This is a genomic window from Peristeroidobacter agariperforans, assembly GCF_004138335.1.
Classification (GTDB): domain Bacteria; phylum Pseudomonadota; class Gammaproteobacteria; order Steroidobacterales; family Steroidobacteraceae; genus Steroidobacter; species Steroidobacter agariperforans.
On the sequence record NZ_RYFW01000008.1, the window covers coordinates 1 to 115343 of the forward strand.

A 115343-nucleotide genomic window follows, 5' to 3' on the forward strand; every position below is an offset into this window, starting at 1 on the left:
CCTTCTTGAACTCCGGGCTATACTGCTTCCGGACCTGCTTCTCGATCTTCTTGCCTTTCATCTCTCACCCTCAGATAGCGATATTAACTCGCTTATCCGGGTGTCCGCTAAACCGGGGCAGGATCATAATGCCGGCGACAGCTGAATGAGCGTATCGCCCTCAACACTCACGCCGAGCAGATGTTTCAGCTGGCTGGCCGCAATGAGCAGTGCCGATGCAGTGATGAATCCAGAGATCACAGGATGGCTGAGGAAAGTCGCGAGAAAACCCAAACGAAGCACGGCCATGGCGAGCAGCACCACACCGGATAGCAACGCCAGGACAAGTGCAGCTTCAATGTAGCTGGCCGAGCCTGCTCCCGCGATCTTCCCTGCCGCCGCTGCCGTCATCAACGAGACGACCGCGACCGGGCCGACGGACAACGTGCGACTCGTTCCGAACGCCGCATAGGCGATGAGCGGGGCGATACTGGCATACAACCCGATCTGCGGAGGCAACCCTGCAAGCATTGCGTAGGCAAGGCTCTGCGGAATGAGCATGAGCGTAACGATGAGAGCCGCGAACAGATCGCCGGTGAGGGTCGATCGATCGTATCCACGAAGCCAGCTCATTGCGGGTAGCCAGCGATCGCTTGTGAGACGCACTTTCATTACAGCTCGTTCAGTTCGCGCCTTGCTCGCAGTAGGCGGCGTAGAGTGCATTGAGTATGCCGATTGCCGGTCCTTCTGCGAGTGCGTAGTAAATCGCCTGCGACTCGCGTCGGGTAGTAACCAACTCCATCTCGCGCAAGGTTGCAAGATGTTGGGACAGCGCGGACATGCTCAGGCCTACGAGGGGCTGAAGCTCGCCGACGGATGCTTCCCCTTCGACGAGTCGGCAGAGTACGAGGAGGCGCGCGGGGTGAGCCAACGCCTTCAACAGGCCAGCCGCACTTTCGGCGTGCCGCGCCATCTCGGCTGGGTCTGGAAGTCTACGGCGCTTCGACTGAGCTGGACGTTTCATACGAGTTGCATTTACGCTTGACTGATACTTTAGCAATCTCTAAATTAGCGCATACTAAAGTTCGACGCAAGGCATATCGGGGCTGCACGATGACAACCTGGATGAGCGCGCTCGCGGGCGGAGTGCTGATCGGATTGGCCGCGACCCTATTGTTGTGGCTCAACGGCCGCGTCGCTGGCGTGAGCGGGATTTTCAACGGCGTGATCTTCCCAAACAAAGGCGACATCGCATGGCGATATGCGTTTCTCATCGGACTCATCGTCGCAGGCGGCGCCTACATGGCATTTGTTCCGGGCGCCGCGCTGCCGCGCACTGACTATTCGCGCCTTGCGCTGATCGCTGCGGGACTGCTCGTAGGATTCGGCACTCGCATGGGTAACGGTTGCACCAGCGGACACGGGGTCTGCGGCCTGGGCCGACTCTCGCTGCGTTCGTTCGTTGCGGTACTGACCTTCATGTCGACTGCCATGGCCACTACCTTCCTCGTCAAACACGTCGTGAGTTGAAAATGGCACCGCTCGTGATCGCAGCTCTTGTCTCGGGCGCCCTCTTTGGCACTGGCCTCGCCATGTCCGGCATGACGGATCCGCGGCGGATACTTGGGTTTCTCGATGTCTTCGGCAACTTCGACCCTGCCCTGCTCTTCGTTCTTGGGGGAGCGGTGGCCACCACAGTCGTGCTGTTCCGATTCGTACTTCGGCGCGGCAGCCCAGTACTTGCAAGCACATTTCATATGTCTAACCTGCGTCGCATCGATCGACGTTTGCTCCTCGGCGCGGCCTTGTTTGGCTGTGGCTGGGGGCTCGCTGGGTACTGCCCGGGACCAGCGCTGGCCGGCCTGGGCATTGGCTCACTGGAAGCACTGTGGTTCGTACCAGCCATGATTGGCGGCATGCTGTTGCATCGGCTGATCAATCGAGCTTGAGGATTTAAGCCGTGAAGAATTCGTTCGTTGCCGCGTCGATTGCGCTCTCGATATGTGTTGGCTGTGCAACGTCAAGGTCGCAAACGCCAATGCCGCAGGTCGCCGCTGCGGTCTCACCTTCCCCGGGCATCATAGCGGCAGGCCGATTGAAGCCTGAGGACATCGCGCAATTGAACGATGCCGGCATCGAACACGTCATCGATCTCACGCCAGATGACGAGACCCCCGACTTCGACGAGGCGAATGCTGTTCGATCCGCCGGCATCAACTATTCGAACCTTCCGGTGCGTGGTGCCGCGGACCTGACACGAGAGAACGCGATCGCCTTCGATCGAATGATGCGGAATGCGAAACGGCCGGTCCTCGTCCACTGCGCCAGCGGCAATCGTGTCGGCGCCATCGCCGCACTCCGAGCTGCGTGGCTTGAAGGCCAGTCAGAAGAGGATGCGATCGCCATCGGTAAGACCTGGGGTTTGAAAGGTCTGGAGCCTGAAGTTCGCGAGCGCATTCGCTCGCTTCACGACTCCGAACTCGGCAGCTCTGCGCGCGAGCAGCGAAACTGATCCCGAGTATCCGCATTGCGCGTCAGGGGACGATGCCCAGGAGACGCAACCCGACGACGACTGTCCGGCCTGTGATGCCAGATTGACGATTGCACTCCCCGCCGGTAATGGATGCCGACCAGCCGGTGGCAGCGCGACAGATTTTCAGCGACCGTCGAATTCTCGGATTCCAAGTTCCCCGGGACTACCTCTACTCTGAATTTCATCAATCCGAATTCGGCAACAGGCACCAGAATCGACAATGGTGTGCCGGTCCAATTCGATCTGACGGGCGGTGCGCTGGCCTTTGGCATTGCGCAAGGCCTGCCGACCACGCCAACGGTGGAGATGCTGCTGGACCCCGCAAACTATGTCCTGGCGCAGTTCGATCAGTCCGCGAGCAAGACCGAGAACCGTGAAGACGCATTTCGCACCGATTTCTCTTATGACCTGGAACGTGCCGGCATCACGACGGTTGAAGTCGGCTATCGCTACAACCAAAGCTCCAGCGAGGACAGGCAGGGCATGCTCCGCCTCGGTCAAAGTCACTTCCCGCTTCGGTCGCCCTCTTGCCATCGCGAGACATCATCGCTGACCAGGCCCCGTTGACCAATAGCTGTTGAGTCTATCAATGCGAAGGACTAGAAGCTCACATTGGCATTAAAATGGCCGTGATATGAAGCGCGCGCTGAAGAGCTGACAAGCTCGCGGAACTGCCAGCCGAACGCGCCGCTTAGCGAAAAGTGACGTCCGATTCGATAGTTCAGGCCTGGCCCGCTGGAGCCGAGCTCGAAGGTACCGCCGCCCAGTCCGCGTGTATGGAGCACCGCGCCGTCGATGAAGAAAAAGACGTCCGCCACGTCACGCCCGCGCATCAGCGAGAAAGACCGCATGTGAAGCTCAGTGCGCACGAGCGCGCCTGCGTCGCCGAACGCACTGCTTTCCCGATAGCCGCGAACGCCTGACACGCCGCCGCCGTTGAGCTGTTCGGTCCCCAGCAGCGCCCCACTCGCAGCCTGCACGCTTGCGGATACACTCAGGGAAAATTTCTGTGGCAATTGACGCGTGTAACCTACATCAAGCCGACCGTAGGCGTAATTCGCCTTGGCGCCGGGGCGAGCAATGTCGAAGGCCGCATCTTCGTTATCATCAGTCACTCCGCCGGGGCTGGCGTACGCGGACGCCGTCAACCATGTCGCGTACTCCGCCTCACGACGTGACAACGAGAACGTGACGCCCACCTGCGCAATGTGTGTGACGTTGTCGGTGATCGGAATGGCTGCGAACTCCAGAGTGTTGTCGGAATATTTGAAATCAGCGCCGAACGACAGGCTGCGCGTCCAGCCGCTCGCCGTCGTTGCGAAGGGCACTGAATAGCGCACACCCGTCTGCCACGACGTGCCTTCCTGCGTCAGCGGCTCGGGCAGCGCGGACTCGATCTTCGACCACGACCCGAACAGCGAGAGTGACTGGCCTGATTCGAAGCTCGTACCGTAATTGGCCGAATGACTGCGCGAGTGGTTCAATTCAGGGTCCGCCGAAAAGTTGTAACCAAGCGCATCGCCGCGACCAAACGCATTGCCCCACGTAAAGCCCGCCGTCGCGCGGCTTTCGTCCGTCACCGCGGTGCCGGAGTTGTTCCAGCCGGTAACGACTTCCCAGGGCCTCGCTTCCTGCGCCCGCAGGATGAGCCGAGTCGTGCCGCTATCATTTCCTGGCTCTGCCGCAACGGTCACGCGCCGGTAAGCGCTGTTATTCAGACGTTCTACGCCAGCCCGGATCGCCGCCGCGTCGATCTCGTCTCCGGCATAGAGCGGCACGGCTTTGCGGTACGAACTTTCCGAGAACCACTTCTCCCCTTCGATGTTCAGTTCGCCCTCGAGGCGTGCGCGCTGCACGACGACGCGAAGGACGCCCGCAGTCACCTCCTGCGGCGGCACAAACACTGCGACGAAGGGTTGGCCCACGCTGCGCAACCAAACACGCAAAGCGCTGCATAGCCGATCGGCCGATCCGAATGACATTGGTTTGTTCAAAAAGAGCTTGATCAGCTCCGCTGCGGCAGGATCGGAAAGTAGCGGCGTGCGAGAGATGTCCACGCCATCGAGATGCGCGAGAATGGGCTCACCAACCTGCCTCGCGTCCGGCACAGTGATCACACCGCGCAGGCTTTCGATGAAAACTGTTTCGCCAGCGAGCGGTTCCGTTCCGGGCGGGGGAGACGTATCAGCAGCTGGCGACTGGCCCTGGACGAGAACAGGCGCCAATAGCAGGATCAGGACGCGCACCTTAGCATGCGTGCCAGCAAAAGAACGGCCGCTCATTTCGCCCCCGTTTCCAACATCGCCATCGTGAAGGCGTTCAGAAACTCGGCCTTTGCGAGCGAATCGTTCTTCAGATCGAGTCCGGCGAGCTTCGCGTCCGCGTGCGTCGTGGCTCGGCTCATCATGGTGCTGTAAGCATCTTTGTTCTGGTTTTCCTGCGCTACCATGATTGCGGACTGCACGCCAATCACGACCAGCGCTACCGCAACGCCAATGATCGCCGTAGCGCCCGAGGCGCCGATTGTTACCGTTCCTGTTGTCTGGAGGACGCCTGTTGAACTTGTCGCAAATGAGTGCCCCACAACGGCACCGGTGAACTGCAGCGCCGCGACCACGCTGCCGCCGAGGGCAGCGCCACCCGCCGCGCCGAACGCCGCACCCAGCGCTCTTTCGGTGGCGGCCTGCTGGGCACTGATGGCGATATCCGGCATGGTCTTCAGCGCAAAGGGATTGTTCGCGCCGATGGCCGCCTTTTCCTCGTTGAACGCGCGCAGCTGATTGGTCAGCTCTTCTTTCAGAATCCGCCGCTGCTCATTGACTCGATTTGCGATGCGCGCCACCAACGCCTGTTGCGGCATGGTGAGTTCCTTGCCGCTCGCCACCGCCTCGAACACGGCCTGCGAGATCAGGGGAATGATTGCGCTGGCGGCTGCCAGATCGTTCTCGATCCGGTGACTGAGCTCGGCGAACGTCAGCTTGCCGTCGCGCAGTTGCTCCAGCAGCTCCACCTGATCTTTCGTAAAACTCTTCACGGTGTCGCTTGCGAGCAGCCCTGGGGCAAGCGCCACGAGCTCGGGACCGAAATCCCTGGCCGCCCGCGACAGATCGTAGGGCGTGAGCGGGTTCCCGCCGCCCAGGTTGTACACGACCTCGACCTTGGATTGTTCCTGGTCGAGGATATCGCGCATCTGCTTCGTCACCTCTTCCGCTGAAAGAATCGCGCCCTGCTTGAGCACCACGGGATTGAGCGGTGGCGCATCGAGTATCAGCGTGCCGGGCTGCAGGTCGAACGTGTAGTAACGTTCGATTTCCTCGAGCGTGGCGCTACCCAGCGGCTTGATCACCGGCGTGAGGATGTACTGACCTGGCCGATCAGGTATCCGATCCGGAGCGGCTTCAATCGTGAACTGAGGCCCGCCGAACTGCGGCGGCGTGAACATCACCGGATATGACGCGGGCGCTGCGCCCCACACACTGCGCGTATCGCTCACCTGAGCCGTGATCGTCTGCCTCTCGATCGTCAACGATCCTGGCGTGGTTGCGACGACCTCGTAGTTCAGTGTTGTGCCGGTATTGGAGAATCCGAACGAATAGTCTCCGGGAGCGGTGGTGTTGAAGAACGCCCGGTCGAACGTGACGCCGCTGAGCACGTCCGGCGTGTCGCCGTTCAACAGTCCGCTCACCGTGTAGCCGAGCTGGTGCGCGCTGCCGAAGACACTGGACACGCTCGACCCCTGCAGAGTGAGCGGCGCCGGCGTGATCGAGAGCGTTCCGGGTACGACATCGAGCACATAGTTCCTCGCGATGCCGCCGGCGGAGATCTCGTATGCACCGATGGATGAGAGAGCCGTGGCGTTGGTGAACAGGCCAAAGCTCGTCAGGACGCCGAAGTCGTCCTCGTTGCGAAACCCGCTGATCGCCCAGTCGAACTGCGGATTGGCGGAGCCATACATCCGCGTCGCGTTGCCAACGGTAACAGTCAGAGGCGCGCGGTCGATGGTGAGCGCGGAGAAGTTGGTCACCGCCTGTTCGAAGATATAGTTTCCGTTGTTTGCCGACAGTCCCGAACCGTGGATGCTGTCGACACCAGCGTCAGAGCCCGCGGTCGCGAAGGAATCAAACGTCAGTGTGCCGGTCGTGGCACTCGCCAGCGTGTCGCCGTTGACGAACCCGATGACGCTGCCGCCGAACAACGGATTCGAGTCGCCATAGAAACGGCGCGCAGGACTCGCCACATACGTGAGGACGGCGGGATCGATCCGGAACGTGCCGTTGACGTACTCGATGTTGTGAGTGTTCGAAGCTGCCCCGGACGCGACGATGGTGTACGTACCGACATTGACGGCCGGCCCACCCTGAATCGAGAACGTAGGTTGCACGGTAAGATCCGCACTCGTGCCGCCCGAGAACGAAGCGGTAAAAACCGGGTTCGGCTGACCGTACAAACGGATGAAATCGTTCGCCGTGATCGTCAGCGTGAGCGTCGGCCCCGCGCCGGCAGCGTTGTATAGAACCAGCGTCACCATGCCCTGCGTGTCGTCGGGGAAGCCCACGCCGTCGAACTGCGCGTATCCCGACAGTCCGCCGAGCGTGAAGGCGCCGGCCGTATTCGAGGTGTAGAGCAGCCGTCGACCCGTGCCCGACAGCAGGCCCGAGCCAGCTTGATTGACGAGCACTCCGCCGGTTGAAGCAAGTCGCGTCACGCCGGCAGCGCTGATGGAGGTGGCTGGCATGCCGCCGTCCGTTCCCAACAACGTCAGGTCGCCGGCCGAGGACAGCGTGACATTGTTTGCAGAATCGACGAGCGCCGCTACGCTCATCGAGGAACCGCTGTGCACGGACACGTTGCCACTGAAGCTCACCGGCTGCGGATCAGCCTCGTCGCTGATGATGGTCAGATTGCCGATGGCGTTGTCGGGATGCGTGGCGATAAACGACGTGCCTGGCTGCATCATCGCGTAGGTCAGTTGATCCGCGGACACAGCGCCGTTCAGCGCCACGATCGGGAATCCGCTGATGCGAATTCTATCGGCGGTCAGCGTCGCATCGATGGCACTCGTCAGGCTCGAACCCGGCCCGGTTACGTTGTGACTCAGATATAGCCTGCTGTCGGTGACGTTCGCCAGCGAGACGCTTTCGTTGATCGCCAGCGTCGAAGCGGAAAGAGTGAGGGTCACGGAATTTGCGCCGCCGGACGCGACAGTCACCGGCGTATCCACCGTCAGTGTGTCCGTGGCGTATAGACTCACATCGCTGTTGAGCAGGAGGTTCGCGAGAGAATCCGCGCCCAGCGTCTGGTCGCCCGGATCGTCGGTCTCGAACCACGAGTGGGGAAATTCGGTAAGCGCATCTGGCAGCGTGGTGGAACCTGCGACGATCGTGATGTTGTCCGGATCGAGCAGCAACTCACCACGCTCACCCGCCGGAGCGGACAGGTCCACGGCACCATCGAATGCCAGCGAATGTTTGCCCGAAACTTCCGCAAATCCACCGTCGCCGCCCTGCCCGCCCGCGCGTGCCTCCAAAGCGCCACGGAAAGCCGTGGCATTGTCGGCCCACACGATCACGCGACCACCATCGCCCGTCGTAGACGACGCACTGGCGTCGAGAACGGCGCTTGCCGCGACATGAGTCCTGGCGGCGTTGGCCACCTCGGCGTTGCCGCCACGATAGTCGCCACCCACCAGGATCTCGCCGCCCGAACCGTTGGCGTCGCGCGCGGCGACTGTGCCAGTCATTGCTACGTTGCCGCCAGCGGCCGTGATGAGAACGCGACCGTCCGCCCGGCGTTCCACACCACTGGCCCGAACGACGCCGCTGTGATTGACGGCCAGATCGTAGATGCTGCCGCCCGCGGCTTCGAGTTGAGCCTGTGCGGCGGTTATCACACCGGAGTTGTCGATGCCGACAGCGCCGGGGCCGGCGGACGGCAGATGCGCCTTGACGATGAACACCGGCGCATCCGGCGATGCGAGGTAGACCTCCGAACCTGCACCCAGCCCGACGGCTCCGTTCGGTGCGGCAAGCTGACCGGCGTTTTTTACGGTGTGGGCCAGTAGCACCACGTTGCCCTCATGCGCCGTGACCTTGCCGAGATTCACGATGCCTGCATCGCTGTCACCCTTGAAGGTGAACGCGCCCTGCTTCAGGAAATCCGCGTCCGCCACATCCAGCGTCGAAGCGAGGAACGCCGCGGTATCGATCATCGCTCCCGGGCCTACGATCACACCTTTTGAATTGATCAGGAACAGCTTGCCATTGGCCTGCAATCGACCTAACAGTTCGGAAGGGTTCCCGCCCGTCACGCGTGCGAGCATGGCGGCGTCCGTGCCGTTCTGAAGAATGCGCACCAACTCGTTCGGTGCGATGTTGAACTGCTGCCAGTTCATGATGGCGGCGCGCGAAGTTTGATCGAGCCGCATCTGCGTGCCGTCGACCGTCACCGTAACATTGCCGGCGACGAGCTCGCCGGCAGTCGGCAGCCCATAGGCGTATTGCGGTGGAAGAATGAGCGCGACCGAGACGGCAATTGCAACCGGCGCAGCCAGTACGTTCACGCGAGCCTTCGGGCACGCCTGGCCCTGCTTTGTGTTCATCGAAACTTCCTGTTCGCGAACCCGGATCGGGTCCAAAGGGCCACCGGGACGATCCAGGCGATGTTCCCTCCATGCGCCGAGCGTGTTCCGCTCGACTGGGGATATTTACCGGTGGGCTTCGGCCGATGGCGGCGCAGACTCTAGCGAGAGCACACAGGCGACAGGCACCCTCTAATCAGAGGGGGCAGGCGCCCCACACGCGATGTAACTCACAGATCTACAAAGTCGTCGCCGGAGCCGGTCGGCCGCCGTGTCGCTACGCTCCGCCGCTGATCCATAGCGCCATGAGCGCCGCGCGGTTCTTCACTCCGAACTTGCGATAGAGGATGCCGACATGCGCGTGCGTAGTGTTGTAACTCTGGCCGATGTCGGCCGCGATTTCCTTCTCCGACCGGCCTGTCAGCAAGCCGTGCAGTACCTTCCTTTCCGTGGGCGTCGGTGGGGTCTCGGCAATCAGCAGACCATGGCTGAGCATGAGCCGGCGATGGAACCATTTGAGCGCTCGGAGGATGTATCCGAAGGCGTCCCGTTCCTCCGGCGAGAAACGAGGCGCCTTCGGCCCGCGGAATACCCCGAAATAGCATTCCGCATCCGAGTTGACGGGCACCCCGGCCCAGATCGCGTCTTCGTGACCTTTGTTCCGGTAGGTGACGCGGTAGTACGCCGAATCGAACCATTCCGGGGGCGCCAGATCCACCAGGCGGTTGACGCGGAATGTACCCGCGCCGGCGACGTTGCGCGCCGTGGTGAGATCGACTTTCCCTCGTTCGAGATCCTTGACATCCTGCCGTGACGCCTCGCGCAGCTCAGGAAACGAATGCAGGTGCGACACGATGCGCGGCCGCCAGCCTGCGACCGGATCTTCCGGAAACTCGCCGGAGATGCGGACGGCCCCGATCCAGCAAGCATTTTGCGCTCCCATCACACCGCAGATTCTTTCCTGCAGGAAGTGCAGCGCCTGTTCGGCGTGCGCGACCGGAAAGTCGGCCAGCTCATCCCAAAGGGTCTGCGCGAGCTCGGCGTAGCGACTGGTGACGAGCATGGGCCCTCTTGCTTCGTGGTTTGATGCCAATCCGTAGTGCCTTACAACTCCGTCCGTGCTGTCCAAGGACGTAACCCACAGATCTCGATGTTAGGCAGCTTCTCGATATAGAAGTCTAGCATTCCGCCGAGTCTCGCCCTGCGCCTTACTCGACCACTTCTTAGACTGCAGTCCCTGGTGAGTACGCTCTTCGTGACAATGCGCCATGTAGTGCGTGAGCGCGCGTTCGAGCGATGACGTGCCGAAGAAGAGCGTATCGTACAAGCGCAGATCCGGCTGGGACGAGCCCTCCGTCACCGGCGTTCGTCGCTGCGACCTGCCGGGGCCGTCGTCCTGAAAGGAAACGCCGGCGACGGTGCGCGCATAGTCCGCGAAATTGAGCGCACCTGTTTGCGTAGCTCTTCGCCCGAAATGGCCTGGATACTCTGCGGCACGTCTTGCAGACGCTTCGTGCGCTTTCGTGCGGTCACGATTATTTCTTCTCCCACGAGCCGAGGCATCGGATCGTCACCCGCTGCCGACGAAGGCGGACCATCCGAGACTTCGCCGGCGCGATCCTCTGATGCAGGAGTGATCAGCAGCACGCCGCTGTCATCGGAGCGCAGTGCCAGCGAGTGCCTTCCAGAAGCTAGGGTTATGGCAGCGACGGCAGTGAGCGTGCCGTGTACACCGCTGGTATGCCGATTCCGGACTGTCGTGCTAGCAGTTCGACAGCCTCTCTGGAATGGCGGGCGATGTCAGCCACGAACCCGCGGTCACGGTCTTGGGGAAAATTGCGGTGATGTGAGCGTGAGCGAATATTCCGATACACACGCTACGTGCAATCGATGCCGTCGAAGGTCATCGCGATTCATGAATGTTTCATTGACGGCTAATGTTTGCTACTTCGCGTGCGCGATGCGATTGCTAGCTATGATCCGCGCGCTCGTTCGCTCAATGGAGACTTCGATGATGAATGGATTGCAACAGCAATCGCATGCGGGTCGCTCGTCGCCCGGCAAGATACAATCCGCGACTCGATGGATCGCAGCGACAGCTGCGGCATCGCTCTGGGTTCAAACCGCGTTGGCGGCGCCGCCAACGACTCCAACAGGACTCGACGCCGTGACGGGCGGCGACAGCATCGTGCTCATGTGGGCCGGCAGCACTGGGGACACCGCAATCACCCGATATAACGTGTATCGCGACGGCGTGCGCATCGGTACGTCCAGCGCGAGCAACCCGGGGACCGTCTACAAGCGAGGAACACGCTTCACGGATTGGGAGATTTCGCGCGGCGGCAGTTACAGCTATCAGGTTCAGGCGATCGACGGCAACGGCGCAGTCTCGGAGCTGTCGGCCGCGACGCTGGTCACCGCTCCCACCGACACTACGTCGCAGCCGGAGGTCGCGATCGATACCTCGCTCGCCCCGGACCTGGCCTCGTGGGCGAACCAATATGTGCTGCCGGAAGTGCTGGCGTGGTATCCGAAGATCTCGAATCTGATTGCCTATCCCGACTACACGCCCCGGATGAGCTTCACGATCCAGTTCGATCCCAGCGCGGACCCGGCTTATGCGGACTGGCGCCGCGGGCTCATCGTGGTCGATCCCGAATACGCGCGCAAGAATCCGCAGGACCTCGGCATGTTCATCCACGAGTTCACGCACATCGTCCAAAGCCCTGCCGGATTTGCCCGCGGCTGGATCATCGAGGGCACGGCCGACTGGACGCGCGAACATATCTACAAAGATCGCCCGCCCATCGTTCCGAAAGCGACCGACAGTTACGTGCAGGGCTACAGTCAAGGCTCGTTGCTGCTCGAATATTTCAGGCAGCGGGCTCGTCCCGACAGCGTTCGCAAAACGAACGTCGCGCTCCACAACGGCACCTACCACGACGGCGTCCTCACCAACCTGACGAGGTTCCGCTCGCTGGATGACGCCTGGCTGAGCATGCTGAACGTGCCCGGACACGATATCAGGACGGGCAGCATCACTGCCGCGCTCGCAGGCAAGTGCCTCGACAACTACGCGTTCGGCACCGACGACGGCAACCCGATCGGAAGCTGGGTGTGCACCGGCACCGATAACCAGTACTTTTCCGCGGTGCTGAATTCGGATGGAACGTATGCGGTACGCGTCCATGGAAAATGCCTGAATGTTTCTTCCGCGGGCACGGCCAATGGCACGCCGGTGGAGCTACACTCGTGCAACTGGACGAGCGCGCAGAGGTGGCAGATGGTCGGCTCGACCCTGAAGAATCCGAGCTCCGGTCGATGCCTCGACGCGGGTGACCTGGACGCCGGCGGGCAGACGCGCATTTGGGATTGCAACGGTTCTAGCGCGCAGCAGTGGAATATCGCCGTAGCGACGCCGACTGGATCGATCAGCGCCGTCAGCCTGCCGAACAAATGCGCGGAGAACCGCAATGGCAAGATCGTCGTCGGCACTTGCGGCGCGGACGGCCAGGAATGGACGGTAGTCCCGGTCGGCGGCAACGTGGTGCTCACGGTGGGCGGCGGCGCCTGCATGGATGTGACCTCGTCCGGCACGACCAACGGCACGCCGATCCAGTCCTTCCGCTGTAACGGAACGCTCGCTCAGCAGTGGACCGTGATCTCGAGCGGGTTACTGCGCAATCCCAACTCGGGACGGTGTCTCGCGGCCAACGACAGCGGCAACGACGGCACGCCCTTCGTCTTGTCCGACTGCAACACCCGCAGTGTGTATCAACGCTGGCACCTGCCGGGGCAAACGATGATCGCCGTTCCTGCCCAGGTCACCTCTGGCAGCGTGCGCATCACGAACACCCCATAACACGCGGACTTCGAGGGCCGACCGCCCAACCGGTGACGAGCCGGTTGGGCTTTTTGTCGAAGCGGCGCACTGGAGCGACACGCGTTTTGTCCCAACCGGATCGAATGTTCCCTAGTGGGAAGCTTGGGCGGCTGTAATCGACATTAGCAATTTTTCCCAAGTTTGCGCGCCGGACAACTGCCATGCTGGCGGCGACACGATGGAGGAATTTGCGGATTGAACGCGAGATCGAAGCCGCTCGACGCGAAGTATCAGGCGGAGTTCCTCGCACAGGCCAGGGAGCTGCGGCCCGAGCTGCACCGCTATTGCTCGCGTCTGATGGGGTCGGTCGTGGATGGCGAGGACGTGGTCCAGGACACCATGGCGCGGGCATTGCAGGCCCTGCACGAGTTGCAAGAGCCCACGGTGCTGCGCGCCTGGTTGTTCCGGATTGCTCACAACCGGGCGCTCGATATCCTGCGCGGCCGAGCGTTGCGAAAGCTGGAACCCATCGATGCCGCCGTCGAAATTTCCGATCCCGACACGCCGGATCCATTGCTGACCCTCCTGCAGCATGAAGCAGTGAACACCGCAGTTTCGCGCTTTACGGAGCTGCCACCGGCGCAGCGTAGCGTCGTGGTGCTCAAGGATGTGCTCGGCGAGCCGCTGCTCGATATCGCCGCCCTACTCGATTTGTCGGTGGACTCGGTCAAGGCTCACCTCGCCCGCGGCCGGGCCCGGCTGCGCGAAATCAGCGAGCGCCCCGTGCCACCCAAGCGAGAGCACACGCCCTCTGCTGCTGTCGCGCGCTTCGTCATGCACTTCAATCAACGCGACTGGCCTGCCCTGCGTGCGTTGCTCGCAAGCGATGTAAAGCTGCAGCAGTCATCACATCCGGTTCGAACCGGCACGAAGTATGTCGGCACATTCTTCAACACCTACGCGAAAACCGACGGCATCCGACTAACGCCCGCCTGGCTGGAGAAACGCGAAGTCATCGCGGCGTTCGAGTGCGGAAGCGCGCCCGGCCCGGCGTACTTCATGTGGTTGGAATGGCGTAAGGACCGCATCGTCTTCATCCGCGACTACCGTTACGACCGCTATGTGATACGGGACGCGGAGCTCGTCATGGTCGACGGCTGAATCCAGCGTCGAGCTGCGTCGCGGCTTCTGAATCCCGCCATGTTTGTCACTCCCGCGGTTCCATCGCCGGCCGCTTACGTAATCCATCACGCCACCAAGTAGAGATGAAGCGATGACGACCCGGTGGGCGCCGCCGGCGTACCGCGAACGGGCCACGGTGTATCTGCTCGATCCCAACAAGGGCTCTTACCCCTCTCGTCGAGGCGCGGAAATCGGACGACTGCGATTTCAATTGGAGAAAATCTTGCGCCGCCTCGATGCCAGAAAGGCATCAACCGAGCGCACCCGGCTCAATCGATCCGGCGCCAGGCGCGAGGACTGACCCTGAATGCCTGACGGAAGGCGGTAGTGAAATGAGAGATATCGTTGAAGCCGACTTCCAGAGCCAGCTGGGTGATGGGTTGCCGCGTCGCTATCAGCCGATCTGCCGCGGCACGAAGTCGTATTCCGATGAGGCGTTGCTTTGGAGTCTCGCCCGTCACGGCGTGAAACACCCGAATGAAGTGATAGCGGCTGAGGTTGGCGTTGCCAGCCATTTCATCGAGCGTCACGGGGTGGGCATAGCGTTGTTCCATATCCCGCGCGACTTGCAGCACGCGCCTGCTCTCCAGTGCACTGACGTGCGACGATCGCTGCTTCACGTCCGCGCCAAAGGCAGTGGCCAGCAGCTCGATCACTGCTTCAGTCTGGTCGAGCGGACTCGCAGCGATTCTGCGTATCAGTCCATAGAGCGCGAGCGACGCGCGACTGGGAGAGATGACTTCAACGGGAAAGCGCGGCTCCTCCAGGCCGCAGTCGGCGGCAACTTCGGCAACGAGCCGCGGTTCCACTGCGAGGACTGAACGGTGGACACGCTGGGAGCCATACTTCCAGACGGTAAAGCCCTCGTCTCCAGTTCCGAAGATAACGGCGCCACGGCTCGCCGTAACGCGGCGACCACGCGCCGCATAGCCGAACTCGCCATCGACGACGGCTCCGATGCTGTGAAATGCGTAACGACGGTCGACTGCGGTTTCCCGATCGTCCGCCGCGCAAAAATACGCCTCCCCGACGCCATAGGCCGAAGAGCGCTTCGAAAGTGCGAGTCCGTTGACTTCGACGCTGATCATGGACCGCAATATTCCTCAAGTTCGCGCGACTCTGGCAAGCGAGGAAAAAGCAGAATTTCCTGACTCCTTTTGCGACTTCAATCGTCCATCTATTGGGGTCGTCGCCCGTCAGGACGATGGCGTCGTCTTCGGGCTCAAGGGCGACACGGCAATCTCCATCCTCGAGTACACGATCGCTTGAACGCAATGACAATACACATTCGAACGGCAACGTACGCGGATATCGCCACCATCGCGACGCTGGTGCTCGCCTTGTTGGATGAGCTGTCCGGCGACGAGCCCAGCGGCTACAGTCTGCGCGACCTGTCCGATCGCACGTCTCGCTTGATGTCCGCGGGAGATGTTTCAGCCATCATCGCCGAACGCAGCCGCGAAGCGGTGGGCGTAGTCGTTCTCAATAGCTGCGCTTCACTGTACGCCGGCCGCTTCGGAGAAATCACGGAACTGTATGTGAAGCCCGCCCTTCGCTCGTCCGGCGCCGGCGCGGCATTGTTGTCCGCCGCCTGTGAATATGGCCGGGAGCGATTCTGGTCCCGCCTCGAAGTGGGTACGCCCGAGCAACCCGCCTGGGTCCGCACCCTCGAGTTCTACCGGCGCCATCATTTCATCGAAACCGGAGTGCGCCTGAAGCTGCCGCTCTAGAGTTGCTGCACCCCGATACGTTCGCGGCCGACACCACCATCCATATCTACAAGATCACGCCGTAACGTTTGCAGCCACGAGCTCCGCTCGCCCGCGGATCGCAGGCGAGCGGAGTCTTTCACAGGTCAGTGCTTCGCTTCAGGCTGATGCACCGCCAAGCGACGTGGGCCCACCGGCAGAGTCACCCGTGTGGCCTCCTTTTGGGTTGTCTGGACCTTTGCCGGCAGAGTCGCCGCCACTGCCCGGCGCTCGAACTCGAAGTCCTTCATGCCCAGAAAGTCCAGCTTCACGCCGCTGATTGCACCGGCGCCGTTGCGCGTGAACTGCAACAGTCCGGGCTGCCCGAAGAACTGATCTGTCACGATCGCCGGCTGCAGCGGCCCAACGAACGGCAATACGATCTGCTCGGGGTCCTCGGCCACGGTCAGCGCACCGTCCTCGCCGAGCACGAAGCTCCACGACACGCCGAGCTCACGGCTGTAGTAAGTTCCCGTGTATTGCTGCAGATCGTCGGGGGGCGCCACAGTAACGGTGCGAGCGCCCTTGCGCGGATCCTCATCGGGCTCATCGGAATACAACTGGAAGCTCATCGAGTGCGCCGGCCGCCCGTTCTGGACGTCGAACTTCACCTCGCTGCCCGGCAGCTCATCGATCACGAACGTAGTCGGCCCGGTGGAGATCAACGAGAACTCACTGATCAGAAAACGCAGCTTCAGCGACGCGCCGTCTGCGATCACCGAATACAGCTCTTCCTTGTTGGAGTTGTAGTACTTGCCGACGAAGCGTTCGATCGGCAATGACGGCGCCGGGGTCGGCGTGCTCGGAGCGGGCTGCGTGAAATAGCCTTCCAGCGCTACGTCGACGACACCTCGCGCCAGTGAATATTGATCCACATCATCGGTGTTACAGAACAGCGCGAAAGTCGTGTGCAGCTCTGGATAGCGCTGGAACTGACCGTGGTAGCCGCTCCAATCGCCCCCGTGCCGCACGCGGTTCAGCCCGCGATAACGATCTCGTTGCACGCCACGCGCATAGATCAGCTGGCGCCCGCTGCTCAGCTTGCCCCGGCGATACATTTCCGAAATGAAAGCGCTGCCGCCAACGGCGCCAGTGTAGAAATTCTCGTCCCAGCGCTGGAACTCCTCGATCGAGGTCTGCAGCCCACCGTCGCCGACCTGCTCCCAGTTCGAGATGACGTTGTCGTAGGCGCCGTCGTCGTTCGGGTATCCATAACCGATCGCCTGGTTCGGAATCACTTGATCATGGGCGACGCGATACATGCTCAGCGGCATGCCCAGCGGGTTGAAGAACTGTTCGCGCGCCAATTGGTTGATCGGCTTGCCGCTGACACGCTCGGCGATGATCGCCAGCAGCAGATAACCGGTGTTCGAGTATTCGTAACGCGTGCCCGGAGTGAAGTTGAGCCGCTTCTGCCGCGCCACCAGCTCGAGCGCCTGTGCCTGCGTGGTGATCTCGAAATAATCGAAGCCGGCCAACAAAAGCAGCCCGTTGTAGTCCCGCAAGCCGCTGGTGTGCCACAACAGATTGTTGATGGTGATCCTGCTGCCATAGTCTGGCAGCTCAGGAATGTATTTTTGCACGTCGTCCGTGAGTTGCAGCTTGCCCTGCTGCGCGAGCAGCACGACGTGGGCCGCGGCGAACTGTTTGCTCATCGAAGCAATGTCGAACAGCTTCGACGCATCGTTCGGCGCTTTGCCCTCGATCGAGGCCATGCCGTAGCCGCGCGAAAAAATGGTCTGGCCGTCACTCATGATGCCGAGCGAGCAGCCCGGCGTCGTCGAGTTGAAGCCAGCAAACAGCTCGTCGATCCGCGCGCGCTGCGACTCGTCGAGCGTGATCGCCCCCGGCGCCTGCGCCACCGCGAGCAAGGATGCCCCCAGTACGATATTCGGTATCCGTTTCCCATGAACCATGTACGACTCCTGTGCGGATGTGCAAAGGGCCGACGAACGCCGTCGACTTTGAAGGCGCCACCGGCCCGACAGGACATCGTTCTACGTATGGAGAATCATTGTCTCAATCCGGATTGAAAGAACTTCCGGCGCATGGATTGTGTGATGTGACTTTTTCGCGAGCGCTGCGATTTCTCGACCAAATCGAACCGGAAAATGAAATCCATGCGGAGTAAGAAAGACGCTGCGCGCGATGAAACCGTCGTAGGCGAGTTTCTCACTCGTCGGATGCGTTAACCGCGTGTAGCGATCAGGCGATGCGGCGAGTTGCAACCGCTGGCGGCACCTGGGCAGCAGCACGGGCCGGTTGCCACGCGGCGATCTGCCCGAGCACCCACAGCCCGACAACCCCGCCGGCGAGATAGATGAGATCGAGCCGAGGTAGTCCGTACTTGCGCGTCAGCCAATAGCTCGCGGCGAGCGTCAGGACGCACCCAAGAACCACGCCGATCGTGCTGATCAGCCAGTTCTCCAGTAGAAAGTAACGAACGATGTCTCCGCGCCTGGCGCCAAGCGCCCGCCGTGTGCCGATCTGCTTGGTTCTCGCGTTCACATTGAACGTCGCGAGGCCGAACAGGCTGAGTGCGGTGAGCGTGAGCAGCAGCGCCGTGATCGTCACCAGAAAAATTCCCATGTTGCGATCGGCAAGATACGCGCGCCTTCTCACCTCCTCGAGCGAACGCACCCAGGAGATCATGCGATCGGGGTTGGAAGTGCTCATCCGCCCTTCCACCATGCGCATGACCACATCGCGCTGCTGCGGCTCCGTGCGCACCAGGTAGAAATTCTTCGGCACCGAACTGGGCTGACGCGGCACCAGCGAGACGCGATCCACATAGGCCACATCGGCCGACGCCGCTTGCATGTGCTCGATGATGCCGATCACCGTGACGGGCGTGTCGACGCTGTCGTATACCGTCTTGCCGAGCGCGTTTTCGTTTGGGAAAAGCTCGTCGGCGAACGCCTGCGTGATGATGATCTGCTTCGGCATGCGTGCCGTGATGGAATCCGCCGGCGGCTCGACCTCACTCTGCTCGAACCCGCGGCCGGCCACCAGTCGCACACCGAGCGCATCGATGCCCTGCTCATCCACCTCGAAGTAGCCGCCCGGGAGACTGTGAACCTCCGCGTTCGGCCTGGCAGCCAACGATGCCATCACGCCAACACCGCCTCCCAGCGGCACCGAGTTGCTGGCGGTCGCGGCGATCACACCGGGCAGGCTGCGCAGGTACGCCAGGTCTTCGCGAAGAGTGGTCACGTAATCGAAGTCCTGCGCGAATCCCGCGCTCGCAATGGCGATGACGTTCTCGACGTCGAAGCCGGTCGGGCGCGAGGTTCGCTCCATCCGCTGCTTCACGATGAACACCGCGTTCACCAGCACAGCGAGCGTGATCGCGATCTGCATCGCGACCAGTAAAGCGCCGATGCGATTGTGCCGTAAGGCAGAGACGACTTGACGAATGTTGCCGCTCATCGAAGCACTCCAGGGCGCATGGCTATTGGCTCTTCAGATAGACAGCGGGCGGCAAGCGAGCCGCGCGCCATGCGGGATAGAAACCGCCGACAACGGTTGCAACGGCGGCGAGTGCTATGGCTACGACGACGCTCGATACATCGAAGTGCAACAGCTCTCGATAGCCGCCGCGAGTCGCTTCGTCCACGGTGTACATGATGCTCAATCCTTTGAGGCTCAACGCGCCGAGCGCCAGACCGAGCGCGGCGCCGAGGGTGGAGACGACAGCCGCCTCGACGAAATATTGGGCGAAGATCTGGCCCTTGCGAGCACCGAGCGCGCGCCGGATGCCGATCGTCTTCGCGGCATTCAAGAACTTCGCGAGCAGCAGTCCGACCACATTGAGCAGACAGACCGCGAGGAACGCGAACGCCAACCCCACCAGCACTCGATTGTCGTTCTGCACGACGCCCTGGTCGATGAGCCACTGAGGAACGTTGGTGAGACGATTGTTCTGCGGTCGCTGGAAGCGCCCCGACTTGCGCTGCTCGGTGGTGTAGGTATCGAGCAGATCCTGCATACGCTCGCGCGTGGCCGCGTCGGGCAACTCGACCCACATCTGCTGCCACGTACATTCGGAGCCGAGGATGTCTTCATAACTGTCCAGCGGCTCCGGCTTCCAGCACCTGCCGCTCGCGCTCGTGACCTTGTTCTGCGGCCCCCAGCGGAATGGAATGTACGCGCCTTCGGGCATTTCGAAGTGGCCCCGGTTCAAATCGTAGAACTTGGGCTGCGGCTCCCACGTGTCCAGCACGCCGACTATGCGGAACTCCCGGTCGTTCCAGCGGACAATCCGGCCCACGCTGTTGTCGCCGCCGAACAGGGTTTCGTTGACTTCCTTGCTGAGGACGATCACGGGTGCGGCGTTGGTGTCGTCCGCCACACTCCAGCTGCCGCCGTACTGAAACGGCACATCGAACATGGGGAAGAAATCGCCTCTGGTAAAACGCGCTTCGGCGGCGATGGGCGGGCGGTCCGCGTTGCTCAGGATGCTGGTGCGAGCCACGTACATCACGGTCTTGCGCTCCGGAATGTTCGACTCGAGCAGATGCATCGCATCTCGATACGTCAGGCGCGGCGGCGGCAAGTGCGGGCGCGCGGCGTCAGGCGGCTCGTTTACGTCCCACGAGTCGAGCGTCACCGCATATAAACGATCGCTCTTCCACCAGATCGGATCGGCGGACATGGCATGGAACATCGTGATCACCGTGACACACGCGGCGATACCGAGCGCCACGGTGGCGACCATGATGGCTGTCAGCCCCGGGTTCTGGCCGAGGCTCTTGAGCGCCATCCGCAAGTACAAGCGAATCATCTCGTCTCCCGGGCGCGAGCCTCGGGCATTGCGAGCGCCGCCGGTGCACGCAGCGTCCCGGACTCTTCGGGCGCGATCTGGCCGTCAACCACGTGCACGCTGCGCTGAGCACGGGCGGCAAGATGCGGATCGTGCGTCACCATCACGATCGCCGTGCCCGATTGGTTGATCTGTTGCAACAGATCGAGCACTTGTCCGGCCATGACCGAGTCGAGGTTGCCGGTGGGCTCGTCCGCAAGCAACAACTTCGGGTCGCCGGCGATCGCACGTGCGATCGCGGCCCGCTGTTGCTGGCCGCCCGAGAGTTGCGAAGGCAGATGACGCATGCGCGAACCCAGCCCCACCAGCTCCAAGGCGCTGGTGATGCGCCTGTGCCGCTCCCCTGCTTTCATGCCTCGATAGCACAACGGCACGTCCACGTTGTCGTAGATGCTCAGGTCCGGAATCAGATTGAAGCTCTGGAAGATGAAGCCGATCTTCTCGTTGCGCAGCCGCGAGCGGGCATCGTCCGATAGCCGGCTCACATCCTCGCCATCGAAGTGCAACGAACCGGAATCGAATGTTTCCAGCAGGCCGACGATGTTCAACAAGGTGGTCTTGCCGGAGCCGGACGGACCGGTGATGGCGACGAATTCCCCGGCCCCTACCTGCTGCGACAGCTCGCGCAAGGCTCGCGTCTCTACCAGCTCGGAGCGATAGACCTTGTTGATGTTACGCATTTCGATCATGAGCGATCCTTGCGATGAGTGGCTGGGCATTTGCCTCAGTCGGTGATGATGACGTCGGGCGCGTCCCGATACTTGCGCATGTCGGAGATGACCACGCGGTCACCGGCGACCAGGCCGCGGAGCACTTCGATTTCTGAGACCGAAGGCGCACCGAGCTCGACCAACCGGTGTTCGGCACGATCCCCGTTGATCACGTATACGGCGCGCGTGGAGTCGTCGATGAGCGGACCGCGCTCGAACTTGAGCACACCATCGCGCTCGTCGAGGATGATCCGGACCGCCGCGCGCTGGTTCTGTCGCAGTCTCGGCGGCTGAGCGCCCGCGAATTTCACCCGACCTTTCACCTGGCTTTGACGCACTTCCGGTGAAATCGTGGTCACGATGCCGGGCTGTGGCCGACCTTCCAAAGTCACCTGCGCCGGCATCCCCGGCTTGATGTCGCGCGCATATAGCTCTGCGATCTGAAACTCGACCTCGAGCGCGCTGAGATCGACGACGGTCAGCAGCGGAGCGCTTTCGGCAACCTTGGCTTTTTCCACTTGCGCCAGGCTGGCCACCATTCCATCCACGGGCGAATGCACCGTCAGGTCGGCGACGCGCCGATGCAGATCTTCGACCAGGAGTTTTTGCCGGTCTCGTTCCAGACGCCGGGTACGCAGCTCCAGCGCTACGCTGTCCCTCTCGAGGGCGGCTGTCTGGAGTGCGTGCTCATAATTGAGCTTGGCCGTATCCACATTGTCGCGTGCGCGCTCGTAGTCGTTCTCACTGAAGACGTGATCTTTCCAGGCGCTCTCGGCTCGTCTGAATTCACGTTCGGCCGCTGCGATCGACACCTTCGAGAGATCGGCTTGCTGTTGGCTGCGCAGGATCTGCCGGCGGCCTTCGATCTCATGCTGATCGAGCGCGACGTTCATGCTCTCGAGCGTCGCGCGCTCACGCTGGTATTCGTTGCTGGTAGCGGGGCTGTCGAGTGTCGCCAGTACCTGACCTCGGGTGACCGTGTCGCCCGCCTGCACTTGATAACTGATGGTGCCAACGGCCGCTGCGAACAATGTAGGACTGACCGCCGCAATCACGGCGCCCTCGGCTGCGACGTCGCGGATGAAATGACCTTGGGAAACCGTCGCGAGGCGCAGTCGTTCCGCGGGTACCGTGCCCGTCGGATCAAAATACGAGCGCACCAGCCAGAACAACACGATCGATCCGAGCGATACGCCCAGTGCAATTAAAAACAAACGTTGTTTGTGCCACGGCGTCCGCGGGACGGTCGAAGTGTCCTGCCCCGCGGTGCCGCGGATGGAGCTGATCTTCGCTGCTGCGTCAGTCGAACTCCGAAGTCGTGCAATATCCATTTCGCCGAGAAGTGCATCCTCACAATCCACAGAGTGTAGGGAGCGGGTTGAAACATTTCAATCACGAGCCTCGCGAACGTTTCTCGTCGTAGTAGTTGTTTGGAGTGCGTGATTGTTACTAACGGACTCGCGATATGACGCCGCATGCTCGAAGGTCTCGGCTCGAACGACCAAACCCTCACAAGAACTCACATCGTCCTGCGAATATTCTTGGCAGATGCCGGATGATTTCGGACCACGCAAGTGCATCGCGCACTTCAAGCAACGTTTTTAGACCTCACACCGCGATCGATGATCGCTATTATTAGGCGGACCGTGTTCTCTCAAGGAGTTTCGACGATGAACGCATTGAACTTGGCAGGGGATTCCAAACGCTTCGCGATGACCGGGAAGCGAGCCGCGTCGTGGTTGATATCAATCGCGGCAATGTCGTTGTTGTCACACGCGGCTTCCGCCGCCGGGATGGCTGCAAGCATCGACGAGGCAGCGAGCGTCGTGACCTCGGATAATCGCGACATGCGTACGCCGAACGATTGGGGCGTCGCTACCAACAACCGGGACATGCGCGCAGCGCCTAACAACCGGGACATGCGCTCTACGCCGAACAATCGTGACATGCACCCCAACAACCGCGATATGCGCTCTACGCCCAATAATCGTGACATGCGCGCAGCGCCCAACAATCGCGACATGTGAGTTCTTCTTTCAGCGCAAGCGCGTTGACGACGCTCCGCTAAAAGGCGACTCTTGACACTCGGGCCCGCTCGGTAACAACCGTGCGGGCCTGTTTCGCTTCGGAGCTACCACCATGTCGATTGAATGTATCAACCCTCCCGGCCTTCCGCAGTCGGATCATTTCAGCCATGTCGCCATCGCGGAAGGCCGGCGCATGGTGTTCATCGCGGGGCAAGTGTCCGAAGATGAACGAGGCAATGTCGTCGGAGAGGCCGACATGGTCGCCCAATCCCGGCAGGTCTTTGCAAATATCGGGCGCGCCCTTGCAACTGCGGGCGCGCGTCCGGATCAGGTCGCCAAGCTCACGATTTTCGTCGCGAACTACAAACGGGAGCATCTCGACATGATCGAGATCGGGCGGGCCGAGCTGTTCGGCGCACACAAGCCCGCGGACACCCTCATCGGCGTCGCGACGCTTACCCGTCCCGAGTACATGCTCGAAGTTGATGCACTCGCAGTCGTGGACGTGTGAACCGCAGCCTCACTACGCAATGGAGTCCAAGACCGTCAAGGTCGACCTCGACCTGGCCGTGCGTCTCGGACTCGGCCTGTCGCCGCACGCGACCGAGCCGGCGGCAAGATCGGTCTCCTTGATCTGCAATACATCAGCGCTGACAGCACGATGCAACCCGCTGAGGATCCTTATTTGCTCGTTCATGCTCGCCGCGATCCGCGACGCTCTCCGAAATCCGAGTGGGTATCACTATGACGCAGCGATATGTGACGCAATGCATTCGAGCGGAGAAAAACCGAGTTGACCCGGGCCGATCCGGACCGGGTCGCCGAACAGCAACGGTCGCACGTCGTCGATGGCGATCGTTTGCATGGCCTCGCGAAGCAATGCGTGCAGGTTTTGTTCGCGCTGATTGAAGCGCAGGCACGTTTCGGCTAGATACAAATGGAAGAACTTGAGCGGGACCTTGCGGAACTTCTGCAGATGCAGGCGCAGGAAGCGCCAGAAGGCTTCGACCGAGGTCATCCCGAGCGCGGCGCGCGTGATCTTCGGGACGATGACATAGTCACCTTGGATCTGCAGGCACGCGCTCGCGAGCTTGTCGTCGAGGTGCAATACCGCACCGAGCGCGATTTTCTCACGCATACGCGGCAAAATATTTGCAATGTTTCTTGGCAGAGCCGAGATCTGCATCAGACCGTCGCGCTCGGCGAATCCGATCACGATCACCCGCTGACTCGTCGACCAGCCGCGCATTGCCGGACGCGTCCGCAGTGTTCCCTGCAGACACTCGGAGACGTACAAACCATCACGCGCCAGTGACTCAACCTTCGCGCAGCACGCCCGCACGAGTCTATAAAAACGTTCGCGACTGTCGGCACATGCCTGCCCTTCCGCGATTTGCGCGGCCGGCGCTCCTTGCACGAACGATTCGAGCAAGGCCTCCTTCGCTGTCTCACTCAGCCGTACCGATTCCCATACCGATTTCCAGCGATATCTGCGACCGCAGTTCCGACACTTCAGGCGTTTATCGCCCAATACCCAAGCGTCCACCGACTCACAATGCGGACAGCCCTTCATAGCGCTCCTTGACTTCAATCCGTTGACGAAGTGGCGCTCGTCGATTCGAGATGTCTGCTCGCGAGACCCTCTTGCTAGGAATGAAGTGCGCGTTCGTCTGTGAATGACGTACCGCGACTCGCGGTACCCCACCTCGAAGACGATCAGCCGGGCGTCGGTGGGCCGCAAAAATGTGGCATTGGTTGTTAATAATTGCCGGCAAGCGCCGATGAACGGATGTTCAGTTCAGTTGGGCAAATCGCCGTGGACCTGGTTGGGAGGTGCGCGCCCGCTCACCTCCCTACCGGGCGGTCATTGTTTCCACGTGCTTGAGCGGGCCCACTTGGCACACGCTCATCATGTCAGGCGCGTCACGCAACGTGACGCGCACTGCCTTGCCGTCGACGCGAAAACGTTCGGGTAGATCGACCGGCTGCACACGCTCGTGCGCGGTTTCGATGATCCAGCAACCGCCTTCAACGGCAACGTAGCGCACTGTACCGTCGACAACCGTCGGCTGGCCGGAGCGCGCCGAAATCGGCGCGTCCGGCGTACCGGCAGTGCAGGCAGCGAGTGCGATCAGTATCGGCGCGATCGCTTCTCGCGGCAGCTTCATCTGAGCCTCCGGAAACCTTTCTTCTCCTCTGCAGGTGGCGCCTCGCTTCCCGCCGTCGCCACACCGGGACTGCTGTAGAAGCCGGTGACCATGTTCAGTCCGGTGCGATCGGCAGTCACTTCGATCGGCGTCGCTTCGCCAAACAGCGGATATTCGGCGCACGCCTCGCCTTCATCGCAAATGAACTTATCGTTGTTCATGTCCGTGCCCGCCGCCAGCTCGTAGGTTCCGGGCTGGACATCAATAAATGCGAAGTCCACCGACGCGCCTCGCGCTTGCACTTCCACTTCATCGACCGCAGTGCCGGTCGCGGAATCGATCAACAGCACATACTGTTGCCCGGCATTCGGCACGGCAGGTGCAGGTGCAACCTGCATCAGCACGGCCGTGCGCACGGCCGTGCCCACACTGCCTCGGAACTCGACCCAACCGTTGTATGTGCCGGCTGCGAGCCCGGTGCGATTGACTTGGATACGATACGTGCCGAGACCGTTCGTTCCGGTTCGGACCGGCGCAACGCTCAACCATGCCGCCGAGGTCGTCGTGCCAGTGACGCTCATGGTGCCGCCACCGGAATTGTTCACGGTGACTTCATTCACGGTGCCAACTTCGCCGAAGCCCACGCTGGTCGGCGAAACACTCAGCTGCGGCGAAACGGGCGGTGGCGTCGTCGCTGCAGCCCGTACTGCCTTGGCCGCATTGATGAGGCCGACGCCGAGTACGTCGGGACCCGCCGGACCGATGTCGTCAGTCAACGCGCCGCTTGCGAGCAGGCTGTCGAAAGTCGCCGGCGTCAGCGACGCATTGACGCTCTTCATGAGTGCAGCGACGCCCGCGACGTGGGGAGCCGCCATCGACGTGCCTTGTAACAGCGAATAGGACGAGTAATAGGTGTTGCCCTCGCGGATCGAGTACGTGCTGAAGATGCCGTCGTAGGCGCCGTCACCATTTCGATCGACGCTCGTGTCGCCGCCCGGCGCAGCGACGTCGACGCTGGCCCCATAGTTCGAGTATGGCGCGCGCGCGCGATCGACGCCGACCGACGAAACCGAGACAACGCCGTTGCAGCTGGCCGGAGCGAAATTACGGTCCGTATTGTCGTTGCCCGCTGCGGCAATGACGATCACGCCCGCCGCGCGGGCTCGGTTGATGGCGTCCTGATAGGCGTTCGAACAGGACCCCAGTCCGCCGAGACTCAGATTAATGATGTCGGCACGTTGCGCCGGAGTCGCACCCGATCGATTGGGGAGCCCGGCCGAAGCGAGGATGCCTTGAATGATGTCCTCGATGGAGCCCGAGTTGTTCACGCCCAGCACCCGAATCGGCATGATGCTAGCGTTCCAGGCCACGCCGGTCACGCCCTGGCCGTTGTTGCCGGCGGCAGCAATCGTGCCGGCGACATGCGTGCCATGAAACATGTACGTGCCGGTGCTCGGGGTGCCGGGATCTCGCGGATCCGAATCGTCGTCGTCACCGTCGCCTGCACCCGCACCGCGTACGAAGTCATAACCTGCGACGTACCGCGATGTGAGATCGAGGTGCGCAGTCACGCCCGTATCGATTACCGCCACTACCACGCTCGGTTTTCCGGTCGTCGTGTCCCAGGCCGCCGGCAGACTGATTTGCTCGTAGTGCCAGCGCTGCCGGTTGTACTCCGGGTCGTTGGGTACGGCCAGCGCGTGATTGATGTAATTCGGCTCGGCCCACTCGACCTCCGGATCCTCGTTGAGCAGTTGGACCATCTGCAGCGTCTGCCACTTGAGTCGCGCCTGTTCGCTTTCGAAGCTCATCTCGCTTTCCTTCGTCTGCACCTGCGGCTTCTTGGACGCAGCAGCCACCTGCAAGCTCTGTCCGGAAAGCTTCATCAAGGCGTGCATGCCCGGCACGCCGTACTGACGCGCGAGCCCATAGGCGCCCGCAACTTGCGACTGCTTCTGCGCGCCCACTCCGCCGGCTGCGGCGGATTTTGTCTTCACCAGCACTTCACCGGGCACGAATTCGCGGCTGAGAACCAGGGGACTTGCCATCGCGGTGGATCCGCTGCGGCCAATCGCGAGGTTGTAGTTCATAGCGCCTTCGATGGCCGTGACAACTATGAAATACTCGCCGGAGGCGGGCACGGTGAGTTGATGAACTTTTGCGTTGCCGGCCGAGGAGTCCACGAGCCTACGATCGCTCGTGATCAGATCCATATTCAAGTAACCCGCCGTGGTGTCGGCGGAGATCAGCTCGATCACCTGCCCCCCGAGCAAGTTCACGCGGTAATAGTCGTCACGGTCACCAGACTCGAACGACGGACCGTCTTCACCGGCGCCGGCGTCATTTACATACCCGCCGACGACCACAGGGTTGGGCAGCCGTTGCGCCTCAGTGTAATAGTTGTTTGGCGTAGGCGTGGCGTCATCATCATTCGTATCGCCATCGACCTGCGTCACGGACGGGATTGTGATCGTGCCACTGAGCGTGACCGAAGCGGGCGGCGCAGTGAATGTAACCACTGCGCTCGCGGACACCGGCGTGCCGCCGTTGTTACTGCAAGCGATTGCATAAGTCGTCGTTGCGGTGATCGGGCCGATCTCCTCGGTCCCTGAGGGCGCACGCGCGCCGGACCAACCATTGCTAGCCGTGCACGACGTAGCATTGGTGGAAGACCACGTCAGTGTCGCCCTGGCTCCTTGCGTCAAGGAGGCGGGCGTTGCAGACAAACTCACCGTCGGCGTCGGGGGCGGTGAATTGCCTCCTGCTCCACCTCCGCCGCCACCACCGCAACTCGCCACCAGGATGGCGCCCGCAACGACGAAAAGTCGTGCTTGCTTTCTAACCATGATCAGATCTCAGACCTCATACTGTTTAATCGGCCGCACAGTCGCACTCACGCAGCGAATGTCACGAGCGAAATTCGGCTGCGCATTGTCCTTGCGTTCTTACAAATATCAATCGCGCGGCTACTCTATTCGGGCGTTTTCTGTTTCCTGGAAGCGACAACTGCTGATTTCTCGCTGTCTGCCCGACGAGCACGGACCGGAGCCGGCCTGCGCGAGAGCGACCTTTGCCACTCAAAGCTGATAGGTCACGTTCTGGAAAAGTTTTGAACCGGCACCCCGGCGATTTCGGACCATCGATTGCACAACCAACAATCAACGAGATCGATGCTGCGAAATATGATGATGCCGCGAGGGTTTGGTGATATTCGTCACGCAAGGTTGCACGCGGGCTCGCTCCCGACTATGTTAGCCGCCCGAATGCAATCGCCCGCCGCGCACGATCCATCTTTGTTTGCTGAACGCGCATGCCGACCGTTTCGGTGGGCCGTGTTCTCATTTGGTGTATTGCTGCTGACTGGTTGGATGCAAACTTCGTCCGCTGCCGCGCCGGGCACTTCTTCGCTCACGCCAGGCGCCGCCATCGATGCTGGGCAGTGGCGCGTCAAACCCTTGCGTGCGCGAATCTCAACAGAGCATCCGCTGCGAAGAGCATCGACGCGGAATTCTTATCTGCTGGTCGACGTCGAATTCACCAATCTGATGCAGCGATCCAGTCGCGACTTCGCATTCGTCGTGACCTTGGATCAACCTGAATTGGCAAGGCTCGGCGAGCCGTCGATCGTGCTGGTGCGAGACATGGCGCTGCCTGACCGCCTGCATCCGCGAATGCCCGAGACGCTCATGCTGGTGTGGCAACTACCCACGGACGTAACGCTACCGCCGGAACTGCATCTGTCGATTCTCGGCAAGACATTCAAGGCGGCCGACAATCTGGTCGGCTCTCCTGGATGGTTCAATCCCGCACCGGTGGCCCATGTGGCCTTGTCATTGAGCGCTCCATGAGCGGCGGCGCGCACCTCGCCGCGAAAGTGGCCGGAATGTTGTTGTCGATCGGCGCCATCCTGTTCATGTGGCATACCATGCCGGGCTACGTCGAAATCACCGCGCCCTTCGTCACTCGCGGCGACGCAGGAGAATGGGTGCATACGCGAACGTTCGGCGTGCGGGTCGACAAGTCCTATCTCAGTCGCACGCTGCGACAGACGAGCTTCGGCCGCAGTGAGGAGCGCACGACGAGCGGAGTCTGGGTCATCGTCAAGGTCGACGCACTTGCCGTTCATGAACCGTCGATGATCGGCGCATTCGCGCTGCAGACTGAGGACGGCAGACGCTATCAGCACACCGAGCGTGTGCGCCTGTCGCGCAAAGTCGGACTGCTCGGGCGCGAGTTGCAACCGGAAATGCCAGTTGCAGCGCTGCTGGTCTTCGAAGTCCCGGAGGACGTGGTGGCGAATCTGATGCTGATTGCCGGCGAACGGGAAATTCCGCACCTCACGTCGGAGGCGCATATTTCCTTACGGTGGCAGAGCTCAAATCCCCTTACGTCCATCCGTGACACCCTGGATCTCGGCTCGTGAGCAACGAACTATTCGCGCGACGGCGCAGTTTGATTACATTCGCCGTACTGCTGCCCGCGGTCATCTGGATGAGCGCGCGCGAAGATTTCGCGATCGCGCGGCAGAGCCGTGCGACCAACGCGATCGACGCCATGCCGGCGCAGGCTGCGCAGTTCTCCGGTTTCAACTGGCGCTTGATCGATCTGAAGGCGGCCCCGACAGAAAGGACGCCTGAAGCCACCCAGGTCGAGGCACGACTGCAGATCATCGCCACCGCACGGGAAGCCGCTCAGTCGATGCGCAACTGCCGGGTTTATCTGGAAGATTCCACCGGACAGCGCTGGTCTGCGCAGCCCTCGAGGCGCGGCGACATTTCCTGCGCGCAGCTTCCTGACATTGACGCGACCGAAAAGCCGGTCATGCTCGTCGCGCGATTCGTGATCCCCACCTACCGAGCGGAGTATGTGAGCCTGGCTGTCGTCATCCCGAAGCAGCGACCGCGGTACCTGCGCTTCCACTTCCAACGTTCGTAGCACCGACTGCTTCGCTGGGATCTTCTCGATACTGGGCGAGCGCCCGATCCAGCGCCGCGGCCAGCAAACAGATTCGCAGCGGTTCGAAGATGACGCCCCGCTCCGATCCCAGCGGATTGCCGATGACGACGCCGAGCACGTCCGCAAACGCGAACCAAAGCTCCGTCGGGTGAGGCCCGATCCAGTGCTTGGCGAGTATCCACAGGCACGCTGAGCCCCAGGTCAGCACGCGATAGCTGACGATGAATAACAAAAGGAACGCGATACCGGAAGTCAACGTGAGTTCGACGGCGCGCGCCATCGGCAGGTAGCGCGTACGAAAACCGCCGATCACACCATCGAGCGCTTTGCGAACCGCGGGCGACAACATCATGTAGCGCTGGTCCGTTCGCTCCACCACGGAAGCGGCCTTGTGAGTGCTCGCCGCAGTCTTGCCGTAGTAGATGATGGCTGCGAGCGCAAGCCACACTATCGGCAGCAGCACGTACGACAACAATTCGCGCAAACCGCTCAACGCTGCTTCCCAGCCCATCGGCGGCGCGGGGAGCGACAGTGACGGCGCACTGATCTTGACCGAGAGCCACATACGTAACAGCAATTCGATGATGGGCAAGCGCACCAGCCACTGCGCGATCTCTTCCTTGTAGGCGCCCAGTGCGTACAAGCCGATGAATACCCAGTTCGCACTCAGCAAAATAGCCGCGAGTCGCCAGCTGAAGCCGCTACGCCGACGCATCTGTTCCTCGCATGCCTTACGCAGCAGCCAGGATGCGACCACGATCACTAGCAGCCATTGCGAATCGCCAGCCCGCAACAGCGGCCCCCGCTCCCCGAATGGATCGAGCCTCAAGCCCAGCAACGAATAGTCGCGCACCAGGTCACCGAGAAAGCCCCAGGCCGTGTAGTACGCGAAGAATGGAACCAGCGCCAACGCCAGCACGGCAGTGAAACGATGTCGCGACCGAGCATCCTCTTCGCTGGCGGCGACGCCCCCAGACTGCAGCAAAGTCAGCCCCGGGCTCACCACATGAAACATCCAGAGCAGGACCACCAGCTTCAGCAGCACCAGCGCAGCCAGCGCGGTCAACCCGAGCAGACGATTGAACAAACCAATCTCGACGGCTGCGCGCAGTATCCAGGGATGCAGCGCTTGTTCCAGCAGATACAGACAGGCGAGTTGCGGCCAGAAACGCCGCCACAGCGAAAATGTTTGTTGTAGCACCAACGATTCCCGCGCTCACCGAAGCAAGAGCGAACGCCGCGGCGATGACATAGGAACCCGGCGATGACGTCAAGTCCGACTTCGCCACCCTCACTGCCTGAACGCAATCGATGCTCAGTTGACCGTACCGCGTGCCTTTGCCACAGTCGCGCGCCTGTTTCCTCCAAGGACGTCGTGAACCCACTCATGAGCATCGACAAAGTAAGAAATATCGCGCTCGCAGCAGCCGTGATCCTCCCTGCAATCGCCAGCGCCGGAACCTATGTTGAAAGCATTGCCGCCAATCATTTCTCGGGCCAGGTGCAGAAGCAGGACATGAAGATGTGGGCCGGCAACGGCCGCTTCCGAATGGAATCGCAGAACGGCCAGCAGGTGCAGATCTTCAAGGACAAGACGATTTATGTGCTGAACACCGGCGCCAAGACCTACAGCAAGCTGGACAAGGCCGCGATGGATGCGATGAACAGGAAAGTCAGCGAGGCCAGGGAAAATCTCGAGGCGCTGTTGCCGCCGGAACAGCGCAAAAAGAAACAACCGGAAAGCAAACCCAAGATCGATCGCACGATCAAGGCGACCGGCCGCACCGAGTCTTCGGCCATGGGCCAGACCTGCAAAGTCTGGGAAGTCTTCACCAACGGCGCCAAGGTGCAGGAACTCTGCGTGGTGGAGATCGCTTCGGTGCCGGCAGGCAAGGATCTGTTCGCCACGATCGAGCAGGTCGGCGCTGCATTCGCTGGAACCGCAGCGGCCAATGGCATGGCGGAAGTATCGCAGGACATGAAGACCATGAACGGCTTCCCCGTCATCACCCGCACCTATCTCAACGGCAAGTTGTTTCAGGAAATGAAGACCACCTCGATCAAGAGCGCGGCGACGCCGGAGTCGCTGTTCACCATTCCCGCCGGCTTCACGGAGAAGGAACTTGGAGATATCTGATTGCTCCGTGATTGCCGCCGGATGATTTGAGGCTCGGCGCCGGATGACTCCGGCGCCCTCACCGACGTACAGGGGGCTGGTCATAAAGTTCATGGCTGCGACTTTCGACGGTCGTATCTTCGACCGTGAAACGGAGAGCTCTTGATGGCAAATGGGTTTCAAGGCGCAATGTCGATCGTTTTCTGTTCTAAGATGTTGACCGATGCCCAAACCCGGCGGATCTCCCGGATCCGCTCGAGACAATGCGAGGTCGAGGGATGATTCACGCAGAGCTACTGGAATATCGAGATGGAGAGACCGTGTGCGAGGCCTACGTCGCTCGCGCAACGCCATCAGACAACCAGCCGTGTGTGCTCATCGCGCATGACTGGAGCGGCCGACTGACCCACATCGATCGGATGGCCGAGGACATGGCTGCGCAAGGGTATGTGGGCGTTGCAATCGATGTGTACGGTCGCGGCAACCGTGGTCGCATCGAAGCAGACAACAGTGAGCTGATGAATCCTTTCATGAACGATCGGGCGCTCCTGCTACGCAGGCTGCGGGCCGCACTCGATGCGGCCACGTCGCTGCCGTTTGTCGACTCGCACCGAATGGCGATTGTCGGGTATTGCTTTGGAGGGCTGTGCGCACTGGACTTGGCGCGCAGCGGTGATCCACGTCTGCTAGCCGCAATCAGCATTCATGGCGTGCTCTCGAAGCCTCCAGCACCAACCCATCGCATCGGCGCCAGCGTTCTGGTGCTCCATGGCTGGGAAGATCCGTATGCACCTCCTGGTGAGGTGCTCGAACTGACTCGCGAACTCACACAAGCGGGGGCAGACTGGCAGTTGCACGCGTATGGCCATGCCTTACATGCCTTCACGGCGCAGGACCTGAATGATCCGGCGAAGGGTCTGGCCTTTCACCCCAAAGCGGCGATGCGAGCGCGGCAGTCGCAGCTCTCGTTCCTGGCAGAGACGCTTGCCGGCCATCGCTGAATTCTCGGACGGACTGGAACAGCGTCGGGATGCCGAGCCACACTGGCATCTTGCCCGTCGCAAGCAGCCGTACTCATCACGCGGCGCGTGCTTTAGACTTTGCCACCAATGATCCGATCGAACGAAGGCATCGCGTTGGCACAGAAATTCTATGTGGTCTGGGCAGGACGGCAGACCGGCGTGTTCACGGACTGGCCCACGACGCATCAACAGGTCGATAGATTTGCGGGCGCACGCTACAAGTCATTCGCGACCCGTGCGGAAGCGGAGCGAGCCTTCGCGGGCGGTGCGCCCAGGTCCACCTTCGTGCGCCGGGCGGCAAATAAGACAAGCGAGCGGGCTTCGGTGCAAGCCCTCCATCTCCATTCGATCTACAGATCTACTGCGACGGCGCCTGCGATCCCAATCCTGGCCGGGCGGGTTCCGGGCTCGCGGTTTATCGCAATGGCGAGCTAGCGCAGCTCTGGTACGGCCTCTACAACCGTGCTGGCACAAATAACATAGCCGAGCTCAATGCGCTGCATCGCGCGCTGGTGATGGCAGAAGCCGCCATCACCAGCGGCTTAACTGTGCAGATCCTTTGCGATTCGACCTACGCGATCAACTGCATCTCGAAGTGGGCCGCGGGTTGGGAAAAGAAGGGCTGGCGCAAGGCCGGCGGCGAGATCAAGAACCTCGAAATCATTCAAGCCGCCTACTCGGTCTACAGCCGCATCCAATCCAAGGTGCATCTTACTCACGTCATCGCACACGTGGGCACGCCAGTGCAACGAGCTGGCGGATCGCATGGCGATGTTCGCTGTCGAGAGCGCCAACGAGGAACTGAGCGAGTACGGCGGCAAGATCGATATCCCGACGATTCTGCGCATGCGCGCGGGCTGAGACGGCTGCGCCGCACAGTTTCCGCCTCTAAGCCACGAACGCGTCGATTTCACGTCGGACAAACTCTCGAAAAGAAGTCGCGGCATGGCCACTGACACGTTCGAAATCATCCTGTCCGACGCGAGAGCGTGGTTATCGCTTCTTCGCCGCCGCGAGGCGTCGGGAATCTTCGATCAGTTCGGCACGCGCCGCCTCGCGTATGTCATCGACGGGCGCATCCTCGAGGTTAGGTGCGGAGGACTCGATGCGCTTGACTCGCAAGCGCTCGCGCAACGCGATGAGCACGCGCTTGTTCGCATACGTGTGCGGTGAGTCTTTGTCGTCACTCTGACTCGCCGCGAATTTCGTTAGAAGCTTGTTGAGCGATTCCCCGGCGGCCCAGAGCTCCGTCAACTTCGCGCGGTACTCCAGCCTCCAGTTCTCCAATTCACCAAAGCGCTCGAGATCGGCGAAATGCTGTGTCTCATGTGCCAGCAAGCTCGCACGAAACGCGTCCTCACCGGCTTCGTTGGCGAAGGCCGGCATCACTGCGAAAATACGATCCTCGCCGACCCAACCACCATTGGAACCGCGACCGCACCGCGCATACGAGCTCCACCCGAGCGAGACGAAATCGTCGAGCTTCTCGACGGTGATGTGGTGCGCTCCCTCCGGCAGCTCGATCGAATGAACTTCGGAGTTCCGCTTCCGCCAGATCATCAGCTCGCGCAGCGGCGGTGTGTAACCCAGCTGTGAATGATGGGCGCGGCCCTTTAAGCGCTCGGACAATCGTGATTCGAGAGCATCCCAATCTCGCACAACAGCTCCCTCGCCGAGGAAAGCACTGAGCTTGCGCCGAAGATCCGCAGCGAGCGCATCGCGTTGCGACGGGTTCATCAGCGCACGCCGCCAATACTCTTGATACATCTGGAGCACCTCCCGCACGAATGCATCGTCCGTGTTCGCGGCGGGCAGCGGATGAGGCTGATCTGAAAAGCGCTCGATCATGCAGGCTCGGTAAGGGACGTCGTCTTTTGAGAACTGCTCGGCGGGCACCGCCACCAACGCCGCACGCGCTCGCACGCCATCGCCTTGCAAAGCAGCGCTGATTGAATCTGCGATTGCCTTTTTCGCTGCCGCGGAAGTCGTGCCTGACTCTGCAGCGGCCCGTCCGCCCTGCGTTACCACCAGCAGTACTGCGATTGCGATCCACCTCAACACTGACTCCTGATACGCCTTTGTCGTTTCGAAACGGTCGATGTCATGTGCATGCAGGCGCCGTTCGTCCTCCATCACTCTCCTACTTGATTACGCGCCACGCACCTTGCGGAAGCAGCGCCCAGCTGCGCGGCGCCCGAAAAACTTCCCTTGGGAAGATGCTGACCCCCACGGGAGAATCCACGATGCCTTGGTTCCAGCCAGATTCGCCAGCGTTCTCGCGATAGAGCCGCGCCGACGAGGCGCCCGTGTTGGTCAGCCAGTAAAGTGCGATGTTATCGAGCATCTCATCTCGCGCGAGCGTTGCTCATTGTTCATTCTCTCAAGGTCGATGCGTGCGCACAGGGCATGACAAAGGTTAGCGACAAAGCATCGAACAGTGGGAGTAACAAACGTGGCGGAATTCCATCATCACGAACGTCCCGAGGCGCGCTGACGCTGGCGGAACACGGCTGTTTTGGTGCGACTCTGGCAAGTCGTCGAACAGAAACGCCGCGTTCCGTTCTTCGAGGTGTCGAAGAAAAGGATGTCGCAGCCCTTCGCTTCGCAGCGGCCGAATCGATCGACGAGACCCTCCCCTATCATCCGTGCCAGTGCTTCGGCGCAGATCGAAACATACATCGGCACCAGCTGCGCATCAGCAGGGTGATGATGCAGTCGCCAGCGTCCATCTTCTTTTGCAAGGTGCGGATGAGCCGGATGCTCCGCAAGCATCTCGTTGAGCACGCCAGCGGCGGCCTCGAGATCTTCCTCCAGCAGGTGATGAATCACTCCGCGCAACCGCATAGAAAGGGATACGAATCCCGGAATCTGCTGCCGTCGAAACGCGGCAAGCGAAGAAGGATCGAAGGCGAGGATGCTCGCGACGATGTCGCGATGACGCTCGGCACTCGGCGCCAGCTCGTTCACGAGCCGTAGTGAAACGATCACGCCGGCGTCGCCGTAACTGTCTAAATAGATTTGACGAGCCACGGAGCCCTCTCTAACGTGTGACTGACTAAATCGATTACACCAGTTACCCGCAGAGGACACCAGAGTGACGAAGCCCTTAGCCGGAAAAGTAGCGTTGGTTGCTGGCGGAACACGCGGGGCAGGCCGCGGAATCGCTGTCGAACTTGGACGCGTAGGAGCGACCGTCTATGTGACTGGCCGAACATCCGGCGCGCAGCGATCTGAGATGGGGCGTGGCGAGACCATCGAGGAGACGGCTGCACTCGTCGACGCCGCTGGCGGTCACGGAATCGCTGTACGTGTGGATCACCTCGTTCCCGATGAGGTCAGCGCACTGATCAAACGAATCGATGCCGCACATGGTCGCCTCGATGTACTGGTGAACGATATCTTCGGCGCCCCACACATCGAGTGGGGGAAATCAGTGTGGGAGTCGGATCTACCCTATGGACTGAAAATGCTCCGGCTCGCCATCGATACGCACGCCATCACGAGTCACTTCGCTATTCCCCTGTTGCTCCGATCCGAGCGCGGTCTGCTCGTTGAAGTGAATGATGGCACCGCCGAGTACAACCAGACGCGCTATCGGAACTCATTCTTCTACGACCTCGCCAAGGGCGGCGTTCAACGCATGGCGTTTGCTCTGGCGCACGAGCTCCGGAATACGCAGACCACCGCGGTGATGCTCACGCCGGGCTGGCTACGCTCGGAGGCGATGCTCGATGCGTTCGGTGTCACAGAATCGAACTGGCAAGATGCCACCCACCGCATCCCGCACTTTGCGATTTCGGAGTCTCCGGCGTTCGTAGGACGTGCAGTCGCTGCGCTGGCCGCCGATGAAAATGCGTCCCGCTGGCATGGTCATTCGCTCTCCAGCGGCGAGCTCGCGCGGGTGTACGGCTTTACCGATATCGATGGCAGTCAGCCCGATGCGTGGCGGTATCTCATCGAGGTTCAGGATGCGGGGCTACCAGCTAACGTCGCGGGATACCGATAGCGAGCCATGCCACATACACGCCCATGAGCGAAAAGCCCCATTGGGCGCGCACGAGTGATCCAGCGAGTCGCTCCTCGTTCGCGGGCGAAGGTCACCACGGCCGCGTGTGCCTCATGCTCCGGCATCCTCTTGCGCTTGCGTTCAGGCGCAAGCTTCACGCCTTCGGCCGGGTTGGTTTCATTGTGACCATGACGCCTTCCCCAATCGAACAGACGCCGCAGATAACGAAGCAGGTGATTCGCGTTGCCGGCGTTGTCAGCCGGTCGACATGCATTGCGGTTTGCGGTTGCTTGGGCTTCGTGATGTATTCCTCAGCAACCTCGGCGCAGTAGTCGTAGTCCTTGCGTACTCTGTGCTTTCCGTGAACTGCTTCATCACGTAGCAACTGTTCCGCGCGCCTCCGCGCCAGAACGTTGCTCGATGATCTCGTGCGAGGTTTCGAAGAACGGCGCGGTCCGCAGATAATAGTCCGAGGCGTTCACCCGTTTTGCCGCGCGCCATGCGGGCGTTCACTTCGTCCGAAGCATGACGCACGCCACGATATGACATCAGCACGAGGGCACCATCATCTGTTTTCAGCAACACCCTTACGTTTGCTGGGCTGACCCCATCGAGCGAAGCATCGTCAATAGGATAGTGGCTACCACACATCGACCATCGACCTGCACTGGACGTTCGAGTAATTGGACATTAAGGGCTTCACGAAGCTCCAATCCTCGGCCATCACCGGTCTGTGGAACGGTGGCGTCCAGGCGCCGCTTCCACCGGTCCAGTATCCGGCGAATCTCTGGCGACACTCCACCGCGTGCGACGAGCACTCGGCTGAGATCAACGATAGTCGAAATAGTCGAGGCCGATGAAGGCGCCGCTGGAATCGGGATTCGCCTGACCGGACACCTCCAGGCGAATCGTGTGCTCGCCGCTCCCCAGACCGGTCTTGCTGTAAGTACGACTGATCGGCTGAGCGGACGTGGCATAGAGATCGACCGTGGCATCGAAAACGTTGTCGATATAGACATCGTACATCCCGCTCGCGGGCGTCTTCCTGGTGAAGATACCCACCTGAGTGCCAGTGAAGATAAGACTGCTGCTGCTGCCGCTGACGTTGGATACCGATTTAGTGTCGTTGAAATAAGACGAGTCCGCACTGTGCGTCCAAGCACCGCCGTAAGTGACTGCAGCACTGGCGTTGTCCTTGACCACGAACGCCGAACGATGCTGGAAATAATCGAGCCCGACGTAATAGCCCGAGGAGCTGCTGTTCTTTTGGCCCGCGAGTTGGACACGCACTGTATGCTCATCATTGCTCAGAGCTGAATTGCTGTAAGTCTTCACTGCCGCTTGATCGGTTGCGCTGTAGCAGTCCACAGTGGCCACATAGACGTTGTCGATGTAGACGTCGTACATGCCGCTCAAGGGAGTTTTCTTGGTGTAGATGTCGATGCTGGTACCGGTGAAGCTGAATGTAGCGGTACTGCCCGACGTGTTGGAAACCGATTTGGAGCTGTTGTAATACGTCGAGTCGGCGGAATGCGCCCAGCTGCCGCTGTAGGCCACGCTGCTGCTGCTGTTGTCGGTAGCGGTTCCCAACTCATCCCGGGTGATGATCCAGTCGATATCCATCACCTCGTCTGCGAAGGTATTGGAGCGGATCGATTTCGGATAGTCGTTGTCGGCCCACTGCAAATAGAACGCGGCCTTGGGAAATGCGGCTTTGATCTGGTTGATATAGATGCGGTTGTCGATGGAATTGAGGTTCGAACCGACCTCCCCCCAGCCGAAAACCTTGCCGTAAGTGGGCGAAGTGAAGGTGTTGTACAGCGCGGTATAAGTGTTGTCGTATTTGTCCGGGCCGATGATGTCGACGTATGCGTTGCCCGGATAGCGGTCGACGGCCGAGGTCGCTGAAGACAGATTGCCTGGGCTGTACATCCAGAGAATGTTGTGCAATCCACGCGTCGTCGTGAAGTAGTCATACATGTGGCGCCACACATCGATGTAACTCGCAGGGGTGGTGCGTAGCCCACCCCACCAAAACCAGTTGCCGTTCGCTTCGTGCAAAGGCCCCCAGATGACGGTCACATCGTTGTCTTCGTAGTACTGCATGACATCCGCGATGGCGGAGAGCCAGGCCATCCAGGTGGTGTACGCGGCATTGCCGGGCGTGATGATGTCGCTCATGGTGCTGCCCGAAGGAATCGAGGACCAGGCGCTGGCATCGTTCCAGGGATTTCCCGAGTGCCACATCAGGCGCAACAGCCCGCCGTTGTTGTGGTGATCCATCGCGAACTTGCGCCAGTTGGAGTCGCTCGGCGTGTTGTTCGAGCCTGTGTGCTGACTCTTCGCGCGAGTGCTGAAATCCAGGCCGGCCATGCCGACATACTTGCCGGTGACGGCGTGCAATCCTTCGTAGTAGTAATCCCAGGCCTGAGCGGGCGTGCGGCCGTCGGTGTTGTTGAGCTGTCGCGTGACGTACTGGCCGATAACGACTTTGTTGTCGGAGCGCACGCCGAGGTTGGATAGCCAGTTGAGCATCGCTTTGGTTTTGGCCGTGGCGTTCGGGTCTGCGGTTGCCTGATCCGCGTGCAGAGGCAATGCGCAACTCAAGTACAAAGCGCCGATCAGCCAGAGCCGTGCAACTGTCATCCGAGAGCGATTGTTCTTCATGAGTCCTCCCCCTGCTTGCGTGCAGCCTTGATGAAGCGCCCGCCGATTCGTCCCTCGGCGACGGTGCCGGATTCCGGATCGGTGAGTTCGTCGAGATAGTTCTCCGCATCGTCGCTGGGCTGATAGCCGATTGCGCCCCACTCACTGCGATCGACGTGCGCATGCCGATTGGCGGAGAACGCCCACAACATGCGATAGCCTTTCGCCGTCGGGCTCAGGCAAGCGCGAACGAGTCGCACCAGGTCCGCGGGACTGATCCAGGTCGTGCGCTCCCTGATCGTGAGCGGGCGCGCGCGGCAAGTACCGATGCGTAATACGAAGACGCTCGGGCCGAAGCGCTCGTGCACATACCGCGCGACAGCTTCACCGAAAGCTTTGGACACACCGTACGGACCATCGGGCCGTACCGGCGTGTTCGCGTGGAAGTGATCGCCCAACGTCGCGTATCCGCAGACGTGGATCGAGCTCGCGAAAATCACCTTATCCAGACCGAGCTCCCCGGCAGTTTCGAGCACCGACACTGCGCCTGTGATGTTCGCCGGCTCGACTTCGCTCCACTCCTGCGCGAGTGGGTTCGCGGCGAGATGAATGACCGCGTCGTGTCCGACGAGAAGCCGCCGAAACTCTTCGCGGTTCGTCATGTCTGCAACAAGACTTCGCGCGCGCGGATCGGGCTGCTGAGGTGCGACGATGTCCAATGCGCTCACCTCGTAACTCGCATCGATCAGCGCGGGCACGAGGAATCGCCCGATGCGGCCGCTGGCGCCCGTGACGAGAACGCGTCGACACGGTTTGGCAGGGAGCGCGCTCATGTCGATCCGATGACTGGAAACCAGTCGGGGCGGCGTGGATCCACCCGGAAGCGCGCGTAGTAGTCGCCGTGCTTCTCGAAGTAACGTTCGTAGTGATCCATTTTTTCCGCATCGAGCTCGACGCCCAGTCCTGGACCTTTGGGCACGGCGATGTGGCCATCGCGATACGCTAACTTGCCACCTGCGATGATGTCGTCTGAAAGGTAGTGATAATGCGCGTCGGCGGCAGCCACCATTTCTGGAATCGTCGAAGCCGTGTGCAGCATGGCCGCGAGCTCGATGCCGAACTCGGTTCCGCTATGCATCGCGGCGCTGATGCCAAAGGCGCGACACACCGCACACAACTCCTTCACGCCGAGCATTCCCTCCCAGTAGTGCAGGTCGGTGAGAATCGTATCCACTGCTCCAAGCCGGATGCCTGGACCCAGATCGTCGAAGCGCGCCGGATACATGTTCGTGCCGATCGGAACGCGAATCGCGCGTCGCACTGCCGCCAGCCCCTCGAGCCCCCACGCCGGGTCCTCGAACCACTCGGGCTGAATATCTTCCAGGCGACGGCCGATGCGCACCGCGGTCGAGACCGACCAGGTTCCGTTCGGATCGATGCGCAGCCCAAAATCCCAGCCGAGCCGCTTGCGACAGAGCTCGAGCACTCTCGCCTCCTCGCCCGGCCCCATGACTCCAGCCTTCAGCTTCATGCTGCGTACGCCGAGATTCGCCGCGAGTTCCTCGCAGTGATCAGCGACATCCTCAGCGCGCATATCGTCGCCGCCGCCAGGGCGGTCGTAGCGCCAGAACAGATACGCGATGAAGGGAACCGACTCTCGCAAGCGCCCGCCAAGCAGATCCGAAACCGGCCGATTCAGGACCTTGCCTTGGATATCGAGGCAGGCCATTTCGATGGCCGCATACAGCCGGGCATTGGACATGAAATATGTGTTTCGCAACGTCTTCTGACGAATGACGTTGATCTGGAATGGATCGAGCCCGACAACGCGCGATGTTAGCTTCGCAAGCGCCGCGCGCTGATCGCCGCCGCCCACTTCTCCCAACCCTGTGACACCTTCATCCGTGAGCACTTCCAACACCGTGCGCACGAAATAACCTGGATGCACACCGGTATTACTGCGCAGCACCGCATTCAAGGGAATGGCGACACAACGCGAACGCAATTCGACGATCTTCAACGGGCTCTCCATTCAGGGCCATGCTCGGGGGATCCTGCGGCAATCCATGTTTCGTAATCCTTGAGGGCCTGCTCCCCCGGCGGGTACAGGCCAGTGACGGGCCGTCCGAGCCGGATCTCACGGGCGATGAACGCCTCGATCTTCTCCTTGCCCACCGCCAGCATCGCGACCTCGCTCGCCAGGTGCCGCGGAATCACAACGACACCCTCATCGTCTCCGACGATGACGTCGCCGGGAATGACAGCCACGCCGCCGCATGCGATCGGCAGCTGAACATCCTGAGGGTGATGACTGACGACGACCGGCGGCGCCGCCGCGCGTCGATGGAATGAAGGCATCGCCAGTCGTCCGATCTCGGGGCTGTCGCGAAATCCGCCGTCGGTAACGATGCCCCCGACGCATCGCACTTGCATACGCAGCGCGAGCAGCGCGCCGCCAGAGGCTGCAGATGCATCGCCGCGGGAATCGATCACCAGCACCGCGCCTGCAGGTACCGTTTCTGCTGTGACACGCTGTAGGTCGGTTCGGCTGTCTCGCTCGAACAATGAATCCACGTCTTCACGCGAGGGAATAAACCGCAATGTATAAGCAGGGCCTACCATGGTCCGCTTGCCGGTGCGCACCGGATGAACATCTCGCATGAAGCAATTGCGCAACCCTTTATTGAAAAGAATGGTCGTCAGCGTTGCCGTCGACACCGACGCCAGCGCCTCACGCACAGATTCATCCAGAGGCTCTGTTCGCTCAACCACGCCGCACTCCGCGCCCGGCGAATTCATCAGAACGTCACCGATGCGCCAATGAAATAGCGTCGATCGTTGATGCGCACGGACGCCACGCGGCCACGAACGCCGTCGTACTGCACTTCCGGGTTGCGTAACAGATTCTGCGCATCGAACATCAATTTGATCGAGTCGGTGAGCGCGTAAGCGACCGAGGCATCGAGCTGATTCTGATCGTCGACGTAGCGACTACCACCCAGCGCTGCACCTTGCACACCCAGCAAATACGGGTCGCGGAAGGTGTAGGCGAGACGTGCCGAGATGCTGGCTTTCTCGTAATAGCCGATCAGACTGTAGCTGTTCTCCGAGAGCAGCGGTAACGGCAGGGTCTTCTGCGTGAGTTCATCCACGATCGGAGTTTCGCTGTCTGCATACGTGTAGTTCGCCTGAAAACCGAGGCCATCGAACGGCGCCGGCAAGAAACTGAGCGCCTGCTGATAGTTGATTTCGAATCCCGTCACCTTGCCGTCGCTGCCATTGTCTGGCCTGCTGATCAGGAAGACGTTGCCGGTGCCGTTGGGATTGATGAAGCCGGTCAATATCTCCTCGGTCACGGTGATCTTCGTGAACGACTCGATGTTCTTCGTGAATACCGAGGCCGCGAGCATGTTGCCTTCGCTGAAGTACCATTCGAGTGACAGATCGGCCTGCGTCGCCTTGTACGGGTCGAGCAGCGGGTTGCCGCCATTGCCGGTGTTGCTGACGATCGAATAGGTAAACCCTGCCGCGAGATCGCTGAGCGGTGGCGTCGCTACGACGCGGGCCGCCGCGAGCCGCAACAGCAGGTCGTCCCGCAGATCCACGATCAGCGTGCCGCTGGGAAGAATATCCGTGTACGACTTCAAGTAGGAGATGGGCTGCGTGCCCACACCCGGCACGTCAATGTTGCCGGAGGACACACGATCGGTGAAGGTGGCGCGCGTTCCAATGTTTCCTCGCAGCGGCAGTCCTGCCAGCTCGCTCTCGAAATCGAGTTTCACGTAGAGGGCTTGCGATTCGATGTTGACGTCGCTCACCGTGGTCGGTGCAATGGGTGGCTGGTCGTAGCCGAACTGCTGGCGCACGGCGTCCGCATCGACCGATCCGCCGAGAAAATTGCTGGGGAAGTTTCCAGACAGCCCACTGAGCACACCGCGGGACAGCGGGTACTTGTAGTGCATGCCGGGAATTTCATCGGCTGTAACGATGCCATTACCATCGGCGTCCGCAGCCGCAACCAGACTCGCAAGCGACATGGAAAGCACGCGCCTAGCGGTGCGGAAGGTACGATCTTCGTAGCGGTAGCCGAAGTGCACCTGGTTCAGAGCTCCCCAACTCAGATCGCGCGCAAAGTCCAGCCGACCGGCGGTAGCCTGGTTGTCGTTGGTGTTGGAGTTATCCGAAATCGACTGCACTTGATATTGGCTTGGATCGTTGATGTCGAAGTTGGCGGTAAGGTTGTACGAAGGAATATCGCTGCCGAGCAGGTTGTAATCCGCGCTCACGGTGCGACCCGCTCTGGGAGCCATGACGACTGTGAATGTGCCGCCATCGATGGGCGCGCGGCCGCGACCGTACGACAAGTCGGCGGCGATGTTCCAATCCCCGGGTTTCCATTCGACGCGGCCGGCGAATGACGCCACGTTCGAGCGTTCGTCTTCCTGGTAGACGAGCGGCCGCTGCGTGACGCCGTTCAGTCGACCTGACACAACTGTGCCGTGGGAATCAGCGACCGCCCCGACCTCGTTGCTGGTCAAGAGCGTCTGGTAGCGCTGCGGGTTGCCGCTCGCTTCGAAGCGGTTGTAGGTGCCTTCCAGCAGAAAGCCGAGCGTGTCACTAGCCTGGAACTGCAACGCGCTGTTGAGTGTAATGCGCTCGACCGGGCGCGGCAGTCGAATGGTCTGCAGGCGTGTCGGCCGAAACAGGCCTGGATCGTTCACGCCGTCGCCGTTGCCGTCTATATCATTCACGCGCGTGTAGTTGGACGCATCGAAGAGCTGCTCCTCGGCCTGCAAATACTGATAGGCGGCATTGAACAACAGGCCGACGCGATCATCGGCCATGTGCTTGCTGACCAGAGCCGAGCCACGGAAGCCGTAGTCTTCAGCGGTATCGGCGTACTGCCCCTGCGCGCGCAGCGCCACGATCATCGGAGGCAGGTCGAGTGGCCGCTTGGTCTTCAGGTTCACTGTGCCGCCGAGCGCACCTTCAAGCATGTCCGCCGAGGGCGACTTGATCACGTCGATGGAATCGACGATGTCGGAACTCAACACGTCCAGACGCGCCGAAGCGTCCGAGGTCGCACCGATGAAAGGCCGGCCGTTGATCAGTGTGTTGTTCAAGGAGATGCCGCGGATCGTGAAATTAGCGCCGTCGCCGCGCGAGCGGGAAATCTGCACGCCTGGCACGCGGCTCAACGTGTCGACGACGTTCTGGTCGGGCAGCTTGCCGATGTCCTGCGCGGAGATCGAATCGACGATGGAATCGGCGTCCCGCTTGTTGGCGATCGCATCTTGAATCGACTGCCGCAGACCCGTGACGACTACTTCCTCCACGGCCGTCGCACTCGAAGCAGATTGCTCGGATGGCGGTTGCGGCGACGTCTGCGAGAAAGCCGCCTGAGAACATACTGCCGCGACGGCGGCAGCGAGCGGCGTGGCACGCCGGGACCGGTTGAACAAGAACATCTGTTTCCCCCATGCAGCGACTTGGTCGCGTCATTTTGAATTTAATCGATTATATATAATCTTAAACGGCGACAGTCAACACCGAAATCGCCTGCGCCTCAGCCTGTTTGTTCCAACGTCGCGCCAGCCGTGGTCGCGGCGCGCGGCTTGCTGCGACCGAAGAATAGATAGAGCACCACCGCCGCCAGAGGATGCAGGAACGCAACGATGGCGAAGATGGCGCCATAACCGTATTCCTGCACGATCGAGCCGGCGAAGAAGTTGAAGACTGCCGCACCGACGGTTCCCAGCGCGTTGAGTACGCCCGCGGCGGTCGCGACGGACGATCTATCGAACAACGTCGCGACCAGCACGTTTGTTAGCGTGAGCCAGCTCAGGCACATCACCATCAGGATGCTGAACAACGCGAGCACGATCGGCACGCTGCTGGTGAGAGGAATGAGCAGCGCAAGCGGCGCGAGACACGCAACGGCCTGCAACGCGTACACACGACTGAGCGTAACTTCCTTCCCCGCTCGCACCATTCGATCCGACCATGCGCCGACACCGATGGCCAGCACTGCCGAACCCAGGGGTGGAATCCATAGCAGCGAGCCGACCTGCGCGAGCGTCAGGCCGAGCACTTCCTGGAAATAGCCGGCCATCCACGATTGAATGAAGAACCACAGCGGATCGCTGATCATGCGTGCCGCCACCAGCCCCCAGAGCAGGCGATTCTTGAGGATCGCTTTGAATGTTGACTTGTTGGACGCGGCTCGCGCGGCTGCTTCCGCCGGCGCATCCTTGTCAGAGAGCCACCAGGCCAACGCAAATACAAATCCGACCGCGCCCGGCACCAGGAAGGCGGCATGCCAGCCCATCGTCAATGCCAACCCGGCAACGACCGGCGGCGCCAGGATGGGACCTAATGCGATGATGGGCCCGCGCAATCCATATGCAGTCGCGAGCCGTTCTTTCGGGAACCAGCGAACCAGCGCATAGATGGTTGCCGGCGTGAGGCCCGCTTCGGCGGCACCGAGTAGCGCGCGATAGGCCAGCAGTTCTTCGAACGATCGCGCGATGCCGCTCAGCATGGTCGCCGTCGACCAGATGAGGATGAAGATGGTCAGCATTTTGCGGCTGCCGAAGCGATCGATGAGCCGGCCGCAAACGGTGAAGAAGATTGCGTACGCAGCGAGGAATGCGGTTACCAGCACTCCATATTCGCTATCGTCGATGCCGAAGCGCGCCTTCAGCGTCGTCTTCAGGATGGCGACCGCTTGCCGGTCGATCATCCCGAGCACGGAATCCAGCGAGCTCAGCGCCAGGATCCACCACGCCATCGCCGGCACGTGGACCGATGCCGCCTTGGCCGGCGCGCTCATTTCGTCTTGACCGTACGCCCTCCGGTGGCGCGGCTGCTCTTCTTCTTCACCCGCGCGGTGCGAAGATCCAGGGGCAGCGGCCCCTGCCAGGCACCTTCGCTGCGAACCCGCTCTACGATGTCATGCAGGCTGTTCAACACATGCACTCGAGCGGCCTGCTCGGCGCTCTCGCCGTCGCGCGCGCGAATGGCCGAGACGATCGCGTCATGTTCGCGCACGGCGAGCCGGCGTCGCTCAAGGCCCGGCGCCCATCTGCGGCGAAACGCCGCCATGACACCATTGGCTCGCTCGACCACTTCCAGTGCGATGGCACCGCCGTCGGCACCATTGATCGCGTTGTGAAAGCGCCGGTTCCATTCGAACCAGCCGTCGCGATCGCCCGCTTCCACTGCTTCGGCGAAGCGGCCCGCGGCATGAATGATCACAGTGAGAAGCTTGCCGTCCGCAACGGCCGCACAGATGCGTGCTTGCATCCCTTCGACGGCAGCACGGACATGCATCATGTGCATGAACTCACGCGCGTCGATGCCGCGCACCACTGCTCCGCGATTCGGCAGCAACACCACGAGCCCTTCGGCCTGCAGCTGCTGTAAAGCTTCACGGATGGGCGACGGACTCACGCCGTACTGACGCGCGAGATCGACCACTTTCAAGCGACTATCGGGCTGCAGGCGTCCCTCGACGATGTCCCGATGAATCAATTCCGTGACGCGCGAGTAGGCAGTGCTGACCACTGAACTCGCCGGCATGGCGTCTTGCATGAATCACTCCTCGATGAAGCCCGCAGACTACGACGAGGAATGGCCAAATGCAATATTAAAGATTAAATATAATCTGATCGGCCAAATGAAAGACGCAATCAGAGAGCGACCGGCGGGATTGCCAACCCAGGCGCTACGGGTGACACGCGAAACAGGGCTCCCGCATCCGGCTGACCCGCAGGCGCGGTCACTCCCGCCGAGATCGAGGTAACGAACATCGTGCGCAAGTCCGCGTCGCCGAAAGCAAGTTTGCTCGGCTTCTGCACCGGTATCGGGATCGATTGGCACACAGAGCCGTCGGGCGTGAAACAGTGAACTGCCCAGCCGTCGTTGCCCGCCACCCAGTAGCGATCGTCGGCGTCGACGGCGGCACCATCCGGCCGTCCCATTGCATCGTTGAAACGCACGAACAGCTCGCGGCGGCGTATCGCGCCGGCTTCGCCGTCGTATTCACAGCGCCATACGCTTCGCTCCAGCGGATGCGAGTCCGATACATACAATGTCGTGCCGTCGGCGGAGACGGCCAGTCCGTTGATGGTTCGAAAACCCTCCAGAAGCAAACGCCACTGTCCGCCGGGACGCAGTTGATACAGGCAACCGCTCGGCTCGCCAGCTACAGCCAGGGACATGGTGCCGACCAGGAAATTACCGTGTGAGTCTGTCGTGGCATCGTTGAAGCGGTGACTCGGCGGGTGGCCTGGCGGCGCCCCGATTAATTCGATCTCTGCGGTGTCGAACGCAAGCTTGAATACACCGCTCTTCAGTGCCGCAATCACTTTGCCATCCACGGCGCAGGCAACACTACCAACGGGCTCGCCGAGTTCTATCGAATCGGTGCGGCCATCGAGCGCCGTTCTGAGAATCCGTTGCCCACGGATATCCACCCAATAGATCGACTGAGTGCGCGCATCCCATATGGGGCTCTCGCCAACACTTGCCAGATGGTTGCCGATGCGGGTCACTTGCATGGCGAGCTCTCACGAAGCATCAGCGCAATTCCTCGGACAGCGAGCGCCCTGCAGATCATCCCCGCCACATCGCGTCCCCGAAAGTGGTGTACGAGTCGTGAGTTCTGGTTCCGTTGGACCCATGCTTAGCTAACGAGGGCCGACCGTCTGGCGGCCGATTCTCACTCAGGCTCTGCCAGCCTTCAAGCTGCATATATCGTCGCTGCAGCGATCGCTTCTCGTTCTGTTCGAGCAACAGGTGCTCTAATGGTTGCGTTTGGCGGCGCCAACCGAATCGACTCGATCCGCTCTCCTGTCAGCGCCGCACGGAACGTTGCTGAGTATGACGGCGGCATGCTGCGCATCGCTGTGATACGCACAGACATGTGCCTGCGGCGTCACATCCGGGCGCGGATCGCGAATAAACCCATCGCTGTTTGGCATGCGGACTGCAGACAAGCCTCGACGGTCGAGCACCACGCCGGGCTGAAGAATCGCATTCTTCTCCAGGATCCAGGCAGTGAGCGCGTAGACCTCATCCGCCGTCAGTATCCCGGGCGTGTTGTACGGCATAGCGCGCCGAATGTAATCGAACACGGTCGTGGCAGTCGGCCAGTAGCTCCCGACCGTGAGCACTGGCTGGCTCGACGCCAAACTGCCACGCCCACCGACAAGCGCAACGTAATCCCCTCGCCCTTCGCCGTTGTCGCCGTGACATGCCGCACAGTGCGTGGCGTAAACCGTCGCTCCTTCGCGAGCGGAGCCTTTTCCGTCCGGGAGGCCCGCGCCGGTAGGCAGCACCGAGATGTCGACTGAAGTCACCTGCTCTGGACTCAGTGGCTCACCAACGCCATACAACGTGGCATTGCCATCTGAGCGCGTTGACCCAAGATCCTCAGCTACAACCGCGATAGCCAATAGCAACCCTACCAAGATCCAAGGAGAGTGCTGCTTAGACATGCGTCACCTTTCCATCGCGGGCGAGCTTCCATGGCTTCAAACCATTGTAGTGATTGAATCCATCTGGCCCCTCCTTCATCCCTCGCGCAGCTATGATCGCGTCTCGCGTAGGTTGGACGTATCCGGTTTCGTCCCTCGATCTCGAGACAAGAACTGTTTCTTGCCCTTGCCATCGCCACGGCAACCGAAAGCGCGTGAAAGCTTTATTCAGAATCGGAGCTTGCAGCTCTGCTTGTGACCAAGTCGCGCCACCGTCGACCGAAACATCGACTTGCTCTATGCGACCACGACCAGACCAAGCCAACCCCGTTATCTCGATCCAACCGCGACCATCGAGTTGCTGCCCGCCTGATGGTGAAGTGATCACGGAGTTCGATTCCATCTCGAAGCTGAACTGCCGGGCTCTACCATCCGGCATGAGATCGGTGTAGCTTGCCGCCTCATCGCGCGTCATCATGGCTTGATCGATGACGTGTAGACGACGGAGCCACTTCACGCTCACGTTTCCTTCCCAGCCAGGCACGAGCAAACGCAGCGGATACCCTTGCTCCGGCCGAAGCGCCTCGCCGTTCTGGCCATAAACCACCAGCACGTCCTCCAATGCCTTGGACAATGGGATGCTACGAGCGTGACGTGAAGCATCTGCACCTTCTGCCAGGACCCATCGCGCCGAGGGCTTCAGTCCAACTTCGTTGAGTAACGTGCTGAGCCGAACACCTGTCCATTCACTGCAGCTAACTAAGCCATGGCTCTGCTGAACAGTCGCACCAGGATTGCCCCGATGCTCTCGGCCGGCATTCCCGCCGCACTCAATGAAGTTGATTCGCGAGACTGAGGGCAGGCGCCGCAGTAGAGCCATCGTGAATCGCTGCGGCCGCTCTACGAGGCCGTGAATGGCAAGCTCGTGTAGTGCTGGGTCAACCGTGGGCACACCCGAGTGATGCCGCTCGAAGTGCAAAGACGACGGCGTGATGATTCCATATTGGTCCGCAAGCGGTGACCGACTCGCACCGGTACCGGGGGTGGACGTTTGGGGAAACAGCCTGGCCGAGCGTTCAAATGACGACCTTTCGCCATACTCCCGCCGCGGAACGCCGATCGTGCGCACTTCCTCAGCTGTGACTGCCGCGGGAATCGCGGCAATGGCTAACGAACCAGCACCGACGAATGATCGTCGGCTAAACCGGGATGATGGGCGTGTCGTCGATTTCATCTTTTTCTCTCGGCTGCAAAATTTAGATGGAACGTTGATTTACTCGCTTGGACAGCTCTGCAGCAGATTCTTTGCGCTCGCTGTAACGGTCCACTAAGTACGGCGAGATGCCTCGTGTCAGTAGCGTGAACTTCATCAGCTCTTCAGTAACGTCGACGACGCGGTCATAGAGCGAAGAAGGCTTCATTCGTCCGTGCTCATCGAACTCCTGAAATGCCTTCGGCACTGACGACTGGTTGGGGATCGTGATCATGCGCATCCATCGTCCCAGCACGCGCATCTGGTTCACAGCGTTGAACGACTGCGATCCGCCCGACACCTGCATGACTGCAAGCGTCTTGCCTTGAGTCGGGCGCACCGCGCCGGTGTTGAGCGGAATCCAATCGATCTGAGCTTTCAAAATTCCTGACATGGCGCCGTGGCGCTCCGGTGAACTCCAAACCATGCCCTCACACCACTCGACCAACTGCCGCAGTTCCTGCACCTTGGGATGGGTGTCGGGAACATCGTCCGGTAATGGCAAGCCAGACGGGTTGAAGAAGCGTATTTCCGCCCCGAGCGCAACGAGAAGTCGGCCAGCTTCTTCGGCGAGAAAACGACTGAAGGAGCGCTGACGCGTCGAGCCGTATAGCACCAAGATCCGCGGTGGATGCTCCATGCCCTCGGGTCGCAACCTCGCGAACTCCGGACGACGGAAATGGTCGGGCGCAATGTTGGGAAGCTGATTCGCCGTCGAACCGATAGGTACGACATGCTCACTACTGCTGCGGCTTCCGCAGCAAGCAGCGGAACCACCGCTGCTCGAGGAAGACGAGCAGCCGCATCCCGCCGCCCCTGATCGCTTGGCTGCCTCGTCCCTCGCGCAGCACGCGGTACTCTCGTTGCTTGGGGTCCCGCCGCAGCAGCCCGAGGCAGGTAGGACCTCGCCTGGCGGTGCCTGGACATCAGGGCTGTTAATCGACATGTTTGCACCTCGTCGTAATTCGGCGAATTACGAATACCTTTCGCCAAAAAAAAATCACAAAGCGGCAATCAGTTCCTTCAACTCTTCCAAGCGCTCGACGTTGACGCAGTAACAGGTACGGGTGTTGTCATCAGAGCCCAGGATCAATCCGGCATCCTTCAGCACAGTCACGTGCTGAGAGATGGTCGAGGGCGCCAGCGGCAGGATGTCGGTCAACTTGCCGAAATAGCATGTCCCATAGTCAGCCAAGTAATTAAGCAGTTTCACACGAGCCGGATGGGCCAACGCCTTGCAAAGAGCAGCCAAAGACTCCTCGTCGAGCTTCGTACGAGGCGTAGTACGGTTGCGCGGTTTGCACTGTTTGGCGGTGGCGTTCAAATTCGGTCATTCGTAATTCGACGAATAAAGAATAGCTGGCCGGCCGCGACGCCGTCAAGCGGTTCCGAGCGATCGGCCGTGACATCGTGCTCACGGCCGGCGCTCACAGGCGAAGGTTGATGTCGAGCTGCTTCGTTTTCAGAACCGATAGCCCACCGTTGCGCCGTACTCCCTCGGCGGGGTGTAGTTCGTGTATCCGCTGACACGACCGGAGCCTAGCGGTTGGATGAACAAAGATATGTCGGTGAACTGGCTAGCGACACCTCTGTCATCGGTCAGATTCTTGCCCCAGAGCGCAAACGTATACGGCCCAAGGTCATAACTCACTCGCATATCAAGTCGAGTGATCGATCCATCCGACACGGTATTACGCAGGTTGAGGAATCTCTCGCCCGTGTGCGCCACATCAGCACGCACCTGCAATTCCCCGGATCCGATTGGCGTGATGTAGGAGGCTCCGATTAACCCTTCTTGCTCTGGAACAGCGACGAATTGCTTTCCCGTAAGGTCACCGGACGCAGCTGTAGCCGGGAAGCTCGTGTACTCCGTATCTGTATAGGAGTACTTGGCGTGAAGATTTAACGCGTCGGTGAGCGCGAACTCCGCATCCAACTCTGCACCGCGGATACGAGCCTCGCCGGCGTTTACGGTCAAGCGACGAGTGCCGATGATGTCCGTGATCTGCAGATCCGTATAGTCCATCTGGAACACCGCCAGATTGAGCCGCATGCGATCGAAAAGCTCGCTCTTCACGCCCAACTCGTAATTCCACACGTACTCAGGGTTGAAGAGCGTGGCCGCCGCGACAGGCTCGACTGCCTGGCCGACGAAGCCACCGCTCTTGAATCCCTTCGCAGCCGTGGCATACAAGAAGATGTCTTCAACAGGCGTGTAGTCGATGGTGAACTTCGGAGTCACCGCGTCCCAGGAGCGTGCCACGTCCGCTCGGAACGGTGTCGGCCAGATAAACAGAGACACGTTTCTCTGGCCCGAGGTGGCATTGAATCCATCCTTCTCATCGCGAGTCCAACGCAGGCCTGCGGTCACGTTCACCGTGCTAAAGATGTTGTAGGTCGCTTGGCTGAAGGCCGCGTAGCTCGTGCCTTGATTACCTTGCTCATTGATCGTTATGTGAGGGCCAACACCGAACCCGTTGGCGAGATTCAGCACGCTCACGGTACTTCCAGGCAGCGCGCCCAACGAATGGGTGATATACATGCTTTCGTTTGAGCGGAAGTAGAAAGCGCCAGCCACCCAGGACAGCCGTCCATCCGTGTTCGACGACAAGCGCACTTCCTGCGTGAACTGATCAAACTTGTTGTTGTAATAACTGATCAAGCCGGCGCCATTGAGGGTCAACGACGTTCCGTCGCCGTCGCCGTGTTGGTTGTAACGTGATTCGCGGTATGCGCTGATCGAAGTCAAGCTCGCAAAGCTGAAATCGTGTTCTGCCGTGAGAGATACGCTCCACGGGCTTTGGCGGAAGTAGCTGTCCGTATTCAGGCTGGCGCGATCTGGAGCCGTAGGCGGCGTGTATCCCGCAATGGAATCGCCGAACAGAAAGGTCGGCTTCGACGTTTCATCGATATCCGAATAGTCCGCAGTGAAGAGGACTTCGCTGTCCTCCCCCTCCCATCGCACCTGCCCTCTAACACTCGATCGGTTCAGGTCGTCCATTTCCTGACCCGTGAACACATTCTTCGTGTAGCCGTCCCGCTGAGAGTTGCTGTACGAGAGTTTTGCGCTGATTGACTCCGACAGTGGGCCAGAGATGTAGCCACGAAACTCACGGCGATCGTATGATCCTGCTGTCGCTTCGACGCGCCCTTCCAATGTTTCACTCGGCTTGCGAGAGATGATATTGATTGCACCGGCCGAAACGTTCTTACCGTACAGCGTCCCCTGCGGTCCTCGAAGCACTTCAATGCGTTCGAGGTCGAACAGATCGACTGTTAAGTCTGCCGAGCGCCCGTAGTACACGCCGTCGACAAAGATGCCGACGGGCGAGTCGGTTCCAGGCCAACCGTCACCGGCACCACCAATGCCGCGGATACGCGTGGTGCTCGAGCGAGCTTGAGCGGACGTACCGATATTCACGCCCGGTGTGTAACGGCCGATGTCCGAGGCTTCTTGGATGCGCATCGCCACGATTGCTTCATCGCCCAACGCAGTGACTGAGAGCGGGACAGCTTGCAGATTCTGTTGTCGACGCTCAGCGGTCACAATGACTTCCTCGAGCGCCGCTCCACTGGCGGGCGCTGCCTCCTGCGCCTGCACACATTGAACCCATCCGATGAGTGCCGTTCCAATCAGCACGGCCCCTTTCGATAGGGACGAGTCAGCCCGGCGCGCCTCAAAACTGTGGCTCGCATTCATAGAATCCCCCAGAATGACTATTTGATATCGCTTGAGCGCGTGTGTGCCAAACGAGTAAGTTTTAGAATCCTTCCGCCGATACGTCCCTCTTAGGGCCCGAAGAACTTGCGCAGTTCGCTCGCTACCATCTCCGGTGCGAGCGCGCATGCGCTGTGCTCCTGCCCAGCTAAAGTCACTAGTGTCGAACCGCGGATGACCGCCTTCAGGGCTCTGCTGCTGTCGAGAAGTGGATGCTCGTTGCTCCGCTCCCCGACAATCAGCAGCGCAGGCATTCTCAAGGCGGCCCACGCATTCGCGTCCGGTCGCATCGCCCTGAGACCTTCCACGTCGTACACCGCACCGTTCCAATTGGCTGCTTGAAGCCGGGTCTTGTAGATCGATGCCAGCTGCTGCGTGACCGCGTCTGGGTATCCGATCAGATCCCTAAGTCCGATCTTCACGGCGGCGTCATAGTTCTTGTCCTTGAGGGCGCCCTCGTACCGCTGAAGCACGTCGCCGGCTGAGGGTCCGCCTGCTGTAATCGGCGGCTCGTACACTGCGAGCTTCTTGATCCCATCCGTGCCAACGAGTACCGCATGCAGCGCTGCAAGCCCGCCGCCCGAGTGCCCGAAGAGATACACGTCACGGCCAAGCGCATCGATCACGGCGTGAACATCCTCGCCGTCACGCAAAAAGCTGTGCGGCCGCGGGCCAGTGCCACTAACTCCGTAGTTTCGGCGCTCGACCAGCACCACCTGATAGTCCGATGCCAGCAGCTTGCCGAGGGGCTTATAAGCCTCAGCACTCGACCAGCCTCCGTGCAATATCATCAGCGGACTGCCCTTGCCCATCACCTGATAAACCACCCGCGTGCCGTCTTTGGACTGCACTGATTGGGTCTTCCAGTCGACGCTGCCATCCGCGAACACGGCCGTTGCGGCGGATAGATTGAGTGCCAGCAAAGAACACAGTTGAATCAGGAGTCGACGGTTCACGAAGTGCTCCCCGCGAGACTTGAAGCTTTGTACTGTTCCGAAAATCGTCCGATGATCGTCGCGCAGCCTTCCTCGGCGCGCACCTCGCCGACTCCGTGCCCGGCGGAGTACAAATCGGGGCGCCAGCGGATGTTCGACCAGTCGTAGTTCGACTGGGCGGTGCGGACCCATCGTGTCTCGGGCTGCAAACCTAAAGAGGTCAGCGTTGCTCTCAAGACATTCGCCGGGATACCGCTGATCGCGTCCGTATCCCACACGTCATCAATGTCTGAGCCCAGAAGAGCCTTCTTGTAATCGTCGGTCGCCAGGCTCTCAGGCGTCGCGATGAAGCTCGTGCCGCTGTAACCCAGATCCGCGCCGAGCCTCTGCAACGCGGCGAGGTGACGACCGTGCGTAATGCCTCCTGCCACGGCGATGAGACCACTGAAGAAGCGGCGCGTGGCCTCCACAAACGCAAACGGATTGAGGCGTCCAGTCTGTCCGCCCGCGCCAGCACAGAGCAGCACCAAGCCGTCCACTCCAGAGTCGGCGGCGCGCTTTGCATGTTTCAGCGACCCCACATCAGCAAGCACCAAGCCGCCATACTCATGGACGATGTCGACGACCTCATCCGGTCGGCCGACACTTGCGATCACGATAGGCGGCCGATGCTTACGGACAGCCTCCAAATCGTGAGGAAGACGCGCGTTGCTCTGATGCATGAGGACGTTCAGTGCATAGGGAGCTACTGGCCAGGCCGCGCTGTGCTGCCATGAAAGCTCGTCGCGTACCAGCGCGAGCCAATCATCGAGTTGCTCCGGTGTTTTTGCATTGAGAGTCGGCATCGAACCGATAGCGCCGGCCTTGCAAGCCGCCACGACGAGTTTCGGGCTGGATACGAGAAACATCGGGGCGACGACGAGCGGCACGCGCAATGTGCGCACACGCTCTGACAGCTGGTCGCGACTGATTTGAGCTGTGGATGACATGAATGTTGCGTGGGCTCAGTTCACGCTACGGCTCTTGCCATGCCAGTGCGGTAGGCGAAGCTCGCGCTTCAGAACCTTACCTACGCTCGACAATGGCAGCGGCGCGTCACGCAACTCCACACTGCGTGGAATCTTGTAGCCTGCAATGTGCTGCTTGCAGTGCGCCTGCAGATCTGCCAGGGATATCGTTTCCCCCTGCTTCATCACAACAACCGCATGAACGCGCTCACCCCAGCGATCATCGGGAACTCCGATCACTGCGACTTGCGCCACCGCTGCGTGGCAGGCGATTGCACGCTCAACCTCAGCCGAGTAGACGTTCTCACCGCCGGAGATGATCATGTCCTTCAGGCGATCACATACAAACAAGAATCCCTGATCGTCCAGATATCCGGCGTCACCGGTGTGTACCCATCCACCGGCTAGTGCGGCCGCACTCTCCGCGGGCTTGTTCCAGTAGCCGAGCATGGCGCACTGGCTCTTGATGCAAATCTCCCCGACTTCATGCGGTGGAAGCTCTTTGCCTTCCTCATCAAGAATGGCGAGTTGCACGCCATATGCAGCGCGACCGGCAGTACGAAGACGGTCAGCCGGGTTGGGCATAGCGTTTCTGGCGTCCTCGTGAAGGATCGTTCCGCACGCGTTCGTTTCAGTCTGGCCGAACCCTTGAACCAATCTCGTGTTCGGAAGCGACTGCCGCGCCCGCTCGTTCAATTGCTCGGAAATCGGCGAGCCGCCGTAAATCATTAGTTCGAGACTGTCGAATGCGCGGCTGTCGAACTCCGGGCTGTCCAGCAACATGCCGATCATGGTGGGAACAAGCAGCGTCACCTGAAAACGATGCTCGCGGGCCGCCGCGATCACAGCCGGCGCAGAGAATCCTGGAATGAAGACGTGAGTGCCGCCGAGTGCAGTCGTATAGAACGCCTGGGACAAATCACCGAGGTGAAACATCGGTGCTGCGTGCAGATACCGAGGCGTCTCCGGCACGCGCGCATCGAAGGCCAGGTTCATGGAGCCAGACCACAGAGACAGCGCGGAATGCATGACGCCTTTCGGCGATCCGGTGGTGCCGCCGGTATAGAAGATTCCGGCCAGATCAGTAGCGTGCCGCTGCGTCGATGCCTCTGGGGAGTTGCCAGCAATGAGCGCCTCGTGAGACAGCATGCGCTCGCTGATTACACCGTCATCCATCTGGATGACGTAGCGGATCGAGTCTCGGGCTTTGGCTAGTGCCCGAGCCGTGTCCATGTATGCCTGGTCGGCAAACACGATCTGAATGTCTGCATCATCGATGCTGTAGAGGTGCTCGGCGACAGACCAGCGCGTGTTCATTGGCACGATGACCGCGCCAGCCCACCATGTAGCGTGAATGGACTCCAGGTATCGATCCGAGTTGAGCGCCAGGATGCCAATCCGATCGTTCGCTTTGACGCCCAGCTCGCGCAACGCTTGAGCCAAGCGCGCTGTTCGGTCCATCGACTCAGCCCACGTTCGTGATCGCTGTCCGCAGAGCGTCGCGACCGCTTGTGGCCGAATTTGTACCGAGCGTTTGATTGCCTCTACGAACATGGCTCAGTCCTCAGTGTTGACCGTGCCACTGCCGCTCGCAGCTACAAAGTGCGCGAGATGACCAGTTTGAGAATTTCATCAGTTCCCCCGTAGATTCTTTGCACGCGCGCATCGGTAAAGAGTCGCGAGATTAGATACTCGTCCATCCAACCATTGCCGCCGTGCATCTGTAAGCACTCGTCCGCAACCTTGCATTGCAGCTGCGTCGTGACTAACTTTGCCTCTGCGCCGTCCACCGCCGTGAACTGCTCCTCCATGAGTCGATTCACACAGGCATCGACATAGATGCGAGCCATCCTCACTTGTGCACGCAACTCGGCCAGCTTGAAAGCGGTGTTCTGAAACTCTATCAGCGGCTTGCCGAAAGCTTTTCTCGTTTTCACGTAGTCCAGCGTTATAGACAATGCAAGCTCTGCTGCCGCAACCGCCGAGGTCGCGATCGACAGCCGCTCCCTCGGCAGTTCGGACATCAGTATCTTGAACCCCTCGCCTTCCGCCCCCAGCCGCATCGACGCTGGTACGAGCACATCATCGAAGAACAGCTCGGACGTATCCTGCTCCCGCCCACCCATCTTCTCGAGCTTGCGACCGCGTCGCACTCCCTGCTGGGTTGCCTCCACCAGAAACAATGAGATACCCCGTCCCTTCGCGAGTGGATCGGTTTTGGCCACTACGATGATCAGGTCACAGTTCTGACCATTGCTGATGAAGGTCTTCGCCCCGTTGATTACATAACCATCACCAGAGAGCTTGGCGCTCGCTCGAATCGCCTGCAGATCGCTACCGGCATCCGGCTCCGTCATGGCAATGGCAGCGAGCACCTCGCCCGACACCATGCCAGGCAGCCACTTGTGCTTCTGTGCTTCCGAGCCCCAGTTGAGTAGGTAATGCGCGACGATGTCCGAGTGGACCTGGAGGGCGACCGGAAGCACGCCGGATCTCACGACTTCCTCGTTGATGACCACGTTGTGCCGGAAGTCTCCACCCGCACCACCGAACTCTTCGGGAACGCTCGGGCAGAGCAATCCGTGATCGCCCGCCAACCTGAAGAATGCGCGGGGCACGCTTCCCGATCGACGCCAATCGTCGATGTGAGGAACAAACTCCCGATCGAGAAATCGCCGAACACTCGAACGCAGCAGACCGAGCATGTCAGTATCGGCAGGCGTTGAGACTACGGCCATGTCTCAGGTCGCTCCGATCGCAACGACCGCAGTACCGGTCGCCAGCGTCTCGCCGCCCTGGCGCTTGGCTTCGAGTTCGACTTCTGCGCAGCGCTGACCATCTTTCTCAAGCAGCTTGGTCACCCGGCCGGTGCACTCCAACCGATCACCCACCTTTGACATGCCGATGAATCGAAGTGAGTACGATCGCACGGCTCGCTGCGGCACTAACTCAGTGAGATATCGGCCGATGAGCGCCATCGTCAACATTCCATGGCCGATTACGTCATCCATCTTTGCCACGTTTCGCGCAAAGTCGAGATCAATGTGCAGCGGGTTGTGGTCTCCTGAGCCACCCGCATACAACGCAAGCGCGGTGCGAGTGATTGCAGGTAGGGTACGCGAAGGCAACTCGGTACCTTCCTGCCACGTGGCTTCCGAGACTTCGTCGGCGTTACGCATTCTTTGCTACCGGATTTCGAGCGACCACCACTTGCCGAGCACTGCAGAAAGGTTGTGCTGAACGGGCATCCTCATAGGTGAGCCCGATGACGAAGAACGAGAGTGCCCCACCCCTCTTTTCATAGGCATCGACGATTTCACGCTTCACCAGCACACGATCCCCGGCGCAAATCGGAATGAAGTACTCGAAAGACTGTTCGCCGTGCAGCACCCGCGCGAGTTCCACATCGATCGCCTTCAACATGTCGAACTGATCGTCCGGATTCATGCCGATGGTGAACGGAAACGTGGGAGGCGCCGGCAGGTCGCGATATCCAGCGGCCTTCGCGGCATCGACATCCAGATACAAGTTCCGAGTCTCGCCAATGGCCTTTGCAAACAGCCGAAGTTGCGAGCGTTCTACATCGAACGTGAAGGACGATAACTGCCGGCCGACATACTCTTTCGCGTTCATGCGGTCGCCTTTTCGTACAACGTCACAACGCAGGCACCACCGAGTCCAACGTTGTGTTGAAGCGCTAGCCGCGCGCCATCGACTTGCCGTGCGCCTGCGCTACCACGCAGCTGGTGAACGAGCTCATAACATTGCGCGAGACCCGTGGCTCCAAGGGGATGGCCCTTGGAGAGCAAACCACCCGATGGATTGATGACGTAACGACCACCATAGGTATTGTCGCCGTCGCGGATGAGCTTCTCCGCACCTCCAGGACCCACCAGGCCAAGCGCCTCGTAGCTCACGATCTCGTTGGAGGTGAAGCAGTCGTGTAGCTCAACGACACCAATTTCGCTCGGTCCAATACCAGCAGCTTCATAAACCTGCTGCGCCGCTGCGGCTGACATCTCACGACCAACGACGGCCGTCAGATCAGAGCCGAACGTCGCGGAAGTGTCTGTGGTGATCGCCTGCGCGCCGATTCGGACATCTGTCCTCAAACCCTTGCGCTTCGCATATCGCTGCGAGACCAACACCGCTGCGGCGCCACCGCACGTCGGTGGACAACATTGCAGACGCGTGAGCGGATCGAAGACCACTGGGCTAGCCAGGACTTGCTCGACCGTAACCGGATCACGGAACACAGCCTTCGGGTTGAGCGCCGCGTGCTTCCGCGCCTTAACAGTGATCTGAGCAAATGTTTCTGGCGTCGCACCGTACCGCTCCGCGTAATCTCGCGCAGCACCCCCAAACAGGCGCAATGCCATCGGCGCGTCATTGGTGCCGTGACGCTCCTCGGCCACTGCCAGGAAGCGATCCATCGGGCTCGGGCGATCAGCATACTGCTCGGCGAGCGCACCACGGACCATTTGCTCAAAGCCAACCGCGAGCACGCAATCCGCGGCGCCGCTTTCAATCGCCTGTCGAGCGAGGAACAGCGCAGTCGAACCCGTCGAGCAATTGTTGTTGACGTTGATCACGGGCACGCCAGTCATTCCCACGTCGTACACGGCTCGCTGCCCGCTAGTGCTGTCGCCGTAAACGTAGCCGACATACACCTGCTGGATTTCGCCGAATGACAGGCCAGCGTCGGACAGTGCTTCGCGAATCGCCGTCCCAGCTAGCTCGGTATACGGCGGACTTTTTCCCGGCGTTGCGAACGCCGTCATGCCGACGCCCGCGACGATTGCTTTGTCTTGTGCCATCTATCAGGTCTCGACTCTATTGCGGGGCCAGCTGCAGCTTGACGCCAGCATGGCGCCCGATGAGCGCGAACGAGTCCGCTACCGTTGCTGGATGGTCGCTACCTTCGAACGACTGCAACGTCGACCAATCCTCGAGCAACTGCTCCGGAGTAAATTCCGTAGTCGGGTCGAAAGCCACCGCTGCCGAGCGCTCCCATCGCAAGCGAGCGACGCAGCCGCCGCCAACTTCGAAGAGCTGGCCGGTGTCCTGGCAGGTTTCGCTCGCGAGCAACAGGACCAACGGCGTCACGAGCTCGGGCTTTAGCACGGCCAGCACCTCTTTCGGCAGGACCGTCTGGGTCAACCGGGACGCGGCCACCGGTGCGATGGTGTTTACCAGAACGTTCTTCGAACGGCCCTCGATGGCAAGCGCCTGCGCCAATCCAAACAGGCCGAGCTTGGCTGCGGAGTAATTTGCCTGGCCGAAGTTACCGTATACGCCGGCACCGGAGGCGGTCATCACGATGCGGCCGTATCCTTGCGCCCTCATATGAGGCCACGCCGCGCGTGTCACCTGGAAGGCACCGTTGAGATGTACGCGATGGATCACATTCCAATCGTCTTCGGTCATCTTGTGGAATGCCGCGTCTCTCAAGACGCCCGCATTGTTGATTAAGATGTCGATGCGACCGAAGTGGTCCAGCGCCGATTGCACAATCTTGCCGCCATCTTCGACTGAATCGCCATTAGCAGCTGCTTGTCCGCCGGCGGACACGATTTCGTCCACGACAGCCTGAGCCACCGATGGATCCCGCCCGCCACCTTGGGCAAGTCCGCCCAGATCATTGACCAACACCTTCGCGCCGCGCGCCGCGAACGCTTTGGCGTACGAGCGTCCCAGACCATTGCCGGCGCCAGTAACGAGCGCCACGCGCCCATCCAAACGGACCTGAGTCATTGCGTTCTGAACCTCTAATTCGTGTGCGCGGCGCCCCGCGTTTGGATCGACTGGATCTGGTTCCCCCTCGTCGATGTGCGCAAAGTCTCACCGGTGAGCTATTCTGTCTATTGGAAAATTTCGATACTCTGATTCCTCCAAGGAATACCTGCCGAGGACCTTCCGATGATTGAGCTCCGCAAGATTCGCCACGTAATGGAGGTCGCCCGGCATTCAGGGTTTGCCAGGGCAGCAGAGGCACTTCACCTCACTCAATCCGCGTTGACGAAGAGCGTACAGAGCGTGGAGCAGCACCTTGGATTGACCTTGCTGGAGCGAGGTCCGCGCGGAGTTCGGCTCACTGCCGACGGAGAGTGGTTCGTGGAACGAGCCGCCCGCGTTCTGGCGGAGGTCGAACAAATCGAAGTGGGCGGACAGGCAGCCCGAGATCTTCGGCAAGGGAATCTTCGCATCGGAGCGGCGCCAGCCGCTCTCGACACTTTGCTGCGCGGGCCGCTCGTAAGCTTCGTTCGTCAATATCCGGGGGTCCGCTTGGCGATCACGGCCAACACCGTGGAGCAGATCGGAGTCCTACTCATGCGCGGAGAATTGGACTTCGCCGTTGGCGCTCTTGAGAGCCTCAGCGGAGAGCAAGGAATTGAGGTGAAGCAACTCTACACCGCACCTGTATCCATGTTTGTTCGGCGAGGGCACCCGTTGGATACAGGAAGCACGCCTTCCCTAAAGGAGATGTTTCGATACCCCATGGTGGGGCCTACGCCCCCTGAGCCGCATCACCAGTTATTCCGCCGACTCGCGATCGAGCTCGGTTCGCCTTTTCGTCAACCGCACATCATCGTTAGCTCATTCGCGGTGACTCAGAAACTGATCGAGCAAACAGACTGCTTTTCGTTCGTATTCGAAGAACGCACTGACAGCACAGTGTTCGCGTCACGCTTTCGAAGCTGGCCAAGCCCCGCGAATGTTCCGCCTTTGGCGATTGACGTCGCATGGAGATCGGGTTGGCAACCTCCGCGAGCGGCTATAGAGATCATCGGGATGATGCAGGAGGCGAAGGCGAGCAAAGGCGCAACGAATAAAGAGGTCCCTCCGGGTAAGCCAGCAGAGCGCTCAACTCGCCGCCTTCGAAGAAGACCCAAGAAGTGACATCCGCCCAGATCTGATCCGACGGCAGCTGGAAGCTGTACAACGCTTGCATCGAGCTATCGTTCATGCAATTCTACATTTCCAAAAGTGTGGAACTATGGAATCTAAAGCGGTCATCCTTGCGCTAGGTGCGTTGGCTCAGGAAACACGCCTCGAGATCTTTCGCATGCTGGTCAGGCGAGGCCCTGAGGGTTTCACCCCCGGCGAGATCGCCGAGCTCATATCGATTCCAGCGAACACGCTCTCCTTCCATTTGAAGGAGCTGCAAACAGCGCAGTTGGCGTCGTCCCGGCGCGAGGGCCGAAACATCTACTACAGCGCCAACCTCGATCACATGAACACAGTGCTCTCGTTCCTGACCGACAACTGCTGCAGCCTGTCCAGTACGCCACGGGACTCCAGTTGTGCCCCGAAGATCGCGATTCGGAAGAAGCGCGCCTGAACCGTACGTCCCGAGCCTCGCCTCATGTCGACTTTCGAACGTTATCTCACCGCCTGGGTCGCCGGCTGCATCGTCGTCGGTATCGCCTTGGGTCACTTGTTTCCAGGGGTCTTCCAGTTCATCGGGCGAGCCGAGTACGAGCGCGTCAATCTGCCGGTCGCCCTGCTGATTTGGCTCATGATCGTCCCGATGCTTTTGAAGATCGACTTCCGCGCTCTACGAGGAGTGAGATCGCACTGGCGTGGCATAGGCGTCACTCTTTTCATCAACTGGGCGGTGAAGCCTTTCTCGATGGCGTTGCTCGGCTGGTTCTTTGTTGGCCAGGTATTCCGGCCGTACTTGCCGGCCGAGCAGATCGAATCATACATCGCCGGGCTCATACTACTCGCCGCAGCTCCGTGCACCGCCATGGTTTTCGTATGGAGCCAGCTCAGCAAGGGTGAGCCCCACTTCACCTTAAGCCAAGTAGCTCTAAACGATCTGTTGATGGTGGTGGCCTTCGCTCCAATCGTTGGGCTACTGCTGGGTCTGTCGGCGATTACGGTGCCTTGGAAGACTTTGCTGCTCTCGGTGGCGCTCTACATCGTGGTCCCGGTAGTGGTCGCTCAAGTAATTCGACGCGCAGTTCTGAGTAGCCGCGGCGAAGCTGGACTGAAGCAGTTGCTGGAGGTACTCCAGCCGGTTTCACTGTTTGCATTGCTGACGACGCTGGTGCTGCTGTTTGGATTTCAGGGCAAGGAGATCATCGCTCAACCGATCGTCATCGCACTGCTCGCTGTGCCCATCCTTGTGCAGGTGTACTTCAACGCGGGGCTAGCCTACTGGTTGAACCGGGTAAGCGGCGAGATCCACTGTGTGGCCGCGCCGTCGGCATTGATCGGCGCTAGCAACTTCTTCGAGCTCGCCGTTGCCGCGGCAGTCAGTCTTTTCGGATTGGAATCAGGCGCGGCGCTCGCCACGGTCGTGGGAGTGCTCATTGAAGTACCCGTTATGCTGTCGGTCGTCCACATCACGATGAAGACACAGGATTGGTACAACCGCGGTGCCGCGGTCCGGCGCCGAGCGGAAGCGAATGGTTGAGTGAGGAAGATTGCATGCAACGCATCCTGTTCCTTTGTGTCGCCAACTCGGCCCGAAGCCAGATGGCAGAGGGACTCGCAAGGCGCGTGCTCGATGGCATCGCAACGGTAAGCAGCGCCGGATCACAGCCCAGCCGCGTCAACCCCTATGCTATCCAGGCCATGGCTGAGATCGGCATCGACATATCGACGCATACCTCGAAGTCTGTAGCTGAGTTGAATGCCGCCGATTTCGACGTGGTCATCACGCTTTGCGCCGAGGAGGTGTGTCCGGTGTTGCCCGGTCGGGTGCAGCGCATGCACTGGCCAACACCTGACCCTGCGCGAACCGAGCTCGACGACACCCCCGAGATCGTATCTCAGAGGTTTCGAGACGCACGGGACGAAATCCTATCGAGGATTCTCGGATATAAAGAGATGCTGACGCGCGGAAGCTTAGTTGGAGAGAACATGGCTACTTGACGAGGTGTTTGCGAGTGGCATGGTCGGTATAGGTGCCCACGCCGCTGCGGGAGGCGAAGTTCCCTAGCGCCTCGAAGCTCACCGTCACCGGATTGGCGCCAATCGGCTACCGAGACTCCCGGGCATACTTCGCCCCATGCAGACGCCCCACCCCGTCCTGTACTCGTTTCGGCGCTGCCCCTACGCCATCGGGCACGACTGGCGCTCGACGTCAGTTCCCAAGCCGTTGACGCAGAGAAGTCGAGCTACGCGATAAGCCAGCCGAAATGTTGCGCGCGTCGCCGAAGGGCACCGTGCCGGTACTGATCGACACCGACGGCACGGTGATCGACGAGAGTCTCGACATCATGCTTTGGGCCCTGCGTCGTAGCGATCCCGAGCAGTGGCTGGCGCCGGAGCGGGACGATTTCGCAAAGATGCAATCGCTGATCCGCCACTTCGATGAGCATTTCAAGGGGCATCTCGATCGATACAAGTATCCGACTCGATTCGCCGACGCGGATGTGGAGCACAGCCGGGGCGAAGCCATCGTCAGCCTGCAGTTGCTGGAATCGCGGCTTCAGTTATCGAGCAATCTGTTCGGAAATCGAGTAGCACTGGCAGACATGGCGATCGCACCATTCGTCCGCCAGTTCTCCAGAGTCAATCCGTCGTGGTTCGCGAGTCAACCGCTGCCGAATGTGATGCGCTGGTTGGCCGCCATTCTGGGGTCGCCTCGATTCGTTCGGATCATGCGGCCGAGAGCCGTTCTCGCTCGTTGAGCTGCAGACAGCTCGGTCGCCAGCGACTCGATACTTTCGCGATACCCTCAACGCGTGTCATCGAGCCTGCTGATCCAGATAGTCGCGGCGCGCGTGTACTCCGCTGCGCAATCCGAATACAGTACTGTCGCGTTCGTTAATTATGGTGTCGCTCCATGAATCAGCCAGCCGCTAAAATCGAGCTGTGGCACTGCGCAGACACGCGCTCGTTCCGAGTCCTCTGGGTGCTCGAGGAACTCCGCTTGCCGTATCAGCTGCATCTGCTGCCTTTCCCGCCGCGCGCTCGCATGCCCGAGTATCTCGAGATCAATCCATTGGGAACGATTCCGTCGATGCGAGACGGTGACACATTTATGACAGAAAGCGCAGGCATCGTGCAGTACCTGGCGACACGCCATGCGCCCAATGAGCTCGTGGTTGGAGTAGAGGATCGTGCGTACGGCAGCTGGTTGAACTGGTTGCATTTCGGTGAGGCCACTCTGACTTTCCCGCAGACGCTGATCATGCGCTATCGCAAGCTCGAACCTGGGCGCGCAGAACAGGTCGCTGACGACTACGCACGCTGGTTTATGAGTCGCCTGCGACAAGTCGATCGAACCTTGCAAGCCACCCCCTGGTTATGCGCGGGACGTTTCACGGCGGCGGACATTTCGGTCGGATACGCGCTTCTACTCGCCGATTTCCTCGAGCTTTCCAGTCGCTTTCCCCAAGCGGTCGCGGAGTACTGGTTGCGCTTGCAAGCCCGGCCAGCATTTCAAGCAGCCAAGGGAGCCCAAAAAGGTAGCTTGGCAGCAGAACTCGCGTCGCTACAGCACGCGTGAGCTGCGAGTAGCGAACTCACCAAGCCTCGTAGCCCCGAAGCGTCACATCCGCAAGCTTCGCGCAGAAGGCGCGACGCTCCTACTCAGCGATGTTATGAATCGTACTTTCTCTAAGGAACCAGCCCACCAACGCGTAAGTAAAGAGTGTGGCAACCGAATCGGCATCCTTACGTATTGTCCAAGAATTCAATCGCGTTGAGTTTCGCCGCTTTTCCGGCGAAACTCCAACACCGTGGAGAGAGCCTATCTCACCGATAGTTCGGCCGAACTCTGCCTCGCTGTCGGACCGAACCTCAGTCAGTGCGCTGCGACGCTTCGATAAAATAAGTCCTCAAACCCGCCACGCTTCCAGCCCTTTGGGCATGTTTCTATTCTCGTTCCCAACCTCGCGATTTCCCTGATCGTTTATCCTGACTCTTAATCAGTTGGTTATAGGTCCGAGTCCTATACGGCCACCACTTTCCTGCGTTGAATTCCGAGAGTTATGTTTCGAGGCGACTACGAAATTCCCGCCTCTATAAAACTCTCTGTAAAACTCCCTTTGATTCGCCCGCCTGCTGCCGCGCAGTCGGCGTCCAGCCACTCGAAGCCCATGTCTCGGTGTTGATTCATCGTCCCATTGATCATCTTTCCGAGCCCACGCGCGGTCCTGATGGCGCGTGCTGAGGCAAGGCCGGCAGCGGACCGATCAAGCCATCTGGCCGTGCTTTCGCCAGCATCCGCTGGTACGCCGGACGCGCTTCAACTTTCGTTTTCCACGCGGCGACTTTGGGGAATTGAGCGGCGTCGACGATGTTGAGCTTGGTCGCCACATCCAGCGGAAATTTCATCATGATGTCGGCCCCTGAAAACTCGGCGCCACCGAACCAGGGATGTTTCGCCAGATACTCTTCAGCGAACTGCACGACTGCTTCGGAGTCCACCAGCGGCGAACGCTGCTTAGGCGGGTTGGTGCGCCAAGCGCGGTAGTCCGAGAACAATCGAGCTGCCAGCGACCCCTCCGCGTAATGCATCCACATCACGTAGTAGGGATAGTCCGGCGCATCGAGCGCGGGCCGCAGAACCCCCGCTGCTGCATGACGGTCGAGAATCGTTTCGATGATCGCACCGGACTCGACGAGGATCTGATCGCCATACTTCACTGTCGGCGCCATTGGTACGATGGGGCTGAGCGCACGAATCGCAGCCATCGAACCGGCGAGATCTCCTCGCCTGAACTCCAGCCGGTAAGGCAGCTGCAATTCCTCCATCAACCAGACGATCCGTTCCGACCTGCGGCCCTCGAGGTGATATATCGTCACTTCGGGCATGGGGATCGGCTTCGCCGACCCGGTTGAAGTCGACGTCGCACATCCTGTGAGCACCACCGCAGCCAGCATGCATACGATCGAGCGATTCATTCAGGTCCCCCTTGATGCTTCTAGAACACTCGCAGCGTGCGACTCCGTGGGGACGGCGGCAATGGGCTAGACATATCTTTTCCGACCTCACCGGATTGGCGATGCGGGTTTCCCGTGAAATCGCGCCATAGGGATCAGCAACGAGGCCTTGTTCGCCGGCCGCGCCGCCCAGTGGCATGATGATGCTTCCGGCTCAGGCGTCGATCACTTGAACTTCAACTGCTGTGGAGCGAGCCTATATTGCCGTTGGTTCGAGCAAACTCTGCCCTCGCTATGGGGCCGGACCTCGATCGGTCTGCCTCGCAGGCTCTATACAGTAAATCCTCAAACCCGCCACACTTCCAGGCTCTTTGGGCACGTTTCTATAATATTCCCGCTCCCAACTTCGCGATTTCCGTGATCGTTTATCCTGACTCTTGATCAGTTGGTTATAGGTTCGAGTCCTATACGGCCCACCACTTTCCCCATTTGAATTCTGCGACCTTCGATCTGCGCGTCGAAGGAAATCGGCTCGGCATCGATATTCAGGAAAGCGCGAAGTGGAGTGGCTACTTCATTCCGATGGTGTCGCTGACGCAGCTACAGGTCGGGTACTACGGGGACATCACCGAGCGGAACATCGCCAAGGGCCTGCTCTCCTGGTGGGGGGACGGGCGCGCGTGTAGCGCGAGCGGATGGTTCGTGGTAAATGATGTGACATACGTCGCCGGCGCGATCACGGCGATCGATCTGCGGTTCGAGCAGCGGTGCGAGCTGTCGTCGACGGCGGCGCTGCACGCCAAGCTGCACTGGCGGAGCGACAACCCCTGAGCCTCGGGCTCACTCACTCATTCGCACGTGTTCTTTCTTGCTGGCCATCCACGCGGATCGGGCTGGCCATCTTCTGTTTTTGATCTGATGCGGCTCGACGAAACGGGCCCCGACGGCCGCGCATCCAAGCGCTCATTGCCCCGAGGGTGCACGTCGCAGTGACACCGTCCTTCGCACGTTTTTAGTTGCAGCCAAGATTGAGGAAACTCGAGGGCGATCCAGCCGACGTCCGCGTGGAAATCGTCACCGATCTGAAGCATTCCAATCTGGTCGGAGGTGAGGTGGATCTGGCGATCCGCTACGGCCGAAGCTGTTCGTCGATCATCGGTGCTCGCGCCAGCGCGGCGGCATGGACGTGTCGTAACGACTCGCTTCTGGACATCGGTCGGCCTTGCGCCTTTGCGTGCGCTTCAAGTTGGCGTAGATTGATCGCTAAGTGTCGCTTCTGCCAACCGTGCGCCCTGCGGCACGCTCCGACAATAGGCGATGATCTTCGTCCGCTTTTCGGGCCGCGCGGCGCACGCAGCGTCCCGCTCTCTGGGCCCACATCTATGACTGCCCTGCCTCCCTTTGAGCTCGAGTGTTACTTCGCCCGCTGGGAGTTCGCCGCCAAATACCATATGACGGCTTCGGACGCCGAGAGCATGTCGGTGCCGGAACTCCTCGCCATGGCTGCGCCCCACGATCGCGCCGCATACGAGAATCTTTGGCTGGGCTACACCGAAACCAGGGGGCTGCCCGCGCTGCGCGATGTGATTGCAAGCACGTACGCAAACCGACGCGCCGATGAAATCCTCGTCACGACCGGCGCAGAAGAGGCTATCTACGCCACACTCCAAACGGTGCTCGAACGCAGCAGCCACGCCATCGTCGTCACCCCGAACTACCAATCGCACGAGACCATCGCGCAATCCCTCTGCGATGTCACTGGAGTGCCGTTGAACGCCGACGACGGTTGGTCGCTCGATATCGATCGTGTCGCCGCGGCGGTCCGGCCGAACACACGATTGATGCTGATCAACTTTCCACACAACCCCACCGGGGCGATCCTGTCGCGGGAGCGTTTTGACACATTGGTCGGCCTGTGCCGCCGGCACGGCATCTACCTGTTCTCCGATGAAGTATTCCGGTTGCTCGGGCCAGAAGGCACGGAACATCTGCCCCAAGTGGCGGATGTGTACGAGCGAGGCATCTCTCTTGGAGTCATGTCCAAGGCCTACGGGCTGCCCGGGCTTCGCATCGGTTGGCTTGCCAGTGCCGATCGGGAAATTCTCCGACGGATAGAACACACCAAGCACTACCTGTCCATCTGCAACGCCGGCCCAAGCGAGCGCTTGGCCATCATCGCACTGAAAGCGCGCGACCGGATCCTCGCCCGCAACTGCAGTATCGTCACGCAAAACCTCCAGATTCTGGATCAGTTCTTCGCAGAACATCTCGAACTGTTCGAGTGGACCCGACCACAGGGCGGGTGCATCTCCTACCCACGCTACCTGGGTTCGGAAGGCGTCGAACGCTTCACCAGCGACCTCGTTGAAACCGCGGGTGTGCTGCTGGCGCCGGCCAGCATCTTTCAGTCGAACCTGGGGCCTACACCAACTGATCGCTTCCGTATCGGCGCAGGCCGCCGCGGCATCGGCGAGGGATTGGAAGCGTTCTGCGGCTACCTCAAACGTCGTCGAGCATGACAAACACGTTGCCGCGACATGATATCGACGCAATCCGGCGAGTCTTCGACATGGACGAGATTGTCGAAGCGATGCGCCGGGCGTTCAGCGCTTACGCCCGAGGAAAGATCGGCGTCGAATCCGCAGCGAACTTTGAACTTTGACCACGACCATGATGCACAAAGAATTGGTGCAGTATCGAGACGGAGAAACCGTGTGCGAGGCCTACGTTGCGCACGCGGGGCGCCCGAACAAGCAGCCGTGTGTACTGATCGCACACGACTGGAGTGGCCGATTGCCCCATGTGGATCGCATGGCCGATGAGATGGCTGCGCACGGGTATGTAGGGATCGCGATCGATATATACGGTCACGGCAATCGTGGTCGCATCGAAGCCGACAACAGTGCGCTGATGGCTCCATTCATCGAAGACCGGGCGCTCCTGCTGCGCAGGCTGCAATCCGCGCTCGATGCGGCGGCATCGCTGCCGTTTGTCGACTCACACAGAGTGGCGATAGTGGGGTATTGCTTTGGCGGACTGTGCGCACTGGACCTGGCGCGCAGCGCAGATCCCCGCCTGGCGGCCGCAATCAGTATCCATGGAGTGCTGTCGAAACCTCCAGGCGTCACTCAGCGCATCAGCGCCAGCGTTCTGGTGCTGCACGGCTGGGAAGATCCCTATGCGCGCCCTCGCGAGGTTCTCGAACTAGCTCAGGAGCTGACGCAAGCAGGAGCAGACTGGCAGTTGCACGCCTACGGCCACGCTCTGCACGCTTTCACGGCGGAGAGCCTGAATGACCCGGCGAAGGGTCTTGCTTATCACCCCAAGGCGGCGGCTCGTGCCCGACACGCGCAGATCTCGTTCCTAGCAGAGACTCTTGCGAGTCATCGCCAGCCTGGGGATGCCGCTCTTGACCGGCCGCTGCGTGAATCGAATTCGGCCTGATCGTGCCTTCGGCCTCGGGAGCAGAGCTGCGACGAGAGGTGAGCAACACAGCGTCGGCCGCGCGACGCTGCATTGTCACTTCCTTTGCGATTCTCGCCGTAGCGCCGCTGGTTGAGCGTGGACTGGGCATTAAGCTTGTTGCATCTCTCCTCGCAGGGTCATCACGATGCATCGCTTCGTCCCGGTCTTCTTCTATGGTGGTTTGATCAATCCAAAGATGCTGGAAAAGCTGGGCGTGAGCGCGCGTACGCAAGCCGTCGCCGTACTGCTTGGCTACCAGTTGACGATCTCACCGTGGGTGAATGTCGAACCCAGTGACGGTGGCCAGGTCTACGGCGTCGTCATGGACATGACGCAGGCGGAGCTGGATAAGATCTACTCGCAGCTCAAGGTGAAATACGTTCCCGTCGCGGTCACGGTCTCTCAGGGGGATCAGACGGTCACGGCACTCAGCTACATTGCCGATGAGCCGATGATTCCGGCCCAGGCCGAGGAAGGACATGTTCGCATGTTGCTCGACGCGGCAGAGCAGCGTCAGTTTCCCGAGTGGTATCTGGAGCGAATTCGCTCGTATCTGCCGCCGCACTCCAAGTAATCGATGCAAGGGAACTGCGCTGCAATCGTTGCAGGATCGTCTGGATCGCTACCAAGCCGATTCACGCGCCCGGCAGAATCCTGCGACGACGGCGGCACTCGAGGCAGTGATTGCCGAGCTTCGCATCAGTCATCCGCCGGGCGGCTACATGCAGCCCGGCGACGCGTTCCCGGATTTTTCAGTCGCTCGGATGAATCGTCCAGCATTCAACGGTGACGACACGTAAACGATGTCGCAGCGGCTGCGTCGTGGTAGCTGCCACCGCGAATCCTGCCGTCGGCGCGCAACTGGTTTGCATCTTCGAGGACGACTCGGAGCCGGGTAGCTCAGAGATCGCCAGTCAGCGTGAGGATTCAGCCAATGTGCTCGCTGAAACGTTTGCGATATGCCGTCGGACTGATGCCGAGCCGGCGGCGGAAGTGATGGCGCAGATTGGTCGCCGTGCCCAGCCCGCATTCCGACGCGATGATCTCGACCGATAACGCCGTTGCTTCGAGCAGCTGCCTGGCGCGATCGACGCGTGCCGCCAGCAGCCAGTCAACGGGAGTGACGCCGGTCTTTTGTTTGAAGCGGCGCATGAAGGTCCGGGTGCTCATCGCGTGCAGCTGCGCCAGCTGTTTCAACTGGCACTCCATGTGTAAATGTTTGGACATGTGCTGAAGCGCGGAGGAAATACGATCGCGATGCTGGGTCAACACGGGGCGCTCGATGAACTGCGCCTGGCCGCCGTCGCGGTGGGGCTGCACGACCAGGCGGCGGGCGACCTGGTTGGCGATGTTCGAGCCATAATCGCGCCGGACAAGGTGCAGGCAGGCATCGAGCCCGGCTGCGCTGCCTGCCGAGGTGATGACCTGGCCTTCGTCGACATATAGAACATCCGGATCGACCGAGACGCGCGGAAACCTGCGACGAAACGCTTCGACGAAACGCCAATGCGTCGTCGCTCGCTTGCCGTCGAGCAAGCCCGTCGCGGCCAATACGAATGAACCTGCGCAGATCGAGAGCAGCCGAGCGCCGCGATCATGAGCAAGGCGCAGTGCTTGAATGAGGTCGTTGGCAATGGGCGCGTCGACGACGCCCTTCCATCCAGTGACCACGACGGTGCCGGCATCGCGCAGCCGCTCCAGCCCCGCATCGGGCCGGATCTCGATACCGTACTCGCCTTTGAGCACGCCGGGCTCCGCGCCTGCGGTCTCGAAGCGATACCAACCCGGTTCGAATTCCGGGCGGAGCAGCCCGAACACCTCGGCGGCACAGGAGAACTCGAAATTGCTGAGACCATTGTAGACGAGCGCGACGACCAGGGGATTCGATGGAGCCATGACGAACGACGCTGCGGTGGCAAGATGTGAGCACGTGTGCAAATCATGCCAAGACGCGCTCGCGAATGAAGCAATCGGCCCGAAAACTGGCGCGAAGTTACCGATGGATGGCGTCTTATTTGCGAGATGCGTAAGCGCCGCTGCTTGGCAGTTCATTAGCGAACGATGTCACTCGCACCGATGGTGCATCGGCGATGTCTTCCTGCCGCGCAGGCCGACTCGAACCGCGACGATGACGGGTGTAGGTCCACTTCGGTGCGACCAACGCTCGGTATCATTGCGTCAGCGTATCCGGCGCCGACATGCGGCCTTTGATCGCTCGCTTGCCAGCGGTGCTGTTGCTACAGCCCGCCGAGTCGCAGCCGTGAGACGAGGAAATCCACGAACGCTCGTACCTTCGCGGGCATGGACGCCGAGTCTTGCCAAAGCACGTGGATGGGCACGGCAGTGGGCTCGAACGCTTCGAGGACGAGGCGGACTTTTCCGGTGTCCACCAGATCTTTGATCTGCCACAACGGTGAATAGCCGAGTCCGAGTCCATTCATCACGGCCGCGTAGATCGCGGACATGGCGTTCGATCGAAACGCGCCATGCACAATCACGCTGTGTGGCTTGTCGTCGACATGGAATCGCCACAGGCCCGGGCGCGAGTCCACCGTCCTGACGAGGCAGGAGTGACGGGAGAGATCGGATGGATGCTCTGGAACGCCATGGCGGTCCAGATAGCTCGGCGCCGCGAACACGACTCGGCGCAACGATCCCAATCGTCGTGCTCGCAAACTCGAGTCCGGCAGATCACCGATGCGAACCGCGAGGTCGAGTTGCTCGGCCGCGAGATCGACGAACGCATCCGACAGCTCCAGATCGACGCGTACTTGGGGATACTGCAACATGAACTCCGCAATGATCGGCACCAGATAGCTGGGGCCGAAAAGAACCGGCGCGCTGATGCGTAATTTTCCGGCGGGCTCGGCGATGCCGCGCGTAGCGGCAAGCTTTGCTTCGTTGACGCTGACGATTGCCGGTTTCACGCGCTCATAAAACTCCAGACCTGCTTCGCTCGCGGACGAGCCTCTGGTCGTGCGCTGGAGTAATTCGATGCCGACGTCCTGCTCCAATGCCGCCAGCGAGCGGCTGACCGACTGCAGCGATCGCCGCAAGCTCGCGGCCGCGGCGGTCAAACTGCCATTCTCCACGATCGCAATGAATGCTTCGAAGTCTTCGATCCGGCTCATCACTCTCTCGAAAATCGACAGGCAGCCTCACGCCGTCTGGTGATTGTTGGGGTGGGGAAGGAAATCTACTCTGGATGGCCTGAAGTCACCAATGGAGTCTCGCATGTCGAAAGGTCCGATCGTTCTCGTCGTCGGCGCGACGGGAAAGTATGCGCGCCTGGTCGTTCCAGAGTTACGCAACCGGGGTGCCGTGGTTCGCGCACTGGTCAGAGCCGAAAGCCGCGCGCAGATCGCTCGCGAGAATGGAGCGGACCAAATCTCGATTGGAGATTTGCGCGATCCGGTAAGCCTGGAGCGCGCGTTGCCGGGAGTGACTGGCGTGTTTCATATCGGTCCGGTGTTCGCAGCCGATGAGGCTCGGATGGGGGTGAATCTGGTCCAGGCCGCCGAGCGCGCCGGTGTGAAGAAGTTTGTGTTCTCGTCGGTGATTCAACCGACCAATACCGAACTAAAGCATCACGTAGCGAAGGTTCCGGTAGAGAGCGCACTGTACAACTCACGCTTGCAGTACACCATCCTGCAGCCGGTGAACTTCATGCAGAACATCGGTATGGCGTGGCCCGCGATCGTGTCGAAGCGCGCATTTGCTGAACCATTTCCGGCCGACGTTCGCATCGCTCGTGTCGATTATCGGGATGTCGCGGAAGTGGCGGCGATCGCACTGACCGAGGAGCGGCTGGCGTTTGCCACGTTGCAATTGAGTGCGGGCATGTACGATCGCCGGCAGATCGCGGCAATGATCTCAGATGAGCTTGGCGAGCTGATCGAGGCGCGTGAGTTGAGCTTTAATGAGTGGGTAGCGGTGGCGCGGCCGCCGTACGGTATTCAAGAGTTGCAGGCGCTCGCTACGGTTTACGCGCACTACTCGCGCTATGGCCTCGGAGGCAACAGCGTGTCTTTGTCGGCAGCTCTGCAAAGGGAGCCTCGCTCGTTGCGAGCGTACATTCGCGAGTGTGCTAACGCGACTGCGGCTCAGCGCGCGAGAGATGCATAGATGAGTGGTGCCGATCGCGCGGCTTCGTGGGCCGGCGCCTGCACGGCGCGTGATGTTAGGAACAATCCGATGGGTCCGGCCAATCCGCTGACGGCCGCCCCGAGAAATTCATCGCCTCGCATCGAGCCACGGCGCAAGCGACAAGCTCCAGATATTATAGTTGCCGTTATCCCATGACTGCATGCGCGCGAGATCGGCGCTCGCTTGAGATTGGGTGCGGGGGAAAGTGATCGGTAGGACGCGTTCGCTGCTGAAATAGAGCGTGCGATGATCAGGGCTCAGCCGCGGTTCTGCATCCGAGCCGGGGCTGTTGACGCCACCACCCATAGACTGAGGATCGCTCCAGCCGTCACCGGTACGAAAAGCAATGAACAGATCGATGCTGCGCTTGGGCACGCGACCCGAGCCGAAGATGACGAATGACTCGTCGGCCGCGACCGCCGGATCGACATCGCTGGCAGTGCCGTCGCTAAATGGTAAGGGCTGCGCCAGGGCATAGGCGCCGTCGCGATACTGCGAACGGAACAAGCGGAACTTGCCGGTCTTCGTATCTGTGGTCATGAACCACACGCTACCATCGCCAGTCACGCTCGGCGCGAACGTCGTCGTATTCGTGTTGACCGCATCCGACAAACGCACTGGCTCGCCCCATCCATTGCCTCTGCGGTCGACGCGCCAGATATTGCCGCCTTTTTGCGGGCCGCCATTGTAAGTTGCCTCGATCGACTTACCGCCCGGTTTCATCGGTCGATTCGACACGAATGCGAGCCAGGAACCGTCCGGCGCGAATGCGGGCTCCATATCGTTCCACTCACCAGAAAACGCAGCGATCCGCGGCTCGGACCAACGCCCGTCGACGCGGGATGAGAACAGGATCGTTGATTGCGCGGCACTGCTGCGCCCGAAATAGACGGAATTGCCGTCGGGGGCAAAGGCAGGCGCCGAATCGTGTGCAGAAGCGGAGATCACGGCGGGAGCGAAAACTTCCGGTGCCGTGGTGTGTGCATCAGGTATTGACGCCGGCCCGGCTGCCGCAAGGTCGCCGCATCCGGCCACAAGCGCTGAACACACAATTGTAACAATCGCAAGCGTCGTGGGGAGTTTCATGCGAATTCTGTGGCGTGAATTGAGTGCCTCATTACTGTACCGGATGCAGTCCGTCGAGTAGTGTTTCGACGCGACGAAATGCGGTCTCGATCGGCGTAGTGTCCAAGAATTCAATCGGGTTGAGTTTCGGCGCTTTTCCGGCGAAACTATACGGACCGAACCTCGATCAGCACCCCGCAGCCTCTATAGAACAAGCCCTCAAACCCGCCGCGCTTCCAGGCTCTTTGGGCATGTTTCTATAAAATTCCCGATCCTAACCTCACGATTTCCCTGATCGTTTAGTATGACTCTCAATCAGTTGGTGATAGGTTCGAGTCCTATACGGCCCATCACTTTCCTGCTTTGAATTCTGCCAGTTACTGCTAGATTCGAGGCGACTGCGAAATTCCCGCCTCTATAAAACTCCCTATGCTTCGCCTGCCTCACCTCGTATGAGACTTCCCGCCGCGCTCCAGGAACTGCTGGACGAGGGCATCATCGATGCTGTCGTTCGACAATTGAAAAGCGGCAAGGAAGCGTCCGTTTATGTGGTTCGCTGCGGCGATCAGACGCGCTGTGCCAAGGTCTACAAGGACATGGCTCAACGCAGCTTTCAGCGACGTGCCCAGTACCAAGAGGGTCGGAAGGTGCGCGGCAGTCGCGAGTCTCGCGCGATGGCAAAGAGCACCCGCTACGGCCGCAAGGAACAGGAGAGCGCATGGAAGAACGCCGAGGTCGACGCGCTCTATCGGTTGTCCGGCGCGGGGGTGCGTGTGCCGCAGCCGTTCGGATTCTTCAACGGCGTCCTGATCATGGAGATGGTGACGGACGCTTACGGCGATAGCGCGCCGCGGCTGGGTGAGGTGGAGTTGTCAGCCGCGGTGGCGCGCGACTACCACCGATTCCTCATCGGCCAGATCGTGCGTATGCTCAGCGCAGGTCTGATCCACGGCGATCTGTCGCAGTTCAACGTGCTGATCGGCGAGCAGGGACCCGTCATCATCGACCTGCCACAGGCCGTCGATGCGGCGGGCAATAACAACAGCTTCGCGATGCTCGAACGGGACGTAACGAACATCACAGAGAAGCTGGGCCAGTTCGCACCAGAGCTGCTGGAAACGAGATTCGCCCATGAAATGTGGACGCTGTTCGAGCAGGGCGAACTGAAGCCGGACAGCGAATTGACGGGTATTCATATCAGGGATGAAACACCGGCGAATCTCGATCAGGTCGTGTCCGCTATCGAAGATGCACGCTACGAGGAAATGGCACGCCGCGAACGCGAGGCCGCCGAGTAACGCCGGAGGCTCCGCAGTGTCACTCACGTTCCCACGAGCCTTTCCCACTTTGCAACTGACGCCTCGATCCAAGACTGTCGCGGCTTGCCGGTCGATATTTCGGCTCGCATCGATGCTTCTGCCGCAAGGCGCGCTGCAACGAGATTCGTGACCTCATCGAGCCGAGAAGCATCGAAACATACGAGGCCATCCTCGTCCGCAACGACAATATCGCCGGTGCAAATGACCTGGCCGCCAATGGCCACCGGGCTTCCTATGCGACCCGGCCCCTCCTTGGAAGGACCACGGTGGCTGGTTCCGCGGGCAAAGCAGGCAAAAGGTTCGGGCCCGCGGAAGGCAGCGACATCTCTGACGGCTCCGTCGATGACAAATCCCGACATGCCGCGCTGTATGGCGTAACTTCTCGACAAGTCACCCACCAATGCACGTTCGAGGCAGTGCCCTCCGGCGACGATCAGGACGTCGCCCGCTTGCGCACGCCCAAGCGCCACGTGGATGGCGAGATTGTCGCCGGCGCGCGTCTCGACAGTGAACGCCCGGGCAACGAGACAGGCGTGCCCGCAGTCATAGCGGTTCAGACCAGAGACGCCTCCCATTCGACCCAGCGCGTCTCCCACGACGGAAGCACCAGCTTGCCTCAAGACTTCCATAGCCACGCTCACCCGAGTCTCAGCCCCAGCAGATTCCAATAGTGCAGCAAGACGACGAACAGAACTGCGCAGGCACAGTGGACCGATGGCCAGGCGAGCCCACGCACCGAACGCCGCTTGGTAGCCATCACAACGAGGATCAGCAACAGCGCCAGAGTGAGCGCCGCCACGGCGATGCCTATCGCAACTCCGACGAATAGTCGGGTAGGAACGCCTCGCGCCATGATTGGCGCGAGACCTCCCGCCATCACCGAGCCGAGCAGCAGCGTCGTCATGACGATCAGCACACCGAGCAGTGCGAGAAGCGTCTTCAGCCGTGCGTCCGCGCTCGAGCCGATATTTTTCTTGCGAAACGCGTCGCGAACTGCAGCAGCCGCACTGATCAATATCAACAACAACCCGACAGCATGCCAGCGCGGATCCGCGAACCACTCGATGCGCCGCATTGGCACCAGCGACGATTTCAAGCTAAAGCCGTCGATACGTCCCTGCGCACGCTGAAATACAACCCGCTCGCCAAGCGAGTTCTGAAATACATCGGGCGCGACGGGCATCCACTGTTCACGCGCGAGCAGTAACGTGCCGTTCGCCATCGGCTTGACCGTCACCGGCAGCGACCCCAGCAATTTTTCGAATGTCGTGAAGGAACGTCGTTCGCTTCGATAAGCACCGGCGTACTGCGCCAGCTGCGGCCAGTCGCTATCGTTCGGCGCAACACGTGGCCGCGTAGCCGGCAAGTACCGGTCGATAAATGCGCGCACGAACTCGCGCCGTGCATATCCGCCCTCTTGGCTGTTGTAGACGACGAACAATCCCAAGCCCGCATCGGGCACCAGCATCAGTTCGCTTTGCGTGTAATTCGTCGAGCCATCGTGACGGAGAATGCGACGGCCATTGCGGCGCCCATCCATCAAGCCCAAAGCCATTCCGTCCAGAGCGTCCGATACTTGCGCGCTATGCTGCTGCATGACTTGAACGGTGCGTTCTTCGAGAATGCGCGCATCATCCAAAACGCCGCCCTGAAGGTGTGCGAGCATAAGTTTTCCGATGTCGTCGGCGGTCGCAATCATGCCGCCGGCGGGTCCGCTCGGCGCCATATCTTCCACAGCTCCGGTCATCCGGCCGTTCCTATAAACGTAACCTCGAGCTCTATTGGAAAGCGCTCCACTGCCTGCGTCAGCGAACACGCTATCTCGCATGCGCAGGGGACTGAGAATGTTGTCAGCCGCGTACTGCGCGAAACTACGATTCGAAATGCACTCCACCACATGCGCCGCCAGCAGTGCGCCCCAGTTGGAATACGGCCTCGCGGCGTGGGCGAGATCCTGTGGAGGCGGGAGCACCCGAGCTGGCATGTGACTCGCGAGAAACGCCCCCAGCGACGAATATTTGCTCGCGACCTGCGGAGCGAACGGAGCTCCAACCTCTTCGAACCCCGCCGTATGCGTGAGCAGATGGCGCATCGTCACCGGCGCGGTAGACGTGTCAGGTATCTTGAACCGCAGCAAATAGCGGTTCACATCGGCATCCAGATCGAGCCTGCCCTGCTCCACGAGCTGCATGACAGCCGTCCAGATGATCACTTTCGAGATCGAACCGACCGTGAACCGCGTCTTCAGAGGATCGACGCTCGTCCGCTGCTCCAGATCGGCGTATCCGTAACCTTTTCCGAGCAGCACTGCGCCATCCTTGACCACCACGACGGCGGCGCCGGCGAGCTTATGAGCCGAGAACTGCGCCGCCATTACGCCGTCGAAGAATATTTCCAGTTCGCGCGGCTCCAGAGCCCGTTCAGGCAACGCGACCGGTTCGGATCCTTCGGCCGCGCGTTGCTGAAGCTCCGGCACAGAGACCGAGGCGAGATCGACCATTTCGGCGCGCACACCGGATGCAGGAACCGTGAGCAACGCGGCTGCAAGCGCCGCCACCCGTAAACAAACGTCCCATGGATACATGCATTCTTTCCGCTGGCGCTTCGATGGAGCGTCGCTCAGCCTTTCGGCCGCGAGCCGAGCACGATCGGCAGCATGCGATTGATGAGCACCGGCACCACCGAGATGTGATTCTCTCCTTGGATCTCCATGAACCGGGTTCGCAAACCCGACTTCTCCAGCGGTTGCAGCTTTTGATACAGCTCGCGTGCGCCGCTGACGATGCGAGCGCGTTGCAGCTGAGGCGCCAGTTTCTCGGCCACGGCCGGATTGAGCGACGGCGGCATCTTTTCGTCGTACTCGGCGACGTACAGCAGCAAGTGGGCATCGACCTGGCGCTTGTCCTGTGCCGCGATGAAACGTTCGGCTGAGTCGAGAACGTATCCGCCGTTGAAGCCCAGGCTCGGGCTGCCGCATACATAATCGCGGAAGGCTTGCGGCTGCGTGAACAGCACGTGCAGTGCGAAGGAACAGCCCAGCGAATGGCCGAACAGCGTGCGCCGCTCGTCATCGATCTTGACCCGGCGTTTGATCCAGGGATCGAGCTCCTCGCGCAGGAATCCAAGGAATTGCATCGCCCCACCCATCTTCGGTGGCTCCACGCCCGGCGGCATTTCCTCGCGCAGCGGAACATCGGGCACGAAGTCGTAGAAGCGACGATGCGCGTTGAACGGCGTATCGCCGGGATAGGCGACGCCCACGATCACCGCCTGGTTGATGCCGGTGAACTGCGGCTGCCGGCCCTGCAAGCGAATCGCGTTCGCGAGCGGTTCAAACCAGGCGTTGCCGTCGAGGACATAAACAACGGGCCAACCAGACGCCGGCGCCTGCCCGACCGGCAGATAAACGAATATCCGATAGTCCTGGCCCGCCTTGGAGCGCATCGCGTGCTCCTCGGTGTTGGGCACAGGCACCGGCCGCGCGACCTCGGCCTCATTCGCCAGTGAGGTTCGAGACCACACCGAGGCAGCGATCCCAAGCAGCAGCGCAAGCGCAAGGATCAGGAAAGGGACCTGGGCTCGCGCCCCGCCGAAGCTCGCTATCGTCGTCTGCATTGATTGCTCCATCGATGATTCAAAAAGCGGCGCGTCGGTCCCACCACCGGCGCGCCAGTCGGCGATCCTTACGATCGCCCCTCTCGCAGTCTCAAAGACTGATGCGCACTCCGCCATAGAAGTAGCGCCCGATCGTGTCGTATAGCCCCGGGTTGGTGGCGAGCGCGGAGATGGCGAACTCATAGGGCACGATCGCGGGATCGTTATCGAACACGTTGTTCACACCGGCGAAGAGCTCGAGCGAGCCTGCACCGAGTTGCAGCGGCACGCGCGCCGACAAATCCAGATACCATTCGGCGGCAATCGAGTTGTCCTCGATGTCCTCCGGTCCATAGGTATTGTCGTACTTGCCCGAACCGATGTAGCGCACCTGCCCCGACACACCGACATGATCGGTCGCATAAGAAACATTGGCGTTCCAGCGCAACTTCGGCAGCCCCGAATTGTCACGGCGCAATTCGCCGGCTCGGTCGATCCTTTCCAGCGCACGCGTATCGCTCTGTTCGATCAGATAGCCGCCGAGCACGCTGACGGTAATGTTTGCATCGCCGCTCTCGAATAACGCAGGCGCGCTGAAGCCGTAGCGCGCCTGCCAATCGACACCCCGATTGCGAAACTCTGCGACGTTCAGACCGGAGCTGGTGATGCTCGCGAGCTGACCCGATGCGTCTCGCTGCACGCCAGCGCAATAGCTGTTTGGATAACTGCCGCCGTAACAGCCGTCCAGGATCGTAGGCACCGGAACCCCCAGCAGAATCGCATCGGCGATCCGGATGTCGTACCAATCGAGCGAAAGGTTGAGGCCGGGAACGGCCGGCGGCGCTACGATCAAGCCTGCGGTCCGGGTCCGCGCCGTCTCTTCATTGAGATTCGGATTGCCGCCGGTGAGCACGCGAATGAGCCCATTCGAGGCCGCGAAATTGGCAGGCAAGCCAGCGGCGGCGCAGGACTGCGCGTAGGCCGGATTGGCCGCTTGGCTGGCCGCATCGCAGGGATCGACCGGAGTGAAGAACGACACGCCCTCGGGCGCGAACAATTCCGCGATATTGGGTGCGCGAATATCTTGCGAGAGCGAACCTCGAAAAGTAACGGAGTGCGCCGTATCCCAAACGAAACCCAGCTTCCATGTCTCGACGCTGCCGATCGTGTCGTAGTCGGTGAGTCGCGCAGCGGCGCTCAGTTCGAGGCTGCGGGCGAAGCTCTGCTGCGTGAGAACGGGCAGCAGTATTTCGGCAAAGGTCTCCTTCACCGAGAACTCGCCCGACAGCGCCTGACCGGTGCCCAGCAAGAACGCCCCGGCAGCCGTCACGTCGTCGCCGGCGCCGGTGTATTGCTCCTTCCGGTACTCCACGCCGGCGGCGATCGACAGCGGCCCCGCCCACAGCTCCCAGGGTTGACCCCGAATTTCAGCCGACCCTACGGTCTGGCTCTGCTCCTGCGTGAAGAACGAAGTTCCAGAAACATAGTCGATCGCGGCGGCGCTCGGCGCACCGAAGCCGAATAGATTGATCGGTTGACATCCTTGCGCAGCCGCCGCCGTGAGCGGATTCAGCGTCGCACGACAGACGATCTGTCCATTGGCATCGCGGATGGCATCGGCGGCAAAGGCAAATCGTGCGGGCATGAAATTGTTGCTCAGACGCTCGGTCGAATCCGCCTCGCCATATTGCACATAGGTTTCCCAAGACCAGGCTGCGCCGAACTCGCCCGCCAGTCCGAGCACCGCGCGCCGCATCCGTTGCTCACGGTTGGTGCGGATGAACCCCATGTCCGTGTTCAGTCGTCCCAGCGCGAATGCTGGAATCTGATTGTCCTGCAGCAGTGTTCGCAACTCATCGGGAAGAAACGCGTTGTCGGCGCGCACCGGCAAATTACCCAGGACGAAAGATTGCACCACGTCGGAGTGCGCGTCTGTCAGCGCATATCCGCCTTCGAAGAAGACCCGCACGCGCTCGGTGAGATCCAGATCGGCGGACATGAAAGCGTTTTTGCGCTCGTACGGTTGCGACAGCGCCGCGTACTGGCCGAAGTTGGCGCCGTCGCCGCCGATCATGTAAGGCGGAGAAACGATCGAACCTCGCTCGAACGGGGCCAAGCCGCCGCCTGGCGTGAATTGCAGATTAGCGACCGGACCGGGCCCGAGGATCAGCCCGCCCTCGGTAGCGATCGTCAGATTGGCATCCGGGCGGATGAGTCGCGCCGGAATGCCATCAGTCGGGCCGGTGTCGGCCGGATTGCGAATGACGCCCCAGCGGCGTGCGCCCCAGTCGCGATCCTTCTGATCGGCGATACCGGCGCTCTTCTGGTATTCGGCGGCTAGCAGCACGTGGCCGCGCCCCGCGAAAAAGTCATCGCCCGCGGCCAAAGCAAAACGAGTGTCGCCGGCATCGCCCTGTTCGGCAGCTCCATACTGCGCAGTCGCCCGCACGCCCTGCAAATCTTTGGCGTAGATCACATTCACCACACCCGCGACGGCATCGGAGCCCCAGGCTGCGGAGGCGCCGCCAGTGACTGTCTCGATGCGCTCCAGTGCCACACTCGGCAACACGCTCACATCCACGGACCCGCCGACAGTCGTCGGTGCGTGCCGCCGCCCATTCACCAGCACGAGTGTGCGCTTAGGCCCGAGCGCGCGTAGATCGAGAAACGCCGAGCCCGCACCCCCTGAAGAATCATTGGCTGCGGGACTGACGCCGGCCAGAAACGCCGGCGACTCGTTGACGAAGCTCGCCACGTCGGTGGCGCCGCTGATCAGGAAGTCCTCCGCGGTGAGCGACATTACCGGCGTAGGCATCACGGCGTTCTCACGACGTATGCGAGAAGCCGTCACCACCACCTCCGCCACTTCCTGCAGTTCCTGATGGACATCCGCCATCGGCGATTCCGCAGCGTGCAGGACCGCCGCGGGCCAGCCTAGCACCGCGGCAGCACACGCTGTCGCAAGCGGGGCTCCCCCCGAGTTGAGTCGACCATGGCCACGTCGTGTACGCATGAAGCCTCTCCCCTGTTTTTTGTTCGATTGACGCGCGTCGCGTGCAGCGCCGCGCTTTCGAGATTGGAGCACGCGATTTTCTCAGTTGCAAATATTTTTCTTTTTTTGAAATTTCATGTTGCCAATTCTGCTAATACCGCGCGATAGTAGCAACCGCACGATTCATGGGGAGCGGGCCAGATGACTGAGCCGACGAGGGCTGGGACCACAGCGGCGATCGCGCTTGCGCTCGCATCCATGCTGACCTCACAGGCGGCAAACGGCGACCAAGCGCAGCGTACGATTGCGGAAATTGCTGCTGCCCTGCGCGCCAGCCGTCACTCCGAGCCCGGAGCTCTCCCGGACAACACCGCGGCGGCACTCCGCTCGCGTCATGAAACCGAAGACCGGCTCCACGAGCAGTTGCTCACACTCAAAGAAGCGCAGCTGCAGCCAGCAGCCGCAATCGCTTTCGAGGCCCTGCGAGCAACCGTCGAAGCCGAGCGCGAGGTACGCGTGTGCCGACGCGAGCTGTGGAACGTCGATCACATCAGTGGGTGGCATATTCAGCTCGGTGCGTGGGCCGAGCGTCAGCCAGTCGATTCGCCAGCCGCGCGCTCGCGGGCGCTCGCTCGATGGCAACAAGTCCAAGGCTTCATCCATCGCGAAACGGCACTGCTGCGAGCTGGACTCGATCTCGGATACTCGGCGCCCCAAGCCGTGGTACGACGCGTCGTACGGCAACTCGATGATCAGCTGGAATCCGCGGCGGCTTCATCGCTCGCCTCGCCCGCGAAGCGCACCGACGACGCCAATTTCGCTCGCGACCAGCAGCTGATCTTGCAGAAGGACGTGCTGCCCGAACTGCGGCGCTATCGCGATTTCTTGCGCGACGAGTATGTGCGCAAGGCTCGTAGTTCGATCGGCGTCTCATCGTTGCCGCACGGCCGGGACTGCTATCGCGCCCTGCTCAGAAGAGAAACGAGCCTGGGCAGCTCGCCCGAAGAGATCTTCGAGCGCGGCCAGAAGATGATCGAGGAGAACCGAGCCGCGATCGTCGAGCTCGGCGCCTTGCAGTTCGGTACTCGAGATGTCACGCAGATCATGGCGCGGCTCCAGGCGGATCCAGCCAATCGGTTCGACTCACCCGAAGCGGTGCTGCAGTTCACGCGCGAAGTGACGGAACGCGCTCGCGAGGCATCGAAAGGCTTATTCATCGCACTTCCTCGAGCGCCACTGGAAGTGGTCGCCTTCCCAACGTATCAGCGCGACAGCGGCATGAACCCGTATTACTCGCCCTCGCGCGACGCTGAGCCCGCTCGCTATCTGGTCAATCTGCAAACCTGGCGCGACAACGCCCGGAGCCAGGTCGAAGTCACGAGTGTGCATGAGGCGTGGCCCGGCCATCACGTACAGATCTCGCTCGCTCAGTCGCTGCCGTATGGCAATGAGTTGCTCGCCGTCGCGCGCTTTCCTGCGTACATCGAAGGCTGGGCCCGTTATGCAGAGCGGCTCGCTGATGAATTCGGGATGTACACCACTGCGCACGCGCGCATTCTCTGGCGAGCGAAGCCGGGCTTCGGCATGGTCGTCGACCCAGGATTGCATGCTTTCGACTGGCCGCGCGAGCGCGCCCTCGAATTTCTCATGTCGAGCGGACTGTTCCCGAGCGAGCAGAGCGTGAACGACATGATCGATCGCATCGCCGTCATGCCGGCGCAGCTCACTGCATACGACACGGGCGGTTCTGAAATCCTGAGTCTGCGCGAGCTGGCACGCGAGCGGCTAGGCAAGAAGTTCGATTTGCGCCAGTTCCATGCCCAGCTTTTGGGAATGGGATACGCACCGCTCGGTACGGTACGCAAGCTCACCCTGCAATGGATCGAGCGCTCGGAGCAGCCATGACGCAGTTCGCCTCGCAAAGCGAGCCTGTTCCAGCAGACGCCCAGCCAAGCCTTGACGCGAGGACTCACCTCGGCTCGGCACAGTGGTTCGGACAACCGCGCGGGCTGACGATCCTGTTCCTCACAGAAATGTGGGAGAAGTTCTCCTACTTCGGCATGCGCGCGATGCTGGTCTACTACATGACCCAGCAGCTCATGTTCTCTCAGCCCCGCGCGTCGCTGATCTACGGCCTGTACACGGGCGCAGTGATGTTGACGCCGTTGGCAGGGGCGGCGCTGTCCGATCGCTGGCTGGGTCGCCGCCGCGCAGTCGTCCTGGGATGTCTGATCATGACCCTGGGCCACTTCATGATGGCATTCGAGCCGCTCTTCTTCGTGGCGCTCGCCATCATTGCCGCCGGCAGCGGATTGTTTCTACCGAACCTGCCGAGTCAGATCGATGGGCTCTACGCTGCTACCGATCCGCGACGCAATTCGGCATTCAGTGTCTACTACGTGGGAATCAACACCGGCGGATTACTTGCGCCACTGGTCTGTGGAACCATTGGCGAGCTGTTCGGCTGGCACTGGGGATTCGCAACGGCAGGCTTGGGAATGGTCGTCGGCCTGCTCATATATATCGGCGGCGCCGGTTACCTCCCGCCAGAAGATCCGCGTTCAGCAACGCGACTCGCGCGGGCGCAATGGACCAGCGAGGAAGACCGCAAACGCGCGTACGCCCTGCTCCTCGCACTCGCGCTCATCGTGATGGTATTCCGAGCCAGCTACGAACAGATCGGCAACACCATCGCCACGTGGATCGACGCCGGCGTGGATCGCGGCGTCGGCGACTTCACCATTCCGATGACCTGGTTTCAATCGCTGAATCCTTTGCTGGTGTTTACGTTGACACCGCTGCTCGTGGCTCGATGGACCGCGCAGGCAAAACGCGGCAAGGAAGCGCCTGCGCTGGCCAAGATGGCGAGCGGAGCCGTTCTGGTTGCGAGCGCATGGTTCCTGCTGTCGTGGGTCGCCCTGACGCTCGATGGCGCACCTCGAGTGAGCTGGCTGTGGGTGGCGCTATTCTTTGCGCTGATGACGGCCGGCGAGCTGTATGTGTTTCCTATCGGACTTGCGCTGTTCGCTCGCATTACGCCCGCGGCATTCACCGCGACGGCCATCGCGGTGTGGTATCTCGCCGGCTTTGCCGGCAACCTGCTCGGCGGCGGCGCTGGCACGCTGTGGGTACACCTTTCACATGCGCAGTTCTTTGCGCTCATGGGCGTGATTGCCGCTTTCGCCGCTGCACTCTTCGTGGGTTGCAAACGATTCATGCGCCTGCCTGCGCGTTGAGGTCCATTCGTGCGCATCCTGACCGCCGCCATTGTCACCGAGACCAACACCTTCTCGCCGCAGCCCACGGACTGGGAGCAGTTCCAGGCATGCGGGCTGTGCTGGCGAGAAGGCGACTACATCGAAGAGACCGCGTTCACTGCCCCTGTCCTGCTGATCAAGCGGCTGGGCGAACGTGATGGACACGAGGTGGTGCTCGGACCTTCGGCCTACGCCGATCCGGCCGGGCCGACCCGACGCGGAGTTTATGAAAGCCTGCGGGAGGAGATTTTGCGACGGATCGAAACCGATGGACCGTTCGATGCCGTTCTGCTCACGTTACACGGCGCCATGGTCGCAGAGGGTTATGAGGACTGCGAAGGCGACCTGCTGCACAAGGTACGTGAGCGCGTCGGTGCGACCGCGTTCGTAGGCGCCATGCTCGATCCGCATTGCCATCTGACCGCGGCCATGGTCAGCGCTGCGGACGCCATCACGATCATGAAGGAATATCCACATACGGACGGCGAACAGCGCTTGCGAGAGTTGTATCGCATTTGCCTGCGCGTGCTGGCCGGCGAGATCCGGCCCGCCGCCGCACTGATCGATTGCGGGTTGGTGGGAGTGTGGCCAACCTCGCACGAGCCCATTCGATCGCTGGTCGACCGGATCAGTCTCCGCGAGACGCACGAGCCGATCGTTTCCATCGGCTTCGCCCATGGTTTTCCGTGGGGCGACGTTCCAGAAGCCGGAGCCCGCGTTCTGGTACTCACAAACGAAGCGCTCGACGTGGCGGAGTCCACGGCAGTTGCGATCGCCGATGAAATCTGGTCGCTACGCGATTTCGCGCGGATCGAGACGGTCAGCGTCTCTGAAGCGCTGAGCGAAGTTGCCGTCAGTCGCCAAGGCCCGGTTGTTCTAGCCGACATCGCCGACAATCCGGGCGGCGGCGCGCCGGGCGACTCTACTTTCATCCTGCGCGAAGCTTTGAACCGCGGGCTGAGAGACATCGCCATCTCACTCGTCCACGATCCACAAAGCGTAGATCAGTGTTTCGACGCTGGGCTCGGTGCTCCTGCGAATCTGCGGATCGGCGGCAAACACGGCCGCGTCTCTGGTGAACCGCTCGAGGTGCGCGCAACGATTCGCGGGCTGAGCGAACGACATTCTCAGCAATCCCCAGCGGAGGGCCCAAGGATTCCGCTGGGCCGCTCTGCATGGGTCGAGATCGATGGCGTGCACGTTATTCTCACGCACTCGCGGTACCAGGCGGTCAGCCCCGACGTCTTTAGCGGACTCGGACTCGATCCCGCGGCGCTACGTGCTGTGATCGTCAAATCCACAAATCACTTCCGCGCACGATTCTCAGCCATCGCAGATCGCATCCTGAGTGTGGATACACCGGGCGCGCTGTCGCTCGACTTCGCCAATCTCCCCTACCAGCGTCGAGCGCGGAACGTTTGGCCCCGGTGCGACAGCCGGCCCGAGCAGACGGTCGTACTGCGCCAGCTCCAGCCGCGTCGTTTCATCCTGTGACATTGGAACATCTCATGCAGTTGCGTGTCATCGACTCGATTCTCATTCGCCTGCACCTGGGTTATCCCGCCTGCATAGCACTAGTGCGCGAGGCGATGCAGAGTCTTTCCCGCGGCAAGCCCATCCATGCGCCCAGGCAGATCCTGCCGTTGCGCACCGGCCAGGCGTTCGGCGTCATGCCCGGAGCGATGGGCCTCGGAGAGGTATTCGGCGCCAAGTTGGTGAGCGTGTTTCCTCCTGGCGCTGGCGCGCACTCGTCCCATCAAGGCGTAGTTGTGCTGTTCGATCCGGACTCCGGCGCGCCCGTGGCGATCCTGGACGCCGGCGAGATCACTCGAATACGGACCGCCGCTGCGAGCGCCGTCGCTACTGCTGCGCTGGCGCGCGCCGAAGCCTCGCAACTCGCAATCCTCGGTTATGGTGAGCAGGCGCGAGCGCACATCGCTGCAATCAAAGAAGTGCGCCCGCTTTCGCGCATCCTCGTATGGGGTCGAGATCGCGAACGACGTGAACGCTTCGTCGCCGAGGTCGCCGAGTCGAGCGGCATCGCGTGCATCGCCGTAGACAGTGCGCAGGCTGCCGCCAGCGAGGCCGACATCATCTGCACGACCACTTCGGCGAGTGAGCCCATTCTCGAGGGTGCATGGGTACGTCCTGGCACACACGTCAATATCGTTGGTTCCAGTCATGCAGGTCCGGCGGAAATCGATGTGGCTCTGGTGGTCGCGTCGCGCTTCGTCGCGGATCATCGTGCATCGGTGTTACGACAGGGGGCTGAGTTCCTGCGAGCCAAGGCGGCTGGCCGTGTCGACGACGATCATGTCGTCGCCGAAATCGGCCAGGTGCTGCTGGATGAGGTGCCGGGTCGCAGTAACGATGAGCAGATCACCGTGTACAAGTCGCTGGGCCACATCGTCCAGGACCTGTGCAGCGCCTGGCACGTGTATCAGGCAGTGATGAGGCATGACCGATGAGCACCACGCAACGACTCCACGAAATCGTCCTGCAAGCGCGGCACGCCGATTTCATCTCCGCATCCGAGCGCCTGGCGCCGTATGTGATGCCCTCCCCGCTCATAGCGTTCCCTGGCAGACCAGGGCGGACATTACGCTTGAAGGCGGAGAATCTGCAGCCGCTCGGCTCATTCAAGATCCGTGCGGCGTTCAACGTTCTGCTGCAAGCCGCGAGTCGGCGCAGCCTGTCACGCATTGCAACTGCAAGTGCAGGCAACTTCGCGCAGGGACTCATGCTCGCCGCACGGCAGCTGGGCGCGCAACTGAGTGTGCACATTCCAGACACGGCCGCCGAAAACAAGCGCGCCGCGCTTCGAAACATGGGCGCGAATCTGTTTGTTCATTCCTTCACTGACTGGTGGCGGATCCTCATGACACGCGAAACGGGCGCGGCGGAAGAGCTATTCATACATCCGGTATGCGAACCCGATGTGATCATCGGCAACGGCTCGATCGGTGTGGAACTGCTCGAGCAATGGCCTGAAGTGGACACCGTCGTCGTCCCCATCGGCGGCGGTGGCCTGGCCGCGGGAATCGCCCTGGCGCTCCGCTCGGCAGGACGGCGCATTCGCATCGTCGGCTGCGAGATCGAAACGGCCGCACCGCTCAGCGCAGCACGCGCCGCGGGCCGCCCGGTGCCGGTGAATCGCGCTCCCAGCTTCGTCGACGGTATAGGCTCGAACTGCGTTCTCGATGAAATGTGGCCGCTGTTGCGCGATCTCATCGACGATGTCGTTGTCGTGAGCGTGGAACAAGCGCGTGCAGCCGTGCGCACACTGGCACAGACCAATCACCTGGTCGTCGAAGGGGCCGCCGCAGTCGCGTTCGCAGCTGCCAGCTCGCCCGACTTCGAGGCGCGCAACGTTGCAGCCATTCTTTCCGGCGGCAACATCGATCACCGTGTGCTGTGTGAGATTCTGTCTTCATGAGTAGCGCCGCCATGCATTGCGCCTCGCCTCCGGATTTCCAGACTCGCTTCCCGCTCGGAGCGAGCATCAGCGTTGCCGAGCTCGAGCGCGATCCCTACCCCTTCTTCGCTCGAGTCCGCGAGCGCGAACCGCTGACCTGGGTAGAAGCACTGAAGATGTGGTACGTCACGGGATACGATGACGTCCGACGTGTGCTGATGGACGGCGTGAACTTCACGGCGACCGCCGAACGTTCACCTATTCGCGACACCTTTGGCGAACAGATGCTGAGCAGTGAGGGGGAGGCGCACAGGCGATATCGCCGGGTATTCCTGCAGGGATTCAGCGCAGTCAGCGTAACTCGTCTGGAATCTCATATCAGAGCGGCCGCGGCAGGATTGGCCGATGAGTGCAGCGGCGCGTCTACAATCGAGCTGCGGACGCGTTTCGCGAGCCGCCTGCCGATCCACACCATCCTGTTGGCGTTCGGGATGGAACTGGCGGCCGAGCAGGATCTGCGCCGCTGGTATGACGACTTCGAACGTGCTCTGGCGAACTTCGAAGGCGATCTGCACACGCGCGAACGCGCTCAAAGTAGCACAAAGCAGTTTCATGAGTACCTGCACGCAGGATTACAGGCCGCGCGCCGGAACCCCGACGACTCGCTCCTGTCGAGCCTCGTGCAGGCGCCGGCGGATCGGCGCCTGAGCGACGAGGAACTCGTCCGCAACCTCTCCATTGTTTTCTTCGGCGGCATATCCACCGTGGAGGCGCTGATCCTGAACAGTCTATGGGCGCTGTCCGCGCATCCGGAACTGATCGAACGCGTGCGCAGTGATGAGGCCCTGCTGGCGAATGCGATCGAGGAAACGATGCGCTGGCTGGGCCCCGTGCAGTCGGCGACTCGATACGTGGTGCAGGACGTGGAGTTGCGAGGAGTGACGCTGCGCGCAGGCGAAACGGTGAATTGCATGCTCGGCGCGGCCAACCACGATCCTCTCATGTTCCCTCATCCGGAACGCTTCGACATCACACGCCCGAACCTGACCGCGCACATGGGCTTCGCGACCGGGCATCACATGTGTCTTGGCTTCCGGCTGGCTAAAGCGCAGGTGAGAATTGCGCTGCAAATCCTGCTATCGCGCTTTGCTCCGTTCGAAGTCATCGATCGAGAAGCGAATCCGCCCACCGGCTACGAGTTCAGGCAACCCCGCGCCATGTGGATTCGGGGAGCTGTGCGATGAGCGCTCGCGACAATGGCATGTCCTCGCGCGCATCCACACTAGCGGGCTATGCCGTTGCATTCTGGTCGCTGCTTTATCTCTTGCCTCATCTGGTGTGGGCGCTCGGCGTGAGGGCGGGATTCGTAGCTCTGCATCCATCTATCGCGACGCTTCCACAATGGCGGACCATCAATTGGATTGCGTCCGCTATCCTTGGGATCGCCGCCCTGCTCGGCCTCGCATTACGACGGCGCTCTCCCAACGCAGCGGTACATCGCGCGAAGCTCACCGTCGCATGGTTTGGCTCGTGCATAGCGACGGCGCACGGCCTGGTGGGCATCGGCATGCGAATCGCAACGATCTCCGGCTGGCCGCAGCCTGCTGTGCCCGCCTGGCTCTACTGGGATCTGCTGGTTTTCGAGCCCTGGTTCCTGATCGAAGGCGTGTTGCTCGCACTCGCCGGCGGCTTGTTGCTGCCGGACAGATCACAACGTAGACGATGGGCCTTGCTGTGCGTGGCGGGCACAGCTATCGCAATCATCTTTGCGCTGATGCGAGTGAAGATCTGGTGAGAGGCGCTGGGCGCCGAAGGCGGTCCGGACTGAGCGCTTCGAGAGTGACACCGCATGTCGCCAGATCCTCCGGCAATCCTTGGCCGCGTACCAGCGATGCGGCGAGACGCGCCATCGCCGGCGCCGTCTGCACACCGTAGCCGCCCTGCGCGGCCAGCCAGAAAAAGCCCGGGACATTCGCATCGAAGCCGACCACCGGCGTACGGTCCGCCACGAAATTGCGCAAGCCTGCCCACTTGTGCTTGACATGCCTGACATCCAAAGTCGTCGCCGAGCACACGCGATCGATGGCGACTGCGATGTCCCACTCCTCCGGCTGCACATCGCTTGGCTCCACTGGAGTCTCATCAGCGGGAGACAACAGCAACAGCCCCGCATCCGGTTTGAAATAGAACTGCTCCTCGATATCCAGCACCAGTGGCCACGAGCCGATCTCCACGCCAGCGGGCGCGGCCACCAGCAAAGCAGTACGACGGCACGGCTGCAGTTCGATGCCTGCCACTCCTGCGAGACTCGCGATCTCATCCGCCCACGCGCCTGCGGCGTTGATGACCACTGGAGCGAAGTAGCGGGCATCATCGGTGATCGCAGTCCACTCGCGCGCCGCGTACTCCAGACGCGTCACACGCGACGACATGACGGTAACGCCGCCGCGAGCACGCAGCATGCGCAGATAGGCCTGATGGAGCCCATGCACATCGATATCGCAAGCGCCCGTCTCGTACAGTGCCCCGGCAACGCACTCAGGGCGAAGGATCGGACAGATCTGCAGCGCTTGCTCGCGCTCGATTCGCTTGACACGCGCACCAACGTGATCCGCCGATTCGAACTCGCGTAGCGACTGCATTTGCTGCTCGGACGCGATGTACATCACGCCACGAGGCCCAACCAGAGGCGCGGCGGCGAACTGCGCAGGAGGATTGAAGAACAGAGGGCGACTGGCCTGCGACAAGCTGCGCACGACCGGGGCGCCGTAGGTCTCCGAGAACAGCGCGGCGGACCGTCCCGTCGAGTGATATCCGGGCTGCCGCTCAGCCTCGAGCAGCAGCACTTTGTGAGACGCTGCCAGTTCGGCGGCCGCCGAAGCGCCCGCCAGTCCGCCGCCGATCACGATGATGTCGAACCTATCCATCCGGCCCTCGCCTGCCCAAACGCACTCACCGCTCCGTCCCGGAGCACTCTTTAGAAGTCGCATTGAATCATGAAGTTTGCTAAATTGGAAATTCAATTTTCCATTGTGGAAATGACATGCATCCAGCAATGCTCATCGCGATGGCTGCCGGCATATCCATCGCCGCGTCGGCCCTTGCCACGCCCAGCGCGGACGAACCCTGCTACGACCTGGTCATCCGTGGCGGACTCGTCCTCGACGGCTCCGGCGCCCCGGGCGAGCGCATGGACATCGCGGTCCGCGGCGATCGCATCGTCCACATGGCCAATCCCCTCGATCTCTGCGCCGTGCACGAAGTGGATGCGCGAGGACTTTATGTGTCCCCTGGATTCATCAGCCTTCACGACCACTCTGTGCCGGAGGCTTGGACCACGGCGGAAAACCTGCTGACACAAGGAATCACGTCCGCAATCACCAACGCGGACGGACGCGGCGAGCCCAACCTCGATGATCAATTCCAGTCCAGCGAGGGATTCGGCGTAAACATCGGGCCGTATGTCGGCTTCAACGCGATATGGCAGTCCGTGATGGGCTTGAACGACCGCCGGCCGACGCCGGCGCAGTTGCAGCGCATGCGCGATATGGTTGCTGCCGGCATCCAGGCCGGCGCCTGGGGCGTGTCGGCGGGGCTCGACTACAAGCCCGCTTATTGGGCGCGAACCGATGAGGTGATCGAGGTCGTTCGGGCAGCGGCTGGCAGTCACACCAATTTTCCGAATCACGAACGCCTCAGTGAGGCGAACGGCACAAGCTCGCTGGCAGGCATTGCGGAGACGATCACAATCGCAGAGCGGGCGCAGCTCATGCCTGTGATCACACACATGAAGCTGCAGGCCGGCGACCGAGGCAAGGTGGCAGAACTGTTCGCGCTCCTCGATCAGGCGGAGCGCCGCGGTGTGCACGTCGGAGCCGACGCTTACCCCTACACGTATGGGTACACCGGCAGCGTCGCCCAGCTCCTGTTTCCCGCTTGGGCACAGGAAGGTGGACGCGACGCGACGCTGGCGCGACTTGCTCGTCGGGAGTTGCGGCAGCAGACGACGGAATACATCGGGCGACAGATCGAGACCCGCTGGACAGGCATCGACGGAGTCTTCTTTCCCAAGTCCGGTCGCAGTCTGCAGGAAGTCATGCACGAGCTCGACCTCGACGATCCCGGCGAGGCCGTCATCCGCCTCTATGAGCAAGGCGATCAGCCCATCATCCTGCACTTCGGCCAGGAGCAGGACGTGAAGGCGATCCTATTGGATCCTCGAGTTGCCATCTCATGCGACTGCGGCGCCACCTCGGCGAAGTACGGACATCCGAGGTATTGGGGCGCCTATCCCCGTTTTCTTGGTCGCTATGTGCGCGAGCAGCGCCTCATGAGTTGGCAAGAAGCGGTGCGCCGAATGACGGCGCTGCCCGCTGCGATGATAGGAATGACCGAGCGAGGGCTGTTACGGCCCGGCATGGTCGCGGATATCACGATCTTCGATTCGCGGACCATCATGGACCATGCGACTATTCAAGAACCCACGCAGCGCTCGGAAGGCATACGCCACGTGATCATCAACGGCACTATTGCGCTAAAGGATGGCATACCGGCCAGCGCACGCGCCGGCAAACTCTTGCGGCGGTCGCCGAACATGCCGTCCGAGAGCGTCAGCGGCGCTTCGCGCCCTTGAGTTTAGCGGGCGCCCGGCCTCGGGCTGCGCGACGCTCGGGCTTTTCGGCAGAGGCCTTGCTGATCACCGGCGCTAATGCAGCCGCAGGCGGCTGCGGCACGGCGACGCTGCGAGCTTGGAGTTCCGAGGCGTGCACGCCGGTGCCAGCACAGATCGACAGCACTCTGCAGGGCCCTTCGGCAGCGGCGATATATGCGTGCCCCATGCTGCTGTCGAAAAAAATGGAGTCGCCTGGATACAGCTGCACGGGCGCATACAGTTCGGAATGGAACTCCACGACGCCCTCCAGCACGAACGAATATTCCTCGCCTTCGTGTCGGATGAACTCGCCGAATTCCTCGATACTGCGATGCTTGATCTCGCCCAGCAGGGGCACGAACTTTTTCTCGAGCAGATCGGTTGCCTGGAATATCTGGCGATAGGCAGGCGTATCGATCACGCCGCCTTCACCATTGCGGGTGATGCTGCGCCTGCCGTTGCCGGCGCCGCCCCCGGGTTTGCGCTCGGCGCCGGACGCTGCAGCCTGCTCGCCGAAAATGCTGGCAATCTCGATGCCCAGACCTTCGCTGATCCGCGCCAGCTTGTCATAGGTGAGCGACATCTTGCCGTTTTCGACCTTCGACAACGTCGAGGTCGGCAAGCCGCTGCGCTTGCTCAACTCGGCGAGCGGCCAACCGCGCTCGCGACGCAGGCGTTTCAACACGGCGCCGGGCTCGTGCGGCCGCCGCTCCTTTTTCAATTGCTCAGTCATGCTTGCCGCGCCCGCAAGGGGCAATACCCTTCCCGTAGGGAAGGTTAGCGCCCCCGCCATGTTTCAACAATTGAAACTTAGACTGGCGGCGCAAAACGCCCCGTTTCAGCGGCGCTTGCGGCCTGCGTCCCTAGTCGGCTTGCCGATACCCCGGACCTCTGAGCACGAGCCCCGGCCTGGCGCCGGTGTGCCGTCCCTTGTCGATAACCACGCGGCCGTTCACCAGCACATACTCGATGCCCGCCGGGAATGCCGTGGGGTTTTCGTACGTGGCGAGGTCATCGAGTTGTTCCAGATTGAAAACTGTAATGTCGGCGTGCATTCCCGGACGCAACAGCCCTCGCCCGTCCAATCCCATCCGAGCCGCGGGCCAGGACGTCATTTTCCGAACCGCCTCCTCGAGCCGCAGCACTTTACGCTGCTTGACGTATTTGGCGATGACGCGTGGGAACGTGCCGAAAGCTCGCGGATGCGCCAGACCTTCTGCAGGCAAGGCCCCACGTTCGGCCACACCTGCGTCGCTACCGATGCTGGTCCAGGGGAACTGCAACGCGGTCGCGACGTCCTGCTCGGACATCAGATGAAAGAACCCCATCGCGCGCTTGGGCAGCGCGGCTAGCACGACGTCCCAGGCGGCATCCGCCGGATCACGCTCCAGTTGCTCGCCAATCTGCTGCAAGTTCATGCCTTCGTACTGGCGGTACTGCGACGAATGCGCATTGGCGAGTGTGATATTGCTCCACCCGCCTGCCGCCTTCACCAGATTGGACCAGCCCGGCTGCGAGCCCTCTTGCAGCTCGCGTTTCAGACGAGCGCGTACCGTGGGATCAGCCAGCCGCTTCATTCCTTCGTCGACTCCATCGGCGAAGATCCAGTTCGGTGCAGTGACGCTCAGGCCCGTGCCGCCGGCCGTGTACGGATACACATCGGCGGCGATGTCCACTCCTCGATTGCGGGCCTGCTGGATCAACGCGCCGGCTTCCCGCATCAGCGTCCCCCAGCCTAGCGCATAAGCCGCTTTCAAGTGATAAATCTCGACTCGCGCACCGCTGCGATCCGCGATCTCGATCGACTCGGCGATGGCCTTCAGCAAGTCGGCGCTCTCATCGCGCATGTGGCTTGCGTACATACCGCCGTAGCGAGCAGCCACTCGCGCCAGCTCGATCAGATCCTGCGTACTCTGAAAGCTTGCGGGCGGATAGATCAGCGCGGTTGCCACGCCGAAGGCGCCCGCCTCCATCGCTTGTGCGACCCGCGCCTTCATTGCGTCCATCTGCTTCGAGTCAGGCGCCCCGGCCGCGTCGCCCATGACTTCGATGCGAGCCTGGTGCGTGGCGTAGTACGAACCGAAGTTCATGGAAACGCCCTGACGCTGCAACTGTGCGAAGTAGTCCGCGAGCTCCGCGGCTTTGACGGGCACGCCGCCTTCGCCGCTGATGGCCGTGGTGACGCCCATTCGGACCTTGTTTTCTGCCGGTCCGATCGACAGGCCCGCTCTCGCGGACTGGTCCATCATGTCGATCCAGCCGGGCGAAACATACAAGCCTTTTGCAGCGATCTCGCGCGCCCCGTCACCATCGATGCGCCCGATGGCGACGATCCGCCCATCTTTGACGGCGACGTCGCCGTTACTCCAAGGGTTGCCAGCGCCGTCGATCAGGCGTCCGCCGCGAATGACAACGTCATACTTCGGCGCGGCCTCCGCCGCCGGCACGGCGAGCGAACACATCAGGAGTATCGATATGAGAAAGCTGCGCATTGCTTTCACCCTTCAGCCATCGGCTCAGAAGTTGAACCTCAGGCCCGCGACAAAGTACCGGCCCATCACATCGTAAATCTGCTTGTTGGTAGCAAGCGGTATGAACACCGTGTCGGGCGCGACTGGCGGGTCGCGATCGAGCAGATTGTTCACGGCAAAGAGCGCCTGTGCCTCGCCACCGCCGAGCATCATAGTGTGTTGTAGAGACAAATCCACATAGAAGCGGCTGCTCACAGTGTTGTCGTCTATGCCCCGCTCGCCTCGATTGAAGCGGGGATTGAACGTGTGATCGTAGGCGCCGCCGCCAACATAGCGCCCCTGCAATTGCACGGTCGTCGGACCAAGGGTGTATGCGACGGACGCGTTCCAGCGCCAGTGCGGAATGCCATCGACGAACGGACCGACATCTCCAGCGCGGTCGATCGCATTGACGCCGTCATCCGTGATGAGCGTGTCCACATATGTTGCCAGCGTGCGCACCCACAAATCACCGGGCGCGCCGCCAATCAGGTTCGACAGTGCCGTGGAATAGCTGAGCTCGAAATCCGCGCCACGCGTCTTGAGCGTGCTCAGATTGATCAGGGTCGCCTGCACCGTCTCGATGGCGCCGGATGCATCTCGTTGAATGAGCGAACACAGTTGCGCCGCGCCGTTGGCACAGCGTGAGACGATGTCCTGCGCCTCCAACGTGCCGACCGCGCCTTCGATCTCGATATTGTAAAAGTCCAGCGAAGCGCGCACACCCGGCGCCCAACCAGGCTCGTAAACCACGCCGGCCGTGATCGTATCGGCACGTTCGGCCTCGAGGTCGGGATTCCCTCCGCGCAGCATGCGAATGTTGGTCTGCAGTCCGGTCGACGGGTCGATCACGGTGCGGAACACCGTCGAGGTTTGCGCAAACAGCTCGCCAAGATTCGGCGCGCGGATATCGCGGGAACGCGTCGTGCGCAAGCGCAGGCTGTCGTTGATCTGCCAGGTCGCACCCGCCTTCCATGTCGTTTCAAAGCCGCTGACGTTGTAGTCGGCCCCGCGCGCTGCGAGATTGAGATCCAGTTGCTTGGCCCAGGACGTAGCGGCGGCGAGCGGAATCACCGCTTCGACGTACGCTTCGCGCACGTTGTAGGAGCCGTTGAGCGGCGTCGCGTTACCAAGAGTGAACGAACCGGCAGCCGTCAGCGCGTCCACCGCCTGCTCGGTCGCATCGCGCCGGTATTCCGCGCCGACCGCAGTCGAGATCGGACCGGCCCAGGTCGACAGCGGCTCACCGCTGAGATTCACACCGTACACGGTCTGCTCGAGCTCGGTGATCTGCCGCTGATCGGCGGTGATATAGGCGAGCGCAGCCGCCGAAGGTGAGCCTTTGCCGAAGATGTTGAGCGCGACGCAGCCGTCATCCGGATGGGTGAGGCTGGACCGGCAGACGGACTGCCCGCTGATGGGATCGATGACGGAATCGAGTGCTTGACGGAATTGCGGTTCCAGCCGGTTGTTGTTCAATCCGCCCTCGATCCTGGTCCTGCCATATTGCGCGTACGCATCCCAGCGCCACGTTGCGCCGAACGAACCGTTCATTCCCAACACTCCGCGCTTGGTGACGTTCTCGTTTTCGCTGCGCACGTAACCAAAGTCGGTGTTCAAGCGGCCCACCAGCAGTTCATCCACGCCCGCGAGCTGCATATCCTGGCGCAGCGAGTCGGGCAGGAAGGCGTTGTCGCGACGGATACGCAACGTGCCGAAATCGAATGTCGGAAGAATGGCGAAGTCGCTGTAGGTGCGCCCGTAGGACGCTTCCGCGAACACGCTCAAAGTGTCCGTGACGTCGAACGAGCCGCGCGAGAACACGGCCCGGCGCTCGACTGGCACCTGCAGCGTGACGTCGTAACCAAGGTTCACGCCGTCGCCACCCTGCATGAAGCTGGTTCCTGCATGTTGGCCGCGCACGAACGGCTCGGGAATGCCCCCCGGACCGAACTCGATGTTTCGAAACGCTCCGGGCCCGACGATGAGCCCACCTTCGGTGGCGTTGGCGATGTGCGCATCAGGCACGATCAGTCGCTGCGGCTGACCTGTCCCGGCGACGTAGGCGGGATTGGCAATGACCTGCCAACCCTCGCGCCCCCAATCGCGATCGGATTGCTTGAGCACTCCCTGGTTGTCGGCGGCTTCAGCGGAGATCGCGAAGTGACCGCGGCCTGCGGCAAACGACGCTCCATACGTCAGGTCGGCGCGATACTCTTCGCCATCGCCCTGGTTGGACAGGCCGTACTGAGCGCCGCCGCTGAACCCCTCGCGATCGTGGTCGAGGATCAAGTTGACGACGCCCGCAACCGCATCCGAGCCCCAGGCCGCCGAAGCGCCGCCAGTCACCACTTCGACGCGCTCGATCAATGCACTCGGAATCACGTTGAGATTGAAAGTGCCGGCGGCGTTGCTCGGCACGTGACGCCGGCCATCCACCAGCACCAGCGTGCGACTGGCGCCAAGCCCGCGCAGCGCGAGAATGTTCTGACCGGCGGAGCCGGCGGACGTGGTGGTCGAGCTCGGCGTCGTCGAGGCCTTGAACGAAGGGGACTCGTTGAGCAGGTCGGCGATATTACTGGCGCCGCTGAGCTTGATTTCCTCCGCGCCCAGCACTGTCGTCGGCGTGGGTGCCGCGAAACCGCTGCGGTCGATGCGAGACGCCGTCACAACGATGTCTTCGATCGCGGTGGCGCCGCTCATCTCCTGTTGAGCGAAGGCAGTTCCCGGCAGCAATGCCACGCACACGGCGCTTCCCAGTACGGACCTGACGGCCCCGAATCGCTCAGACATCGATCGTCCCCCTGCAAGCACGTTGATCACCCGGCGCGGGTCGGGCCGCGCCGTCCCCACAGCACAGCACCAAGGGGTGTTGGTGTCAACGAAAATTTTCTATTTTGGAAAAATAGATTTTCTGCTTTAGCATGGCATGCGAAACACGGCCGGCACGGCCCCCACAGAGCACGACCTCCAATGCAGCACTTCCGTGACCCTAGCGACGCGGCTCCCCTCGACTGGACCTGCAAGGGCATCCCCGAACATCTTCTCGGCAGGACCAGCAGCGAGATCGGTGCATTGGATCTGCCGCTGTTCGATGCTGGCGTGCTCTTCCCGATGGCGGTACTGCGCGAGGATATCCTGCAGGCCAACAGCCGCTGGATGATGCAGTTTCTTGGCATGTTCAACGCGCAGCTGGCACCGCACGGCAAGACCACGATGAGCCCGGATCTCATGGCGCTACAGTTGCGGGATGGCGCGTGGGGATTGACGGCGGCGACCGTCCATCACGTCCGCGCCTACAGGCGCTGGGGCGCACGACGCATCCTGATGGCCAATCAGCTCGTCGGCGACAGCGAGATCGAATGGATCGCCGCGGAGCTGGCGCGCGATGCCTCGTTCGAGTTCTTCTGCCTCGTCGATTCCGTCGCGCTGGTCGAGCATCTCGCCGAACGCCTTGCGCGCCATTCACTGCGCCGGCCAGTGAACGTGCTGTTGGAAATGGGCACCAGCGGCGGACGCACCGGCGTTCGCACTATCGAACAAGGTGTGCAGGTGGCCGTCGCCGTAGCCAGCAAGCCGCAGCTTGCCTTGTGCGGTGTGGAGACCTTCGAGGGCTTGTTTCTGGCCGAACCGGATGCGGAGCAACGCGCGGAGCAGATGCTGCTCGCTACTTTGGATCTAACGACGCGCTGTGAGCAACTCGGGCTTTTCAACACCCCGACCGTGCTGTTGAGCGGCGGCGGCTCCAGCATGTTCGACCTGGCGGCGCGCCTGCTGTCACGTCACGCCCTGTCGCGGCCTGCGCAGGTCATCGTCCGCTCGGGCTGCTACATCGCGCATGACGACGGCATGTATCGCTCGCTGTTCGAAAGGTTTCGGCAGCGCATGCCGGTTCCGGACGAGCTCGCCGGCGGCCTGCGCCCGGCGCTGCAGGTGTGGGCGCGTGTGCAATCGAAGCCCGAGCCCGGCCTGATGATCTGCGGACTCGGCAAGAGAGACGTGGGCAACGACATCGCGCCGCCGACCCTGCTCGGCTGGCTACCGCAAGGGTCGACCCGGATGCGCGCCATCGAAACGCAGTGCACGGTGCGCGGCCTCAACGATCAGCACGCACACATCGTCGGAGAGTGCGGGCAGTTCGCGGTCGGCGATCTGGTGGCGTTCGGCGTCTCGCATCCTTGCACGACCTTCGACAAATGGCGCGCGCTGCTGACCATCGATGAGCACCTGCACATCACGGGCCTGATCCGCACCTACTTCTGAAGGACACACAAATGGTGTGGCAGCGCTACTTCCTCCCCGCTTTCACCTTCATGTCGGTCGTGATCGGCGGCGGCTACGCCACGGGACGCGAGTTGGTCGAGTTCTTCATGCCCGCGGGCCCGATCGGCGGGCTGCTCGCGATGATAGTGACGGCCGCGGTCTGGAGCATCATGTTCGGACTTTCGCTGGCCGTGGCGTGCGCCACGCACAGCTACGACTATCGATCGTTTTTCCAGCAGCTGCTCGGCCGCGGCTGGATCCTTTTCGAGATCGTATATCTGCTGTTGCTGATCCTCGTGCTCGCGGTGCTCGGCGCCGCGAGCGGAGCAATTGGCGCCAGCATGTTTGCCGCGCCAGAATGGGTGGGCGCGGTGGCTTTCCTGTCGCTGGTGGGACTGTTCATCTGGCTGGGTGGATCGGCGATCGAGCGTCTGTTCTCTCTGTGGGGGCTGGCCATGATCATCGCGTACCTCGCGGTCCTCGCGATGTGCATGATTCATTTCGGCGAGAGGATCGAGAGTGTGTTCGGCGCCGGACAGTCCCCCGCGCCGGGCTGGCTGGCAGGAGGGTTGAAATACGCCGGCTACAACATAGTCATCGCCCCCGCCCTGCTTGGGTGCGCTCGCTACCATCGCAGTCCTTCAGCAGCGTTCGTTGCCGGCGCCCTGGCCGGGCCGGTGGCGATTCTTCCCGGCGTGTTGTTCTACATCGCGATGCATGCCGCCTACCCAGCCATTCAGGACGCACCCATTCCGCTGACCCTGCTGCTCGATCGGCTCGACACTCCGTGGCTTGCGTTGATCATGCACACAATCGTGTTCGGCACGCTGGTACAGACCGGCGTCGGCGTGCTGCATGGATTGAACGAGCGGCTGCTGGGAGGAGAACGGCACGTTGCCGATTCGAAGAATCGTTTCATGCGGCTTGCCGTCAGCGCCGCCGCATCGATGGTCGCGGTCGCACTGGCCACCTGGATCGGCCTGGTCGATCTGATCGCCAAGGGGTATGGATATCTCGCATGGATCATCATCGTCGTTTACGCCCTGCCGCTCCTGAGCGTAGGCGTGTGGAGGATATGCCAGTCCCGTGCGCTGAAAAGATCGGCAGTCGCAAGCGGTGTGGCCACATGACAGCGGCGAAGCCGACGCTCGGCAACTTCTTGCGCAGTTTTCGACGTGAGCGGCACTGGACCTTACGGGAAATGAGCGCCCGAGCGGGTATTCCGTCCTCGACCCTCGCCAAGGTCGAGCACGATCGACTGTCACTCACGTACGATCGACTGGTGCAGCTCGCGGAGCGCGTGCAGCTGCCGATATTCCGGCTGTTTTCGCCAACGGAAGATTCGCCTCGACCGAACAGTCCGATAGGCAGCGCCCGCCGCAGCATCGGGCGCCTCGCCGATGCGCCTCGCTCCAGCACACCTGGCTACGATAATTACGAGCTATGCGCGGAGCTGCGCCAGAAGCGCATGCTTCCATCGATGACGCTCGTCCGCACACGAGAACTCGGTGAGCTGCAACGCGACCACGGCGAACAGTTCATTTACGTCCTGTACGGTTGCGTCGAAGTTCACACTGAGTTCTATGCACCCGCCTTGCTCACCGCTGGGGAGTGCATTTATATCGACATGGACATGGCTTACGGATGTATCGCGGCTGAGAATTGCGACGAGGCAAGTGTTTTGCGCGTGCTCGCATGCTCGACAAGATAGAAATTGCACTCCTGAGCGCTCTCGAGAACGACGCTCGCCTTTCTTTTGCCGAGCTCGGCGACAAGGTGGGACTTTCCAAGACCCCCTGCTGGTCGAGGGTCAGGGACCTCGAGAAGCGCGGCATCATCAACGGCTATCGTGCGGAGCTCGATCCTGCAGCGATTGGCCTGAACATCCATGCCTTCGTGCAGGTCACCCTCGAATCGGCGAAGCACGTGGAGTTCGAGGCTGTCGTCCAGCGGCATCCCTCGATCGTGCGCTGCTTTGCCACGGCCGGGGATGGTGACTACCTCCTGCAGGTTCTGGTTTCAACCATCGCCGATCTGGATAGACTGTTGCGCGTCGAGATTTCTCGCCTGCCGGGCGTGGACCGAATCTCAACCACTGTGTGCGTGAAGACGGTGAAGCATCGCACCAGCATCATCGACTGCATGCGCTGACATGCCGAGTACATTCGGCGAACCAAAAGTCACGTGGGCACGGCCCGCCTCAAAGAGCCGTGCGCACCGAGAACAACTCGGGAAAAAATCGTTGATCGATCACTCTGGCCAGATACGGCACGCCGGGAGTGCCCCCTGTGCCGGATTTTCGGCCAATGATCCGCTCGACCGTCCGTAGATGGGCGTAGCGCCACAACTGAAATCGATCCTCCAGATCGACTAGTTTCTCCGCAAGCTCGTACAGGTCCCAGTACTGCTCGTTGTTGCGATAGACCTCTGCCCACGCGCCTTCTACGCCGCTCGAGATCCGGTAGGGCCGAGAAAAATCCCGTTCGACATGATCGACAGGGATGGGCAGGCCACGGCGGCGCAAGGTCCGCAAGGCCTCGTCGTACAAACTCGGTTCATGCAACGCTTGCCGAAGCGCATCGTGAGCGGACGTATCCTCGGCGAATCGATTCAGGTGCGCTGCGTCCTTGTTTCCAAGCAGGAATTCGAGCAGCCGGTACTGCTGAGATTGGAAACCTGAGCTCGTTCCCAAGAGATGACGAAAGCCCAGGTAATCCGACGGCGTCATGGTGCCCAGAACGTCCCATGAATGAATCAGCTGTTTTTGGATGGCTGCGACTCGCGCCAGCATCTTGAACGCTGAATCGAGTTGATCCGATGCGATGCAGTTGCGTGCGGCACGCAGCTCGTGCAGGCACAACTTGAGCCATAGCTCGGAGGCCTGATGAATGATGATGAACAGCATTTCATCATGGCTGTCCGAGCGAGGCGCCTGCTGAGCCAGCAAACCAGGCAGGCGCAAGTATTGTGCGTAAGTGAGTTCTGCCGCCATTCTCATGAGCACTCGTGCCAAGCTTCGACCAGTATGGCGAAGCTGGCCGAGAACATTGTTCCAGACGTGGGTCGGATTTCCATGCGCCTGCAAACGACCGTGATCAACTCGGGGTCTTTCTCGAAACAATATCCAGCAGCGCGCAATTTGGGCGCTGCCCGTGCTCAGGCGATTCGAGCGGACGGCCGGCCAGCTCACCCCGGAGCCCCAGTGGACTCAGTCAACAGTCTCATTCCAGCGAGGCGGCGGCTGCTTCCGTGGTGCAGATTCCGAACAGGTCACATTCGTTATGGCAAGAACGGCTTAGTCTTGCGGCATGATCAACGGGGCACCACTGAATCTCGCCGCAGTTCCGGATTCGCCGCATGCGGTGGAGTTGCAGCGTGCTCAGCAGGACCTGCGCTTCAGCCCCGAGCTGGAGGCGGAGTACCTCCGCATCCGTCTTCTCGATAGTCGTCTCGTCATTCGTGTGACGTGCGCCCTGGCCGCTGTGCTGGCGGTTGCCCGGGGCGTCGAACAAACGGCGACCGGCTTCCCGGTGGGCGGCCCTGCGATCGCACTCGCCCTCGTTACCATCGCGTCCGTGCTGTTGGCGTCCCTGGCGTGGAGCTCGGCTTTCGAGCGCCTCTTTCTTCCCTTCGCCCGTCTGATCGTTCCAATCAGGAATGTGGTGGTCGCCGGATGCATAGCCGCGGCCGCAGCGGATGGTCAGCGCGAAATGCTGATGTTCCTGCCGGTGCTGTTGTTCGGCCCCTTTTTCTTCCTGGGACTGAGCTACCGAACGGCGCTGCTCACGAGCATGCTGACTGCAGCTTCCTTCGTCGTTCATGCCGCGCTTTCCGGGTTGGCTTTACCGGTGGCGCTGCGCTCCATTGCCTTCCTGCTCATTGCCTTGGCGGGATGCGCCGTCGCCGCTCGACATCTGGAACGACTGTCACGCACGTCCTTTCTCGAAACCCGCCTAATATCGCAGCTGGCTCAACACGACACGTTGACCGGCACCAAGAATCGCCGTGTATTCGACGAGCACCTGGCACGCCTTTGGCCGCAGGCTGTCGCAGAGCGACGCACGATAGCCATCCTGTTGCTCGACGTCGACCATTTCAAAGCCTACAACGACTATTACGGGCACCAGGCAGGCGACGGCTGCCTGCGTCAGATCGCCGAATGTTTGCAGTCGATCGTGCGGGGTCCGCTCGATGTGTTGTCCCGTTACGGCGGTGAAGAGTTCGTCGCCATGCTCTTCGACGTCAACATCGGTCAGGCCATGGCCATCGCCGATCGCGTGCGCCGCTCCGTCCACGAATTAGGAATCGAACATCGGGGCTCTCGCACGTCCGCGACCATCACCATCAGCATCGGCGTCGCCGTCATCGAACCCTCCGCCGCCCGAACCCCTCGCGGCGCCCTGCAGCTCGCAGACCAAGCGCTCTATGCCGCGAAGGTCAGCGGCAGGAATTGCGTTCGGGTAATGAATGAGGCCGATTACGGAATGCTCGTGACCGGAGTGTTCACCAAGCAACCTTGGGCGGAAAAGCCTTAGTCCCGCGGTCGGCGTGAGGGGTGTCGCAGATCGGAGTGTGACCGCCCAATGACTCACGAACCCGATCGAGTTCCCTCCAAGAATTTCGAGTGCGCGCCGAGCAACGCGTGAAACTTACGTAGGTTTGGGAAACTCCATCACGAAACGAGCCCCGCGGACCGCATTCGCGTCGAGCGACAGGCGTCCGCCTTGCCGCTCCATGATGCACTTCGCGATTGCGAGCCCCAAGCCTGCGCCGGGGCCAGACGCATTGGGACCGCGGCGGAAGCGCTCGAACAGGGACGCAGCGGCATGCGCAGAGATTCCGGGCCCATCATCGGCAATAATCACAGTGGCAGAATCAGCGGACAGCGTGATCGACGTGCCGGCGGGCGTGTACTGAATCGCGTTCTCGATCAGGTTGCGAAAGACCAGGCGCATCAGTGTTGCATTCCCGTGCGCAGGCACAGCGGCGTCAGGCGTTGCGGCAGTCACGTAGTGCTCTGATTCGAGCGCAACAGGCGCCAGCTCCCGAGCCACTTCCAGCGCCACGGCGTGCGCGTCGAACGCGGCAAACTGGAACTGTTCCTGCGAATCGAGGCGCGCAAGACAGAGCAATTGCTCGACGAGGCGCGCGAGCTGTTCGATTTCCAATGCAACATCGCCCAGCTCCTGCGCCGAAAAGCGGGACTCGAGCCGTGCTCGCAACGTTGCAAGCGGGGTACGCAGCTCATGCGCAGCGTTAGCGGTAAATTCCCTCTGCACGCGATAGTCCGCTTCGAGTTGATCGAGCGAGGCGTTGACTGCCTGAACCAGCGGAACGAGCTCCCGAGGAAGGTTTTTAGCATGCAACCGCTCGTCCAAACGATGCAGCGACAACGTCGAGGCCTGATGCGAGACGGCGCGCAACGAGCGCAGCGACGACAGCACCGTCACGACCACGACGCTGACCACGGCGATCAGCAGGAGGGCAATCGGCGGATACAGCTCGTCCAATGCGCCGAGCATGAGCTGGGCGACCAGGCTCTCCGCATCTTGGAGATTCCGCACCACACGCAACCAGTATCGGCCGTGATGATCATCGAGATCGAGCGCGGCAGCCATGATGCTGTTGCCCGACAACGCATCCGTTTCCCGCTGCATGATGACCTGCCCACCGCCTTGAGCAGCCGGCAATGGCAGATACGGCGCAGAGAAACCGCCCGACTGCAGCACCGTGCCATCAGCGCTCAGCAATTGATAACCGTTCAATGCATCCGGTTGGGCGTAGAACTCTTGCAGGGACCGCGGCAACTCGAGACGCGGTGGGCCCGTCCCTGACACGATCGATGCACGCAGGTCCTGCACTTGGACGGCGATGCTCTGGCCTTCCAGACCCATAATCCCGTCGCGAAATTCGAAGTACAGCACCAGATAGCTGCCGGCCAGCGCCAGCACGACCACGATGGTCAATCGAACGACGAGTGCTCGAAGAAGGGATGGAGATGGAGCACGCATCGAGCTGCGATCAGGAGACAAGATAGCCCAGACCGCGCAAAGTCCGGAGCGACACATCAGCACCGGCGGCCGCGAGCTTCTTGCGCAACCTGTGCACTTGGGTCTCCACCGAATTCGCACTGCGCTCTTGCTCGAAATCATACAGGCATTCGGCAAGCCGCTCCTTCGAGATGACACGGCCCTGATGGCGCAGCAGCGCCTCGAGCACGATCAGCTCCGAGCGTGTCAGGTCGAGCGGCGTCTCGGCTACAGTGGCGATGCGTGCGGACGTATCGAGCTTCAAGCGACCGAGCGTCAACGTTCGACCCAATGCCGCTCCCGGACGACGCAACAGCGCGCGCAGCCGAGCGATGAGCTCCTGCATCGCGAAGGGCTTGACGAGATAGTCGTCCGCGCCGCCATCCAGACCGCGCACGCGATCCTCGATCGAACCTAGCGCGGTGAGGATCAGCACGGGTGTCGTGTTACCTCGGTCACGCATTTCTTTTAGCGCGCCGAGGCCGGTGCCGTCCGGGAGCATGAGATCGAGCACGGCGGCATCGTAGTCGGCCGCTCGCCAGAGCCGCAGTCCCTCGGTCGCCGTTCCCGCTGTATCGACTGCGAAGCCTTGCGCACGCAGGCTCTCCGCGACGGCCTGACAGAGACGCTGGTTATCTTCGATGATCAGCAATCTCACTGGACAATCTCAGTGATCGGCTCATTCGCCCGGCGTCCAGGAATATTCGAACCGGAGTCCGATGGTGGGCAGCGGCTCGTCGAGTCCTTCGATGATGTTGACGCCGCGACGTTCGTCCCATTCATAACCGTTGGCGTTCTCGCGACCGTAAACGTTCAGGATGTCCAGATAGGCAACCAGGCTCAGCGGGCCGAAGCGGCGCTGGTAGTCCGCGCGCAGACTCAGCGAATGATAGGCAGGCAGACGCTCGGCGTTGGTGCGCGTCAGCTCCTTCGAGTAACGCACGGGACCTGCGTCTCCCAACACGTCGCTGTGCACGACGAACGCATCGGTGGGCCGGCCCGAAGCATATTTCCATTTCGCCGAGAATGTCCACCGATCGCTCGCCTGCCAGACGCCGACGATACCGAACGCATGCGGCCGATCCCAATCCGACGCATATTCCCCTTCGCCGAGCTTGTCATCGCGGCGGGCGCGCGAGTAGGAGTAAGTCGCCGAAGCGCTCCAGCTTCGGCTCATGCGCTTGGCAAGCATCAGATCCACGCCCGTGGCGGAACCCTCGCCGCTGTTCGTTGCAATGTTCGTGGTCCGATCGTCGAACACGATCAGGTCGTCGAGCTTCTGATAGTACCCTTCGGCCGAAAAACGCAGATCGTCGCGCAGGTGCCGGGAATAGCCCAGCACCCACTGAGTGGAGCGCTCGCTCTTCAGATCGAGATTGGATGGATCGGCCGCGATATCGAGATAACGCGGTGTTTGATAGTACACGCCACCCCCGGTCCACACTCGGGTGACCGCGTCGGGTTGCCAACTCAATAGCAGGCGTGGGGCGACGACGGACTTTCCGGAAAACCCATCGCGCTCGTAGCGCATTCCGGGTGTCCATGTGAAATCGCCGATGGTCCAGGCGTAGTCGGCATACGCGGCAATCTGCGTCTCCGCTGCGTTCAACGTGGAGTTGTATTCCTCGGGCGTCAGCACGATGAACTGTCGGGTCGGGTCGGGACGGAAGTCCGACTGCTCGTACACATACCGTATCCAGTCGCCGGACAGACGACGGTCGAAGTCGAGATCCACGCGAGCGACCCGCGCGCCGGCGGAGAAGATTCCATCCGAGCCCAGCACCGTGCTGAAATCGCCGCGCCAGCCGATCTCTGTTTCACGCTCCTTGATGCTCAGAATGTTCTCGCGGACCGGCGTCGTGGCAGGTGTCGGGTCAGGGCCCGCGAGGTCCGGATATGCCTCGCCCTCCGTGCCTGTCGTATCGCTGCTGCGGTAATAGAAGGTATTGCGCAACTGTGCGACCTCACCGGGAGACCACCGCCACGTCACGCCAAACAATGTGTTGTCCTGCTGCGTATCCTCGAGCCCCACGTCCTCGAAGTTTTCGGACTCGAGCGCGTTCTCGACCGTTCGCTTGGAATCCTCACTTGCCTGAATCGCCAGCAGCTCGAGACGATGATCGTCATTCAGGTCGGTGACGGACTTCACGATGAAGTCGGTCAGGGTCTGCTTGCCGATGTCCTTCTCATCGATCGCTTCGAACAAGTTGCTGAAATCGAAGTGGCGCGCCGATAGCAGCAAGCTGGTGTTATCGGCCACGTAGCTCGGTCCGTCGTAGTCCACCTCCACTCCGATGATGTCGACGCGTGCGCCCGCCGTGGAGCTCACGGGATTGCCGTCCGCGATCTCCAGCTCCAGCAACGAACCATTCCTGCCGCCCTCGGCCGCCCGCCAGCCGCCCGGAGAAAACTTGGCGCGGCCGATGATGTTCGGCGCGAAGATCGAGTATCGTCCGCCGCCATCGACAGCCTCCTGCTCGCCGAACGACTCATCGAAATGCGCCACCTTATCGAAAGGAATGCCATCGATCAGGATCAGGTTGTCCCGCGGCCCGTTGCCGCGCACGGTGAAGCTCGAGAACTCCCCCGTCGAGACGACGCCCGGCAGAACGTCCAGCGCTCGGAACACGTCGCCTGCACTGCCCGGATTACGCCGTATCTCTTCACGCTCCAGCTGCACGGTGTTCGGCGTCGCCCGCGGATCCCCCGCTGTCGCGCGCGCCGAGACAACCACTTCTGCAAGCGTTTCATCGCTCCCGCGCACCAGCGCGAATTCGACGGCAGCGACTCTGCGAAGCACGACCCGTACATCCGCCTGCACGGCTTTCAGAAAGCCCTGCTCCTCCACCTCGACCGAATACACGCCTTCCGGCACGCGATCGAACGAAAACGCTCCGGCGGTATCGGTTTCAACCGTGCCCTGAACCCGCTGATTTCGCATGAGGCGTACGGTGGCCGTCGGTACCGCCCGTCCAGTCACCGAATCCACGATGCGTCCACGAACGCCACCCTCAGCCCCCTGTTGCGCCTGGGCATGCGCTGGAAGCGAGACAGATACACAGAATGTAAGAGCGGCAAGCGGCAAGAATTTTTGCGGCATAGCGGGTTCCTCGGACACTTGATAGTGATCGGACGCCAAGCTAGCAATCGAGTCTGTCGCGAAACTTGCGGCCCGTGCGGAACTGGAATCCGACCCACGTAGCGAGCCTGTGTCAGTGTGCTGCCGTAGCACGATCGCTTACCAGGCTTCCCGCGTTGCAGCGGCTAACGAGCCACCGGGTATACTCGCGCCCCCATGCAGGCGCAGCTCCCCATCCTGTACTCATTTCGCCGCTGCCCCTATGCCATGCGGGCGCGGCTGGCACTAGACGTAAGTGCCCAAGCCGTTGCCGTAGTAGAAGTCGCGTTACGCGACAAGCCAATCGACATGCTACGTGCGTCGCCAAAAGGCACGGTGCCGGTTCTGATCGACACAGACGGCTCGGTGATCGACGAAAGCCTCGACATCATGCTCTGGGCTCTGCGCCGGAACGATCCCGAGCAATGGTTGGCTCCGGGCCGAGACGATTTTGCAGCGATGAGCTCGTTGATCCGCCATTTCGACGAGCACTTCAAGGGCCATCTCGATCGATACAAGTATCCAGATCGATTTGTCGGCGCGGATCGCGAGCTCAGCCGAAGCGAAGCCGTGATTAGCCTGCAGTTGCTGGAGTCGCGACTTCAATCATCGAGCTACCTGTTCGGGAATCGAGCAGCACTGGCGGACATGGCGATCGCGCCGTTCGTCCGTCAGTTCTCCGCAGTCGATCTGGGCTGGTTCGCAAATCTGCCGCTGCCCAACACAGCGCGCTGGCTGGCGATGATCCTGAACTCCCCTCGATTCGTACGGATCATGCGACCAGCAGGCTGAATCGAGAGAGCAGTAAGTGTCAGATGCTCTACTGCTGCCACATGGTGTCGCGACTGCCGCAGAACGTGCCTAACTGGCGGCGCGCCATCGACGTCTCCCCAATCCTGAGTAGCGCGATGGTTCAGAGTCCAGCCCCAGAGACGGAGGTTGGACGGGTGAAGAAGCGGTTTTCTGAAGAACAGATCATTGGCTTTCTGCGGGAAGTGGATGCCGGCGTGCCGGTCAAGGAGCTGTGCCGAAAGCACGGCTTCTCCGAGGCCAGCTACTACCTCTGGCGCAACAAGTTCGGCGGCATGGAGGTCTCCGACGCGAAGCGGCTGAAGGCGCTGGAGGCCGAGACTGCGCGTTTGAAGAAGCTGCTGGCCGAGTCGATGTTAGAGAACGAGGTGACGCGCGAGGCGTTGCGAAAAAAGTGGTAGGCGCACCAGCTCGATGAGAGGTGGTGCGCTGGATGAAACCACAAGGACTGTCCGAACGGCGTGCGCTGCAGATCATTGGGATGAGCGCGAGCTCGTTGCGATATCAGCCAGCGCCGGATCGCAACGGCGAACTGCGCGAGCAGATCGTGCATTGGCGCAGCGCCATCGTCGCTACGGCGCCGGGATGATCTACCTGAAGCTGCGTCAGGCCGGCCGTCGCGTGAATCACAAGCGCGTGGAACCGCTCTACGTGCAGGAGAAACTGCAAGTTCGTCGGCGCCGACGGAAGAAGATACCGACGTCGGAACGACAGCCGTTAGAGCGCCCGTCGGAGGCTAATGTCGTGTGGTCGATGGATTTTGTCTTCGATCGCGTCGCTGGTGGCCGTGCGATCAAGACTCTCGCGGTCGTGGACGATGCCACACACGAGGCGATCGCCGTCGTTCCCGAGCACAACATCAGCAGTCGTCAGCTCGTGCGTATGCTCGAAGATATCTGCACCCGCCGCGGCTACCCCAAAATCGTTCGCACCGACAATGGCAAAGAATTTTGTGGTCGAGCGATGCTGACCTGGGTGCACGAGAATCACGTCCTGCTGCGGCTGATCGAGCCAGGCAAGCCGAACCAGAACGGCTACATTGAATCATTTAACGGGCGCCTACGAGATGAATGCTTGAACGAGCACTGGTTCACGAGCTTGGCGCACGCCAGGGCGGTGATTGAAGCTGGAGACGTGAATACAACGAGGAACGCCCGAAGCGATCTCTCGGCGGACTTACGCCATCGCAGTACGCAAGGCAATTGGCAGAGAAGAAGGTTACATTAACGGCCGGACTCTAGGACAAAGTGCTACTCAAGGCGGGGGGACGTCGCCATTTCTCTGCCGACAGTGTCGATGAGTTGATGCGTTGAATCTGATTCGCCCCTTCTCTGACTCGGTTTCGAGCGCCTACTAAAAATTAAGGCGTGAGAGGGGCGCTACCGTCCGCTGTGGTCCCCGCAATAACCTCGTCTGACCGACCTCCCGTTGGGTCTATTTTGTTCACGCGCACACCAACGAATACTCGTGGCGTAACCCACCGAGTATTGCTTTGGCATGAACCGAGCGAAAGCCGTCCAGCCGATGCCGAGAAGGCGACAACGGCACGGTCGAACCCGCGGAGGATCAGGAACGCCTGGACCCAGAGCTGAGTGCGGGCGTCCGCGGTTGCAATGTGTCACCCAAGCTTTGAGCGTCCGGCGTAGATGTGCTTCTGAGAGCGGGATGATCCTGTCCAACACCCTCTGCGAATCGTCCCGATGACGCGTTCGCAGATGGAATCTGCTTTGGGACTGCGCGGCGGATTCTTCAACACCCAGCCACAGCGACGCAGTTTTTCAGACAGGCCCACAAGTCCCATGCCCCTCAACAGCCACATTTTCGAGTATTCCCTGGGCGGGAAAGAGCCGGCGGGTCGCAACAAGAACTGTTCACTCAAGTGTCCCTCCAGTCAGATTAGCACTTTAGGTTGTCACTGGGTCATTACAAGAGTGCCATTGTCAAATATCCAATGACTAAGATGCCTCGCCTCTCCATCAGAAGCAGCGCATTCAAAGCATTCGGCCGCCAGTCCACATTCGTCATAGGGCGCAGCCATCTGACAGCCTTCTAAGCTAGTTCGCGCATCTCAGGCGCGCCGATCGAGCGACAATACTCAACGCGAGAGAGGTAATGCATGGCGCCGGGGAACAATTCCGCGCGGGCTGGAAGGCACACTGGATTACTATCATTCTGCTTAG

The 115343-nt window shown here is 61.2% G+C and carries 98 protein-coding genes, 1 tRNA gene and 4 pseudogenes; 46 read left to right on the forward strand and 57 right to left on the reverse strand.

Annotation, left to right across the window (positions count from 1 at the left end):
* Positions 1 to 126 precede the first annotated feature (126 nt).
* Positions 127 to 651: pseudogene (locus tag EK373_RS31665) on the reverse strand (SulP family inorganic anion transporter); the annotation flags it as partial.
* A gap of 10 nt (positions 652 to 661) precedes the next feature.
* Entirely contained in the window at positions 662 to 1003 is a 342-nt protein-coding gene (locus EK373_RS31670; RefSeq protein WP_129649382.1) for an ArsR/SmtB family transcription factor, read from the reverse strand.
* 89 nt (positions 1004 to 1092) lie between these two features.
* On the opposite strand from EK373_RS31670, the gene EK373_RS31675 reads away from it, so the two are divergent.
* From EK373_RS31675 to EK373_RS31690, 4 genes are all read left to right on the forward strand, one after another.
* On the forward strand, positions 1093 to 1509 hold the full coding sequence (locus EK373_RS31675; protein WP_129649383.1) for a YeeE/YedE family protein: 417 nt from the start codon (positions 1093 to 1095) through the stop codon (positions 1507 to 1509).
* A gap of 2 nt (positions 1510 to 1511) precedes the next feature.
* The gene (locus tag EK373_RS31680) at positions 1512 to 1928 is read left to right on the forward strand and encodes a DUF6691 family protein (protein WP_129649384.1); all 417 of its coding nucleotides are present in this window, start codon (positions 1512 to 1514) and stop codon (positions 1926 to 1928) included.
* A gap of 89 nt (positions 1929 to 2017) precedes the next feature.
* Positions 2018 to 2491: a beta-lactamase hydrolase domain-containing protein gene (locus EK373_RS31685; protein ID WP_129649385.1), complete on the forward strand. Its 474-nt coding sequence runs from the start codon at positions 2018 to 2020 to the stop codon at positions 2489 to 2491.
* A 246-nt stretch (positions 2492 to 2737) separates the two neighbouring features.
* A complete protein-coding gene (locus EK373_RS31690) occupies positions 2738 to 3079 on the forward strand; it encodes a hypothetical protein (RefSeq protein WP_129649386.1) in 342 nt (113 codons plus the stop codon).
* A gap of 32 nt (positions 3080 to 3111) precedes the next feature.
* Here EK373_RS31690 and EK373_RS31695 read toward each other — a convergent pair whose 3' ends face one another.
* The 3 genes from EK373_RS31695 to EK373_RS31705 form a co-directional block, all read right to left on the reverse strand.
* On the reverse strand, positions 3112 to 4794 hold the full coding sequence (locus EK373_RS31695; protein ID WP_129649387.1) for a ShlB/FhaC/HecB family hemolysin secretion/activation protein: 1683 nt from the start codon (positions 4792 to 4794) through the stop codon (positions 3112 to 3114).
* Complete coding sequence (locus tag EK373_RS31700; protein WP_129649388.1) at positions 4791 to 9110, reverse strand: MBG domain-containing protein; 4320 nt, start codon at positions 9108 to 9110, stop codon at positions 4791 to 4793. The genes EK373_RS31695 and EK373_RS31700 overlap by 4 nt, the downstream gene beginning before the upstream one ends.
* A gap of 256 nt (positions 9111 to 9366) precedes the next feature.
* A complete protein-coding gene (locus tag EK373_RS31705) occupies positions 9367 to 10152 on the reverse strand; it encodes a helix-turn-helix transcriptional regulator (RefSeq protein ID WP_129649389.1) in 786 nt (261 codons plus the stop codon).
* A gap of 948 nt (positions 10153 to 11100) precedes the next feature.
* Here EK373_RS31705 and EK373_RS31710 point away from each other — a divergent pair.
* Both EK373_RS31710 and EK373_RS31715 read left to right on the forward strand, forming a co-directional pair.
* A complete protein-coding gene (locus EK373_RS31710) occupies positions 11101 to 12951 on the forward strand; it encodes a ricin-type beta-trefoil lectin domain protein (RefSeq protein ID WP_198683807.1) in 1851 nt (616 codons plus the stop codon).
* A gap of 216 nt (positions 12952 to 13167) precedes the next feature.
* A complete protein-coding gene (locus tag EK373_RS31715) occupies positions 13168 to 14073 on the forward strand; it encodes a sigma-70 family RNA polymerase sigma factor (protein ID WP_198683808.1) in 906 nt (301 codons plus the stop codon).
* 290 nt (positions 14074 to 14363) lie between these two features.
* On the opposite strand, the gene EK373_RS31720 is transcribed toward EK373_RS31715, so the two are convergent.
* On the reverse strand, positions 14364 to 15182 hold the full coding sequence (locus EK373_RS31720) for an AraC family transcriptional regulator (protein ID WP_129649391.1): 819 nt from the start codon (positions 15180 to 15182) through the stop codon (positions 14364 to 14366).
* Between EK373_RS31720 and EK373_RS31725 the strand changes: the two genes are divergently transcribed.
* Both EK373_RS31725 and EK373_RS31730 read left to right on the forward strand, forming a co-directional pair.
* Complete coding sequence (locus EK373_RS31725; RefSeq protein WP_129649392.1) at positions 15181 to 15363, forward strand: hypothetical protein; 183 nt, start codon at positions 15181 to 15183, stop codon at positions 15361 to 15363. The genes EK373_RS31720 and EK373_RS31725 overlap by 2 nt on opposite strands.
* 5 nt (positions 15364 to 15368) lie before the next feature.
* On the forward strand, positions 15369 to 15824 hold the full coding sequence (locus tag EK373_RS31730) for a GNAT family N-acetyltransferase (protein WP_129649393.1): 456 nt from the start codon (positions 15369 to 15371) through the stop codon (positions 15822 to 15824).
* Positions 15825 to 15949: 125 nt separating this feature from the next.
* Here EK373_RS31730 and EK373_RS31735 read toward each other — a convergent pair whose 3' ends face one another.
* From EK373_RS31735 to EK373_RS31760, 6 genes are all read right to left on the reverse strand, one after another.
* A complete protein-coding gene (locus EK373_RS31735) occupies positions 15950 to 17758 on the reverse strand; it encodes a serine hydrolase domain-containing protein (protein WP_129649394.1) in 1809 nt (602 codons plus the stop codon).
* A gap of 289 nt (positions 17759 to 18047) precedes the next feature.
* Complete coding sequence (locus EK373_RS31740) at positions 18048 to 19271, reverse strand: FtsX-like permease family protein (protein WP_129649395.1); 1224 nt, start codon at positions 19269 to 19271, stop codon at positions 18048 to 18050.
* 22 nt (positions 19272 to 19293) lie between these two features.
* A complete protein-coding gene (locus tag EK373_RS31745) occupies positions 19294 to 20625 on the reverse strand; it encodes an ABC transporter permease (protein ID WP_129649396.1) in 1332 nt (443 codons plus the stop codon).
* A complete protein-coding gene (locus EK373_RS31750; protein WP_129649397.1) occupies positions 20622 to 21353 on the reverse strand; it encodes an ABC transporter ATP-binding protein in 732 nt (243 codons plus the stop codon). The genes EK373_RS31745 and EK373_RS31750 overlap by 4 nt, the downstream gene beginning before the upstream one ends.
* 35 nt (positions 21354 to 21388) lie before the next feature.
* The gene (locus tag EK373_RS31755; protein ID WP_129649398.1) at positions 21389 to 22705 is read right to left on the reverse strand and encodes an efflux RND transporter periplasmic adaptor subunit; all 1317 of its coding nucleotides are present in this window, start codon (positions 22703 to 22705) and stop codon (positions 21389 to 21391) included.
* Positions 22706 to 23028: 323 nt separating this feature from the next.
* On the reverse strand, positions 23029 to 23223 hold the full coding sequence (locus EK373_RS31760; RefSeq protein ID WP_129649399.1) for a hypothetical protein: 195 nt from the start codon (positions 23221 to 23223) through the stop codon (positions 23029 to 23031).
* On the opposite strand from EK373_RS31760, the gene EK373_RS31765 reads away from it, so the two are divergent.
* Positions 23222 to 23401: a hypothetical protein gene (locus EK373_RS31765; RefSeq protein WP_129649400.1), complete on the forward strand. Its 180-nt coding sequence runs from the start codon at positions 23222 to 23224 to the stop codon at positions 23399 to 23401. The two genes, EK373_RS31760 and EK373_RS31765, sit on opposite strands and share 2 nt — an antisense overlap.
* 112 nt (positions 23402 to 23513) lie before the next feature.
* Positions 23514 to 23912, forward strand: coding sequence for a RidA family protein (locus tag EK373_RS31770; protein WP_129649401.1), 399 nt, complete (start codon positions 23514 to 23516; stop codon positions 23910 to 23912).
* Between the two features lie 231 nt (positions 23913 to 24143).
* Here EK373_RS31770 and EK373_RS31775 read toward each other — a convergent pair whose 3' ends face one another.
* The 3 genes from EK373_RS31775 to EK373_RS31785 all read right to left on the reverse strand — a co-directional run bounded on the left by EK373_RS31775 (position 24144) and on the right by EK373_RS31785 (position 28394).
* A complete protein-coding gene (locus tag EK373_RS31775) occupies positions 24144 to 24833 on the reverse strand; it encodes a hypothetical protein (RefSeq protein ID WP_129649402.1) in 690 nt (229 codons plus the stop codon).
* A gap of 421 nt (positions 24834 to 25254) precedes the next feature.
* Complete coding sequence (locus EK373_RS31780) at positions 25255 to 25569, reverse strand: hypothetical protein (protein ID WP_129649403.1); 315 nt, start codon at positions 25567 to 25569, stop codon at positions 25255 to 25257.
* On the reverse strand, positions 25566 to 28394 hold the full coding sequence (locus EK373_RS31785) for a S8 family serine peptidase (RefSeq protein ID WP_129649404.1): 2829 nt from the start codon (positions 28392 to 28394) through the stop codon (positions 25566 to 25568). The genes EK373_RS31780 and EK373_RS31785 overlap by 4 nt, the downstream gene beginning before the upstream one ends.
* A 522-nt stretch (positions 28395 to 28916) precedes the next feature.
* On the opposite strand from EK373_RS31785, the gene EK373_RS31790 reads away from it, so the two are divergent.
* Genes EK373_RS31790 through EK373_RS31800 form a run of 3 tightly spaced genes read left to right on the forward strand, consistent with a single transcriptional unit; the run spans position 28917 to position 30483 of the window.
* Complete coding sequence (locus EK373_RS31790; RefSeq protein ID WP_129649405.1) at positions 28917 to 29396, forward strand: hypothetical protein; 480 nt, start codon at positions 28917 to 28919, stop codon at positions 29394 to 29396.
* Positions 29393 to 29971 (forward strand): DUF4352 domain-containing protein, encoded by a 579-nt coding sequence (locus EK373_RS31795; protein WP_129649406.1) that lies wholly within the window; start codon positions 29393 to 29395, stop codon positions 29969 to 29971. The genes EK373_RS31790 and EK373_RS31795 overlap by 4 nt, the downstream gene beginning before the upstream one ends.
* Positions 29968 to 30483, forward strand: coding sequence for a hypothetical protein (locus EK373_RS31800; protein WP_129649407.1), 516 nt, complete (start codon positions 29968 to 29970; stop codon positions 30481 to 30483). The genes EK373_RS31795 and EK373_RS31800 overlap by 4 nt, the downstream gene beginning before the upstream one ends.
* Here EK373_RS31800 and EK373_RS31805 read toward each other — a convergent pair.
* Entirely contained in the window at positions 30431 to 31705 is a 1275-nt protein-coding gene (locus EK373_RS31805; protein WP_129649408.1) for a hypothetical protein, read from the reverse strand. The two genes, EK373_RS31800 and EK373_RS31805, sit on opposite strands and share 53 nt — an antisense overlap.
* A gap of 186 nt (positions 31706 to 31891) precedes the next feature.
* On the opposite strand from EK373_RS31805, the gene EK373_RS31810 reads away from it, so the two are divergent.
* The 3 genes and pseudogenes from EK373_RS31810 (at position 31892) to EK373_RS34490 (ending at position 34503) form a co-directional block, all read left to right on the forward strand.
* Complete coding sequence (locus EK373_RS31810) at positions 31892 to 32641, forward strand: DUF4412 domain-containing protein (protein ID WP_157994632.1); 750 nt, start codon at positions 31892 to 31894, stop codon at positions 32639 to 32641.
* A gap of 257 nt (positions 32642 to 32898) precedes the next feature.
* Positions 32899 to 33621 carry a dienelactone hydrolase family protein gene (locus EK373_RS31815; protein ID WP_198683810.1) on the forward strand — a complete coding sequence of 241 codons (723 nt, stop codon included), beginning with the start codon at positions 32899 to 32901 and terminating at the stop codon, positions 33619 to 33621.
* A 135-nt stretch (positions 33622 to 33756) separates the two neighbouring features.
* A pseudogene (locus EK373_RS34490) lies at positions 33757 to 34503 on the forward strand (ribonuclease H1 domain-containing protein).
* A 132-nt stretch (positions 34504 to 34635) separates the two neighbouring features.
* On the opposite strand, the gene EK373_RS31825 reads toward EK373_RS34490, so the two are convergent.
* The 3 genes and pseudogenes from EK373_RS31825 to EK373_RS31835 all read right to left on the reverse strand — a co-directional run bounded on the left by EK373_RS31825 (position 34636) and on the right by EK373_RS31835 (position 36672).
* Positions 34636 to 35700 carry a hypothetical protein gene (locus EK373_RS31825; RefSeq protein ID WP_129649411.1) on the reverse strand — a complete coding sequence of 355 codons (1065 nt, stop codon included), beginning with the start codon at positions 35698 to 35700 and terminating at the stop codon, positions 34636 to 34638.
* A gap of 118 nt (positions 35701 to 35818) precedes the next feature.
* Positions 35819 to 36007, reverse strand: a pseudogene (locus EK373_RS31830) (epoxide hydrolase); the annotation flags it as partial.
* A gap of 104 nt (positions 36008 to 36111) precedes the next feature.
* A complete protein-coding gene (locus EK373_RS31835) occupies positions 36112 to 36672 on the reverse strand; it encodes a CGNR zinc finger domain-containing protein (RefSeq protein WP_198683812.1) in 561 nt (186 codons plus the stop codon).
* Between the two features lie 64 nt (positions 36673 to 36736).
* Between EK373_RS31835 and EK373_RS31840 the strand changes: the two genes are divergently transcribed.
* Positions 36737 to 37648, forward strand: a complete 912-nt coding sequence (locus EK373_RS31840) for an SDR family oxidoreductase (protein WP_129649413.1) — start codon at positions 36737 to 36739, stop codon at positions 37646 to 37648.
* Positions 37649 to 37903: 255 nt separating this feature from the next.
* Here EK373_RS31840 and EK373_RS34495 read toward each other — a convergent pair whose 3' ends face one another.
* The 22 genes from EK373_RS34495 to EK373_RS31950 all read right to left on the reverse strand — a co-directional run bounded on the left by EK373_RS34495 (position 37904) and on the right by EK373_RS31950 (position 62439).
* On the reverse strand, positions 37904 to 38299 hold the full coding sequence (locus EK373_RS34495) for a DUF3237 family protein (RefSeq protein ID WP_407676233.1): 396 nt from the start codon (positions 38297 to 38299) through the stop codon (positions 37904 to 37906).
* A gap of 177 nt (positions 38300 to 38476) precedes the next feature.
* Positions 38477 to 40315: a glycosyl hydrolase gene (locus EK373_RS31850; RefSeq protein ID WP_129649414.1), complete on the reverse strand. Its 1839-nt coding sequence runs from the start codon at positions 40313 to 40315 to the stop codon at positions 38477 to 38479.
* Positions 40312 to 41127, reverse strand: a complete 816-nt coding sequence (locus EK373_RS31855; RefSeq protein ID WP_129649415.1) for an NAD-dependent epimerase/dehydratase family protein — start codon at positions 41125 to 41127, stop codon at positions 40312 to 40314. The genes EK373_RS31850 and EK373_RS31855 overlap by 4 nt, the downstream gene beginning before the upstream one ends.
* A complete protein-coding gene (locus EK373_RS31860) occupies positions 41124 to 42326 on the reverse strand; it encodes an enolase C-terminal domain-like protein (protein ID WP_198683814.1) in 1203 nt (400 codons plus the stop codon). The genes EK373_RS31855 and EK373_RS31860 overlap by 4 nt, the downstream gene beginning before the upstream one ends.
* Positions 42311 to 43066: a ribonuclease activity regulator RraA gene (locus EK373_RS31865; RefSeq protein ID WP_198683815.1), complete on the reverse strand. Its 756-nt coding sequence runs from the start codon at positions 43064 to 43066 to the stop codon at positions 42311 to 42313. Before EK373_RS31865 ends, EK373_RS31860 begins: the two co-directional genes overlap by 16 nt.
* A 26-nt stretch (positions 43067 to 43092) precedes the next feature.
* The gene (locus EK373_RS31870) at positions 43093 to 45630 is read right to left on the reverse strand and encodes a TonB-dependent receptor (protein WP_157994633.1); all 2538 of its coding nucleotides are present in this window, start codon (positions 45628 to 45630) and stop codon (positions 43093 to 43095) included.
* Positions 45631 to 45860: 230 nt separating this feature from the next.
* A complete protein-coding gene (locus EK373_RS31875; RefSeq protein ID WP_129649419.1) occupies positions 45861 to 47126 on the reverse strand; it encodes an MFS transporter in 1266 nt (421 codons plus the stop codon).
* Entirely contained in the window at positions 47123 to 47887 is a 765-nt protein-coding gene (locus EK373_RS31880; protein ID WP_129649420.1) for a GntR family transcriptional regulator, read from the reverse strand. Before EK373_RS31880 ends, EK373_RS31875 begins: the two co-directional genes overlap by 4 nt.
* Before the next feature lie 98 nt (positions 47888 to 47985).
* The gene (locus EK373_RS31885; RefSeq protein ID WP_129649421.1) at positions 47986 to 48855 is read right to left on the reverse strand and encodes an SMP-30/gluconolactonase/LRE family protein; all 870 of its coding nucleotides are present in this window, start codon (positions 48853 to 48855) and stop codon (positions 47986 to 47988) included.
* Positions 48856 to 49098: 243 nt separating this feature from the next.
* Positions 49099 to 49794 carry a c-type cytochrome gene (locus tag EK373_RS31890; RefSeq protein WP_129649422.1) on the reverse strand — a complete coding sequence of 232 codons (696 nt, stop codon included), beginning with the start codon at positions 49792 to 49794 and terminating at the stop codon, positions 49099 to 49101.
* A complete protein-coding gene (soxC, locus tag EK373_RS31895; RefSeq protein WP_129649423.1) occupies positions 49787 to 51007 on the reverse strand; it encodes a sulfite dehydrogenase in 1221 nt (406 codons plus the stop codon). The genes EK373_RS31890 and soxC overlap by 8 nt, the downstream gene beginning before the upstream one ends.
* Positions 51008 to 51029: 22 nt before the next feature.
* Positions 51030 to 51749 carry an arsenical resistance protein ArsH gene (arsH, locus tag EK373_RS31900; protein ID WP_129649501.1) on the reverse strand — a complete coding sequence of 240 codons (720 nt, stop codon included), beginning with the start codon at positions 51747 to 51749 and terminating at the stop codon, positions 51030 to 51032.
* 276 nt (positions 51750 to 52025) lie between these two features.
* Positions 52026 to 52349, reverse strand: coding sequence for an ArsR/SmtB family transcription factor (locus EK373_RS31905; RefSeq protein ID WP_129649424.1), 324 nt, complete (start codon positions 52347 to 52349; stop codon positions 52026 to 52028).
* Positions 52350 to 52487: 138 nt separating this feature from the next.
* A complete protein-coding gene (locus EK373_RS31910; protein ID WP_129649425.1) occupies positions 52488 to 54872 on the reverse strand; it encodes a TonB-dependent receptor in 2385 nt (794 codons plus the stop codon).
* Positions 54815 to 55699, reverse strand: a complete 885-nt coding sequence (locus tag EK373_RS31915; protein WP_129649426.1) for an alpha/beta fold hydrolase — start codon at positions 55697 to 55699, stop codon at positions 54815 to 54817. Before EK373_RS31915 ends, EK373_RS31910 begins: the two co-directional genes overlap by 58 nt.
* The gene (locus EK373_RS31920; protein ID WP_129649427.1) at positions 55696 to 56667 is read right to left on the reverse strand and encodes an NAD(P)H-dependent flavin oxidoreductase; all 972 of its coding nucleotides are present in this window, start codon (positions 56665 to 56667) and stop codon (positions 55696 to 55698) included. Before EK373_RS31920 ends, EK373_RS31915 begins: the two co-directional genes overlap by 4 nt.
* A gap of 15 nt (positions 56668 to 56682) precedes the next feature.
* Complete coding sequence (locus tag EK373_RS31925) at positions 56683 to 58239, reverse strand: class I adenylate-forming enzyme family protein (protein WP_129649428.1); 1557 nt, start codon at positions 58237 to 58239, stop codon at positions 56683 to 56685.
* 41 nt (positions 58240 to 58280) lie between these two features.
* Positions 58281 to 59390, reverse strand: a complete 1110-nt coding sequence (locus EK373_RS31930; protein ID WP_407676235.1) for an acyl-CoA dehydrogenase family protein — start codon at positions 59388 to 59390, stop codon at positions 58281 to 58283.
* 36 nt (positions 59391 to 59426) lie between these two features.
* On the reverse strand, positions 59427 to 59864 hold the full coding sequence (locus EK373_RS31935) for a MaoC/PaaZ C-terminal domain-containing protein (protein ID WP_129649430.1): 438 nt from the start codon (positions 59862 to 59864) through the stop codon (positions 59427 to 59429).
* Entirely contained in the window at positions 59857 to 60318 is a 462-nt protein-coding gene (locus tag EK373_RS31940; protein WP_129649431.1) for a MaoC family dehydratase N-terminal domain-containing protein, read from the reverse strand. The genes EK373_RS31935 and EK373_RS31940 overlap by 8 nt, the downstream gene beginning before the upstream one ends.
* Positions 60315 to 61502: a lipid-transfer protein gene (locus EK373_RS31945; RefSeq protein WP_129649432.1), complete on the reverse strand. Its 1188-nt coding sequence runs from the start codon at positions 61500 to 61502 to the stop codon at positions 60315 to 60317. Before EK373_RS31945 ends, EK373_RS31940 begins: the two co-directional genes overlap by 4 nt.
* 16 nt (positions 61503 to 61518) lie before the next feature.
* On the reverse strand, positions 61519 to 62439 hold the full coding sequence (locus EK373_RS31950) for an SDR family oxidoreductase (RefSeq protein ID WP_129649433.1): 921 nt from the start codon (positions 62437 to 62439) through the stop codon (positions 61519 to 61521).
* A 165-nt stretch (positions 62440 to 62604) separates the two neighbouring features.
* Between EK373_RS31950 and EK373_RS31955 the strand changes: the two genes are divergently transcribed.
* The 6 genes from EK373_RS31955 to EK373_RS31980 all read left to right on the forward strand — a co-directional run bounded on the left by EK373_RS31955 (position 62605) and on the right by EK373_RS31980 (position 67150).
* Positions 62605 to 63585 (forward strand): LysR family transcriptional regulator, encoded by a 981-nt coding sequence (locus EK373_RS31955; protein WP_129649434.1) that lies wholly within the window; start codon positions 62605 to 62607, stop codon positions 63583 to 63585.
* Positions 63586 to 63682: 97 nt separating this feature from the next.
* Positions 63683 to 64027: an ArsR/SmtB family transcription factor gene (locus EK373_RS31960; RefSeq protein ID WP_129649435.1), complete on the forward strand. Its 345-nt coding sequence runs from the start codon at positions 63683 to 63685 to the stop codon at positions 64025 to 64027.
* A gap of 24 nt (positions 64028 to 64051) precedes the next feature.
* Complete coding sequence (gene arsB / locus EK373_RS31965) at positions 64052 to 65107, forward strand: ACR3 family arsenite efflux transporter (RefSeq protein ID WP_129649436.1); 1056 nt, start codon at positions 64052 to 64054, stop codon at positions 65105 to 65107.
* A 14-nt stretch (positions 65108 to 65121) separates the two neighbouring features.
* Positions 65122 to 65568: an arsenate reductase ArsC gene (locus EK373_RS31970; RefSeq protein WP_129649437.1), complete on the forward strand. Its 447-nt coding sequence runs from the start codon at positions 65122 to 65124 to the stop codon at positions 65566 to 65568.
* Between the two features lie 266 nt (positions 65569 to 65834).
* Positions 65835 to 66329 (forward strand): glutathione S-transferase, encoded by a 495-nt coding sequence (locus tag EK373_RS31975; RefSeq protein ID WP_129649438.1) that lies wholly within the window; start codon positions 65835 to 65837, stop codon positions 66327 to 66329.
* Positions 66330 to 66484: 155 nt separating this feature from the next.
* Entirely contained in the window at positions 66485 to 67150 is a 666-nt protein-coding gene (locus EK373_RS31980) for a glutathione S-transferase family protein (RefSeq protein ID WP_129649439.1), read from the forward strand.
* A gap of 623 nt (positions 67151 to 67773) precedes the next feature.
* Here EK373_RS31980 and EK373_RS31985 read toward each other — a convergent pair.
* The gene (locus EK373_RS31985; protein ID WP_129649440.1) at positions 67774 to 68550 is read right to left on the reverse strand and encodes a glutathione S-transferase family protein; all 777 of its coding nucleotides are present in this window, start codon (positions 68548 to 68550) and stop codon (positions 67774 to 67776) included.
* A gap of 352 nt (positions 68551 to 68902) precedes the next feature.
* Between EK373_RS31985 and EK373_RS33275 the strand changes: the two genes are divergently transcribed.
* From EK373_RS33275 to EK373_RS32010, 6 genes are all read left to right on the forward strand, one after another.
* Positions 68903 to 69008 (forward strand) — tRNA-OTHER (locus EK373_RS33275).
* A 10-nt stretch (positions 69009 to 69018) separates the two neighbouring features.
* Entirely contained in the window at positions 69019 to 69360 is a 342-nt protein-coding gene (locus EK373_RS31990) for a hypothetical protein (protein WP_129649441.1), read from the forward strand.
* A gap of 551 nt (positions 69361 to 69911) precedes the next feature.
* On the forward strand, positions 69912 to 71048 hold the full coding sequence (locus tag EK373_RS31995) for an aminotransferase class I/II-fold pyridoxal phosphate-dependent enzyme (protein ID WP_129649442.1): 1137 nt from the start codon (positions 69912 to 69914) through the stop codon (positions 71046 to 71048).
* 151 nt (positions 71049 to 71199) lie between these two features.
* Complete coding sequence (locus EK373_RS32000) at positions 71200 to 71973, forward strand: dienelactone hydrolase family protein (RefSeq protein WP_129649443.1); 774 nt, start codon at positions 71200 to 71202, stop codon at positions 71971 to 71973.
* 166 nt (positions 71974 to 72139) lie between these two features.
* Positions 72140 to 72568 (forward strand): gamma-glutamylcyclotransferase family protein, encoded by a 429-nt coding sequence (locus tag EK373_RS32005; RefSeq protein WP_129649444.1) that lies wholly within the window; start codon positions 72140 to 72142, stop codon positions 72566 to 72568.
* A 28-nt stretch (positions 72569 to 72596) separates the two neighbouring features.
* On the forward strand, positions 72597 to 72794 hold the full coding sequence (locus tag EK373_RS32010; RefSeq protein WP_129649445.1) for a hypothetical protein: 198 nt from the start codon (positions 72597 to 72599) through the stop codon (positions 72792 to 72794).
* Positions 72795 to 72921: 127 nt separating this feature from the next.
* Here EK373_RS32010 and ftrA read toward each other — a convergent pair whose 3' ends face one another.
* A complete protein-coding gene (ftrA, locus tag EK373_RS32015) occupies positions 72922 to 73890 on the reverse strand; it encodes a transcriptional regulator FtrA (protein WP_129649446.1) in 969 nt (322 codons plus the stop codon).
* Between the two features lie 341 nt (positions 73891 to 74231).
* On the reverse strand, positions 74232 to 75125 hold the full coding sequence (locus tag EK373_RS32020) for a LysR family transcriptional regulator (protein WP_129649447.1): 894 nt from the start codon (positions 75123 to 75125) through the stop codon (positions 74232 to 74234).
* 103 nt (positions 75126 to 75228) lie between these two features.
* On the opposite strand from EK373_RS32020, the gene EK373_RS32025 reads away from it, so the two are divergent.
* A complete protein-coding gene (locus EK373_RS32025) occupies positions 75229 to 76119 on the forward strand; it encodes an NmrA/HSCARG family protein (RefSeq protein WP_198683817.1) in 891 nt (296 codons plus the stop codon).
* 108 nt (positions 76120 to 76227) lie between these two features.
* On the opposite strand, the gene EK373_RS32030 is transcribed toward EK373_RS32025, so the two are convergent.
* A complete protein-coding gene (locus EK373_RS32030) occupies positions 76228 to 77226 on the reverse strand; it encodes a TolB family protein (protein ID WP_129649449.1) in 999 nt (332 codons plus the stop codon).
* 431 nt (positions 77227 to 77657) lie between these two features.
* Between EK373_RS32030 and EK373_RS32035 the strand changes: the two genes are divergently transcribed.
* Positions 77658 to 78503 (forward strand): PA4780 family RIO1-like protein kinase, encoded by an 846-nt coding sequence (locus EK373_RS32035; protein ID WP_129649450.1) that lies wholly within the window; start codon positions 77658 to 77660, stop codon positions 78501 to 78503.
* Positions 78504 to 78526: 23 nt separating this feature from the next.
* On the opposite strand, the gene EK373_RS34500 is transcribed toward EK373_RS32035, so the two are convergent.
* From EK373_RS34500 to EK373_RS32055, 4 genes are all read right to left on the reverse strand, one after another.
* Positions 78527 to 79153, reverse strand: coding sequence for an RraA family protein (locus tag EK373_RS34500; RefSeq protein ID WP_129649451.1), 627 nt, complete (start codon positions 79151 to 79153; stop codon positions 78527 to 78529).
* Positions 79154 to 79161: 8 nt separating this feature from the next.
* Positions 79162 to 81108 carry a serine hydrolase domain-containing protein gene (locus EK373_RS32045; RefSeq protein WP_157994635.1) on the reverse strand — a complete coding sequence of 649 codons (1947 nt, stop codon included), beginning with the start codon at positions 81106 to 81108 and terminating at the stop codon, positions 79162 to 79164.
* 35 nt (positions 81109 to 81143) lie between these two features.
* Positions 81144 to 82139: an alpha/beta hydrolase gene (locus EK373_RS32050; RefSeq protein ID WP_157994636.1), complete on the reverse strand. Its 996-nt coding sequence runs from the start codon at positions 82137 to 82139 to the stop codon at positions 81144 to 81146.
* Between the two features lie 91 nt (positions 82140 to 82230).
* Complete coding sequence (locus EK373_RS32055; RefSeq protein ID WP_232831434.1) at positions 82231 to 85014, reverse strand: TonB-dependent receptor domain-containing protein; 2784 nt, start codon at positions 85012 to 85014, stop codon at positions 82231 to 82233.
* Positions 85015 to 85311: 297 nt separating this feature from the next.
* On the opposite strand from EK373_RS32055, the gene EK373_RS32060 reads away from it, so the two are divergent.
* The 7 genes from EK373_RS32060 to EK373_RS32090 are packed head-to-tail and all read left to right on the forward strand — an operon-like array spanning position 85312 to position 93577.
* Complete coding sequence (locus EK373_RS32060) at positions 85312 to 87015, forward strand: DUF885 domain-containing protein (protein WP_129649455.1); 1704 nt, start codon at positions 85312 to 85314, stop codon at positions 87013 to 87015.
* Complete coding sequence (locus EK373_RS32065; RefSeq protein WP_129649456.1) at positions 87012 to 88346, forward strand: peptide MFS transporter; 1335 nt, start codon at positions 87012 to 87014, stop codon at positions 88344 to 88346. The genes EK373_RS32060 and EK373_RS32065 overlap by 4 nt, the downstream gene beginning before the upstream one ends.
* Before the next feature lie 9 nt (positions 88347 to 88355).
* A complete protein-coding gene (locus tag EK373_RS32070) occupies positions 88356 to 89861 on the forward strand; it encodes a M81 family metallopeptidase (RefSeq protein ID WP_129649457.1) in 1506 nt (501 codons plus the stop codon).
* Positions 89862 to 89875: 14 nt separating this feature from the next.
* Positions 89876 to 90835: an ornithine cyclodeaminase family protein gene (locus EK373_RS32075; RefSeq protein ID WP_129649458.1), complete on the forward strand. Its 960-nt coding sequence runs from the start codon at positions 89876 to 89878 to the stop codon at positions 90833 to 90835.
* Positions 90832 to 91803, forward strand: a complete 972-nt coding sequence (locus tag EK373_RS32080; RefSeq protein ID WP_129649459.1) for a threonine ammonia-lyase — start codon at positions 90832 to 90834, stop codon at positions 91801 to 91803. The genes EK373_RS32075 and EK373_RS32080 overlap by 4 nt, the downstream gene beginning before the upstream one ends.
* Positions 91800 to 93026, forward strand: coding sequence for a cytochrome P450 (locus EK373_RS32085; protein ID WP_129649460.1), 1227 nt, complete (start codon positions 91800 to 91802; stop codon positions 93024 to 93026). The genes EK373_RS32080 and EK373_RS32085 overlap by 4 nt, the downstream gene beginning before the upstream one ends.
* Entirely contained in the window at positions 93023 to 93577 is a 555-nt protein-coding gene (locus EK373_RS32090; protein ID WP_129649461.1) for a DUF3995 domain-containing protein, read from the forward strand. The genes EK373_RS32085 and EK373_RS32090 overlap by 4 nt, the downstream gene beginning before the upstream one ends.
* Here the strand turns inward: EK373_RS32090 and EK373_RS32095 are convergent.
* Positions 93543 to 94709: an NAD(P)/FAD-dependent oxidoreductase gene (locus tag EK373_RS32095; protein WP_129649462.1), complete on the reverse strand. Its 1167-nt coding sequence runs from the start codon at positions 94707 to 94709 to the stop codon at positions 93543 to 93545. The genes EK373_RS32090 and EK373_RS32095 overlap by 35 nt on opposite strands.
* A gap of 116 nt (positions 94710 to 94825) precedes the next feature.
* Here EK373_RS32095 and EK373_RS32100 point away from each other — a divergent pair, with 116 nt between their 5' ends.
* A complete protein-coding gene (locus tag EK373_RS32100; protein ID WP_129649463.1) occupies positions 94826 to 96415 on the forward strand; it encodes an N-acyl-D-amino-acid deacylase family protein in 1590 nt (529 codons plus the stop codon).
* On the opposite strand, the gene EK373_RS32105 is transcribed toward EK373_RS32100, so the two are convergent.
* From EK373_RS32105 to EK373_RS32115, 3 genes are all read right to left on the reverse strand, one after another.
* The gene (locus tag EK373_RS32105; RefSeq protein ID WP_198683818.1) at positions 96393 to 97166 is read right to left on the reverse strand and encodes a helix-turn-helix domain-containing protein; all 774 of its coding nucleotides are present in this window, start codon (positions 97164 to 97166) and stop codon (positions 96393 to 96395) included. The genes EK373_RS32100 and EK373_RS32105 overlap by 23 nt on opposite strands.
* 130 nt (positions 97167 to 97296) lie before the next feature.
* Positions 97297 to 98925, reverse strand: coding sequence for an N-acyl-D-amino-acid deacylase family protein (locus EK373_RS32110; protein ID WP_129649465.1), 1629 nt, complete (start codon positions 98923 to 98925; stop codon positions 97297 to 97299).
* A 24-nt stretch (positions 98926 to 98949) separates the two neighbouring features.
* Positions 98950 to 101685, reverse strand: a complete 2736-nt coding sequence (locus EK373_RS32115) for a TonB-dependent receptor plug domain-containing protein (RefSeq protein WP_198683819.1) — start codon at positions 101683 to 101685, stop codon at positions 98950 to 98952.
* Positions 101686 to 101916: 231 nt separating this feature from the next.
* Between EK373_RS32115 and EK373_RS32120 the strand changes: the two genes are divergently transcribed.
* The 4 genes from EK373_RS32120 to EK373_RS32130 are packed head-to-tail and all read left to right on the forward strand — an operon-like array spanning position 101917 to position 105357.
* On the forward strand, positions 101917 to 103206 hold the full coding sequence (locus tag EK373_RS32120; RefSeq protein WP_129649467.1) for an alanine racemase: 1290 nt from the start codon (positions 101917 to 101919) through the stop codon (positions 103204 to 103206).
* Between the two features lie 11 nt (positions 103207 to 103217).
* Positions 103218 to 104336, forward strand: coding sequence for a YkvI family membrane protein (locus EK373_RS33280; RefSeq protein ID WP_157994637.1), 1119 nt, complete (start codon positions 103218 to 103220; stop codon positions 104334 to 104336).
* Positions 104333 to 104917, forward strand: coding sequence for a helix-turn-helix domain-containing protein (locus EK373_RS33285; RefSeq protein WP_157994638.1), 585 nt, complete (start codon positions 104333 to 104335; stop codon positions 104915 to 104917). Before EK373_RS33280 ends, EK373_RS33285 begins: the two co-directional genes overlap by 4 nt.
* Positions 104902 to 105357 carry an Lrp/AsnC family transcriptional regulator gene (locus tag EK373_RS32130; RefSeq protein WP_129649468.1) on the forward strand — a complete coding sequence of 152 codons (456 nt, stop codon included), beginning with the start codon at positions 104902 to 104904 and terminating at the stop codon, positions 105355 to 105357. Before EK373_RS33285 ends, EK373_RS32130 begins: the two co-directional genes overlap by 16 nt.
* A gap of 49 nt (positions 105358 to 105406) precedes the next feature.
* Here EK373_RS32130 and EK373_RS32135 read toward each other — a convergent pair whose 3' ends face one another.
* Entirely contained in the window at positions 105407 to 106204 is a 798-nt protein-coding gene (locus tag EK373_RS32135) for a tryptophan 2,3-dioxygenase (protein WP_198683820.1), read from the reverse strand.
* A 310-nt stretch (positions 106205 to 106514) separates the two neighbouring features.
* Here EK373_RS32135 and EK373_RS32140 point away from each other — a divergent pair, with 310 nt between their 5' ends.
* The gene (locus tag EK373_RS32140) at positions 106515 to 107741 is read left to right on the forward strand and encodes a GGDEF domain-containing protein (RefSeq protein WP_129649469.1); all 1227 of its coding nucleotides are present in this window, start codon (positions 106515 to 106517) and stop codon (positions 107739 to 107741) included.
* Between the two features lie 114 nt (positions 107742 to 107855).
* On the opposite strand, the gene EK373_RS32145 is transcribed toward EK373_RS32140, so the two are convergent.
* Genes EK373_RS32145 through EK373_RS32155 form a run of 3 tightly spaced genes read right to left on the reverse strand, consistent with a single transcriptional unit; the run spans position 107856 to position 112335 of the window.
* Entirely contained in the window at positions 107856 to 109217 is a 1362-nt protein-coding gene (locus EK373_RS32145; RefSeq protein WP_198683821.1) for a sensor histidine kinase, read from the reverse strand.
* Positions 109218 to 109227: 10 nt separating this feature from the next.
* Positions 109228 to 109893 carry a response regulator transcription factor gene (locus EK373_RS32150; protein ID WP_129649471.1) on the reverse strand — a complete coding sequence of 222 codons (666 nt, stop codon included), beginning with the start codon at positions 109891 to 109893 and terminating at the stop codon, positions 109228 to 109230.
* A gap of 21 nt (positions 109894 to 109914) precedes the next feature.
* Positions 109915 to 112335 (reverse strand): TonB-dependent receptor, encoded by a 2421-nt coding sequence (locus EK373_RS32155; RefSeq protein ID WP_129649472.1) that lies wholly within the window; start codon positions 112333 to 112335, stop codon positions 109915 to 109917.
* 195 nt (positions 112336 to 112530) lie between these two features.
* Between EK373_RS32155 and EK373_RS32160 the strand changes: the two genes are divergently transcribed.
* Together EK373_RS32160 and EK373_RS32165 are read left to right on the forward strand one after the other, a co-directional pair.
* On the forward strand, positions 112531 to 113145 hold the full coding sequence (locus tag EK373_RS32160) for a glutathione S-transferase (RefSeq protein WP_129649473.1): 615 nt from the start codon (positions 112531 to 112533) through the stop codon (positions 113143 to 113145).
* 155 nt (positions 113146 to 113300) lie between these two features.
* Positions 113301 to 114404, forward strand: a pseudogene (locus EK373_RS32165) (IS3 family transposase).
* The last annotated feature ends 939 nt before the right edge of the window (positions 114405 to 115343 follow it).

Bases quoted from the DNA above. Each gene is read 5' to 3' on its own strand.
- EK373_RS31750 (WP_129649397.1), bottom strand. From the start codon at position 21,353: ATGATCGAAATGCGTAACATCAACAAGGTCTATCGCTCCGAGCTGGTA.
- EK373_RS31980 (WP_129649439.1), top strand. From the start codon at position 66,485: ATGAATCAGCCAGCCGCTAAAATCGAGCTGTGGCACTGCGCAGACACG.
- EK373_RS32100 (WP_129649463.1), top strand. From the start codon at position 94,826: ATGCATCCAGCAATGCTCATCGCGATGGCTGCCGGCATATCCATCGCC.
- EK373_RS32130 (WP_129649468.1), top strand. From the start codon at position 104,902: ATGCTCGACAAGATAGAAATTGCACTCCTGAGCGCTCTCGAGAACGAC.
- EK373_RS31810 (WP_157994632.1), top strand. From the start codon at position 31,892: ATGAGCATCGACAAAGTAAGAAATATCGCGCTCGCAGCAGCCGTGATC.
- EK373_RS32060 (WP_129649455.1), top strand. From the start codon at position 85,312: ATGACTGAGCCGACGAGGGCTGGGACCACAGCGGCGATCGCGCTTGCG.
- EK373_RS32145 (WP_198683821.1), bottom strand. From the start codon at position 109,217: ATGCGTGCTCCATCTCCATCCCTTCTTCGAGCACTCGTCGTTCGATTG.
- EK373_RS31680 (WP_129649384.1), top strand. From the start codon at position 1,512: ATGGCACCGCTCGTGATCGCAGCTCTTGTCTCGGGCGCCCTCTTTGGC.
- EK373_RS34495 (WP_407676233.1), bottom strand. From the start codon at position 38,299: ATGTGTGGTAGCCACTATCCTATTGACGATGCTTCGCTCGATGGGGTC.
- EK373_RS32120 (WP_129649467.1), top strand. From the start codon at position 101,917: ATGCAGCACTTCCGTGACCCTAGCGACGCGGCTCCCCTCGACTGGACC.
- EK373_RS31705 (WP_129649389.1), bottom strand. From the start codon at position 10,152: ATGCTCGTCACCAGTCGCTACGCCGAGCTCGCGCAGACCCTTTGGGAT.
- EK373_RS31725 (WP_129649392.1), top strand. From the start codon at position 15,181: ATGGACCGCAATATTCCTCAAGTTCGCGCGACTCTGGCAAGCGAGGAA.
- EK373_RS31855 (WP_129649415.1), bottom strand. From the start codon at position 41,127: ATGAGCGCGCTCCCTGCCAAACCGTGTCGACGCGTTCTCGTCACGGGC.
- EK373_RS31960 (WP_129649435.1), top strand. From the start codon at position 63,683: ATGGAATCTAAAGCGGTCATCCTTGCGCTAGGTGCGTTGGCTCAGGAA.
- EK373_RS31720 (WP_129649391.1), bottom strand. From the start codon at position 15,182: ATGATCAGCGTCGAAGTCAACGGACTCGCACTTTCGAAGCGCTCTTCG.
- ftrA (WP_129649446.1), bottom strand. From the start codon at position 73,890: ATGGCTCCATCGAATCCCCTGGTCGTCGCGCTCGTCTACAATGGTCTC.
- EK373_RS32000 (WP_129649443.1), top strand. From the start codon at position 71,200: ATGATGCACAAAGAATTGGTGCAGTATCGAGACGGAGAAACCGTGTGC.
- EK373_RS31995 (WP_129649442.1), top strand. From the start codon at position 69,912: ATGACTGCCCTGCCTCCCTTTGAGCTCGAGTGTTACTTCGCCCGCTGG.
- EK373_RS31695 (WP_129649387.1), bottom strand. From the start codon at position 4,794: ATGAGCGGCCGTTCTTTTGCTGGCACGCATGCTAAGGTGCGCGTCCTG.
- EK373_RS31925 (WP_129649428.1), bottom strand. From the start codon at position 58,239: ATGTTCGTAGAGGCAATCAAACGCTCGGTACAAATTCGGCCACAAGCG.
- EK373_RS31670 (WP_129649382.1), bottom strand. From the start codon at position 1,003: ATGAAACGTCCAGCTCAGTCGAAGCGCCGTAGACTTCCAGACCCAGCC.
- EK373_RS32050 (WP_157994636.1), bottom strand. From the start codon at position 82,139: ATGCAGACGACGATAGCGAGCTTCGGCGGGGCGCGAGCCCAGGTCCCT.
- EK373_RS31890 (WP_129649422.1), bottom strand. From the start codon at position 49,794: ATGTCTAAGCAGCACTCTCCTTGGATCTTGGTAGGGTTGCTATTGGCT.
- EK373_RS31955 (WP_129649434.1), top strand. From the start codon at position 62,605: ATGATTGAGCTCCGCAAGATTCGCCACGTAATGGAGGTCGCCCGGCAT.
- EK373_RS31710 (WP_198683807.1), top strand. From the start codon at position 11,101: ATGATGAATGGATTGCAACAGCAATCGCATGCGGGTCGCTCGTCGCCC.
- EK373_RS31875 (WP_129649419.1), bottom strand. From the start codon at position 47,126: ATGAGCGCGCCGGCCAAGGCGGCATCGGTCCACGTGCCGGCGATGGCG.
- EK373_RS32065 (WP_129649456.1), top strand. From the start codon at position 87,012: ATGACGCAGTTCGCCTCGCAAAGCGAGCCTGTTCCAGCAGACGCCCAG.
- EK373_RS31700 (WP_129649388.1), bottom strand. From the start codon at position 9,110: ATGAACACAAAGCAGGGCCAGGCGTGCCCGAAGGCTCGCGTGAACGTA.
- EK373_RS31795 (WP_129649406.1), top strand. From the start codon at position 29,393: ATGAGCGGCGGCGCGCACCTCGCCGCGAAAGTGGCCGGAATGTTGTTG.
- EK373_RS31675 (WP_129649383.1), top strand. From the start codon at position 1,093: ATGACAACCTGGATGAGCGCGCTCGCGGGCGGAGTGCTGATCGGATTG.
- EK373_RS31910 (WP_129649425.1), bottom strand. From the start codon at position 54,872: ATGCGCGCTCGCACCGGAGATGGTAGCGAGCGAACTGCGCAAGTTCTT.
- EK373_RS31850 (WP_129649414.1), bottom strand. From the start codon at position 40,315: ATGAAGAACAATCGCTCTCGGATGACAGTTGCACGGCTCTGGCTGATC.
- EK373_RS32090 (WP_129649461.1), top strand. From the start codon at position 93,023: ATGAGCGCTCGCGACAATGGCATGTCCTCGCGCGCATCCACACTAGCG.
- EK373_RS32105 (WP_198683818.1), bottom strand. From the start codon at position 97,166: ATGACTGAGCAATTGAAAAAGGAGCGGCGGCCGCACGAGCCCGGCGCC.
- EK373_RS32030 (WP_129649449.1), bottom strand. From the start codon at position 77,226: ATGAAACTCCCCACGACGCTTGCGATTGTTACAATTGTGTGTTCAGCG.
- EK373_RS32035 (WP_129649450.1), top strand. From the start codon at position 77,658: ATGAGACTTCCCGCCGCGCTCCAGGAACTGCTGGACGAGGGCATCATC.
- EK373_RS32155 (WP_129649472.1), bottom strand. From the start codon at position 112,335: ATGCCGCAAAAATTCTTGCCGCTTGCCGCTCTTACATTCTGTGTATCT.
- EK373_RS31985 (WP_129649440.1), bottom strand. From the start codon at position 68,550: ATGAATCGCTCGATCGTATGCATGCTGGCTGCGGTGGTGCTCACAGGA.
- EK373_RS31755 (WP_129649398.1), bottom strand. From the start codon at position 22,705: ATGGATATTGCACGACTTCGGAGTTCGACTGACGCAGCAGCGAAGATC.
- EK373_RS34500 (WP_129649451.1), bottom strand. From the start codon at position 79,153: ATGGAAGTCTTGAGGCAAGCTGGTGCTTCCGTCGTGGGAGACGCGCTG.
- EK373_RS32075 (WP_129649458.1), top strand. From the start codon at position 89,876: ATGCAGTTGCGTGTCATCGACTCGATTCTCATTCGCCTGCACCTGGGT.
- EK373_RS31950 (WP_129649433.1), bottom strand. From the start codon at position 62,439: ATGACTCAGGTCCGTTTGGATGGGCGCGTGGCGCTCGTTACTGGCGCC.
- EK373_RS31685 (WP_129649385.1), top strand. From the start codon at position 2,018: ATGCCGCAGGTCGCCGCTGCGGTCTCACCTTCCCCGGGCATCATAGCG.
- EK373_RS32025 (WP_198683817.1), top strand. From the start codon at position 75,229: ATGTCGAAAGGTCCGATCGTTCTCGTCGTCGGCGCGACGGGAAAGTAT.
- EK373_RS32110 (WP_129649465.1), bottom strand. From the start codon at position 98,925: ATGCGCAGCTTTCTCATATCGATACTCCTGATGTGTTCGCTCGCCGTG.
- EK373_RS31760 (WP_129649399.1), bottom strand. From the start codon at position 23,223: ATGTCGCGATTATCCGAGGTCACGACGCTCGCTGCCTCGTCGATGCTT.
- EK373_RS32095 (WP_129649462.1), bottom strand. From the start codon at position 94,709: ATGGATAGGTTCGACATCATCGTGATCGGCGGCGGACTGGCGGGCGCT.
- EK373_RS31765 (WP_129649400.1), top strand. From the start codon at position 23,222: ATGCGTACGCCGAACGATTGGGGCGTCGCTACCAACAACCGGGACATG.
- EK373_RS32080 (WP_129649459.1), top strand. From the start codon at position 90,832: ATGAGCACCACGCAACGACTCCACGAAATCGTCCTGCAAGCGCGGCAC.
- EK373_RS31920 (WP_129649427.1), bottom strand. From the start codon at position 56,667: ATGTCATCCACAGCTCAAATCAGTCGCGACCAGCTGTCAGAGCGTGTG.
- EK373_RS31785 (WP_129649404.1), bottom strand. From the start codon at position 28,394: ATGGTTAGAAAGCAAGCACGACTTTTCGTCGTTGCGGGCGCCATCCTG.
- EK373_RS31935 (WP_129649430.1), bottom strand. From the start codon at position 59,864: ATGCGTAACGCCGACGAAGTCTCGGAAGCCACGTGGCAGGAAGGTACC.
- soxC (WP_129649423.1), bottom strand. From the start codon at position 51,007: ATGAAATCGACGACACGCCCATCATCCCGGTTTAGCCGACGATCATTC.
- EK373_RS31780 (WP_129649403.1), bottom strand. From the start codon at position 25,569: ATGAAGCTGCCGCGAGAAGCGATCGCGCCGATACTGATCGCACTCGCT.
- EK373_RS32020 (WP_129649447.1), bottom strand. From the start codon at position 75,125: ATGAGCCGGATCGAAGACTTCGAAGCATTCATTGCGATCGTGGAGAAT.
- EK373_RS31735 (WP_129649394.1), bottom strand. From the start codon at position 17,758: ATGGTTCATGGGAAACGGATACCGAATATCGTACTGGGGGCATCCTTG.
- EK373_RS32055 (WP_232831434.1), bottom strand. From the start codon at position 85,014: ATGGCGGATGTCCATCAGGAACTGCAGGAAGTGGCGGAGGTGGTGGTG.
- EK373_RS31740 (WP_129649395.1), bottom strand. From the start codon at position 19,271: ATGAGCGGCAACATTCGTCAAGTCGTCTCTGCCTTACGGCACAATCGC.
- EK373_RS31770 (WP_129649401.1), top strand. From the start codon at position 23,514: ATGTCGATTGAATGTATCAACCCTCCCGGCCTTCCGCAGTCGGATCAT.
- EK373_RS32005 (WP_129649444.1), top strand. From the start codon at position 72,140: ATGCATCGCTTCGTCCCGGTCTTCTTCTATGGTGGTTTGATCAATCCA.
- EK373_RS31945 (WP_129649432.1), bottom strand. From the start codon at position 61,502: ATGGCACAAGACAAAGCAATCGTCGCGGGCGTCGGCATGACGGCGTTC.
- EK373_RS32085 (WP_129649460.1), top strand. From the start codon at position 91,800: ATGAGTAGCGCCGCCATGCATTGCGCCTCGCCTCCGGATTTCCAGACT.
- EK373_RS33285 (WP_157994638.1), top strand. From the start codon at position 104,333: ATGACAGCGGCGAAGCCGACGCTCGGCAACTTCTTGCGCAGTTTTCGA.
- EK373_RS31940 (WP_129649431.1), bottom strand. From the start codon at position 60,318: ATGAACGCGAAAGAGTATGTCGGCCGGCAGTTATCGTCCTTCACGTTC.
- EK373_RS31930 (WP_407676235.1), bottom strand. From the start codon at position 59,390: ATGCTCGGTCTGCTGCGTTCGAGTGTTCGGCGATTTCTCGATCGGGAG.
- arsB (WP_129649436.1), top strand. From the start codon at position 64,052: ATGTCGACTTTCGAACGTTATCTCACCGCCTGGGTCGCCGGCTGCATC.
- EK373_RS32045 (WP_157994635.1), bottom strand. From the start codon at position 81,108: ATGTATCCATGGGACGTTTGTTTACGGGTGGCGGCGCTTGCAGCCGCG.
- EK373_RS31860 (WP_198683814.1), bottom strand. From the start codon at position 42,326: ATGGAGAGCCCGTTGAAGATCGTCGAATTGCGTTCGCGTTGTGTCGCC.
- EK373_RS31730 (WP_129649393.1), top strand. From the start codon at position 15,369: ATGACAATACACATTCGAACGGCAACGTACGCGGATATCGCCACCATC.
- EK373_RS31975 (WP_129649438.1), top strand. From the start codon at position 65,835: ATGTTGCGCGCGTCGCCGAAGGGCACCGTGCCGGTACTGATCGACACC.
- EK373_RS33280 (WP_157994637.1), top strand. From the start codon at position 103,218: ATGGTGTGGCAGCGCTACTTCCTCCCCGCTTTCACCTTCATGTCGGTC.
- EK373_RS31790 (WP_129649405.1), top strand. From the start codon at position 28,917: ATGCAAACTTCGTCCGCTGCCGCGCCGGGCACTTCTTCGCTCACGCCA.
- EK373_RS31745 (WP_129649396.1), bottom strand. From the start codon at position 20,625: ATGATTCGCTTGTACTTGCGGATGGCGCTCAAGAGCCTCGGCCAGAAC.
- EK373_RS31970 (WP_129649437.1), top strand. From the start codon at position 65,122: ATGCAACGCATCCTGTTCCTTTGTGTCGCCAACTCGGCCCGAAGCCAG.
- EK373_RS31880 (WP_129649420.1), bottom strand. From the start codon at position 47,887: ATGCAAGACGCCATGCCGGCGAGTTCAGTGGTCAGCACTGCCTACTCG.
- EK373_RS31815 (WP_198683810.1), top strand. From the start codon at position 32,899: ATGATTCACGCAGAGCTACTGGAATATCGAGATGGAGAGACCGTGTGC.
- EK373_RS31885 (WP_129649421.1), bottom strand. From the start codon at position 48,855: ATGCAAGTGACCCGCATCGGCAACCATCTGGCAAGTGTTGGCGAGAGC.
- EK373_RS32160 (WP_129649473.1), top strand. From the start codon at position 112,531: ATGCAGGCGCAGCTCCCCATCCTGTACTCATTTCGCCGCTGCCCCTAT.
- EK373_RS32135 (WP_198683820.1), bottom strand. From the start codon at position 106,204: ATGAGAATGGCGGCAGAACTCACTTACGCACAATACTTGCGCCTGCCT.
- EK373_RS32140 (WP_129649469.1), top strand. From the start codon at position 106,515: ATGATCAACGGGGCACCACTGAATCTCGCCGCAGTTCCGGATTCGCCG.